The 115,343-nt window shown below is 67.2% G+C and carries 103 protein-coding genes, 1 tRNA gene, 1 other RNA gene and 3 pseudogenes (2 of these 108 cut by a window edge); 55 read left to right on the forward strand and 53 right to left on the reverse strand.

Going from position 1 to position 115,343, the window contains the following annotated elements; all coding sequences use genetic code 11:
- On the reverse strand, nucleotides 1–176 hold the 5' portion of the coding sequence (gene aspA, locus NRB20_RS29025) for an aspartate ammonia-lyase (protein WP_153414600.1). 1,240 nt of this gene lie to the left of the window's left edge; only the first 176 of its 1,416 coding nucleotides appear in the window; the start codon lies at nucleotides 174–176; the stop codon falls past the left edge of the window.
- 255 nt (nucleotides 177–431) lie between these two features.
- Between aspA and NRB20_RS29030 the strand changes: the two genes are divergently transcribed.
- On the forward strand, nucleotides 432–1,355 hold the full coding sequence (locus tag NRB20_RS29030) for an aldo/keto reductase (RefSeq protein WP_153414601.1): 924 nt from the start codon (nucleotides 432–434) through the stop codon (nucleotides 1,353–1,355).
- A 260-nt stretch (nucleotides 1,356–1,615) separates the two neighbouring features.
- Here NRB20_RS29030 and NRB20_RS29035 read toward each other — a convergent pair whose 3' ends face one another.
- The 4 genes from NRB20_RS29035 to NRB20_RS29050 form a co-directional block, all read right to left on the reverse strand.
- Nucleotides 1,616–2,380, reverse strand: a complete 765-nt coding sequence (locus tag NRB20_RS29035; RefSeq protein WP_319945532.1) for a 3-oxoacyl-ACP reductase — start codon at nucleotides 2,378–2,380, stop codon at nucleotides 1,616–1,618.
- Nucleotides 2,381–2,455: 75 nt separating this feature from the next.
- On the reverse strand, nucleotides 2,456–3,817 hold the full coding sequence (locus NRB20_RS29040; RefSeq protein WP_319945533.1) for an aldehyde dehydrogenase family protein: 1,362 nt from the start codon (nucleotides 3,815–3,817) through the stop codon (nucleotides 2,456–2,458).
- Between the two features lie 60 nt (nucleotides 3,818–3,877).
- Entirely contained in the window at nucleotides 3,878–5,251 is a 1,374-nt protein-coding gene (locus tag NRB20_RS29045) for a glutamine synthetase family protein (RefSeq protein WP_153414602.1), read from the reverse strand.
- 202 nt (nucleotides 5,252–5,453) lie between these two features.
- A complete protein-coding gene (locus tag NRB20_RS29050; protein ID WP_153414603.1) occupies nucleotides 5,454–6,527 on the reverse strand; it encodes a zinc-binding dehydrogenase in 1,074 nt (357 codons plus the stop codon).
- 384 nt (nucleotides 6,528–6,911) lie between these two features.
- Between NRB20_RS29050 and NRB20_RS38540 the strand changes: the two genes are divergently transcribed.
- Nucleotides 6,912–7,691 (forward strand): helix-turn-helix transcriptional regulator, encoded by a 780-nt coding sequence (locus NRB20_RS38540; RefSeq protein WP_319945534.1) that lies wholly within the window; start codon nucleotides 6,912–6,914, stop codon nucleotides 7,689–7,691.
- A 157-nt stretch (nucleotides 7,692–7,848) separates the two neighbouring features.
- Nucleotides 7,849–8,088 (forward strand): helix-turn-helix domain-containing protein, encoded by a 240-nt coding sequence (locus tag NRB20_RS29060; protein ID WP_153414604.1) that lies wholly within the window; start codon nucleotides 7,849–7,851, stop codon nucleotides 8,086–8,088.
- A gap of 34 nt (nucleotides 8,089–8,122) precedes the next feature.
- On the opposite strand, the gene NRB20_RS29065 is transcribed toward NRB20_RS29060, so the two are convergent.
- Nucleotides 8,123–9,583, reverse strand: coding sequence for an ATP-binding protein (locus tag NRB20_RS29065; protein WP_153414605.1), 1,461 nt, complete (start codon nucleotides 9,581–9,583; stop codon nucleotides 8,123–8,125).
- A gap of 140 nt (nucleotides 9,584–9,723) precedes the next feature.
- Between NRB20_RS29065 and NRB20_RS29070 the strand changes: the two genes are divergently transcribed.
- A complete protein-coding gene (locus tag NRB20_RS29070; protein ID WP_153414606.1) occupies nucleotides 9,724–10,410 on the forward strand; it encodes a DUF899 domain-containing protein in 687 nt (228 codons plus the stop codon).
- 491 nt (nucleotides 10,411–10,901) lie between these two features.
- On the opposite strand, the gene NRB20_RS29075 is transcribed toward NRB20_RS29070, so the two are convergent.
- A complete protein-coding gene (locus NRB20_RS29075) occupies nucleotides 10,902–11,303 on the reverse strand; it encodes a hypothetical protein (RefSeq protein ID WP_153414607.1) in 402 nt (133 codons plus the stop codon).
- Between the two features lie 487 nt (nucleotides 11,304–11,790).
- Between NRB20_RS29075 and NRB20_RS29080 the strand changes: the two genes are divergently transcribed.
- Nucleotides 11,791–13,143 (forward strand): FAD-binding oxidoreductase, encoded by a 1,353-nt coding sequence (locus NRB20_RS29080; protein WP_153414608.1) that lies wholly within the window; start codon nucleotides 11,791–11,793, stop codon nucleotides 13,141–13,143.
- A gap of 3 nt (nucleotides 13,144–13,146) precedes the next feature.
- Here the strand turns inward: NRB20_RS29080 and NRB20_RS29085 are convergent, their stop codons facing one another.
- Nucleotides 13,147–14,025, reverse strand: a complete 879-nt coding sequence (locus NRB20_RS29085) for a LysR family transcriptional regulator (protein WP_153414609.1) — start codon at nucleotides 14,023–14,025, stop codon at nucleotides 13,147–13,149.
- Between the two features lie 264 nt (nucleotides 14,026–14,289).
- Between NRB20_RS29085 and NRB20_RS29090 the strand changes: the two genes are divergently transcribed.
- The 9 genes from NRB20_RS29090 (at nucleotide 14,290) to NRB20_RS29130 (ending at nucleotide 25,909) form a co-directional block, all read left to right on the forward strand.
- Nucleotides 14,290–15,477, forward strand: a complete 1,188-nt coding sequence (locus NRB20_RS29090) for an LLM class flavin-dependent oxidoreductase (RefSeq protein ID WP_153414610.1) — start codon at nucleotides 14,290–14,292, stop codon at nucleotides 15,475–15,477.
- Entirely contained in the window at nucleotides 15,474–16,655 is a 1,182-nt protein-coding gene (locus NRB20_RS29095; RefSeq protein ID WP_319945535.1) for an acyl-CoA dehydrogenase family protein, read from the forward strand. Before NRB20_RS29090 ends, NRB20_RS29095 begins: the two co-directional genes overlap by 4 nt.
- Before the next feature lie 65 nt (nucleotides 16,656–16,720).
- Nucleotides 16,721–18,388 carry an ABC transporter substrate-binding protein gene (locus NRB20_RS29100; protein WP_153414611.1) on the forward strand — a complete coding sequence of 556 codons (1,668 nt, stop codon included), beginning with the start codon at nucleotides 16,721–16,723 and terminating at the stop codon, nucleotides 18,386–18,388.
- A complete protein-coding gene (locus tag NRB20_RS29105) occupies nucleotides 18,385–19,341 on the forward strand; it encodes an ABC transporter permease (protein WP_319945536.1) in 957 nt (318 codons plus the stop codon). The genes NRB20_RS29100 and NRB20_RS29105 overlap by 4 nt, the downstream gene beginning before the upstream one ends.
- A 1-nt stretch (nucleotide 19,342) precedes the next feature.
- Nucleotides 19,343–20,236 (forward strand): ABC transporter permease, encoded by an 894-nt coding sequence (locus tag NRB20_RS29110; RefSeq protein WP_153414613.1) that lies wholly within the window; start codon nucleotides 19,343–19,345, stop codon nucleotides 20,234–20,236.
- The gene (locus NRB20_RS29115) at nucleotides 20,233–21,903 is read left to right on the forward strand and encodes a dipeptide ABC transporter ATP-binding protein (RefSeq protein ID WP_153414614.1); all 1,671 of its coding nucleotides are present in this window, start codon (nucleotides 20,233–20,235) and stop codon (nucleotides 21,901–21,903) included. Before NRB20_RS29110 ends, NRB20_RS29115 begins: the two co-directional genes overlap by 4 nt.
- On the forward strand, nucleotides 21,900–22,631 hold the full coding sequence (locus NRB20_RS39390) for a DUF1684 domain-containing protein (protein ID WP_319945537.1): 732 nt from the start codon (nucleotides 21,900–21,902) through the stop codon (nucleotides 22,629–22,631). The genes NRB20_RS29115 and NRB20_RS39390 overlap by 4 nt, the downstream gene beginning before the upstream one ends.
- A 265-nt stretch (nucleotides 22,632–22,896) precedes the next feature.
- Entirely contained in the window at nucleotides 22,897–25,050 is a 2,154-nt protein-coding gene (locus NRB20_RS29125) for a hypothetical protein (RefSeq protein WP_153414615.1), read from the forward strand.
- A gap of 70 nt (nucleotides 25,051–25,120) precedes the next feature.
- On the forward strand, nucleotides 25,121–25,909 hold the full coding sequence (locus NRB20_RS29130) for an alpha/beta fold hydrolase (RefSeq protein WP_153414616.1): 789 nt from the start codon (nucleotides 25,121–25,123) through the stop codon (nucleotides 25,907–25,909).
- A 14-nt stretch (nucleotides 25,910–25,923) separates the two neighbouring features.
- Here NRB20_RS29130 and NRB20_RS29135 read toward each other — a convergent pair whose 3' ends face one another.
- The 4 genes and pseudogenes from NRB20_RS29135 to ssrA all read right to left on the reverse strand — a co-directional run bounded on the left by NRB20_RS29135 (nucleotide 25,924) and on the right by ssrA (nucleotide 28,816).
- On the reverse strand, nucleotides 25,924–26,376 hold the full coding sequence (locus NRB20_RS29135; RefSeq protein WP_153414617.1) for a hypothetical protein: 453 nt from the start codon (nucleotides 26,374–26,376) through the stop codon (nucleotides 25,924–25,926).
- A 104-nt stretch (nucleotides 26,377–26,480) separates the two neighbouring features.
- A pseudogene (locus NRB20_RS39680) lies at nucleotides 26,481–26,831 on the reverse strand (RloB family protein); the annotation flags it as partial.
- A 116-nt stretch (nucleotides 26,832–26,947) separates the two neighbouring features.
- On the reverse strand, nucleotides 26,948–28,162 hold the full coding sequence (locus NRB20_RS29145) for an AAA family ATPase (protein ID WP_153414618.1): 1,215 nt from the start codon (nucleotides 28,160–28,162) through the stop codon (nucleotides 26,948–26,950).
- Nucleotides 28,163–28,446: 284 nt separating this feature from the next.
- Nucleotides 28,447–28,816: a transfer-messenger RNA gene (gene ssrA / locus NRB20_RS29150) on the reverse strand.
- A 205-nt stretch (nucleotides 28,817–29,021) separates the two neighbouring features.
- Between ssrA and NRB20_RS29155 the strand changes: the two genes are divergently transcribed.
- From NRB20_RS29155 to NRB20_RS29165, 3 genes are all read left to right on the forward strand, one after another.
- On the forward strand, nucleotides 29,022–30,443 hold the full coding sequence (locus NRB20_RS29155) for a WGR domain-containing protein (RefSeq protein ID WP_153414619.1): 1,422 nt from the start codon (nucleotides 29,022–29,024) through the stop codon (nucleotides 30,441–30,443).
- A gap of 94 nt (nucleotides 30,444–30,537) precedes the next feature.
- A complete protein-coding gene (locus NRB20_RS29160; RefSeq protein ID WP_153414620.1) occupies nucleotides 30,538–30,981 on the forward strand; it encodes a nitroreductase/quinone reductase family protein in 444 nt (147 codons plus the stop codon).
- Between the two features lie 193 nt (nucleotides 30,982–31,174).
- Nucleotides 31,175–31,711: a MarR family transcriptional regulator gene (locus NRB20_RS29165; RefSeq protein WP_153414621.1), complete on the forward strand. Its 537-nt coding sequence runs from the start codon at nucleotides 31,175–31,177 to the stop codon at nucleotides 31,709–31,711.
- Nucleotides 31,712–31,826: 115 nt separating this feature from the next.
- On the opposite strand, the gene NRB20_RS29170 is transcribed toward NRB20_RS29165, so the two are convergent.
- From NRB20_RS29170 to NRB20_RS29180, 3 genes are all read right to left on the reverse strand, one after another.
- Nucleotides 31,827–32,690, reverse strand: coding sequence for a DMT family transporter (locus tag NRB20_RS29170; RefSeq protein WP_194290043.1), 864 nt, complete (start codon nucleotides 32,688–32,690; stop codon nucleotides 31,827–31,829).
- Nucleotides 32,687–33,160 carry an SsrA-binding protein SmpB gene (smpB, locus tag NRB20_RS29175; RefSeq protein WP_153414622.1) on the reverse strand — a complete coding sequence of 158 codons (474 nt, stop codon included), beginning with the start codon at nucleotides 33,158–33,160 and terminating at the stop codon, nucleotides 32,687–32,689. Before smpB ends, NRB20_RS29170 begins: the two co-directional genes overlap by 4 nt.
- Nucleotides 33,161–33,335: 175 nt before the next feature.
- On the reverse strand, nucleotides 33,336–34,388 hold the full coding sequence (locus NRB20_RS29180) for a YeiH family protein (RefSeq protein ID WP_153414623.1): 1,053 nt from the start codon (nucleotides 34,386–34,388) through the stop codon (nucleotides 33,336–33,338).
- A 101-nt stretch (nucleotides 34,389–34,489) separates the two neighbouring features.
- Here NRB20_RS29180 and NRB20_RS29185 point away from each other — a divergent pair, with 101 nt between their 5' ends.
- The gene (locus tag NRB20_RS29185; RefSeq protein WP_153414624.1) at nucleotides 34,490–35,419 is read left to right on the forward strand and encodes a LysR family transcriptional regulator; all 930 of its coding nucleotides are present in this window, start codon (nucleotides 34,490–34,492) and stop codon (nucleotides 35,417–35,419) included.
- Between the two features lie 122 nt (nucleotides 35,420–35,541).
- Here the strand turns inward: NRB20_RS29185 and NRB20_RS29190 are convergent, their stop codons facing one another.
- The 9 genes from NRB20_RS29190 to prfB form a co-directional block, all read right to left on the reverse strand.
- The gene (locus NRB20_RS29190) at nucleotides 35,542–36,171 is read right to left on the reverse strand and encodes a DUF4232 domain-containing protein (RefSeq protein WP_153414625.1); all 630 of its coding nucleotides are present in this window, start codon (nucleotides 36,169–36,171) and stop codon (nucleotides 35,542–35,544) included.
- Nucleotides 36,172–36,291: 120 nt separating this feature from the next.
- Nucleotides 36,292–36,534 carry a hypothetical protein gene (locus NRB20_RS29195; RefSeq protein ID WP_153414626.1) on the reverse strand — a complete coding sequence of 81 codons (243 nt, stop codon included), beginning with the start codon at nucleotides 36,532–36,534 and terminating at the stop codon, nucleotides 36,292–36,294.
- Nucleotides 36,535–36,623: 89 nt separating this feature from the next.
- Nucleotides 36,624–36,857 carry a hypothetical protein gene (locus NRB20_RS29200; RefSeq protein WP_153414627.1) on the reverse strand — a complete coding sequence of 78 codons (234 nt, stop codon included), beginning with the start codon at nucleotides 36,855–36,857 and terminating at the stop codon, nucleotides 36,624–36,626.
- Nucleotides 36,858–36,946: 89 nt separating this feature from the next.
- A complete protein-coding gene (gene recQ / locus NRB20_RS29205) occupies nucleotides 36,947–39,436 on the reverse strand; it encodes a DNA helicase RecQ (RefSeq protein WP_406603890.1) in 2,490 nt (829 codons plus the stop codon).
- A 150-nt stretch (nucleotides 39,437–39,586) separates the two neighbouring features.
- On the reverse strand, nucleotides 39,587–40,492 hold the full coding sequence (gene ftsX / locus NRB20_RS29210; RefSeq protein ID WP_153414628.1) for a permease-like cell division protein FtsX: 906 nt from the start codon (nucleotides 40,490–40,492) through the stop codon (nucleotides 39,587–39,589).
- Complete coding sequence (ftsE, locus tag NRB20_RS29215; protein WP_319945538.1) at nucleotides 40,492–41,181, reverse strand: cell division ATP-binding protein FtsE; 690 nt, start codon at nucleotides 41,179–41,181, stop codon at nucleotides 40,492–40,494. Before ftsE ends, ftsX begins: the two co-directional genes overlap by 1 nt.
- A gap of 75 nt (nucleotides 41,182–41,256) precedes the next feature.
- Nucleotides 41,257–41,415, reverse strand: a complete 159-nt coding sequence (locus tag NRB20_RS29220; RefSeq protein WP_153414630.1) for a hypothetical protein — start codon at nucleotides 41,413–41,415, stop codon at nucleotides 41,257–41,259.
- Complete coding sequence (locus tag NRB20_RS29225) at nucleotides 41,402–42,262, reverse strand: mechanosensitive ion channel family protein (RefSeq protein WP_153414631.1); 861 nt, start codon at nucleotides 42,260–42,262, stop codon at nucleotides 41,402–41,404. The genes NRB20_RS29220 and NRB20_RS29225 overlap by 14 nt, the downstream gene beginning before the upstream one ends.
- Before the next feature lie 149 nt (nucleotides 42,263–42,411).
- The gene (prfB, locus tag NRB20_RS29230) at nucleotides 42,412–43,530 is read right to left on the reverse strand and encodes a peptide chain release factor 2 (protein ID WP_319945539.1); all 1,119 of its coding nucleotides are present in this window, start codon (nucleotides 43,528–43,530) and stop codon (nucleotides 42,412–42,414) included.
- Between the two features lie 405 nt (nucleotides 43,531–43,935).
- On the opposite strand from prfB, the gene NRB20_RS29235 reads away from it, so the two are divergent.
- The 4 genes from NRB20_RS29235 (at nucleotide 43,936) to NRB20_RS29250 (ending at nucleotide 48,609) form a co-directional block, all read left to right on the forward strand.
- Nucleotides 43,936–44,739 (forward strand): SDR family oxidoreductase, encoded by an 804-nt coding sequence (locus NRB20_RS29235; protein ID WP_319945540.1) that lies wholly within the window; start codon nucleotides 43,936–43,938, stop codon nucleotides 44,737–44,739.
- A gap of 28 nt (nucleotides 44,740–44,767) precedes the next feature.
- Nucleotides 44,768–45,553, forward strand: a complete 786-nt coding sequence (gene hisN, locus NRB20_RS29240) for a histidinol-phosphatase (RefSeq protein ID WP_319945541.1) — start codon at nucleotides 44,768–44,770, stop codon at nucleotides 45,551–45,553.
- Nucleotides 45,554–45,909: 356 nt separating this feature from the next.
- On the forward strand, nucleotides 45,910–47,301 hold the full coding sequence (locus NRB20_RS29245) for an acyl-CoA dehydrogenase family protein (protein WP_406603889.1): 1,392 nt from the start codon (nucleotides 45,910–45,912) through the stop codon (nucleotides 47,299–47,301).
- Between the two features lie 66 nt (nucleotides 47,302–47,367).
- Nucleotides 47,368–48,609, forward strand: a complete 1,242-nt coding sequence (locus NRB20_RS29250; RefSeq protein ID WP_153414633.1) for an acyl-CoA dehydrogenase family protein — start codon at nucleotides 47,368–47,370, stop codon at nucleotides 48,607–48,609.
- Between the two features lie 96 nt (nucleotides 48,610–48,705).
- Here NRB20_RS29250 and NRB20_RS29255 read toward each other — a convergent pair whose 3' ends face one another.
- Nucleotides 48,706–48,957, reverse strand: coding sequence for a hypothetical protein (locus NRB20_RS29255; RefSeq protein WP_153414634.1), 252 nt, complete (start codon nucleotides 48,955–48,957; stop codon nucleotides 48,706–48,708).
- Nucleotides 48,958–49,830: 873 nt separating this feature from the next.
- Between NRB20_RS29255 and NRB20_RS29260 the strand changes: the two genes are divergently transcribed.
- From NRB20_RS29260 to NRB20_RS29270, 3 genes are read left to right on the forward strand one after another with little or no spacing between them, the layout of a single operon-like run.
- A complete protein-coding gene (locus tag NRB20_RS29260; RefSeq protein WP_153414635.1) occupies nucleotides 49,831–50,160 on the forward strand; it encodes a hypothetical protein in 330 nt (109 codons plus the stop codon).
- Nucleotides 50,138–50,644, forward strand: coding sequence for a DUF6879 family protein (locus tag NRB20_RS29265; RefSeq protein WP_153414636.1), 507 nt, complete (start codon nucleotides 50,138–50,140; stop codon nucleotides 50,642–50,644). Before NRB20_RS29260 ends, NRB20_RS29265 begins: the two co-directional genes overlap by 23 nt.
- Nucleotides 50,641–51,477 (forward strand): helix-turn-helix domain-containing protein, encoded by an 837-nt coding sequence (locus NRB20_RS29270; RefSeq protein ID WP_319945543.1) that lies wholly within the window; start codon nucleotides 50,641–50,643, stop codon nucleotides 51,475–51,477. The genes NRB20_RS29265 and NRB20_RS29270 overlap by 4 nt, the downstream gene beginning before the upstream one ends.
- Nucleotides 51,478–51,495: 18 nt before the next feature.
- Here NRB20_RS29270 and NRB20_RS29275 read toward each other — a convergent pair whose 3' ends face one another.
- A complete protein-coding gene (locus NRB20_RS29275) occupies nucleotides 51,496–52,173 on the reverse strand; it encodes a hypothetical protein (RefSeq protein ID WP_153414638.1) in 678 nt (225 codons plus the stop codon).
- Nucleotides 52,174–52,352: 179 nt separating this feature from the next.
- On the opposite strand from NRB20_RS29275, the gene NRB20_RS29280 reads away from it, so the two are divergent.
- The 7 genes from NRB20_RS29280 (at nucleotide 52,353) to NRB20_RS29310 (ending at nucleotide 61,701) form a co-directional block, all read left to right on the forward strand.
- Nucleotides 52,353–52,922, forward strand: a complete 570-nt coding sequence (locus NRB20_RS29280) for a dihydrofolate reductase family protein (RefSeq protein WP_153414639.1) — start codon at nucleotides 52,353–52,355, stop codon at nucleotides 52,920–52,922.
- 15 nt (nucleotides 52,923–52,937) lie between these two features.
- The gene (locus tag NRB20_RS29285) at nucleotides 52,938–53,291 is read left to right on the forward strand and encodes a YciI family protein (RefSeq protein WP_153414640.1); all 354 of its coding nucleotides are present in this window, start codon (nucleotides 52,938–52,940) and stop codon (nucleotides 53,289–53,291) included.
- A 13-nt stretch (nucleotides 53,292–53,304) separates the two neighbouring features.
- A complete protein-coding gene (locus tag NRB20_RS29290; RefSeq protein ID WP_153414641.1) occupies nucleotides 53,305–54,609 on the forward strand; it encodes an RNA polymerase sigma factor in 1,305 nt (434 codons plus the stop codon).
- Nucleotides 54,610–55,078: 469 nt separating this feature from the next.
- Entirely contained in the window at nucleotides 55,079–56,731 is a 1,653-nt protein-coding gene (locus NRB20_RS29295; RefSeq protein ID WP_319945544.1) for an acyl-CoA synthetase, read from the forward strand.
- Between the two features lie 147 nt (nucleotides 56,732–56,878).
- Nucleotides 56,879–58,537: an acyl-CoA synthetase gene (locus NRB20_RS29300; RefSeq protein ID WP_153414643.1), complete on the forward strand. Its 1,659-nt coding sequence runs from the start codon at nucleotides 56,879–56,881 to the stop codon at nucleotides 58,535–58,537.
- A gap of 57 nt (nucleotides 58,538–58,594) precedes the next feature.
- Complete coding sequence (locus tag NRB20_RS29305) at nucleotides 58,595–59,170, forward strand: hypothetical protein (RefSeq protein ID WP_319945545.1); 576 nt, start codon at nucleotides 58,595–58,597, stop codon at nucleotides 59,168–59,170.
- A 725-nt stretch (nucleotides 59,171–59,895) separates the two neighbouring features.
- Nucleotides 59,896–61,701, forward strand: coding sequence for a PepSY-associated TM helix domain-containing protein (locus NRB20_RS29310; RefSeq protein ID WP_153414644.1), 1,806 nt, complete (start codon nucleotides 59,896–59,898; stop codon nucleotides 61,699–61,701).
- A gap of 71 nt (nucleotides 61,702–61,772) precedes the next feature.
- Here the strand turns inward: NRB20_RS29310 and NRB20_RS29315 are convergent, their stop codons facing one another.
- The 4 genes from NRB20_RS29315 to NRB20_RS29330 are packed head-to-tail and all read right to left on the reverse strand — an operon-like array spanning nucleotide 61,773 to nucleotide 63,603.
- Nucleotides 61,773–62,099, reverse strand: a complete 327-nt coding sequence (locus NRB20_RS29315) for a methyltransferase domain-containing protein (protein WP_153414645.1) — start codon at nucleotides 62,097–62,099, stop codon at nucleotides 61,773–61,775.
- A gap of 60 nt (nucleotides 62,100–62,159) precedes the next feature.
- Entirely contained in the window at nucleotides 62,160–62,768 is a 609-nt protein-coding gene (locus tag NRB20_RS29320) for a maleylpyruvate isomerase family mycothiol-dependent enzyme (RefSeq protein WP_153414703.1), read from the reverse strand.
- Nucleotides 62,769–62,773: 5 nt separating this feature from the next.
- Nucleotides 62,774–63,271, reverse strand: a complete 498-nt coding sequence (locus tag NRB20_RS29325) for an SRPBCC family protein (protein ID WP_153414646.1) — start codon at nucleotides 63,269–63,271, stop codon at nucleotides 62,774–62,776.
- A complete protein-coding gene (locus NRB20_RS29330; RefSeq protein ID WP_319945546.1) occupies nucleotides 63,268–63,603 on the reverse strand; it encodes an ArsR/SmtB family transcription factor in 336 nt (111 codons plus the stop codon). Before NRB20_RS29330 ends, NRB20_RS29325 begins: the two co-directional genes overlap by 4 nt.
- Nucleotides 63,604–63,670: 67 nt before the next feature.
- On the opposite strand from NRB20_RS29330, the pseudogene purN reads away from it, so the two are divergent.
- Nucleotides 63,671–64,285 (forward strand): annotated as a pseudogene (gene purN, locus NRB20_RS29335) (phosphoribosylglycinamide formyltransferase).
- A gap of 104 nt (nucleotides 64,286–64,389) precedes the next feature.
- Here purN and NRB20_RS29340 read toward each other — a convergent pair.
- Complete coding sequence (locus NRB20_RS29340; protein WP_153414647.1) at nucleotides 64,390–64,962, reverse strand: TetR/AcrR family transcriptional regulator; 573 nt, start codon at nucleotides 64,960–64,962, stop codon at nucleotides 64,390–64,392.
- A gap of 82 nt (nucleotides 64,963–65,044) precedes the next feature.
- Between NRB20_RS29340 and NRB20_RS29345 the strand changes: the two genes are divergently transcribed.
- A complete protein-coding gene (locus NRB20_RS29345; protein WP_153414648.1) occupies nucleotides 65,045–65,974 on the forward strand; it encodes an NADP-dependent oxidoreductase in 930 nt (309 codons plus the stop codon).
- A 78-nt stretch (nucleotides 65,975–66,052) separates the two neighbouring features.
- On the opposite strand, the gene NRB20_RS29350 is transcribed toward NRB20_RS29345, so the two are convergent.
- Nucleotides 66,053–66,904, reverse strand: a complete 852-nt coding sequence (locus NRB20_RS29350; protein WP_319945547.1) for a LysR family transcriptional regulator — start codon at nucleotides 66,902–66,904, stop codon at nucleotides 66,053–66,055.
- 116 nt (nucleotides 66,905–67,020) lie between these two features.
- Here NRB20_RS29350 and NRB20_RS29355 point away from each other — a divergent pair, with 116 nt between their 5' ends.
- Nucleotides 67,021–68,016: a substrate-binding domain-containing protein gene (locus NRB20_RS29355; protein ID WP_153414649.1), complete on the forward strand. Its 996-nt coding sequence runs from the start codon at nucleotides 67,021–67,023 to the stop codon at nucleotides 68,014–68,016.
- 60 nt (nucleotides 68,017–68,076) lie between these two features.
- Here NRB20_RS29355 and NRB20_RS29360 read toward each other — a convergent pair whose 3' ends face one another.
- The 3 genes from NRB20_RS29360 to NRB20_RS29370 form a co-directional block, all read right to left on the reverse strand.
- Nucleotides 68,077–69,354 carry a Fic family protein gene (locus tag NRB20_RS29360; protein WP_153414650.1) on the reverse strand — a complete coding sequence of 426 codons (1,278 nt, stop codon included), beginning with the start codon at nucleotides 69,352–69,354 and terminating at the stop codon, nucleotides 68,077–68,079.
- Nucleotides 69,355–69,690: 336 nt separating this feature from the next.
- Nucleotides 69,691–69,927, reverse strand: coding sequence for a hypothetical protein (locus NRB20_RS29365; RefSeq protein ID WP_153414651.1), 237 nt, complete (start codon nucleotides 69,925–69,927; stop codon nucleotides 69,691–69,693).
- An 11-nt stretch (nucleotides 69,928–69,938) separates the two neighbouring features.
- Complete coding sequence (locus tag NRB20_RS29370; RefSeq protein ID WP_153414652.1) at nucleotides 69,939–71,681, reverse strand: sodium:solute symporter family protein; 1,743 nt, start codon at nucleotides 71,679–71,681, stop codon at nucleotides 69,939–69,941.
- Nucleotides 71,682–71,908: 227 nt separating this feature from the next.
- Here NRB20_RS29370 and NRB20_RS29375 point away from each other — a divergent pair, with 227 nt between their 5' ends.
- Genes NRB20_RS29375 through NRB20_RS29385 form a run of 3 tightly spaced genes read left to right on the forward strand, consistent with a single transcriptional unit; the run spans nucleotide 71,909 to nucleotide 74,759 of the window.
- Nucleotides 71,909–72,457: a pyruvoyl-dependent arginine decarboxylase gene (locus NRB20_RS29375; protein WP_153414653.1), complete on the forward strand. Its 549-nt coding sequence runs from the start codon at nucleotides 71,909–71,911 to the stop codon at nucleotides 72,455–72,457.
- A complete protein-coding gene (locus tag NRB20_RS29380; protein WP_227833979.1) occupies nucleotides 72,454–73,074 on the forward strand; it encodes a hypothetical protein in 621 nt (206 codons plus the stop codon). The genes NRB20_RS29375 and NRB20_RS29380 overlap by 4 nt, the downstream gene beginning before the upstream one ends.
- Nucleotides 73,074–74,759, forward strand: a complete 1,686-nt coding sequence (locus tag NRB20_RS29385; RefSeq protein WP_227833980.1) for a GGDEF domain-containing protein — start codon at nucleotides 73,074–73,076, stop codon at nucleotides 74,757–74,759. The genes NRB20_RS29380 and NRB20_RS29385 overlap by 1 nt, the downstream gene beginning before the upstream one ends.
- 263 nt (nucleotides 74,760–75,022) lie before the next feature.
- Here NRB20_RS29385 and NRB20_RS29395 read toward each other — a convergent pair whose 3' ends face one another.
- Nucleotides 75,023–75,484 carry a MarR family winged helix-turn-helix transcriptional regulator gene (locus NRB20_RS29395; protein WP_153414655.1) on the reverse strand — a complete coding sequence of 154 codons (462 nt, stop codon included), beginning with the start codon at nucleotides 75,482–75,484 and terminating at the stop codon, nucleotides 75,023–75,025.
- A gap of 165 nt (nucleotides 75,485–75,649) precedes the next feature.
- Here NRB20_RS29395 and NRB20_RS29400 point away from each other — a divergent pair, with 165 nt between their 5' ends.
- Nucleotides 75,650–76,039, forward strand: a complete 390-nt coding sequence (locus NRB20_RS29400; protein WP_153414656.1) for a nuclear transport factor 2 family protein — start codon at nucleotides 75,650–75,652, stop codon at nucleotides 76,037–76,039.
- 168 nt (nucleotides 76,040–76,207) lie between these two features.
- Here the strand turns inward: NRB20_RS29400 and NRB20_RS29405 are convergent, their stop codons facing one another.
- A complete protein-coding gene (locus tag NRB20_RS29405; protein WP_153414657.1) occupies nucleotides 76,208–76,972 on the reverse strand; it encodes a DUF6319 family protein in 765 nt (254 codons plus the stop codon).
- A 361-nt stretch (nucleotides 76,973–77,333) separates the two neighbouring features.
- On the opposite strand from NRB20_RS29405, the gene NRB20_RS29410 reads away from it, so the two are divergent.
- From NRB20_RS29410 to NRB20_RS29425, 4 genes are all read left to right on the forward strand, one after another.
- Nucleotides 77,334–78,119, forward strand: coding sequence for a DinB family protein (locus NRB20_RS29410; RefSeq protein ID WP_194290044.1), 786 nt, complete (start codon nucleotides 77,334–77,336; stop codon nucleotides 78,117–78,119).
- 145 nt (nucleotides 78,120–78,264) lie between these two features.
- Nucleotides 78,265–79,074, forward strand: a complete 810-nt coding sequence (locus NRB20_RS29415) for an SAM-dependent methyltransferase (RefSeq protein WP_319945548.1) — start codon at nucleotides 78,265–78,267, stop codon at nucleotides 79,072–79,074.
- 31 nt (nucleotides 79,075–79,105) lie between these two features.
- The gene (locus tag NRB20_RS29420; protein ID WP_319945549.1) at nucleotides 79,106–80,410 is read left to right on the forward strand and encodes a sensor domain-containing diguanylate cyclase; all 1,305 of its coding nucleotides are present in this window, start codon (nucleotides 79,106–79,108) and stop codon (nucleotides 80,408–80,410) included.
- Nucleotides 80,411–80,493: 83 nt separating this feature from the next.
- The gene (locus tag NRB20_RS29425) at nucleotides 80,494–81,138 is read left to right on the forward strand and encodes a trimeric intracellular cation channel family protein (protein ID WP_153414660.1); all 645 of its coding nucleotides are present in this window, start codon (nucleotides 80,494–80,496) and stop codon (nucleotides 81,136–81,138) included.
- A gap of 3 nt (nucleotides 81,139–81,141) precedes the next feature.
- On the opposite strand, the gene NRB20_RS29430 is transcribed toward NRB20_RS29425, so the two are convergent.
- Nucleotides 81,142–82,746, reverse strand: a complete 1,605-nt coding sequence (locus NRB20_RS29430) for an ABC transporter substrate-binding protein (RefSeq protein WP_153414661.1) — start codon at nucleotides 82,744–82,746, stop codon at nucleotides 81,142–81,144.
- Nucleotides 82,747–82,799: 53 nt separating this feature from the next.
- Nucleotides 82,800–83,786 carry a transporter substrate-binding domain-containing protein gene (locus NRB20_RS29435; RefSeq protein WP_153414662.1) on the reverse strand — a complete coding sequence of 329 codons (987 nt, stop codon included), beginning with the start codon at nucleotides 83,784–83,786 and terminating at the stop codon, nucleotides 82,800–82,802.
- Nucleotides 83,787–84,060: 274 nt separating this feature from the next.
- Between NRB20_RS29435 and NRB20_RS29440 the strand changes: the two genes are divergently transcribed.
- Nucleotides 84,061–84,654 carry a TetR/AcrR family transcriptional regulator gene (locus tag NRB20_RS29440; RefSeq protein ID WP_227833982.1) on the forward strand — a complete coding sequence of 198 codons (594 nt, stop codon included), beginning with the start codon at nucleotides 84,061–84,063 and terminating at the stop codon, nucleotides 84,652–84,654.
- Here NRB20_RS29440 and NRB20_RS29445 read toward each other — a convergent pair.
- The gene (locus NRB20_RS29445; protein WP_153414663.1) at nucleotides 84,624–85,472 is read right to left on the reverse strand and encodes a hypothetical protein; all 849 of its coding nucleotides are present in this window, start codon (nucleotides 85,470–85,472) and stop codon (nucleotides 84,624–84,626) included. The genes NRB20_RS29440 and NRB20_RS29445 overlap by 31 nt on opposite strands.
- A 212-nt stretch (nucleotides 85,473–85,684) precedes the next feature.
- Here NRB20_RS29445 and NRB20_RS29450 point away from each other — a divergent pair, with 212 nt between their 5' ends.
- Nucleotides 85,685–86,218 carry a hypothetical protein gene (locus tag NRB20_RS29450; protein WP_153414664.1) on the forward strand — a complete coding sequence of 178 codons (534 nt, stop codon included), beginning with the start codon at nucleotides 85,685–85,687 and terminating at the stop codon, nucleotides 86,216–86,218.
- A 167-nt stretch (nucleotides 86,219–86,385) separates the two neighbouring features.
- Here NRB20_RS29450 and NRB20_RS29455 read toward each other — a convergent pair whose 3' ends face one another.
- Both NRB20_RS29455 and NRB20_RS29460 read right to left on the reverse strand, forming a co-directional pair.
- Nucleotides 86,386–87,918 (reverse strand): FAD-binding protein, encoded by a 1,533-nt coding sequence (locus NRB20_RS29455; RefSeq protein ID WP_319945550.1) that lies wholly within the window; start codon nucleotides 87,916–87,918, stop codon nucleotides 86,386–86,388.
- 124 nt (nucleotides 87,919–88,042) lie between these two features.
- A pseudogene (locus NRB20_RS29460) lies at nucleotides 88,043–88,219 on the reverse strand (CTP synthase); the annotation flags it as partial.
- 324 nt (nucleotides 88,220–88,543) lie between these two features.
- Here NRB20_RS29460 and NRB20_RS29465 point away from each other — a divergent pair.
- Nucleotides 88,544–89,866, forward strand: a complete 1,323-nt coding sequence (locus tag NRB20_RS29465; protein WP_153414666.1) for a hypothetical protein — start codon at nucleotides 88,544–88,546, stop codon at nucleotides 89,864–89,866.
- Between the two features lie 45 nt (nucleotides 89,867–89,911).
- On the opposite strand, the gene xdhC is transcribed toward NRB20_RS29465, so the two are convergent.
- From xdhC to NRB20_RS29480, 3 genes are all read right to left on the reverse strand, one after another.
- Nucleotides 89,912–90,784: a xanthine dehydrogenase accessory protein XdhC gene (xdhC, locus tag NRB20_RS29470; RefSeq protein WP_153414667.1), complete on the reverse strand. Its 873-nt coding sequence runs from the start codon at nucleotides 90,782–90,784 to the stop codon at nucleotides 89,912–89,914.
- A 214-nt stretch (nucleotides 90,785–90,998) separates the two neighbouring features.
- Nucleotides 90,999–93,383: a xanthine dehydrogenase molybdopterin binding subunit gene (gene xdhB, locus NRB20_RS29475; protein ID WP_319945551.1), complete on the reverse strand. Its 2,385-nt coding sequence runs from the start codon at nucleotides 93,381–93,383 to the stop codon at nucleotides 90,999–91,001.
- Nucleotides 93,384–93,603: 220 nt separating this feature from the next.
- Nucleotides 93,604–95,097, reverse strand: a complete 1,494-nt coding sequence (locus NRB20_RS29480) for a xanthine dehydrogenase small subunit (RefSeq protein WP_319945552.1) — start codon at nucleotides 95,095–95,097, stop codon at nucleotides 93,604–93,606.
- A 482-nt stretch (nucleotides 95,098–95,579) separates the two neighbouring features.
- Here NRB20_RS29480 and NRB20_RS29485 point away from each other — a divergent pair, with 482 nt between their 5' ends.
- A complete protein-coding gene (locus tag NRB20_RS29485) occupies nucleotides 95,580–96,950 on the forward strand; it encodes a nucleobase:cation symporter-2 family protein (protein WP_153414669.1) in 1,371 nt (456 codons plus the stop codon).
- 134 nt (nucleotides 96,951–97,084) lie between these two features.
- Nucleotides 97,085–97,969: a sterol desaturase family protein gene (locus NRB20_RS29490; protein ID WP_153414670.1), complete on the forward strand. Its 885-nt coding sequence runs from the start codon at nucleotides 97,085–97,087 to the stop codon at nucleotides 97,967–97,969.
- 86 nt (nucleotides 97,970–98,055) lie between these two features.
- Here the strand turns inward: NRB20_RS29490 and NRB20_RS29495 are convergent.
- A tRNA-Met gene (locus NRB20_RS29495) sits at nucleotides 98,056–98,129 on the reverse strand.
- Between the two features lie 536 nt (nucleotides 98,130–98,665).
- Here NRB20_RS29495 and NRB20_RS29500 point away from each other — a divergent pair.
- Complete coding sequence (locus NRB20_RS29500; RefSeq protein WP_153414671.1) at nucleotides 98,666–99,214, forward strand: transglycosylase family protein; 549 nt, start codon at nucleotides 98,666–98,668, stop codon at nucleotides 99,212–99,214.
- 99 nt (nucleotides 99,215–99,313) lie between these two features.
- On the opposite strand, the gene NRB20_RS29505 is transcribed toward NRB20_RS29500, so the two are convergent.
- On the reverse strand, nucleotides 99,314–102,316 hold the full coding sequence (locus NRB20_RS29505; RefSeq protein ID WP_319945553.1) for a UPF0182 family protein: 3,003 nt from the start codon (nucleotides 102,314–102,316) through the stop codon (nucleotides 99,314–99,316).
- A gap of 230 nt (nucleotides 102,317–102,546) precedes the next feature.
- On the opposite strand from NRB20_RS29505, the gene NRB20_RS29510 reads away from it, so the two are divergent.
- Nucleotides 102,547–103,140 carry a PPA1309 family protein gene (locus tag NRB20_RS29510; protein ID WP_319945554.1) on the forward strand — a complete coding sequence of 198 codons (594 nt, stop codon included), beginning with the start codon at nucleotides 102,547–102,549 and terminating at the stop codon, nucleotides 103,138–103,140.
- Nucleotides 103,141–103,371: 231 nt separating this feature from the next.
- Here NRB20_RS29510 and NRB20_RS29515 read toward each other — a convergent pair whose 3' ends face one another.
- The gene (locus tag NRB20_RS29515; RefSeq protein WP_319945555.1) at nucleotides 103,372–104,397 is read right to left on the reverse strand and encodes a YlbL family protein; all 1,026 of its coding nucleotides are present in this window, start codon (nucleotides 104,395–104,397) and stop codon (nucleotides 103,372–103,374) included.
- 50 nt (nucleotides 104,398–104,447) lie between these two features.
- Between NRB20_RS29515 and NRB20_RS29520 the strand changes: the two genes are divergently transcribed.
- Nucleotides 104,448–105,848, forward strand: a complete 1,401-nt coding sequence (locus NRB20_RS29520) for a zinc-dependent metalloprotease (protein ID WP_153414673.1) — start codon at nucleotides 104,448–104,450, stop codon at nucleotides 105,846–105,848.
- Between the two features lie 111 nt (nucleotides 105,849–105,959).
- On the opposite strand, the gene NRB20_RS29525 is transcribed toward NRB20_RS29520, so the two are convergent.
- Nucleotides 105,960–107,405, reverse strand: a complete 1,446-nt coding sequence (locus NRB20_RS29525; RefSeq protein ID WP_153414674.1) for a carboxylesterase/lipase family protein — start codon at nucleotides 107,403–107,405, stop codon at nucleotides 105,960–105,962.
- A gap of 490 nt (nucleotides 107,406–107,895) precedes the next feature.
- Between NRB20_RS29525 and NRB20_RS29530 the strand changes: the two genes are divergently transcribed.
- Nucleotides 107,896–108,102 (forward strand): hypothetical protein, encoded by a 207-nt coding sequence (locus tag NRB20_RS29530; RefSeq protein ID WP_153414675.1) that lies wholly within the window; start codon nucleotides 107,896–107,898, stop codon nucleotides 108,100–108,102.
- Between the two features lie 445 nt (nucleotides 108,103–108,547).
- Entirely contained in the window at nucleotides 108,548–109,483 is a 936-nt protein-coding gene (locus NRB20_RS29535) for a hypothetical protein (protein WP_227833983.1), read from the forward strand.
- 8 nt (nucleotides 109,484–109,491) lie between these two features.
- On the opposite strand, the gene NRB20_RS29540 is transcribed toward NRB20_RS29535, so the two are convergent.
- Complete coding sequence (locus tag NRB20_RS29540; RefSeq protein WP_153414676.1) at nucleotides 109,492–110,064, reverse strand: TetR/AcrR family transcriptional regulator; 573 nt, start codon at nucleotides 110,062–110,064, stop codon at nucleotides 109,492–109,494.
- 73 nt (nucleotides 110,065–110,137) lie between these two features.
- Here NRB20_RS29540 and NRB20_RS29545 point away from each other — a divergent pair, with 73 nt between their 5' ends.
- Nucleotides 110,138–110,824 (forward strand): SDR family oxidoreductase, encoded by a 687-nt coding sequence (locus tag NRB20_RS29545; RefSeq protein WP_153414677.1) that lies wholly within the window; start codon nucleotides 110,138–110,140, stop codon nucleotides 110,822–110,824.
- 121 nt (nucleotides 110,825–110,945) lie between these two features.
- Entirely contained in the window at nucleotides 110,946–112,289 is a 1,344-nt protein-coding gene (locus NRB20_RS29550) for an ABC1 kinase family protein (RefSeq protein WP_319945556.1), read from the forward strand.
- A gap of 139 nt (nucleotides 112,290–112,428) precedes the next feature.
- Here NRB20_RS29550 and NRB20_RS29555 read toward each other — a convergent pair whose 3' ends face one another.
- The 3 genes from NRB20_RS29555 to NRB20_RS29565 form a co-directional block, all read right to left on the reverse strand.
- The gene (locus NRB20_RS29555) at nucleotides 112,429–112,695 is read right to left on the reverse strand and encodes a WhiB family transcriptional regulator (RefSeq protein ID WP_319945557.1); all 267 of its coding nucleotides are present in this window, start codon (nucleotides 112,693–112,695) and stop codon (nucleotides 112,429–112,431) included.
- A 196-nt stretch (nucleotides 112,696–112,891) separates the two neighbouring features.
- On the reverse strand, nucleotides 112,892–113,212 hold the full coding sequence (locus NRB20_RS29560; protein WP_153414679.1) for a hypothetical protein: 321 nt from the start codon (nucleotides 113,210–113,212) through the stop codon (nucleotides 112,892–112,894).
- 172 nt (nucleotides 113,213–113,384) lie between these two features.
- Nucleotides 113,385–115,343, reverse strand: the 3' portion of a protein-coding gene (locus NRB20_RS29565; protein ID WP_153414711.1) for an ATP-dependent DNA helicase UvrD2. 186 nt of this gene lie beyond the right edge of the window; 1,959 of the gene's 2,145 nt are visible here — the last part of the coding sequence; its start codon lies off the right edge, out of view; the stop codon is at nucleotides 113,385–113,387.

A 115,343-nucleotide genomic window follows, 5' to 3' on the forward strand; every position in this document is an offset into this window, starting at 1 on the left:
GCGGCCTCCTTCACCGCCGCCAGGGCCGTGATCAGATGCGGATACGTGGCCAGCGAGGTGCCGGTGATCGGGAAATTCTCGCTGGCGCGCAGGGTGTGCACGCCCCAGTAGGCGTCGGCGGGAATATCGCGATCCCCGAGCAGATCGTGTTCGCGACGGGTCACGGCGGTCGTCATCGTGCGGGTATTCCTTCGCTGGTGCGGGACGCGTCGCGGCCGGAAGGGTACCGCGGGCCACGGCGTTTCCCGTAGGTTTCGCGCCGGTCGGCGCTCGGATGACCCTACGCCGATCACGCGCTATATGCCACCATTTACCGGCATATACCAAATTCTGTTGGCGCATAGGTGGGTGGCACGGGAGGTGGAACTACTGCCCGTACCGCCGCGGGTGGCTAGGGTGGGAACCAGTTGCGCATCACACCGGAAGGAACCATGTCCACGCCCACCGAGTCACGCCCCGCCGCCGCATCCGGAACCTTCACCCTCGGGGGTGATCTGCCCATCCACCGCCTCGGCTACGGCGCGATGCAGATCACCGGACCGGGCGTCTGGGGCGAGCCCGAGGACCCGGACGAGGTGGTGCGGCTGCTACGCCGCGCGGTGGAACTCGGCGTCAACTTCATCGACACCGCGGACTCCTACGGCCCGTTCGTCAGCGAAACCCTGATCCGCCAGGCGCTGCACCCCTACGCCGACGATGTCGTCATCGCGACCAAGGCCGGTCTGACCCGGCCCGGTCCGGACGTGTGGCTGCCGCTGGGCCGCCCCGAATATCTGCGCCAGCAACTGGAATTGAGCCTGCGGCACCTCGGACTCGAGCGCATCGACCTGTACCAGCTGCACCGGATCGACCCGAAGGTGCCGCTGGCCGATCAGATCGGTGAGCTGGTGGCCTTGCAGAAGGAAGGCAAGATCCGGCACATCGGCCTGTCGCAGGTCACCGTCGCGCAGTTGGAGGCCGCGCGCAAACTGGCCACGATCGTCTCGGTGCAGAACCTGTACAACCTGTCCGACCGGTCCTCGGAGAAGCTGGTCGAGCACTGCGAGGCGAACCAGATCGCCTTCATCCCCTGGTTCCCGATGGCGACCGGCGCCCTCGCCCGCCCCGGCGGCCCGCTCGACGAGATCGCCAAGAACCACGAGGCCACCCCCTCCCAACTGGCCCTGGCCTGGCTGCTGCGCCGCTCGCCCGTCCTGCTGCCGATCCCCGGCACCTCGAGCGTCGCGCATCTGGAGGAAAACGTTGCGGCGGCGAATGTTTCGCTGTCCGACGAGGACTACACGGCGTTGTCGGCGGTGAGCGCTCCGGCGAGTTCGTCGGGCGGCGGTGTCTCGCGGCTGTTCAAGCGGCGCTGATTGACCCGTTGCGCGGGCGGTAAACACCGCCCGCGCAACATAGTTCACTGCATCAGCGCATCGTGGCCATCGACCTCCTCGATGCGAGTGCAGTCGACAACTCGAATCAGCCTCGCGTCCGATGGCACTCGCGGGCGCTCTGCAGCAACTGGCAGAACATACATCCGCGTCGATATTTCCGGCTGTCCGATATCTCCAGCGCAGCGCATGACACGGGTTGCCGTGCACGCGATCCGGACCGTGCTATGCCGAGGCGAGTCTCACAGCGGCGTCACATACGCGCCCGCGATTCCACCGTCCACCATGAACTGTGATGCGGTCATGAAGGACGAGTCGTCGCTGGCGAGGAAGGCTACGGCGGCGGCGATCTCCTCGGGTTCGGCGAAGCGGCCGAGGGGGATGTGGACGAGGCGGCGGGCGGCGCGTTCGGGGTCCTTGGCGAACAACTCCTGGAGCAGCGGGGTGTTGACCGGGCCGGGGCACAGGGCGTTGACGCGAATTCCCTGGCGGGCGAACTGAACTCCGAGTTCGCGGCTCATCGCCAGCACGCCGCCCTTGGACGCGGTGTAGGAGATCTGCGAGGTGGCCGCGCCCATCACCGCGACGAAGGAGGCGGTGTTGATCACCGACCCCCTACCCCGGGTGAGCATGTGCTCGATGGCGTATTTGCTGCACAGGTACACCGAGGTCAGGTTGACCTGCTGCACGCGCTGCCAGGCGTCCAGGCCGGTGGTGAGGATCGAATCGTCTTCCGGCGGTGAGATTCCCGCGTTGTTGAACGCGATGTCCAGCCCGCCGTAGACGTCCACCGCCGTCTGGAACAGCGCCCGCACCTGCTCCTCATCGGTGACATCGGTGCGCACGAAACGGCCGTCGACCTCGGCGGCGGCGGATTCGCCCGCGGCCGTGTCGATATCGGCGACCACCACCCGCGCACCCTCCTGGGCGAAGCGGCGGACGGTGGCCAGGCCGATACCGCTGCCGCCACCGGTGACGACGGCGACGCGATCCTGTAAGCGCTGCACGGTAACTCCTCTGCGAACGAACTCCGGACGTTCCGGAGCGGGGAGATGCGAAACGAAAGCTGTTCGGCGGCAAGGCTATTCGGTGGCGATGAAGACGTTCTTCGTCTCGGTGAACGCGCGCGCGGCGTCCGGCCCGAGTTCCCGCCCCAGCCCCGACTGCTTGAACCCGCCGAACGGCGTCCAATACCGCACGGACGCATGCGAATTCACCGACAGGTTCCCGGACTCCACCGCCCGCGAGACCCGCAGCGCCCGCCCGACGTCACGGGTCCAGATCGAACCGGACAACCCGTAATCGGTGGCATTGGCCAACGCGATCGCCTCGGCCTCGTCCTCGAACGGCAGCACCGCCACGATCGGCCCGAAGATCTCCTCGGTGGCAATGCGCTCGGACGCACTCCCCGGCAGCACAACCGTTGGCGGATACCAGAATCCGGGCCCGGACGGCATCGTCCCGGTATACGCGACCGTGGTCGAACCGTCGACGAATCCGGCGACCCGCTCCCGATGCGCGGCCGAGATCAGCGGCCCCATCTCGGTCGACTCCGCGGCCGGATCACCGACCCGCACCGCCCGCACGGCCGGTTCCAGCAGTTCGAGGAATTTGTCGAACACACGGCGCTGCACCAGAATTCGCGACCGTGCACAGCAGTCCTGACCGGCGTTGTCGAACACCCCGCCGGGCGCGCTCGCCGCCGCGGACGCCAGATCGGCGTCGGCGAACACGATATTCGCGCTCTTACCGCCCAATTCCAGCGTCACGCGTTTGACCTGCCGCGCGCACCCGGCCATGATCTCCCGGCCGACCTCGGTCGATCCGGTGAACACCACCTTGCGCACGGCCGGATGGGTCACGAACCGCTGCCCCACCACCGCGCCCTTCCCGGGCAGGACCTGGAACACGTCGCGCGGCAGCCCCGCCTCGAGGGCCAGTTGGCCGAGCCTGATCGCGGTCAGCGGCGTCAGCTCGGCCGGTTTGAGCACCACGGTGTTCCCGGCCGCGAGCGCGGGTGCGAAACCCCATCCGGCGATCGGCATCGGGAAGTTCCACGGCACGATCACCCCGACCACGCCCAGCGGCTCGCAGAAGGTGATATCCACCCCGCCCGGCACGGGAATCTGGTTGCCCAGCAAGCGTTCCGGCATCCCCGCGCAGTAGTCGAGCACATCGCGGACGTTCCCGGCCTCCCAGCGCGCATTGCCGATGGTGTGCCCGGAATTCGCCACCTCGAGCCGCGCGAGCTCCTCCAACTCGGCATCGACCGCCGCGGCGAACCGGCGCAGCAGCCGGGCCCGGTCCCCCGGCGCGACCTCCCGCCACGACACCGCCGCCGCGGCCGCCCGCTCGATCGCGGCATCGGTCTGCGCGATGTCGATCGATTCCACCGTGGCCACGACCTGTTCGGTGGCGGGGTTGATCACCTGCACGGTTGTCACCGCTGACACTCCTTTCGCCGCAAGGCCGTTCGTCACGGCCCTTCGTCAGAGCCGTTGTCCTCAGAGCCGTTCGAAACCGCGCACGCGCTCCCAATCGGTGACCGCGGCGTCGAAGGCGTCCAGTTCGACCTGCGCGGCGTTGCGGTAGTGCCGCACCACGTCCTCGCCGAACGCGGCCCGCGCCACCGTGCTGTCGCCGAACAGTTGCGCGGCCTCGCGCAGCGTACCGGGCACGCGCGGGCGCTGCGACCGGTAGGCGTTGCCGTGGAATTCGGGTTCGAGCGGCAGGTTGTGTTCGATGCCGTACAGACCGGCCGCGATCAGTCCGGCCACGGCCAGATACGGATTCACATCCCCACCGGGCACCCGGTTCTCCATCCGCAGGGAGGGTCCGTTGCCGACCACCCGCAGCGCGCAGGTGCGATTGTCCCGGCCCCACGCGGCGGCGGTGGGCGCGAAGCTACCGGCGACGAATCGCTTGTAGGAGTTGATATTCGGCGCGTACAGGTAGGTGAACTCGCGCAGGCAATCCAGCTGTCCGGCCAGGAAGTGGCGCATCAGCGCCGAGGGTTCGCCGTCGTCCTTCGCGAACACCGGCCGGTCCTGCTCGTCCCGCAGGCTCAGGTGGATGTGACACGAATTCCCTTCGCGCTCATCGAATTTCGCCATGAACGAGAGGCTCTTGCCCTCCTGGGCGGCGATCTCCTTGGCCCCGGTCTTGTAGATGCTGTGGTTGTCGCAGGTGATCAGCGCCTCGTCGTAGCGGAACGCGATCTCGTGCTGTCCGGGGCGGCACTCCCCCTTCGCCGACTCGACATACAGTCCCGCACCGGACATCTCGCCGCGAATTCGCCGCAGCAGCGGTTCGATGCGGGCGGTGCCGAGCAGGGAGTAGTCGATGTTGTACTGGTTGGCCGCGGTGAGGTCGCGATAGCCCGAACGCCAGGCCGCCTCGTAGCTGTCGTCGAAGACAAGGAATTCGAGTTCGGTCCCGACGTAGGCGCGTAATCCGTGCTCCGCCAACCGATCCAGCTGCCGGCGCAGCACCTGCCGCGGCGACACCGCCACCGGCACGCTCCCCGCCCTCCCCGACGCGTCCACCTGCGCGATATCGCACAGCACCAGCGCGGTCCCCGGCCACCACGGCAGCAGCCGCGCGGTACTCGTATCCGGCCGCAACGCGAAATCGCCGTATCCGGTGTCCCAGGACGACATCTCGAACCCCTGCGCCGGGGTCATCTCCACATCCACCGCGAGCAGATAGTCACACGCCTCGACCCCGTGCCCGAGCACCTCGTCCACGAAATACCGTGCCGAACAACGCTTCCCCTGCAACCGGCCCTGCATATCGGTCACCGCGACCAGCACGGTGTCCAGCAGACCCTCCTCGACCTGCTCCACCAACTCGACCACACTCAACATCCCGGTACGCATGCGGAAAACCCCTCTCGGCGTCGACCAGCCCACGCTAGAGGACCATCGCACCTTCGGCTCGCCGAAACGCGCGATCACGTTCGCCACCTGCGCGATGCCATCGTGTTCGACCGAGCAGCGACCGTTGAGCGACGGACGACGGTGAGCCGTCACGAGCAGCAGCGGCCCGGCTACCGCGTCGCGCACCTCCCGTGCGGTTCGATCACGGCACGAGTACGACGATGTGCAGTCCGTGCGCGTCGGCCGCCGCGGACAACGCCGCCGCCGGATCCGCCAACCCGACCACCGTGACGTCCAGCACCGACAGATCCAGCACACCGTGCCGAATCGCCGACCAGATCTCCCGCACCGTGGAATCCCCGGACATCCACGACCCGCGCACGGTCAGCCGACGATGCATCAGATCGTGGTAGGGAATCGGCAGTTCGTGGCGCACTCCGCCGACGAGCACCAAGGTCCCGTCGGTGCGGATCGCGTCGTATCCGGCCATCGTCGGATCGGGACCGGGCACCATCCCGAGGGTGTCGACCACCGCGTCCAACGGCCCGGCCGCCGCCCGGATCGCCCGCGCGTCGACCGCACGATCACCCGACAGCGGCACGGTCAGCACGCGCGGATCCACCGCCGCCAACCGGTCCAGCGTCGCGCGATTGCGACCGACCGCGACCACCGCCGACGCCCCACGCGCGAGTGCCACCAATACCGCCGCCGAGCCGAGTTGCCCTGTCGCACCGACGATTCCGACCGTGTGACCGGGCCGCACCCCCGCTCTATCGATCCCTTCCCCGGCGATGACCAACCATTGCAGGAAGGCCAGCCGTTCGGGTTCCGGATAGTCCTGCGCCCCGGGCAGCGCGACGAGCGTGCGTTCGGGTTGCAGCCCGCGTTCGGCGAACAGACCGTCCCGCCAGACCTCCCGCATCCGATCCGTCGTCGGCGTGGGCCGCCCGTCCCCGCCGATCCCGGTCCAGCCGAGCAACACCTCCTGCGAGTCGTCGGTGCGATTCGACCGGAACATCGCGTTGGCGGCGACGATATCTCCCGGCCGCACCGCGAACACGTCGTCGGCGGTCTCGCTCACCCGCCCGATCGCGCAGGGCCCCAACACGATCGGCGTCGGAAACCCGCCCCGGCCACCCGCCACGAGTTGCCCGGTATAGGCGGGAATCATCGCGGCGAGCACATCGAGGGTGGCCCCGCCGCCACGCAACCTCGGTTCGGGAACGTCCGCGAGCCGCAACCCACTGTCCAGCGTCATCATCTGCCATGCCTTCATGCCCCCAGTCCACTACCGCCCCGCCGCGTCATCCAGAATCGCGTCATCGTGGAACCGGGAGTACCAGCCGCACCCGAACTCGCCACCAACAACGACCCGGCGCCCATCCCCGAGTCGCCCATGGCCCGAGCCCGGCCGGGATGGTATTCAGAAATACGTGATCAGCGACTCGGGAGCACAGCGATGAGCAACTCGGCGAACACCCGCGCGAACACCGACGTCCACAGCTCCCGATCCGCTCCGCGCATCCCACGATCCACAGCCCGCAACCCCCAACCCGATACCCGCAGCCCACAGCCCGCCGCCAGCAACCCCCAATCCGACACGTACAGCCCACAACCCAACGCCCACAACCCCTAATCCGACACGCGCAGTGCACAATCCGTGGCCCGCCGCCGCGAACTCGGTACCTTCCTCCGCGCCCGCCGCGAACGCACCACCCCCACCGAGGTCGGCCTCCCCGGTTCGGCCCGCCGCCGCACCCCCGGCCTCCGACGCGAGGAACTCGCCGTGTTGTCCGGCGTCAGCACGACCTGGTACACGTACCTGGAACAGGGCCGCGACGTACACCCCTCCGACCAGGTACTCACCGCCATCGCCGACGCCCTGCGCCTCACCCCCGACGAACGCGCCCACCTCCGCACCCTCGCCGACGACACAGCCGCCGCGACACCCCCACCTCCCACCGAAACCCTCACCCCCGAAGTCGCCGCCATCCCCGCACTGCTGTCCCCCGCCCCCGCCTACATCACCGGCGCCACCACCGACCTCCTGGCCTGGAACGACGCCGCGGCCCAATACTTCCCGACCCTGCTGAACCGAACCTCTTCCCCCACACCGAATCTCGCCCGCTGGGTCTTCCTGGACCCCACCGCCCGCCACATCCTGCTCGACTGGCCCGAGGTGGCCCAATCCCTCCTGGCCCGCCTCCGCACCACCGCGGGCCGCCACCCCACCGACCCCCGATTCGCCCGCCTCGCAACGGAACTCCGCGAAAACAGCGCAGAAGCCGCCGCCTGGTGGCCCCGCTACGACATCGCCACCACCCACTCCGGCACCAAACGCCTCCACCATCCCACCCGAGGCCCCCTGACCCTCACCCACGCCTCCTTCACCGTCACCGACGCCCCCGACCAAATCCTCGTCGTCTACTCCGACCCCTGACCTCCGCGTCCGCACCATCCGGCAGACCACCCCGGAAGCCCCGGCGTGCACAAGAGCCCCGCAGATTCGCGACGGCGGCAATCCTCTTGAACACCTGTGGATCCCGGCTCAGCCACCACACGACGTCACCGAGGCACGCCGCGAAATCCAGCTCTCCATGGCACTGGCCAAGGCCGTCTACGACCGCCGCATCGAGCTCGGTCTCACCCAAACCGCCCTCGCCGAACGCGCAGGTCTCACCCAAACCAAGATCTCACGCATCGAAGGGTCCGACGCCGTCCCGACCCTCCCGCTCCTCGCCAAGCTCGCCGACGCTCTCGACGCCACCCTCAACATCGCCCTCGACATCGAGGAAACGCGAGTCAGCTTCACCGACCACCGAAACCACGCCGCCTGACCAAGCACATACGCACCGACCCGCGGATTCCGGCTCAGCCGTACAACATCGGCAGATCCACCAGCACGACCTGATCCGATTCCGCCGCCGCGGCCTTGTGGTTGAACCCTGCCCCACTGAAGCACAGCAGTTTCGTGCGGCTGGTGTCATAACGTCCGTTGCGGGCAATGACGTCCCGAACATGCGCGAGCCGATCCAGGTGGCCGGCCCCCATGGTGTCGTTCCACTTCGCCTCGCCGATCGCCAGCAGCGGAGGTTTCCCCCCGTCGGCGACCCCGATCACCGCGACATCGATCTCGTGACTCGTCCTGGTCGCCGCATCGTGCACCACACCGTGCCCGACCTTCGCCGGAAGCTCTTCCAGGAGAGCAGGATCCGCGTGATGCAGGATCCACTCCCGGCACAGCTGTTCGAAATGCGGTCCGAGGACATTGCTCGCGAAACGCCGCCGACTCGCGCGCCACACCCGGTCGGCACTGCCCGGACGCTCCAACTGATCCCAGACCGGCCGCATGATCGCGTGATGGAAGCGGATGAGCGGCTCGGCGATCCGATACGTGGATCGGTTGTCCCGGAACACATCCGCGTCGCGATGCAGCAACCCGACGTCCTCCAGCACCGTGATCGGATGCGCGATGTCCGGCGCTTTGCGTTCGAGATATCCGGCGATACCGCCACGGGTCGCGTTACCGTCCGCCACCGCCGCGAGCACGGACAAGTACAGCGCCGTGTCCCGCAACTCCGGTTCCTCGGCCAGCAGGTAACGCGGCTCCCGGAACAGCGGGGTCTCGGGATTCATCACGGTCCGCACGACCCAGTCGTCGAAATCATCGGGGCCATCGGGCGTGTCACCCCGCGCGAACTCTCTGCGATACGCCGGTGTTCCACCCACGATCGCGTTGACCTGCAACGCAAGTCGCGGATCGGTGATTCCCCAGAACTCGGCAGCGAGCCGATAATCGAGCGGGCGCACGAGCAGTTCGAGCCCGGCCCGACCGCGCAGCGGCGCACTCCCGGACAGAATCCGCCCCATGAACGACAACGCGGATCCACAGAGCAGCAGCCGGGTTCGCGATGCGGTGCGCTGTTCACGCAAGGGCCGCAACGCTTCCTGGATGATCGAGGGCAACTCCGGGTTCGCCTTGGCCAGGTACGGAAACTCGTCGATGACCACCGGCACCGGCCGCTCCACCCCCAACCCCAGCAACGTGTCGATCACCTCCGCCCACCCGTGGAAGTGGAACGGACTCGCCGGTCGAAGATGTGCGGTCAGCGCGACACTCACCCGCCGCAAAGATTCCGCGTCGGTCGCCTCGGTCGCGCCGAAATAGAACCCACCCGCCGCCGCACAGATCGCTTCGAGCAGGAACGTCTTGCCCTGACGTCGCCTACCCGAAACCACTCCGAGCGTCGCCCCGGGCTGTTCATCCGCGACGAACCGCTCCAACGCGGTCCATTCGTAGTCCCGATCGAACATATCGGCAGGCTTGCGCATCAGACCTCCCAGTTTGTAGGACCACAGTTTATAGAACTGTACCCCTACAAATTGTACGGACCGCCGACACCGATGAGTTCCGCGCGCGGACGACGTCTACCTCTACAACCGCACGCCGTGGACCCGTCTGGGAGGACGTCATGAGCACCGAAGCACTGCCGCCCGTTGTCGATGCCGAGACCTGGCAACGTGAGCTCGACGCGTTGCGTATTCGGGAGAAGGCCGCGACGCGGGAGCTGGACGCGATCGCCGCGCAACGCCGTCGGCTGCCGATGGTCGAACTGCCCGATTACACGCTCGAGGGGGAGCAGGGGCCGGTTCGGCTGGTGGATATCTTCGACGGGCGGTCGCAGTTGATCGTGTACAACCACATGTGGTTCGAGGGCGAGCGGTGGCAATGCCCGGGGTGTACCGGATTCACTTCGCAGTTCACACGTTTGGAGTTCCTGGACAACTACGACGCGCGTTTCGTCATCGTCACCCAGGGCCCGATCGACGAGGCCCTGGCCTACAAGCGACGCGTCGGCAACAAGATGTCGTGGTACTCCACCGCGCACAGCCCCTTCGGCGCGGACGTCGGCGCACCCCCGGACAGCGGTTTCGCGGTCAACGTCTTCCTCCGTCACGGCGACACCGTCTACCGCACCTGGCACACCAACGGCCGCGGCACCGAACAACTCGCCCACACCTTCCCCCTCATCGACCTGCTCCCCTACGGCCGCCAGGAAGACTGGCAGGACTCCCCCACCGGCTGGCCCCAATCCCCCACCTACTCCCGCTGGACCAGTTCCCAGGACGTCGCCGCCGCATACGGCGAACCGGACTGACCGATTCGGGCGCTCCACCTGTGGCCGAGCTCTATCAGCGAAACCCGTTGCGGCAGAATTTATCTCCAGCCGGTATTCGCAGAACCGATAGGCCCGTCCGACATCGGACAGCCACGAAGGGATGAGAGATCTCGACTACTCGGTCCCTTTCGGATGCGACGCACTCGCCAAGGTCAGCCACACGACCCGGCGCTCCTCATCTGGGCAGTACCAGATCCGACCGCCCGCGGTAACTTCGTAATGCCACTGATCTAGTACCCGACCGCCGATCTCCCGAGTGCCGTATACGTCTTTGAGCCGATGTTGGCGCGCCGGATTCTCGGGAGTTGTGGGGCGCTCGGTCACCACGATCCACGCTTCCCACGTATTCGACCGCGCTACGCGACAGAGATCTTCCCAGCCCTTCGCCGCATCGGACGTCGCGAACCGCGCCTCCCAATGCCCCGGCCGAGCTGGCGGAGCAACCCTGTCCCCACGTTTGGCCGACATGCTCAGCCCTCCGTCGGCGCGGGGACAGGCCCGAAGTCGTCATCGATGGGCCCGCGCAACTGCTGTGACAACACCGGGTCCGCGTGGATTGCGGCGGTACTGCGCCATTCGGTGATCGTCTGCGCCAGAATCGACCACTGCTCCAGCTCGGCGGACGCTTGAAAAGCCCGAACGAAGTCCAGCACGAACTGGCGTTGAGCGGATTCCGGCAGGCAATCGACCCACGGAAACTCGTCCACCAACCCGCTCGCAGCCACTTTCGGCGACAGATGCATGGCAATGTTCCGCAGCGCCCGCGCCGCGATGACGGCACCCTCCGACTGCGCCTGCGCCCGGTCTTCACGAATCAGCAACAACGGTGCACCGTCGCGTCTACGAACCCGCACATCCCCCTGATCGGCCAACGCAGCCACACTCTTCGGATCCCGCTGCAACTCGCTCCACTGCACCTCTGTCGACATAACACTATTCTGAATACGTTCAGAACTCTTTGCAACCAGCCGCCTCCGAGCCGATGGAGCAACCCGCATGTTGGTACCACCATTGCCGTGTCGATTCGACTGACCGATGACAACGAGACCAGGCTCGGGGGCAGGCCGAAGTGGAACGAGTGGGCATGAACGCGATAGCGAACAGGATGATCTCGATCGCCACCGCCGCTACGGAGGAAGTCGGCAAGATCGTCGACGCACTGCGACGCTTCCACTGATCGGTTCGCCGGTCGCAACGATCTGCGATGCCTCGACCGCCGGGATCGGGATCGGGATCGCAATCGCTGCTGTCGGTTTCACCTGATACATAAGGGATTTCGATCAATCGAGGTCTCCCGATGGCCAGGGTGGTGCGCGAGGATGGGACTCGGTAGTCAGCGAGCGACCCGGGAGCACACGAATGGCACTGCCCACTGACGAAATACGGGCGTTCACCGGAAAGGTGTTGCGGGGCGGGGATATTCCGGAGGTCTATCGCACGGACAGGTCCGGGTACGTGGCGGCGGGGGAGCCGGAGGTGTTGGTGCTGGCGGCGGATGTCGATGACGTGCGTCGGGCGGTGGTGGCGGCTGCGGGGGCGGGGTTGTCGGTGGTGGTGCGCGGGGGCGGTAGTGGGCTGGCCGGCGGGGCCGCGGCGGGTGCGGGGTCATTGATCCTCGATGTCAGCGGGCTGAATCGGATCCTGGAAATCGCGGCGGACGACGAGGTCGCGGTGGTCGAGGCGGGGGTCAGTGCGGCGGTGCTCGACGCCGCGGCGCATCGGCACGGACTGCGCTACACCCCGGATCCGGCGAGCACCGCAATCTCGACCATCGGGGGCAATATCGCCACCAACGCCGGTGGGCTGCGTTGCGTGAAGTACGGGGTGACGGGCGATGCCACACTGGGCCTGGACGTCGTCCTGGCCGACGGGCAGCTGCTGCATACCGGCCGACGCACCGCGAAAGGCGTTGCGGGACTGGACCTCACGAGTCTGTTCACCGGTTCGGAGGGAATCCTGGGCGTCATCGTGGCCGCGACCGTGCGACTGCGGCCCGTACCGATCGACACCATCACCATCGCCGCCTACTTCGACGATGTCGAATCGGCCGCCGCCGCCTGCGCCGCGGTCCTGGCCGCGCGCGTGCGACCGGCCATGCTCGAACTGCTGGACGAGTCGTCACTGCGCGAGGCACAGGATCTGCTCGGGGTGCGCGGGGAGTCGGCCGGTGCGTTCGTGGTCGCGCAGACCGATGGTTTCGGTGCCCGCGCCGAGGCCGACATCGTCGCGAAGACGTTCGGCGAGTTCACATCTCGCGTGCGCACCGGCAGCGACCCCGACGCGGCGGCCGAACTGCTGGCGGTGCGCCGGGCCGCACTACCCGCCCTGGAACGACACGGCCGAGTACTGATCGAGGACATCGTCGTCCCCCGCTCGCGCATCGCCACCGCGGTCCGGCGGATCACCGAGACAGCGGCCCGACACCGCAGCCGCATCAACACCTTCGGCCACGCCGGAGACGGAAACCTGCATCCGATCATCGTGGTCCCCGCCGACGACCCGGACGCCTATACTCGCGCCGTAGCCGCCGCGGACGAAATCTTCGCCACCGCACTGGAATTGGGCGGAACGATCACCGGGGAACACGGCGTCGGCGTGCTGAAACGAGCATGGCTCGCACGCGAGCAGGGCCCCACCGCACTGCGCACACAGCAGTCGATCCGTCACGCACTGGACCCGAACGGCCTGTTCAACCCGGGTAAGGCGCTGTAACCCTCACGCCACCCCACGCAGCCGACGCCCGGCAACGGACCGATAGTGCGCGGTGATCACCTCGACCGCCGAACCCTCGATATCCGCGCCCAGCCCACGCCGGGTCACCAACCGCACATCCACCGACCCGACCGCGGGCAGGCCCACCACCTCCGCGATCCCGTTCGGCACCCCGGAATGGAAGGGCAGCAACGCAATTCCCAACCCGGCCTTCGCCGCGGCCAGCACACCGTCGAGACCTCCGGACTCGGCGGTCACCGCGACCTCGTACCCCAACTCGGTGAGCTTGTGCACCGCGCGCCGCCGCAACCCGCAGGGCTCCTCGAACGCCACCAGCGAGATCGGCCCCGGCCGCCGCGGCAGCTGCCACCCCGGCCCGGCAACCCAGCGCAATCCGAGCTCCCCCACCTCCACCCCGACCGGTTCCCCGTTACCACCCAGCACCACCGCGAGATCCAAGGTGCCCCTGCCCACCGCTTCGGTGAGTGTCGTCGAACGATCGATCCGGAAATGCAGGCGCACATCCGGATAGGCCGCCCGCAGCATGCCGAGCAATTCCGGCAGCAACCCGTCGGCGGCGTGTTCGGTCGAACCGACCGTGATACGCCGCAGATCCGAGGGCAGGAATCGCGCGAGCATTTCATCGTGCGCGGTCAACAGTTTCCGCGCCTCGACCACCAGCCGTTCCCCGTCCGCGGTGAAACGTGAACTCCGGCCATCCTTTTCCACCAGCGACAGTTTCAAACGCTTCTCCAGCAGGCGGATGTGCTGGCTGATCGTCGGCTGGCTCAGGTGCAGGGCGTCGGCCGCGCGCCGGAAACCACCCGTGTCGGCGATGGCCACCAGCGTACGCAGATGGGTCAGGTCCAGCGGATCTGCCATATGTTCTCGCCACCTCGGATCGACCGGAGATCTCCACGCATCCAAACGCATCCGCGGCCCGCTGAATACGCTTTGAATCTGCCGGATCATAAATAGCCCGAACATCTTTCGACTATCGGTTGTTATCGGCGATACGAATTGAAATCCGCGCGCCGAACCCTGGTTCGGATCGGACGGCCTCCCTACTATTGCGACCTGTCGAGCGATTCTCGACACGATTTCTTCGCCGCCATCCGGCGACCCGTTCGGCCCGAGAGGAAGATCATGACCGTCGAGTCCGGCCCGGACGCGCTGCCCGCCACCGCGTCCCCCGAGGTCGAATTCATCAGCCTGACCCACACCACCGCCTCGACCGAACTCGAGCCGATCCCCTCCCGGGGCATCGATCTGCCGTTCATCCGCCGCTACGTGCGGGCCCTGGAGGACGGCGGATTCGATCTGACCCTGCTGCCCTACGGCTCCGGCAGCGCCGATTCGTTCGTGCTGGCCTCGGCGGTCGGGCAACTCAGCGACCAGCTCAAGCCGATCGTGGCGGTCCGTCCGAATACGGTGTTCCCGACCGTCGCGGCCCAGCAACTCGCCACCCTCGACCAGCTGACCGAGGGCCGGGCGGTGGTGCACCTGATCTCCGGCGGCAACGACGCCGAGCAGGCACGCCAGGGCGACTATCTGCCGAAGACCGAGAGATACGCGCGCACAAGCGAATTCATCGACGTGCTGCGCCGCTCCTGGTCCGAGCCCGAGGCGTTCTCGCACGCGGGAGCGCACTACCGGTTCGACGGCTTCGGCCCCGGCTTCCCGCCGTACGCGGCGCCGATCCCGATCTCCATCGGCGGACAGTCCGATGCCGCGTTCGAGATCGGCGGAACCAAGGCCGACATCTTCTCGTTCTGGGGAGAACCCTTGGCGGACATCAGAACTCAGATCGAACGGGTGAACGCGATCGCCGCGGCCGCCGGACGCACCGACCGGCCGCGCATCTGGGTGACCTTCCGCCCCATCACCGACCGCACCGACGACCTGGCGTGGGCCAAGGCCCGCGACTACGTCGAGCGGATCTCCCGCACCTTCGAAACCGGCGCCTACCACAAGCGCGAGAAGAGCGCGCCGCAGAACGTCGGCTCGCAGCGAGCGCTGGAATTCGCGGGCCGCCAGGAGGTGTACGACCGCGCGCTGTGGACCCGGACCGCGGCCGCCACCAATGGTCTCGGCGCATCGACGGCGCTGGTGGGAAGCCCGGAGACGGTGGCCGCGGCGATCCTGGACTACATCGATCTGGGTGCGAGCCTGGTATCCATCCGCGGCTACGACACCCTCAACGACGTCATCGACTATGGGCGCTACATCCTGCCGCTGGTCCGCCAGGAACTGGCACACCGCAAGGCGACCGGACAACGCGGCGCGTTGCAGGCGAATCACCCCGGCGCTCTCGCCTCGGCAGGCCACCCGTGACCACGATCACCGGTCGGCCCACACTGCTCGTACCGGGCACCTCACCGCATGCCCTGGCCGCACTGACCGCCGAAATCGCCACCACGGCAGCACAATACGATCGCAGTGCCGCGATTCCGGAAGCCGGACTGGCGGCGGCGCATCGCGGCGGATACCTGACCGCGACCGTGGCCGAACGCTACGGCGGGCCTGAACTGGCCCATCGTGAGGTGGTTCGGATCCTGGCCGCGATCGGCGAGGGCGATCCATCGGTGGCGCTGATCGCCGCCAACACGCTGGCCACTCACCAGGCACAAGCGGTGAACAACAGCTGGCCCGAGGCCCTCTACACCGAACTGGTCCACCGCTCGGCGGAGCGGCCGACGCTGGTGAACGTCATCCGCGCCGAGCCCGAGCTGGGCGCTCCGGCCCGTGGCGGCCTGCCCGCGACGATCGCGCACCGCACCCCCGAAGGGTGGATCATCAACGGCCGCAAGAGCTTCGCCACTGGCGGCGCGGCGCTGGCCTACCATCTGGTCTGGGCACGCACCGACGAGGACCCGGTCCGGGTGGGACATTTCATCGTGCCCGCCGATTCCGACGGCATCACCTGGCACGACACCTGGGATCATCTCGGCCTGCGCGCCTCCAACACACACGATGTCACGTACGCGAATATTGTTGTGCCGTCGGAGAATCTGATCGAGATCCCGTTCCGGGACGGCGTCTACCGCGACCCGGCCGCAGCCGCCGGCCCGACCTCGTTCGGTCACGTCGCGCTGTATGTCGGAGTGGCCCGTGCGGCGCGTAGCGCGTTCGCCGACTTCGCCCGCACCCGAGTTCCGGCCGCACTCGGCCACCCGATCGCCGACACCGACCGCATCCGTACCGTCGCGGGCGAGATCGAGGCGCAGATCGTGCAGGCCGAAACGCTGCTCGAAGGCATATTGCGACGCATCGAGTCCGGGGAAATCATTGCGTCGGAGCATCTTTCGCTGATCAAGATGCTGATCGCCCGTGCGGTGACCACCGCCGTGCAGACCGCCGTCGCGGCCCTGGGCAATGCGGCGCTGACCCGCCACCACCCGTTGGAGCGTCATCTGCGCGATGTGCTGTGTGTGCGCGTGCATCCGCCGCAGGAGGACACGGTCCTGCTGGCCGCGGGACGAGCGGCACTACGCGCACACCCCGGCCGATAAGCACATTCATCCGAATTTCCCACCGGGACAGCATGTTCCGGCCCACACCCGAGGAATCCGCCGTTATGCCGACCACGTTCCGCGTGCTGCGCAGGACCGCCGCCGCGGCCGCCGCCGTGCTGACCCTGCTGGCGACCGCCTGCGGCGGGGCCGACCAGCCCAGCGGCCCCAGCGGAGCGGGAAAACCACCCGTACGCGGGGGAACCCTGAACCTCGCGTTCTTTCCCGACAATGCCGCCTTCGCCTGCATCGACCCGTTCCAGACCTACTGGATCGAACATCGCACCCTGATCCGCAACTTCACCGACTCGCTCACCGACCAGAATCCCGACACCGGCGAGATCGTGCCGTGGCTGGCCACCGGCTGGCAGATCAGCCCGGACGGGCTCGACTACACCTTCACCCTGCGCGACGGCGTCACCTTCTCCGATGGCGCGCCCCTGGACGCCGCCGCGGTCAAGGCCAACTTCGACGCGTTCCTGACCGAGAGCCGCGATTCCGGCGGCAGCGCGTACGGCACCAGCTACATTCAGGGCCTGCAATCGGCCGAGGCCGTCGACGCCAAAACTGTCCGATTCCACTTCGATCAGCCGAATTCGTCCTTCCTGCAAGCGACTTCGACAACGAACCTGGCCCTGCTGTCCCCGGCATCGCTACGCCTGACCCCGCAGCAGCGCTGCCTCGGCGGCATCTCCGGAACCGGCCCGTTCACCCTCGACAACTACACCCCCGGACAGGGTGTGACGCTGAGCCGCCGGGCCGGTTACCATTGGGCCTCACCGCTGGCGAAGAACACCGGCGCGGCGTATCTCGACAAGATCAAGGTCAGCTATATCGCCGAGGACAGTGTGCGCACCGGCGATCTGGTCAGCGGGCAGATCGACATCGCTTGGCCGCGTAACCCTTTCACCGTCGAGGATCGGGACCTGATCACGCGTTCGGGGGCCTATCTGCGTTCGCGTTCGCTGCCCGGGGTGTCGTACGCGCTGTTCCCGAACGTGTCGGCCGGACATCCGCTCGCCGACAACGAGATCCGCCGCGCGCTGTACCACGCGATCGACGTGAAGACGCTCGGCACAACGGTTTTCGGAGCGGACTACCCGGCCGTGGCGGGCGCGTTCGACAAGACCACACCGTACTTCGCGACGCAGGCCGCGAAACTGAACTACGACCCCACCGAGGCCGGACGCATCCTGGACGCGGCGGGCTGGCGCCTGCCCCCCGGCGAGCAGTACCGCACCAAGGACGGCAAACGGCTGTCCCTGACCCTGACCGTCGAACCCGCCAGCATCGGCTCGGAACTGTTGCAGGATCAATTGCGCAAGGTCGGGATCGATCTGCAACTGAAGGTGATCACCGCCGCCGAACGGTCGGCGATCACCGCCAACGGCCAGTACGACCTCATCGGAACCTATTTCACCCGTGCGGATCCCGGCGCGCTGCAATTCATTCTCGTTGCGGCACTGGCGAATTCGAAGGCACTCGCACGCAACGCGCAGCAGCCCGAAACCGCGGCCCGCATCGCCGATCTGTTCGCCCGCGCGGTGCGAACCACCGATCCGGCCCAACGCCAGGACATCTACGGGCGACTCCAGAGCACGCTGATCGACGAGAGCGTCACCTTCCCGCTGTTCGAACGGGTGCAATACGCGGGAATTCGCAACCGGGTCAACGGTTTCCGATTCACCTCCGAAAGTTTCCTGGACCTGCGTGACGTCTGGATCCAACCGTGATCCGGTATCTCGCCGGACGGCTCGCGCAGGCGGTGGTGGTGCTGTGGGCGGCGTTCACGGTCACCTTCGTCGTGCTGTATCTGCTGCCGAGTGACCCGGTGTCGATTCAGCTCAGTGCCGCCGGGATCGAAACCGATTCCCTGACAACGCAACAGCTCGACGCGGCGAAAGCTCGATACGGTCTGGACCGCCCGGTACTCGACCAGTACTGGACGCTGCTGACCGGAGCGATACACGGTGACTTCGGTACCTCGATCGCCAAACACGTTCCGGTCGCCCAGCTGATCGGTGACCGGATCGGCGGCACGCTGATACTGAGCGCGATCGCCGGTCTGCTGGCCGTGCTGCTCGGCACCGGGGTCGCCTATCTCGCGGCGTTCGTTCGCGTTCGGCCGCTACAGGTGCTGTTGGATCGGCTGCCCGCGTTGGGTGTCGCAGTGCCGACGTTCCTGGTGGGACTCGCACTGATCCAATACTTTTCGTTCGAACTGGGGTGGCTGCCGTCGGCGGGAACGGGCGACTGGAGACATCTGGTCCTGCCGGTGATCACGATGGCGCTGCCCGCCGCCGCGCAACTGGCCCAGGTGCTGGGCCGCAGTTTTCAGGACACCCTGCGCGAGCAGTACATCGTCACCGCCCGCGCGAAGGGGCTCTCGCGCGGTCAGGTGCAGTTGCGGCACGCGCTGCGCAATGCCGCGCTGCCGACGCTGACCATCGCGGGGCTGCTCATCGGGGTGACCGTGACCAGTTCGATCGTCGTGGAAACTGTGTTCAACCGCAACGGGATCGGCCGCCTCGCGCAGGAATCGGTGCTGGTCAAGGACGTTCCGGTGGTGCAGGCGATCGTGGTGCTCGCCGCGGCCGGGTTCGTCCTGGTGAATCTGCTCATCGATCTGCTGTATCCGCTGCTGGATCCGCGGATCACCCACAGCGCGACGGCCGAGGGAGACTGAAATGGTACAGACCGTGACGGCGGCCGAATCCGAGGTGGCCGCACCGCCGGAGGACAGCACCCGGCCGCGCCGTGTCCGCCGCACGCATTCGGCGCTGCGCCTGTTCCGCCGACCCGGATTCACGCTGGCGACCGTATTCGTCGTCTTCGTGATCGTGACGGCCTTCGTGCCGTCACTGTTCACCTCGACCGATCCGTATGCCACCGAACCGGCGCTGCGCCTGCGCGAGCCAAGTGCCACACACCTTTTCGGCACCGACGACGTCGGCCGCGACCTGTGGGCCCGCACGCTGTACGGCTCCGAACTGACCGTGCGGGCCGCACTCATCGCGATCGGCATCGCACTGTGCGCCGGGCTGGTGTTCGGGGTGATCTCCGGGTTCTTCGGCGGCCGGGTGGATGCCGTGGTGATGCGGAGTATCGATGTGCAACTGGCGATTCCGGGATTGCTGCTGGCGCTGGCGATCGTCACCGCGCTGGGTTTCGGCACCGTGCCGGTGGCGATCGCGGTCGGGATCGCGACGGTTCCCGGTTTCGCCCGTACGACTCGCGCGGAAGTGTTGCGCGTCAAGACATTGCCGTATGTGGAGGCCGCTCGCGCCGGGGGCGCCGGCTGGCCGCGGGTCCTGATCCGGCACATCCTGCCGAATTCCTGGGGGCCGGTCTCGGGCCTGGCCGTACTGGAGTTCGGCACCGCGATTATTTCCGTTGCGGCACTGAGCTTTCTGGGATTCGGGGCCGCGCCGCCGCGAGCCGAATGGGGATCGCTGATCGCGGGTGGCCGCAACTATCTGCTGACCGCACCGTGGGTGTCACTGCTACCAGGGGCGATGGTGGTGGTGACCGTGTTGTCGCTCAATCACATCGCCAAAACCCTTCAGCAGGTGCGGCGATGACGCGGGCGACCGCGGACCGGGTGCGGACCGGCACACCGATCGTCGAGGTGTCGGCGCTGCATGCCGGATACCTGCACGACGGTGCGATGGTTCCGGCGGTGCACGATGTCTCCCTGGACATCCGTCCGGGCGAAATCGTCGCTCTGGTAGGCGAATCCGGCTCCGGCAAGTCCACCACCGCGCACGCGATCATCGGCCTGCTGCCCGACAACGGCCGGATCACCGACGGATCGATCCGGGTCGCGGGTGTCGACATCGCTTGTGCCCGAGAGAAATCGGTGCGCTCACTACGAGGATCGACGGTCGCGTTGATTCCGCAGGATCCGATGGTCGGACTGAATCCGACGCAGCGAGTCGGCCTCCAGGTCGCCGAGGCCGTGCGGCTGCGCGGCGTGCGCGGTCCCCGGGTGCGAACCGAGGTCATCGAGATCCTGCGCAAGGCGGGACTCGACGATCCCGAGCGGCGCGCCCAACGCTATCCGCACGAATTGTCCGGCGGCCAGCGGCAACGGGTGCTGATCGCGATCGCGCTGGCGGGTGAGCCGGAGGTGATCATCGCGGACGAACCCACGAGTGCGCTGGATGTCACCGTACAGGCACGCATCCTGGACCATCTCGAGTCGCTGGTGCGGGAGAGCGGCACGGCGCTGCTGATCATCACTCACGATCTGGCCGTGGCGGCCGATCGCGCCGACCGTGTCGTGGTGATGCATCAGGGTCGGATCGTCGAATCGGGTTCCGCCGCAGATATTCTCGTCGACTCGGCCAATGCGTATACGCGGCGGCTGATCGCCGCAGCGCCCGCGCTGGCCGACGGCGGGGTGCTGCGGCCGCGCTTCGAGGTACCGGCCGCGCAGGTCGATCCGGCCGGGCCGATCATCGAACTCGACTCGGTGACAAAGCGTTTCGCGTCCCGGCGGGGTGGTTCGGTGGTGGCGTTGGACGAGGTGTCGGTGCGGGTCGCACCGGGACGCACACATGCCATCGTGGGCGAGTCGGGTTCGGGGAAGACGACCGCGTTGCGCATCGCCATGGGGCTGGCCGAACCAACCAGTGGCACTGTACGTTTCGACGGCCGTGATATCGGCGGGATGTCGTGGCGGCGGATTCGTCCACTGCGACAACGCTTCCAGCTGGTGCACCAGAATCCTTTCGCCTCCCTGGACCCGCGATTCACGGTGCGCGAGAGCGTCATCGAGCCGCTGGTGTCGTTCCGGGTCGGCGACCGCACCACGCGTCGGGCCCGCGCCGCGGAACTGCTGGACCAGGTGGGGCTGCCGCGGACGTTCCTGGACCGGCTGCCCGCCGAACTGTCCGGCGGCCAACGTCAGCGCGTGGCGATCGCGCGGGCGCTGGCGTTGCGACCGGACGTCGTCCTGCTCGACGAGCCGGTCTCCGCGCTCGACGTCTCGGTCCAGGGACAGATCCTCGACCTGCTCACCGACCTGCAAACCGAACTCGGCCTGACCTACCTGTTCGTCTCGCACGACCTCGCCGTGGTGGCCCGCATCGCGCACACGGTATCGGTCTTCGATCAGGGCCGTGTGGTCGAATCCGGCTCCACCGCAACCATTTTCCGCGATCCGGCCGACGACTACACCCGGCGGCTGCTGGCGGCCGTCCCCGGCCGCCGCCGTCCCGCCCGCAACGAAAGGGAAGATTCGTGACCACTTCAGCACAAACCCGCCACACCGACTGGCAGCACTGGCGCGACGAACGCGACGCCCTGGCCACCGCCCCCTACGGCCCTGCCGCCCTGATCGGAACCCACTGGCTGGACCCACAACCGCTGCACATCGACGGCGTCCCCGGCGAGTGGATCGCATCCGACGGCCGCGCAGTCGGCACCGCCCCGGATTTCCACCTCGCGCTCGCCCCCGGCGAGGAACACCGAATCGGAAACCTGCTGCTACGCACCATCATTCGCGCAGGACAAATTGCCCTACGCGTCTTCGACCCCCACGCCGCCACCCGCAGCGACCTGCTCGGCATCGACACATTCGCCTACGACCCGACCTGGGCGGTATCCGGCATACGCGAAACCACCTCGGCCCCACTACAACTCGAACACATCGACGGCTTCGTCAGCGAGAACACCGGATCCGCCATCCACCTGACCCTCAACGCTCGAAACATCACCCTCGAAGGCACTCGAACCCCCGACGGCGGCCTACAAATCGTCTTCGCCGACACCACGAACGGCCAACAAACCCAACGCTTCCGCTTCCTGACCCTCCCCGCCCCAACCCCCGACGGCCACACCGAAATCGACTTCAACCGCGCCCACCTCCCCCCTTGCACCTTCTCCGACCACTTCCTCTGCCCCCTCCCACCTCCGGCCAACCGCCTGAACTTCCCGATCCTCGCAGGCGAAACCCGCCTCCGGCGCGGATAAGCAGCCACCTCGACCTCCTGAACGCCGTCGCACCGATGTCCGGCGAATTCGCCTGTCCACCACAGATTTTCGCCCTCCGGATCGCGCTCGTCCGTCGATAACGTCCTGGCCGTTGCGATCCCAGTAGGCACGGTCAGTCGGAACGGGATGTTCGATGGATACATCCGGACGCCGGGACTCGGAAATGAGCCAGTCCAGCATCGACTTTCGCGCAACTGCGGGCGCTGCAACCGACCGCGGCGGCGGCTGTTCTACGCTCGAAAGGGTGAGTCGACACCTGCGGGACCGTTTGATCGGGCGCAAGCGGGAACTGGCCGCGGTGGCCGGGCTGCTGGACAGCAGGAACGGAAACAGACCGCTGCTCGTCACCGGGCCGCCGGGCGCCGGGCGGACCGCGCTGTTGTGCGCCGCCGCCGATCTCGCCGATGACCTGGGGATTCCGGTTACGTGGCTGGCACCGGATGTCGCTGTCCCGGACGCCATTGCGGACAGGCCGCGACTGCTGCTGATCGACGACCTCGATCGCATCGGTCAGCACGAGGCGGAGGCGTACATCGATGCTCTGCCGACCGACGCCATCGTGCTGGCCGCCGCACGACATCCGGTCACCGGGACGGACGAGCTACGGTTGCGCTCTTTGACTGAAGCCGAACTGGGAGAATCACTTTCGGATTCGCGAGCCGAGGTGGTGCACGGTTTGTGGTTGTTGTCCTCAGGACTGCCGGGCCATGCCCACGCGCTGTCCGCCGAACTGACCGGTGCGGACCGGCTCGCGGTGCTGACGCTCGCGCTGAACGGTCCGTCGCGTGCCGAATTCCTCCAGCCGGACGTCGGGTTGATCCGTCTCCTCGAGGAATCGATCGAGACCGCGCTGCCGCCGCGGATCCGGGTCCGGACGCTGGCCCGGCTCGCCCGGGAGCTGCTGGCCGACCCCACGGCAGCAACCCGCAGACGAGAGCTTGCCGACCGGGCGGTCGCCGAGGCACGGACCGCCGATGACCCGGGTGTGCTCGCCGAGGTGCTGGACAGCCGCCTGCACGCGGTGTGGGATCCCGCCGCGGCCGGTGAGCGGCTCGACATCGGTCAGGAGATCGTCCGGTGCGCGCGCCGATCCGGTGACATCACGCTGGAGCTGCGCGGGCTGTTCTGGATTTTCACGTCGAGGATGGAATTGGCCGACGTGGAACAGGCAGAAGCGACGTTGGCGACCTACGCCCACACCGCCGAACTCGCCGGGGACACTGCGGGATTGGTGATGGTGACGGCCCGGCAGGCGATGCTGGCCACGATCCGGGGCCGGTTCGAGGAGGCCGAGGCACTTACCGAGCAGGTGACCGCGCGCGGGCACCGGGCGGGGCTGGCGGACACCGACCGCTTGGTGGCGTCACTTCGCGGCCACATGGCGCTACTGCGCGGAACCGCCGGGTCGCGGATCGAGGAACTGCGCATGCTGGCACGTCGTCTGCCGGGAAATTTCTACGAAGCGACCGTGGCTCGCGTGCTGGTCGATTCCGGCCACGCCACCGAGGCGGCGCTCGAACTCGCGCGATTGCTACCGGCTGTACTCGCCGGATCCGGCCCCCGATGGCTCGGCGCGGTCGCCGATCTGGCCATCGTCGCCTACCGCTGCGAAGTCCCGGCGGCCGCCGCCCCGCTCTACGAAACCCTGCTTCCCTACCGCGGTCGACTCGTCGTGTGGGGCGGTGCCAACACCGTGACCGGCCCGGTCGACCACTACCTCGGCCTGCTCGCGACCTGCCTAGGCCGACCCGACGCGGAACACCACCTCGACGCGGCGATCGAACTGTCGGAATCCCTCGGCGCACTGCCCTGGCTGGCAGCTTCGCGCGCGGCGAAAGCCGATTCCCCTCTCGCAGAAACCGAATGGCGTTTCGCTCGCGACGCGCAGGATTGGCGACTCGACGCCGGCCCCGAATCCGTGCGACTGCGCGACACCCGAGGCGTCCACTACCTGCGCACGCTACTGAGTTCGCCGGGACAGGAGATCACAGCGCTCGATCTGGTATCCGGCGGCGCGGGCCTGGCCGCACCGCCCGACGACGCGGTGCTCGACGAGACCGCCCGCGCGGCCTACCGGCAACGACTGCGGCATCTGGAGGCAGAACTCGACGCCGCCGACCGCGCCGGAGACAGCGAACGCGCCACGCGGGCACAGGCCGAATTCGACACTGTCGTAACGGAATTGCGGCGCGCCACCGGATTGGGCGGACGGCGGCGCGGCCACAGCAACGAAGCCGAACGCGCACGGGTGAACGCCACTCGCGCGCTGTGGGCGACGGTGTCCCGGATCGAGTCGATCGCACCGCTCGCGGGCGCACACCTGCGAGCCTCCCTGCGCAGCGGCCACCGGTTCCGCTACCAACCCACCTCGGACGGCCCGGCCCGCTGGCGCTTGTGACGCGGGCCACGAACAAATTGTTCCCCGCCCGGTTACGCCTCTCGGATAAACGCGAAACGAGAGGCAGCACATGCGCTACGGGAATCTGGCGGCCGACAGCAACGGCGTCGACGACGGCCGACCGGCCCTGGTCCTGCTCCACGGCCTGACCTTCGACCGGCGGCACTGGTCACCGGTCCTGGCCGATCTGGCGCTCGCCGGATCGAACCGCCGGGTCGTGGCCTTCGACCTCCCCGGACACGGCGAATCACCGCGCCGCGACAGCTACGGACTCACCGAACTCGTCGACGTCCTGCACGAGGCGATCACCGAGGCCGACCTGACCGCCCCCGTGGTGGCCGGTCACTCGCTCGGCGGGGTGCTGGCGACCGCCTACGCCGCCCGGTATCCGGTCAACGGTGTGGTGAACATCGATCAGCCGTTGCGGTCCGGCGGCTTCGCCGACTTCCTGCGCCGCTCCGAACCGCAACTGAACAGTGCCGGCTTCCTGAACGTCTGGAAGACGCTGCTGGACGGCATGCACATCGACGAACTGCCACCATCAGCCCAACACCTGGTCCGCACGGCCACCGATCCGCGACAGGACCTCTTCCTCGGCTACTGGCGCGACCTCATGCACACCCCGAACGACCAGAGCGACGAGAACACCACCCGCACCCTGACCGCCATCCACACCGCCCGCACCCCCTACCACTACATCGCGGGCACCCCCATCGCCCCCACCTACCGCACCTGGCTCGAAACCGCCCTCCCCGACGTCCAGATCACCGAACTCCTGGGCAGCGGCCATTTCCCCCACCTGGTCCACCCCGCCGCAGTCGCCCGAGCCCTCGCCGAACTCCCCGTCCCCACCCACTGAAATCCCCACGCCGACTAGAAACACGTCAGATAAAGAAATACTCGCGACGTGCCATCCTTACGGTCCTCGACAGCAACCCACCGTTGAGGATGCTCCGTCACGTGCACCGACTTGGTCGCGCTCCGATTCGCGGTACGCAGACTGTCTCCCCAGTCCTTCCGCCACAGGCCGCGTATCAACCAGTCATCCGGTATGCCCGGGGTAAGCTGCGGAAGTCCCGACATAGTAATGAAGTCGGAAACCTCATTCGACGGAATCACGGCCACCAATGCCACCAGAGCATCCCCTCTCCACCCGGTTTCCCCGCTCGTGGACAAAATCTGCGGCCGATGCCGAAACTTGATGTTCCCACACGCCGCCGCCGTACTCAAAGCCTCATCCGCCGGCGAGGGATCCGAACACCCCGCAACCACCAACAGAAACACACCAACGATCGCGGCAATCGCCTTCCCCATGCCCACCTTCACCCCAGCATCCTTCGAAAAAAGTCTCCGACCGGCGATCTCCTCAGAGAAATCCCCTGCGACACAACGTTTCCACACGTTCCACCCCACACCAACTCTTCCAGTGGTTATGCCTGCGGCGACTCATCCGACATCAACTCCACCAACTTCCAGACACCAGTCGACGGATTGTTGCGGTGCTCATCTCCCGCGGTCCCGCTTCGTGTCTTCGCCCTGCCTACCGCATCGGCGAGTCCGGCCACGAAGTCGGAGAACCGGAGGGCCGACTTGTCATAGTCGGGCAAGTGCTTCTCGAGTCGCCGCTTGACGTCCCGATATCCGGGGAGCGCGGCGTCGCACTTTTCGAAATGGAGTAGCAACCAGTACTCGAAGCATGGATTCGATACCGCCAGATCGACTTTCGACGCTCGGGCCAAGCTAATCGCTTCGGACCACCACCGATGCCTTGATTGCCGAGTTACGGAGGTGTCGACGTAAACCGTTGAAGTACAAGGGTTCTGTGGCTTCGCCGCCGCATACGATCAGGATCAGTGTCACCGGTTCTCGGAAAGGAGCCCTGCGTCGGCGGGAATTCTCACGCTTGGTCGGCATGGCGCACCGCCTCGACGAGCCGCAGGAAGTCAACTTTCGGGATAGCACCGAAACTTCCACCCAGATAGCGACGTTCGAGGTTGTGCTCGTTGCGCGGCTTGTAGTCGGTCAACGGATACAGCGTGCTGGTTCCGTCCGCGTCCTTCTCGACGAACCACACCTGATCGCGGTTCAGCAGACCGTCAGGGCGCACGACCGTACCGAGCAGAGATGAGTCATGAGTCGTCAAAATCAGTTGTGCACCACGGGAATTGGTATCCTCGGATTGGAACAGTTCAATCAGCGAGGCGGTGAGCAACGGATGTAGGCTCGTATCGATCTCGTCGATGACCAGAACTCGCCCGCGATCGAGCGCATCGAGTACTTCGGGCAGGAGCTCGAGCCATGCGATGGTTCCCGCGGACTCCTGCTCCAGCGGCAACACGACGCCCTCGCTGCCGTAATGGTCGAAAACCAACGGCGGCAACGCCCGCGCACCACTGTCAGGGAGAAGTTCGGGTGCCTCGATCGAGGCGATGCCGAAGTCTGCCGCTTGAACCAGCTCGAGCAGGCGCACACCCTCGTTGGCCGAAGACCGCAGCAGCATCTCGCGAATACGACCAGCGACCACGGACGTCGCGGATCGCCGCCGATCAGCCAGAATCAGCGACTCGCGAAACCAGCGGTGCACCGGCTGGAACATTTCCGGCATGGCCTGCGCGACGGCGCTCAGGAACAACGTGTTCGGCCGAGTGAGCCCCTGAATCACTTTGAGCTGAGCCCGATTCTCGGCCATCGCCGATCCGGAGCTGTACTCGTCACCGGTCCGCTGGAACAGCACCCGCTTTCGCTTCTCCGGATAGCTGAACAGCCATTCCTCCAGGACCCGCTCGTTGTCGACGGTGAACCCATACGTCCATGGGATCCCGTCCGCCACGATCTCGACGACGTAGGTCGATGGAACGGCGACCACGTGATTGGTCCGAAAACTGAACGGCGACCGCGGAACACCCGCGAAAGGCTCCCACTGCGAGAACGACTGGGTCACCGCCCGCTGCATGAATCGCAGTCCGTCCAGCAGATTGGACTTGCCCGATGCGTTCGCCCCGTACACCGCCGCGACCGGGACCACCGAGCGATCGTCGGCCGCCGACATCAGCAGCAACTCATTCTCGTCCGCGAACGAACGATGGTTCCCAACCCTGAAGCTGCGAAGCATGTGTCAACCCCTAGAAGCAAGCTAGATAGCCTTTTCAACGGCATACCTGCTCAATCGTGCCTGTAACTCCAGTAATATCACTACCAGATCCAGGCCTGCCTGGCCGACACCTCTCTATCGTGCGAACCATCCCCGCAGCCCACGGCACCTCATCCGGTTCAGCGGTTATGGGTCGCCCCACGAGAGCACCGAGGGTTGGCGCGAGAAAGTAGACGAGTGATCTCCACCAAGCACGTCGCTGAGAAAAGCAGAACCCGCAGGTCTCTGACCTGCGGGTTCTTGTTTGGTGGAGCTGCCGGGAATCGAACCCGGGTCCTCCGCCGCTTCTCCAGGGCTTCTCCGTGTGCAGTTCGCGCTGTCTCTACTTGGATCTCTCGGTCTTGCGAACGAGCCGAGATGACGATCCCAGTCGCTGTTGGTTGTCCCGTACTACTCCGCGACCGAGCAGGACGGTGAGCCTTCTAGCTGATGCCAGGGGCCGGGCCGAAGGCGAACCCGGGCTGACAGACACGCTCTACTGCTTAGGCAGCGAGAGCGTAGTCGCGCTGATTGGAATCGGCGCTTATAGGGTTGCAGCGACGCTTACGGTGGTCTCTTGCCTGCACCGACACGCTTCCCCTGAATCGACGCACGTAGTCGAAACCGTTCAGCCCCGTACTTCAATCCAGTTGCCCGGCTGGTGACCGGGCTGTTCATACTAACACCCTGCACGCCATGGTCATTCCCCCACGCCACTACGTCGACTCCGTCCTGGTCACGGGGCGTGCGGGCGGGCCCGGGAAGTCCGGCGCACGAAACTTGTCGGTGCCCCCTGCTAGCTTCTGCTTCGTACCGACGATTCGAAACATAAGGCGATGCAATGACTTTCGGGGGCACTACCTATCTCGAGCTGTCCGAGGCGAACGGCTCCGCGCACAAGTTCTACGAGGTCGCCGTGGCGGGCACCCAGGTCACGATCCGCTACGGGCGGATCGGGGATTCCGGTCAGAGCCAGGTGAGCACCTTCCCCACCGCGGAGAAAGCCCAGGCCGCGGCCGGTAAGAAGGTGGCCGAGAAGATGCGCAAGGGCTACGCGCCAGCGGTGCTGGGCGGGCGCGCCAAACGCCCGGTCACCCGGCGGGCGATCGCCAGCCAGCGTTCGACGGCCAAATCCGCTCCGGTGCTGTGGACCTTCGATTCGGGCGCCCCGGCCTACGGCATCTTCGTCGACGAGTCCCGATGCTGGGTGGGCAACGAGGCGGGCGATGTGTTCACGCTGACGCCCGAGGGCGCCACGCTCGGCCGGTTCCGGCTGCCGGATGCGGTGAAATGCATTGTCGCCGACGATTTCTGGATCTACGCGGGCTGCGACGACGGCCGCGTGTACGACCTGTCCGGCAAGGTGCCCCGCGCGGCCTACGACATCGCCTCCGATGTCGACATCTACTGGCTCGACATCCACGACGGCATCCTCGGCGTCGCCGACCGGCAGGGCGGTCTGACCGTGATCGACCACGAGGAGGAGTCGCTGTGGACCAGACGCAGCACCGGCGATTCCGGCTGGATGGTGCGCGTCGCGCCGGAGGGCGTCTACCACGGCCATTCGCGCGGCGTCACCGCCTACGATCTCGCCAGCGGCGAATCTCGCTGGCATGTGCGTACCGGCCCCGTGCTGTTCGGCTGGCAGGAGGCCACGTCGGTCTACGCCGGAACCAGCGCCAACGAGGTGCGCATGATCGCCAAGGACAGGCGATTCGAGCGCACGTACCGGTGCGATGCGCCCGTATTCTCCTGTGCCACATCGCCGGACGGCCACTACGTCTTCGCGGGTGACAATCACTCCTCGGTCTACTGCTTCGAAGCAACCGGCCGCCGCCTGTGGAAACTCGCCACCGGCTGCGGTTCGGCGTTCTCGATGCAGTACCACGCCGACCGGCTGTACCTGGTCACCACCAACGGCACCCTGGCCTGCCTGGATGTCAGCGAATCCGGCGTGCGCGACGCCGAACAGGGCGTACTGCCGCAGACACTGTCGGTGAAGGCTCCCGAGATCGCAGCGGTCACCCCCAGCGCCACCGTGGAGGTGACGGCAGACCCCGGCACGGGCATCGTGGTCGAGTGCGTGCGCGAGAGCGGCAAACTGCGCGTTCACATCACCTCACCCGGCTACGAGAATTCGTGGAATGTCCAGTTCCCCAAGGAGATTCGCGAGTTCGGCGCGCGATACGTCGTCGACGCGGTCAGCGAGTCGGCGCGCGGCGGCTTCTACCGCGTCCGGGGCGACATCCGCAGACTGAACTGATCGGTCGAGAACCGCGGCGAAACTACGACCATCGCCAGAAACTACGAGATCAATACTATATGACTTTCATATCACTAGGCGTACGATCGATCGCATGGATGCAGACAGATACCGCCGCACGACCAACACCATCAACAAGGTCATCACCAGGTTGCAGCGCCTGGGGATCGCCTTCGGGCCGATGCAACTGCTGACCGTGACGGGTCGGCGCAGCGGCCGCTTGCTCACCTTCCCGATCGCGGTGAACGAACTGGACGGAGGCCGGTACATCTTCCAGGCATTCCCGAAAGCCGCCTGGGTCGCCAACGTGCGCGCCGCCGACACGGTCACCCTGACTCGCGGACGCAAATCCACCACGGCCCGACTGGTCGAACTGCCCGTCGAACAACGCGGCCCGGTCCTGCGGGATCTGGTCGCCACCAGCCCGTCCAGCGTCGGCACCCGATTCGTCACCACGGGCCTGGCGGAGGAGTCGACACCCGACGGAGTCGCGGCGGCAGCAGCACGAATAGCGGTGTTCCGCGTCGAACCGGCCTGATCCGGCCGGTCCCACGCGAGTGGGCAATGCCTCGGCTCCCCGCGCACCCGGCCTGGGGCGCTGATACCGCCGACTCCATCCCGGGTGAGCCGACGTGACACCTCGGCTCACACCGCGATCACCGCCGACCCGATCAGCGCGACGCACCCGCGATACCGTATGAGTCTCATACGATCCGACGTGAGGACGGCAGATGCGCGAGGCGAACCCGGGGTCGAGGGGATCCGGAACCGAGCAACCGGATGGCCCGGACGCCGATCGGACCGCGACGCGACAACACCGTCAACTCACCGTCGCGGTCCGGGACGCGTTGCGCGACCTGAACATTCAACTGTCCCTGCTCAACCGCCGCTTCGGCAACCGGGCCGAACTCCGCGACATCGATTGGACCTGCCTGGATCTGATCAACCGACACGGCCCACTGTCCCCCACCGCCCTGGGCAAGCTGGCCGGAGTGCACCCGGCCACCCTCACCGGAATCCTGGACCGCCTACAGAAGGCCGGCTGGATCGCACGCGACCGCGATCCGGATTCCGCCGACCGCCGCGCGGTCACACTCCGCCCGGTCCGCGACCGCAATCCCCAGCTGTACCAACTCTTCTCGGGCATGAACCAGCGCATGGACGAGATCTGCGCCGACTACACCGACGCCGAACTCGAGGTCATCGCCGACTTCCTGCGCCGCACCAGCGCCGCCGGTAACGAATCCGCGGAAGAACTCGCGCACTGACAGTCCCCGCGGCGTCACCGCGCTGCCAGGGCCACGACCTGTGCGATAGGAAGTCCGCGACCACGAGCGAACGCCGCGGCGTAGCCTTGCTCGCCGAGCAGTGCGCAAGCTTCGTTCATGCCGTGGCGATCAACGCGACGGACCCCAGTGCTAGCGCCATGCCGATCTTCTGCAACGGACCGGCCCGCTCACCGAGCAGCACCATCGCCAGCAGCACCGTCGCCGCCGGATACAGGGATCCGATCACGCTGATCAGGGAGAGCAGACCGGAGTGGAAGGCGTACTGCATGGCCACGTTGGCCACCACGTCCAGCACGCTCACGTAGCACGCCAACCGCAACGGCTCGCCGTGCGGCGCGCGGAACTGCCCGGCGACCAGCGCCACACCCCACACGACCAGCGTCGCGGCCACACGCGAGAGCAGCACCGGCCACACCCCCGACTCGGGCGTGGTCTCGTGCAAGCTGACGAAGGCGATCCCGAACGCCAGGCCCGAACCCACCGTCAACAGCGCGACCCGGCGATCGAAGCGCAACTCGCGGCCGCCGGTGATCTCCTCGGTCACCTCGTCGGGCGATTCCCGGCTGACCAGCATCACCGCGATCAACGCGCACCCGATCCCGACGTACGCGAGCGGACTCGACCGTTCCCCGAGCACCATCCCGATCACGACCGGAACGCCCGCGACCAGCACCGCCGTCAGCGGCGACACCACCGCCATCGGCCCGCTGGCCAGCGCCGCGTAGAACCACCACACCGCCAGCCCGCTCGCCACCCCCGAGACCACACCCCACAGCATCGAGCCCAGGTCGCAATGCCCGCCGACCAGCGGCGCGACGATCGCCAGAATCAACACCGAGAGCGGATAGGACACGATCACCACCCGCAGCGCGGCCACCCGGCGCGACGCGACCCCGCCCACGAAATCGCTCACGCCGTACCCGACCGCCGCCAGCAACGCCAGCAGAACTCCGATCAACGCATGCCCTTCACACGCCGACCGAGCTCTCGAGTCACCTCCCGCTCCATCGTGCGGCGGGCCAGATCCTGACGTTTGTCGTAGTCCTGCTTACCCTTGGCCAGGGCGAGTTCCACCTTGACCTTGCCGTCGGAGAAGTACATCGACAGCGGCACCAGGGTCTGATTGCTCTCCTTCACCTTGCCGGTGAGTTTGTCGATCTCCCGGCGGTGCATCAGCAGTTTGCGGGTGCGGCGCGGCGCGTGGTTCGTCCAGGTGCCGTGCCCGTATTCGGGAATGTGCAGCCCCCGCAGCCACACCTCACCGTCGTCGATGGTGGCGTACGCGTCCACCAGCGACGCCTTACCCTCGCGCAGGCTCTTGACCTCGGTACCCACCAGCGCGACCCCGGCCTCGTAGGTATCGAGGATCGCGTAGTTGTGCCGCGCCCGCCGATTGGTGGCGATGACCTTGCGCCCCTGCTCCTTCATGTACACCCTTCTAACACATCCGCCCTGGTGAGCGGCAATCGATTATCGCCGCCACCGGGACACTCACACCATCCGGCCTCGTTGGGGCCGCACCCCTTCCGGTGGATCAACAACGCGTCGCCGCGAAAACATCCTGGCGGGGCAAGCCTTGTCAGCGGCGGGAACCGGGTCGGCCCTACCCGGCGATCAACACCCCCGCGAACGCGATCGCACCCACCCAGACAGTGGACAGCACCGCCAGGATCAGGGGGCGAGCGCCGACCTTGACGAGGGTGGTGGCGCGGACGCCGCAGCCGAGGGCGAACATCGCGGCGGTCAGCAGGATCGTCTGCGTGGTCTCGGCGTTGTCGAGGATCACGTGCGGGAGCAGGCCCGAGGAGCGCAGCGCGACGCAGGCGAGGAAGGCCACGACGAACAGCGGGATGAGTGGCGGACGTTTCACCTCGGCGTTCGCGCCGAGCCGATTGCGTTGGCGCACACCGAGAATCAGCGTCACCGGGGCCAGCATCAGGACGCGGGCGAGTTTCACCACCACCGCGACGCCCAGCGCCGCACCACCGATCGCGCTCCCGGCCGCGACGACCTGCGCGACCTCGTGAATCGAACCACCCGCCCAGAGCCCGGCGCGCTCATCGGAGAGGCCGAACGCGTGCGACAGCAGCGGCACGACCGGAATCATCAGCGTGCCGAACAGGATGACCAGCGCGACCCCGGCGACCACCTCCTGTTCGTCGGCGTCGATGACACCGTCCACCGCGGCGACGGCGGCGGCGCCGCAGATGGAGAATCCGCAGGCGATCAGCAGGCGTTGCGTCCAGCCGATACCGAGCAGTTTTCCGGCGAACATGGTTCCGGTGATTCCCAGCGAAACTATCGCCACCACGACGATGATCATGTCCCAGCCGAGATCGATGATATTGCGGAGTACGAGTTGCAGACCGAGTAGCGCCACGCCGATGCGCAGCAGTCGCTTGGCGGAGAATTGCAGTCCCGGTTGAATGCGCTCGGGGATTCGGACCACGTTCGTCAGTACGGCACCGAGGATTATGGCGACCAGGAGCGGGCTGATGGTCGGCAGGAAGTAATTCACCGTCATCGATATCGCCGTGGCAATGGTGACCATCGACAATCCCGGCACCAGCGCCGATACCGCGATTCTCGGATGCGCCCGGTTCGCCGTCACATCTTTCTCGACAACTGCCACTTCCGTATTCAGCCGACTGCTCATGCTTTCACATTCGAGCATTTTCCCCGGATGCGGAAGCACCATTCTCTACATGAGGCCATATCAGATGGACATACCCCCTGACCGGGCGATATCGTGGACGCATGTCCAGGCGTCTTCCCGACTTCGGTGCGTTGGAGCTGCTGGTAGGGGTCGACGACTACGGGAGTTTGAGTGCCGCGGGGCGGCGGCTGGGGATTCCGCAACCCAATGCGAGCCGGGCGATCCAGCGGTTGGAGCGGCAGTTCGGCGTCCCGCTGTTGCAGCGCAGAACCAGCGGATCCACGTTGACGCCGCAGGGCACGGTCGTCGCGCACTGGGCGCGCATCGTCCTGGCCGATACCGATAAACTCCTCGACGTCGTGCAGGGCCTGCGCGTCGGGCATTCGGCGGAACTCACCGTCGGAGCGAGTATGACGGTGGCCGAACACCTGATGCCGCGCTGGCTCGGGCAATTACGCGGATTGCATCCGGAAATGACCGTTCATCTCGAGGTCTATAATTCCGCCACCGTATTCGAAAAAGTTCTGAACGGCGAATACACCATCGGCTTCGTGGAATCGCCGACCGTTCCGCAGGAATTGCACGGCATCGCGGTCGGGCGGGACGAACTCGTCGTCGTGGTGCATCCCGAACATCCGTGGGCCGGTGGGAAACATCCCATTCCGATCGCCGAATTGGCGAGCACACCGCTGGTGGTCCGAGAACCCGGATCCGGTATGCGAACCACCCTGGACATGGCATTACAGGAATACGATCGCGCCGAACCACTACTGGAACTGGGCAGTGCGGCGGCCATTCGCACCAGCGTGCTGGAGGGCGTCGGCCCGGCCGTGCTGAGCACATTGGCCGTGCGCGATCACATCGCCTCCGGCGCGCTGCGGACCGTCGACGTCGAGGGACTGGACCTCACCAGAATTCTGCGAGCGGTATGGCGATCACCCCGCAAACTCGACGGCCCCGCAGGCGAACTCGTGCAGCTCGCCTGCGGCGGATCCCGAAACGACAGTGCCGCAACGGGATCCGCGCGATAGCCCGATGAGGACCCGCCGGACGGGTTCGAGACCGGGTTCAGCGGACGGGTCCGAAACCTGGGTACAGCGGTCAGGCCCGAAGACGGATGCAGCAGCCAGGCCCACGACAGCTTCGACCGACGTCAGGCTCCGGCTTGGATCGGACCGATGTGGGCGGCGGCCGCACCGGACGCCTTGTCTGCGTTGTCGACCGGGCTGCTCGGAGTCCACGGGACCGAGAGTTGCGTGGTCTCGTTCGGGGGCGTGACCGAGACCGTCGTGGGGGTCCACAGGATTCGCCGTTCGCCCGGCGGAATGCTGCTCGACGGGTCGATGTAGTAGATGAGGCTGTGCGCGCTCGCGCCCGGGGCGACCGTCACCGGGGACGGATCGCCCACGCGCGGAAGGGAATACGTCGATCCGGGACCGACCAGGTCGACGCCCGGGAAGCCGGACAGCACACAGGCGTGCGTCGAGTGGTTGGTGAAGATGAGCGGCAGGTTGTAGTGCGTGCCGGCGGCACCGAGTTCACCCTGGACGTTCACCGGAACTTCCTGCGGGGTACCGAGCTTGGCCGCGAGGTCCGAGGTGTGGCAGGGCGAAGCGGTGTCCGATCCGCGCGCGGCCGAAGCTTGGGCGGATGTCGCCTGCTGCGCGGACGATGCCTGCGGTGTCGTCCCCGGCACCGCCGAATCGTTGCTCTGACACGCCGAGACCGACAGCGCGAGCCCAGCAGCGACAACAGCGATCCCCACCGAATTCCGGTATTTCACACACACTCCCGTTGATCCATCGATATACGAAAAAGACTCCGTCGACCTCGCACACCCGACGCTATCGGTTACCGGCGCGCAGTGCTGTATCGACCGGTCCCGAACCGGATTCCGACCCGATCAGCCGACGTGGACCTGGAGGTACAAGACCAGCAAGGCAATCCACAACACCAGCAGGACGACCGTCGAAACCCGGGGATGCCCCAGCCGACGGTAGGTGTGCGGGCGCAACCAGCCCGTGTCGACGATGCCATCGATCCCCCGCGCGCGGATTCCGCCGGGCTCGGGTGCGTCCGCCTGGTCCCGATCGGAACCGCCGGATTGCGAATCGCCGCCATCGGAGTGATGGTCGTGGTGAACCATGTCGGAACGCTATCCGGGTGTACCTGTGCGCGTGCGCAATTCGCGCGAATCGGAACCGGTTCGTGCGGCGAGGGCACATTTACGCCACCTCATACCGGACGTATCTCCAGATACAGGGCCAGCGCGGCGACCCAGACCGACATCAGCACCAGCGTGGACACCCGAGGCCGACCGAGCTGCTGCCGCCGAGGCCACAACCGACGGTGCCGGGTATGCCCCGGAACATCCGGATGCGGCTCGGCATCGGGCCCCGTCACCGTCAGGGTCGGCATCTCGACGGGGCCCGCGCCACCACCGATCACATCGTCGTTACCGAGCGTCATATCGAAAAGTTACCCACCTTCCGCCTCCCGATAAACGGATCGCCCCGCTCTCATTCCGCTACACCTGTGTACAGCGAACAGATCCACACTCAGTAAGCATCATCCGGCGGCGGCTCGAAATCCCAGTCCGGCGGCGGCTCCTGATCCCACCCCGACGCCTCGGCAACCACTTCCCGAGACACCTGCGCCCGACCCGCCCCCCGCCCCCGAGACCCCGCACCCCCATTCTCGGCACGCCCACTCCCCCCACGCCCGGCCTCAGCGCGCCGGGTCTCGACACCAGCTCCCGCCCGCCCACTCCCAACACGCGCGCTCCCAGCCGGATCCTCCGTTCCCGCGCCTTCCCCGCGCCCGCCCTCAGCACGACCGCTCCCAAGACGATCGGCCTCCGCACGACCGCCCCCAGCACGACCAGCCGCAGCATGACCACTCCCAGCACGACCAGTTTCGGCACGTCCGGCCTCAGCACGACCGCTTACGTCGCTACCGCTCCCAGCACGGCTCCCCTCCCCACCGCCGCTCCCAGCACGCCCGGCTCCCGCACGGCTGCTCACATCACCGCCGCTCCCAGCCTGCCCAGCTTCCGCACGCGCAGCCCCGGCATCCGCACCCCCGGCCTGTCCACTCTCAACACGACCGCTCTCGAAGCGCGTGTTCGAACCACCGCGAGACCGCCCGGAACCGACATCCCCCGACGCCGCGGAACCACCCGACTCGCCCGAATCCCCTTCCCCCGCAACCGTTTCCAAAACACCCTCACCATATTTGGCGAGCTTGTTCTCCCCGATACCGCTGATCTCCCCCAACTGCGCCAGGCTCGTCGGCCGACGTGCGGCGATCTCGCGCAACGTCGCGTCATGGAAGACCACGTACGCCGGAACGCCCTGCTCTTTCGCCGTAGCGCCACGCCAGGCCCGCAGTCGCTCGAACAGCCCCGAATCACCCGGGGCCAGATCCACGGCGGGGCGAGATGTCTTGGCGCGCGGCGCTTTCGCCGGTTTGACCCGTTCGGGCTCCCGCCGCAGCGCGACCTGACGCCCCTTGAACAGCACCTCCTCGCTGGCCTCGGTGAGCACCAGCACGCCGTAGTCGCCGTGCACCGCCAGCAGCCCCTGTGCCAGCAACTGCCGCACCGCGCCGCGCCATTCGACATCGCGCAGCTCCGCGCCGACGCCGAACACCTTCAGCTCATTGTGCTTGTGCTGCAACACTTTCGGATTGGACTTGCCGACCAGGATGTCGACGATGTGTCCGGCCCCGAAGCTCTGCCCGCGCTCACGCTTCAACCGCAGCACCGTGGAGAGCACCTTCTGCGCGGCGACCGTGCCGTCCCAGGATTCGGGCGGGGTCAGGCAGGTGTCGCAGTTGCCGCAGGGCTCGCCGCTCTGGCCGAAATAGGCCAGCAGCTGGGTGCGGCGGCACTGCACCGTCTCGCACAGCGCCAACATCGCGTCCAGATGCAGTTGCAACTGGCGGCGGTGCGCGGCGTCGCCCTCGGAGGAGTCGATCATCTTGCGCTGCTGCACGACGTCGTTGAGGCCGTACACCATCCAGGCGGTGGACGGTTGCCCGTCACGACCGGCGCGACCGGTCTCCTGGTAGTAGCCCTCCACCGATTTGGGCAGGTCGAGATGGGCGACGAACCGCACATCGGGCTTGTCGATACCCATGCCGAACGCGATCGTCGCCACCACGACCAACCCGTCCTCCCGCAGGAACCGCGACTGGTTCGCCGCGCGGGTGCGGGCATCGAGCCCGGCGTGATACGGCACTGCCTCGATGCCGTTGCGGGTCAGGAATTCGGCCGTCTTCTCCACCGAATTGCGCGAGAGGCAGTAGACGATCCCCGCGTCACCGGCGTGTTCGGAGCTGATGAAGCTCAGCAGCTGCTGATCGGCCCGGTTCTTCGGCTCGATCCGGTACTGGATATTGGGCCGGTCGAAGCCCGCGACGAAATGTCTCGCACCCGTCAGATCCAGGCGTTCGGCGATCTCGCGGCGGGTGGCCTCGGTGGCGGTGGCGGTCAGCGCGATGCGCGGCACATCGGGCCAACGCTCGTGCAGCACCGACAACGCCAGATAGTCGGGCCGGAAATCGTGACCCCACTGCGAGACGCAGTGCGCCTCGTCGATCGCGAACACCGACACCGTGGCCTTGTCCAGCAGTTGCAGCGTGGATTCCAGCCGCAACCGCTCGGGCGCGAGGTAGAGCACGTCGAGTTCGCCGACGACGAACTGCTGCTCCATGGTCCGGCGCTCATCGGGGAACTGGGTGGAGTTCAGGAATCCCGCACGCACGCCGAGGGCATTGAGCGCGTCGACCTGATCCTGCATGAGCGCGATGAGGGGCGAGATCACCACGCCGACACCGGAACGCACCAGCGCGGGGATCTGATAGCACAGCGATTTACCGCCACCGGTCGGCATCAGCACCAGTGCGTCGCCACCCTCGATCACCTGGGTGACGATCTCGTGCTGTAACCCACGGAAGCTGTCGTAGCCGAATACGCGCCGCAGAACCTGTTGCGCCGCATCGGGTTCGGCCCCCGTGCCGGACCGATCGATCAGCGAACCGGCCACCGTCTCGAGCGTCTCCTGCGAACTCACCCTCGACATCCTACGGATGCTCACCGACCGCGCCAGTGCTCTCCCGCAGCCGCACCCATTACATACACAACGCACCCGCTCCGGCGTTCGGAACGGGTGCGTGAATGTGCAAGGGGTGCGGAATTATTCGCGAACGTAGTACCGCAACGTCCCGTACGCCGTCGCCGCCGCGAACACGATGCCCACCGGAACGATCGTCATCGCGACCAGCACCACGTCGTCACTGGTGATCCGCGGGAACACCTTCGATTCGAACAGCGACCCCAGCGCCTGATCGATCACCAGCGGCCGCGCCGCCAGCAGCCCGAGCACCGCCAGCACCGAGCCGACCACCGCCGCGGCCACCGCCTCGAGCAGGAACGGCAACTGCGTGTACCAGCGGCTCGCGCCGACCAGCCGCATGATGCCGACCTCCTCGCGCCGGGTGAACGCCGCGATCTGCACCATGTTCGCGATCAGCAGGATCGCCGCGAACGCCTGCAACACCGCCAGCCCGAACGCCGCGTTGCGCAACCCGTCGAACAGGCTGACCAGCCGGTCGACCACATCCTTGTCGTTGCGCACGAACTTCACCCCGGGCCGGGCCTGGAACTTCTGCAGGATGCTCGGATACGCGTCGGCGTCGGTCATCTTGATCCGCAACGAGGCCGGCAGCGGCGACTGCGCGACGTAAGCGGCCAGCTCCGGCTGATCCTTGAAGGTCTTCTCCTTCGCCTCCCGGATCGCGTCCGCGCGGCTCAGATACTGCACCGACACCACGCCCTCGGTGCTCTTCACATCCGCCAGCAGCGTCTTGCACGGATCCTTCGAGCAGTCCACATCGGTCGCCGACACCGTGTCGTCCAGGTACAGCCGCACCTCGAGCCGGTCCAGGAAGTACTGCTGGGTCTTGTCGGCCATCTTCACCGCGAGCAGACCGCCACCGAGCATGGTCAGCGAGACCGCGGTGGTCAGGATCATCGCGATCGTCATGGTGACGTTGCGGCGCAGGCCGTTGAGGACCTCGCTGAGCAGGAACGCGCCGCGCATTACCGGCCCACCCCGTACACACCGGTCGCCTCGTCGCGAACCAGGCGGCCGCGATCGAGCTCCACCACGCGCCGCCGCATCGCGTCCACGATGTGGTTGTCGTGCGTGGCCATCAGCACCGTGGTGCCCACGCGGTTGATCCTCTCGAGCAGGGTCATGATGTCCTGACTGGTATCGGGGTCCAGGTTGCCGGTGGGCTCGTCGGCCAGCAGCACCAGCGGCCGGTTCACGAACGCCCGCGCGATCGCGACGCGCTGCTGCTCACCGCCGGACAGCTCGCTGGGCAACCGGTCCGCCTTACCGGACAGGCCGACCAGGTCCAGCGCCTCGGGCACCGCGCGATTGATGAACTTGCGATTCTTGCCGATCACCTCGAGCGCGAAGGCCACGTTCTGCTCCACGGTCTTCTGCTGCAACAGCCGGAAGTCCTGGAACACGCAGCCGATCCGCTGCCGCAGCTTGGGCACCTTGCGCCCGGCCAGGCGGTCCACCCGGAAGTCCGCGACGTGCACCTCGCCCGTGGTGGGGCGCTCCTCCTTGAGCAGCAGTCGCATGAACGTCGACTTACCCGATCCGGACGGTCCGATGATGAACAGGAACTCGCCCTTTTCCACCTCGACCGAAACATTGTCCAACGCCGGACGGGTCGAGGTTTTGTACGACTTGGTGACGTTCCGCAGGGTGATCACGAGGTGCCAGTGTAGCCAGCAATGCAAGCGCTCTCCGCAGCACATACCCGGTAATTGCCGGGTGGCACATTCGGGTCACTTGGTCTGCGCGGATGAAATCATCGATTTCGGAATAGTATTGGCGATCGGTGTGAACCCGCTGTGATCCGGCGTAGCGGGCTTGACGAATACGTACAAAACGAACGTGGCGATCCAGACGGCCACCAGGGCCGCGGTGGATTTACGCAGTTTCACTCATGCCCTCCCGGCGCAACGCCGCAGCCACCCGCACCCGGAGCTCGCGGCCGACTTCGAACTGTTTGCCCGGCAGCGTCCGGGCAACCATGCGGATGTTCATCTGGTCGACGGTCAGATCCTCGAGACCCATCACCGTCGGCTCGTCCAGCAGTAGCGATTTGAGTTTCCGATCGGCGAACGCCTTCGCGCCGACGTCGTGCAGGATCTCGTTGACCCGGGTGATGTCCGAGCTCGCCGGCACCGGCACGTCGATCGCCGCGCGCGCCCAATCCTTCGACAGATTCGTGACTTTCACGATCTGACCGTTCGGCACGATGATCACCTCACCGTCCGGGTTGCGCAGCGTGGTGATCCGCAACGTGATGTCCTCGACGGTCCCCTCGGCCGCGACCGCCTGACCGGTGACAGCGATGCTCACCACATCGCCGAATCCGTACTGCCGCTCGGTGATCAGGAAGAATCCGGCCAGCAGATCCTGCACGATGCGTTGCGCGCCGAAACCGAGCGCGGCGCCGATCACCGCGGCCGGGGCGACCAGGCCGCCGAGCGGAAAGCCCAAGCGCTGCAACACTTCCAACGCCACCAGGAAGTAGACGATGGACAGCAGCACCCAGGTGACCACCTGCGCCAGCGCGTGCCGATGCTTGGCCGCCTCGGAGCGGACCAGCGAATCGCTGCCCACGAAACCGGCGTCGATCCGGCGGATGATCCGATCCCGGATGAACTGGGCGAACCGGCCGAACAGCATCGCGCCGATCACGAAGAGCACGATCTCCAGGCCGCCCGAACGCGCCCAGGAGCCCAGTCCGGCCAGGGTGGAACCGGCGGCGAGATTCGCGGTCATCCCCTCACCTCTGCCGACCTCGGCCCACGCCCGTCAGAATCTGCCATGCTGCCACCCGAACACACGTCCAACAGGCTACTACGCCGCGCGCGCCGACCGAAACGTCGTGATTGCGTCGTGATTGGCGTCATCGGGCAGCAAACCGCGGATTACTCGTCCGCCACCTGGCGCATCCGCCAGCGGATTCCCTCTTCGATGAAGCCGTCGATCTCACCGTCGAGTACCGCTGTCGGATTGTTCACCTCGTAATTGGTGCGCAGATCCTTGACCATCTGATAGGGGTGCAGCACGTACGAACGCATCTGGTTACCCCAGGACGCGCCCTCGGTGGTCTTGAGCGCGTCCATCTGGGCGCGTTCCTCCTGCCGCTTGCGCTCGAGGAGTTTGGCCTGGAGCACGCGCATCGCCGAAATCTTGTTCTGCAACTGCGATTTCTCGTTCTGACAGGTGACCACGATGCCGGTCGGGATGTGCGTGATGCGGACCGCGGAGTCGGTGGTGTTGACGCTCTGTCCACCCGGACCCGAGGAGCGGTACACGTCGACGCGGATGTCGCCCTCGGGAATCTCGATGTGGTCGGTGGTCTCGACGACGGGCAGCACCTCGACCTCGGCGAAGGAGGTCTGCCGACGGCCCTGGTTGTCGAACGGGCTGATCCGCACCAGCCGGTGCGTGCCCATCTCCACCGACAGCGTGCCGTAGGCGTACGGGGTCTTGACCGCGAAGGTCGCGCTCTTGATCCCGGCCTCTTCCGCGTAGGAGGTGTCGTAGATCTCGACGCCGTACTTGTGCCGCTCGGCCCAGCGGACGTACATGCGCATCAGCATCTGCGCCCAGTCCGCGGCGTCGACGCCACCGGCGCCGGAACGGATGTTGACCAGTGCCTCGCGCTTGTCGTATTCACCCGACAGCAGCGTGCGCACCTCCATCGCCTCGACATCGGCGTGCAGGGCGGCGCGTTCGGCGTCGGCGTCGGCGAGGGCCTCGGTGGCCGCGGCGCCCTCTTCCGCCTCGGCGAGTTCGTACAGCACCGGCAGGTCGTCCAGGCGCTGGCGCAGGTCGCTGACCCGGCGCAGTTCGCCCTGGGCGTGCGAGAGCTCGCTGGTGACCTGCTGCGCGTGCTCCTGGTCGTTCCACAGGTCCGGATCGGCGGCCTGGTGTTCGAGCTCATCGATGCGACGGCGCAACTCGTCGATGTCGAGCACGGACTCGACCGTCTTGAGAGTCGTGTCGAGTTCGGCGAGATCAGCGGTGACGTCGGGATGCACGATGTCCCAATCTACCGTCCGCGCTCGGCACGGTGAAATACGACGTCGGCGCGGCCGTAGCGGGCGGGTGCGCGGGCCGCGCGCCGATCGGACGGGGCGGGCCGGACGCCGTGCGAATCAGTCCCGGGGACAACGTATTCCGTTGGCCGTGCCGGTCCCGCTCACCGGGATCCATCGGTCCGCGGCGGTTGTAGCCTCGCAGGCTGTAGTCCGAGATCGACATCGACGAGGAGGTCGTATGGGAGCGATGGGCACGGCTGTGCGCATATTCGGTGGCGGCGCGGCGCATCGGTCGTCGGCATCGTCCGGGCATCGGCGGCGCGACGGAGTCCGGCGGCGGCGAGGTGCGATCGTGAACGCGGCGGCGCGGCGCGTGTCGAAGTCCGTTCCCGGGGCGGTGTGGTCGTGAGTGTTCTGGCTGTGACCGGCAGTGCGTCGGGTATCGGTGCGGCGGTTCGCGCGCATCTGGAGAAGGCCGGGCATCGGGTGATCGGTGTGGATCTGCGCGACGCCGATGTCACCGCGGATCTGTCCACCGCCGACGGCCGGGCCCACGCGATCGCGGAGATCACGCGGTTGAGTGAGGGCACGCTCGACGGCTTCCTGCCGTTCGCCGGCGTTGCCGCGGCGACCGGGCGTCCGGGTGATCTGCTCGTCTCGGTCAACTACTTCGGTGCGATCGCCGTACTCGAGGGCATCCTGCCGCTGCTGCGTAATTCCGAGTCGGCGTCCGTCGTGCTGGTGTCGTCGAATTCCACGACGACGCAACCGAATTGGCCGGTCGATCTGGCCGAGGCGTGCCTGGCCGGCGACGAGGCGCGGGCCCGCGAGATCGCGAACTCCTTCGGCGAATGGGGTGCGATCCAGGCGTATCCGGCCACCAAGGCGGCACTGGCCTGGTACGCGCGGACGCGGTCGGCGGAGTTGATCAAGGACGGCATCCGGATCAACGCCATCGCGCCCGGCATCATCGACACCCCGATGACGCAGGAGGGCAGTACCGATCCGCTGACCGGCGCGGGGATGAAAGGCTTCCTGGACCAGACGCCGATCGGCCGCGCCGGACGTCCGGAGGAGATCGCCGAACTGGCCGGATTCCTGATCTCGGACAGGGCCTCGTTCTTCGTCGGCTCGGTGATCTTCTGCGACGGCGGCATCGACGCGGCGTTCCGGGGTAAGGACTGGCCCGCGGTGTGGAGCTTCGAGTAGCCCGCGGCGTCCCCGGTAACCTGGGTCCGTGACCGACCACACCGCCGATCTGGACCTTGCCCTGCGTCTCGCCGAGGAGGCCGACGCGATCACCCGCGATCGGTTCGGGGCGTTGGACCTGCGGGTCGACAGCAAGCCCGATCTGACGCCGGTCTCCGATGCCGACCTGGCCGTGGAGAAGGCGTTGCGGGCGACGCTGGGCCGGTACTGCCCGACGGACGCGGTGCTGGGCGAGGAGTTCGGCGGCAGTGCCGAATTCTCCGGTCGCCAGTGGGTGATCGACCCGATCGACGGCACCAAGAATTTCGTGCGCGGCGTCCCGGTGTGGGCGACGCTGATCGCGCTGCTCGAGGACGGCGTTCCGGTGGTGGGCGTCGTCAGCGCGCCCGCACTGTTCCGGCGCTGGTGGGCAGCCACCGGCTCCGGCGCCTGGACGAGCGTGAATTTCGGTGAGCCGCAGGCGATCTCGGTATCCGAGGTGGCCGAACTGAGCGCCGCCAGCCTGGCCATCTCCAGCCTGTCCGGCTGGCGCGATCTGGGCCTGCGCGACCAGCTCGTCGCCCTCACCGACGAGGTCTGGCGCACCCGCGGCTACGGCGACTTCTACAGCTACTGCCTGCTGGCCGAGGGCGCGGTCGACATCGCCACCGAACCGGAGGTCTCCCTATGGGACCTGGCCCCCCTGGACGTCCTCGTCCGCGAAGCCGGCGGCACCTTCACCGCCCTGAACGGCACCCCCGGCCCCCACACCGGCAGCGCCGTAGCCACCAACACCCTCCTCCACGACCAGGTCCTCACCCGCCTGAAGAAGTGAGATCTCGCCTGGGACAGCGGTATTCGGCTTTCCCGGGCTCCCATACCCGCCTTCGGCACCAGGAATCGACGGCTGTCGAAATCGATGCTGTTCGACCATCATGTGTATCCGATGCGGCAGTTGCTGCCCGGGCGCACGCGCCTCCATGCGGGTCACCCGTACCCAGAAATCACTTCGTCGAAACGGGATCGGATCCGGCGGAAAACTGGCGACGGACCGCCTCGGACCAGGGCGTTCCGATGGGGCCGATGGGGAATTTGCTCCCGGTTGGCGGCTTTCTTACTCTGGAGTAAGATAGACTTACTCTCAAGTAAGAAGCTGGGACCACCCGATCACCCCACACCCCGAGAAGACTGGTGATTATGAGCACTCGAGACACCGCAGCGACGCGACGTCCGGATTCCGCTGTCGGCCTGAATCCGGTCAAGCGCGACTGGATGGGTACCGCCATGCGGGTCATGACGACCATCACGGGCTCGGAACTGGCCGAGAAGTACAACCTGCGCAAGCCCATCGAGCGAATCACCTACGAGGGCACCAGGACCGGGTTCCGCACCCTGGGCGCGGCCACCCGCGCGTTCGGCAAGGTCGCCGGTGGGGGCAAGCCGAAACGCCTGCCCGCCAACGAGTCCCGGCACAAGGACTACTTCGACCTCACCCCGTCCGACGAGCAGCAGATGATCGTCGAGACGGTGCGCGACTTCGCCGGGGAGATCCTGCGCCCGGCCGCCCACGACGCCGACGGCGCGGCCAAGGCCCCGCAGGATCTGCTCGAGCGCGCCGCCGAACTCGGCATCACCCTGATCAACGTGCCCGAGGAGCTCGACGGCGCGGCCAGCGAACGCGGTGCGGTCACCAATTCCCTTGTCGCGGAGGCACTCGCGCACGGCGACATGGGTCTGGCGCTGCCGATCCTGGCCCCCTCGGGTGTGGCGGTCACGCTGTCCCAGTGGGGTACCGACGCGCAGCAGAAGACCTATCTGGGCGCGTTCACCGGTGAGAACGTCCCGCAGTCCTCGGTGGTGATCAGCGAGCCGCGCGCGCTGTTCGATCCGTTCGCGTTGTCCACCAAGGCAACTCGCTCGCCCAGCGGCTTCCGGCTCAACGGCGTCAAGAGCCTGGTCCCGGCCGCCGGTGACGCCGAGCTGTTCATCGTCGGCGCCGAACTCGACGGCCGCCCAGCGCTTTTCGTGGTCGAATCGAACACCCCGGGTGTGGTGGTCGAGGCCGATCCGAGCATGGGTCTGCGGGCCGCGGGTCTGGGTCGGCTGATCCTGGACAACGTCCCGGTCGCCACCGACGCGTTGCTCGGTGACGGCGACACCGCCCAGCACGCCGAGGACTACGCCGACGCGGTGCGCCTGGCCCGGCTGGGTTGGGCCTCGCTGGCGGCGGGAACCGCCGGCGCCGTGCTGGATTACGTCAAGCCGTATGTGAAGGAGCGCGAGGCGTTCGGCGAGCCGATCGCGCATCGCCAGGCCGTCGCCTTCATGGTCGCCAACATCGCCATCGAGCTGGACGGCATCCGCCTGGTCACGCTGCGTGGCGCCTCCCGCGCCGAGCAGGGCCTGTCCTTCGCCCGCGAGGCCGCCCTGGCCAAGAAGCTGGCCACCGACAAGGGCATGCAGATCGGCCTGGACGGTGTGCAGCTGCTCGGCGGCCACGGATTCACCAAGGAGCACCCGGTCGAGCGCTGGTACCGCGATCTGCGCGCCATCGGCATCGCCGAGGGCGTCGTGCTGGTCTGACAATCCCGAACCAACCGGTGTCGCGCGGGTAGTCCCGCGACCCATCCCCTCGATGGAGCCGAACCCATGATCAATCTCGAACTTCCGAAGAAGCTGCGGGCCAGCGCGAATCAGGCCCACCAGGTCGCCGCGGAGATCTTCCGCCCGGCCTCGCGCAAATACGATCTGGCCGAACACGAGTACCCGGTCGAGCTGGACACCATGGCCGCCATGGTGGAGGGCCTGGCCGACTCCGGCACGCAGGACATCTCCGGCGCGACCGGCGGCCGCAAAACCGAGGGCAAGACCGAGGGCGAGGACAAGGTCCACGCCACCGAGCTGCTCGGAAACTCCAACGGCGGCAACATGTCCGCGCTGCTGAACGCCCTCGAGACCTCGTGGGGCGACGTCGGGCTGATGCTCTCGATCCCGTATCAGGGCCTGGGCAACGCCGCCATCGCCGCGGTCGCCACCGACGAGCAGTTGGAGCGTTTCGGCAAGGTGTGGGCCGCGATGGCCATCACCGAACCCTCCTTCGGCTCCGACTCGGCCGCGGTGACCACCACGGCCACCCTCGACGGCGACGAGTGGGTCCTCAACGGCACCAAGATCTTCGTCACCGCGGGCTCGCGCGCCACCCACATCGTGGTGTGGGCCTCGGTCGACAAGAGCAAGGGCCGCGCGGCCATCAAATCCTTCGTCGTGCCGCGCGACGCCCCCGGCCTGACCGTGGCGCGCCTCGAGCACAAGCTCGGCATCAAGGCGTCGGACACCGCCGAGTTGCGGCTCGAGGACTGCCGGATCCCGAAGGACAACATCCTGGGCAGTCCGGAAGTCAACGTGGAGAAGGGTTTTGCCGGGGTCATGCAGACCTTCGACAACACCCGCCCACTGGTCGCCGCGATGGCCATCGGCGTCGGCCGCGCCGCCCTCGAGGAACTGCGCACCATCCTCACCGAGGCCGGCGTCGCGATCTCCTACGACACCCCCGCCATGAACCAGCACGCCGCCGCCGCGGAATTCCTTCGCCTGGAAGCGGATTGGGAAGCCGCCTACCTGCTCGCCCTGCGCGCAGGCTGGATGGCCGACAACAAGAAGCCCAACTCCCTCGAGGCCTCCATGTCCAAGGCCAAAGCGGGCCGCATGGGCACCGACGTCACCCTCAAGGCCGTCGAATTGGCCGGCGCCCTCGGCTATTCCGAGCGCACCCTCCTCGAGAAGTGGAGCCGCGACTCGAAGATCCTGGACATCTTCGAAGGCACCCAACAGATCCAGCAACTCATCGTCGCTCGGCGAGTGTTGGAACTCTCCAGCACTGAGCTGAAATAGGCTGTCGCGCAATGAAAGCCGGTGCAAGCCCACCCTGCGGCCTGCACCGGCTTTCACTTTGATCAGCACCAATCCGCTTGTCGCGCGGGTCGCAGATCACTCCGGCGTGTACTCGCCGTACCCGTTCAGCTTCGGATACGTCACAGCCGTGATCTCGTGCGTCGCATCCATGAGCGCCCGGATGACCGGATGTTCCGGGCCGAGATACGGATTCACGCTCTCGGCCATCTTCTGAAGCTGGTCCCGAAGCGGATCGGAGAAGTCACGCGGGAGCTTGCCCGGGAATTCCGGCGGACTCTTCGGATCTATCGGATACTGCACCGGCTCGATCGGCTCATCATCGAACATGCTGCCCTCTCAGAATCGGGGGTTACACACGGACGTCGGTACATCCACACTTCCAGATCGGCTGCCCCAGTGGAACTCGTGACCTTGGATGCCGCCCCGGATCGAGACAGCGATCCGCCATGTGCCGGCGTAGCAGGCCGCCGACACCTTGTAGTGCCGTCTCCCGGTCCCCCACGAGCCGGGAATGGTCGAGTCCGGCTGGGATACCGACGCAACTTCCCACCGGCCCGAGTCCTGCCATTCCAGCGCGAGAGTAACTACGTGACGGTCCGGCGGCACGTCGCACGCCGCAACCCCTTCGCCGATGATCCGAGGTGAGAACACCGAGGGCGTACTCGGACTGAATTCGAAGTCGCAGTCTTTGGCTGCATGCGCCGGACAAGCGCCGACCGTGAGCGCTGGACTCACTCCGACGAGTGCTGCGACGAGAAGCGGGATGATTCGCGTATTCACTTGTCCCCCTTGATATTTCGATTACCTAGTTGGCTGAACACTCTCACCCCCGATGAGGCCAGAGCAGCAAAGCGAAGAACGCCGCCAACGGCACACCGAAGGCCAGGCACAGCCCCATCACGCGGTCACCGGATGGCGTCGATCAACCACGTAATACCTTGTGCCACTGTGTTGTTCGTGTCCATACGCGGTCATCTCGAACCCCCTGTAGTAGGTCGATGGAAAGCAACCCGGGGCCGAGCCTCTCCTCACCGGCCCCGGGCGCTGGTTCGAAGCTACGAAGCACCACCCCGGGCGGTCTACAAACTTGCCACTACTTGCCAATACTGGTCTTGTTCTCGTACGAACCCAGCACATACACGGCACTATGAGATACATGGGCCGCAAGTAGTGGCACACACTTGGACGAGAGGCATAGCCATGCGTTTGACGTTCCTGGGCAAAGGCGGATCGAACAGGGATGGTTGCCCCACGCTGTACGCGACCGACCAAGGCAGCTACGTGGCTGTCGGGTGGCAAACGGACGACCCGGATGTGTTCGAGATTCCACACTTGCTACTCGGGTTCGCGGAACCGGGATACTTCATCGGTGCCCCACTGACCGACACCGGCCGGGGAACCTTCCAGCTGACCGGTCGACCGATCACGGACCCGGATACGCTCGAGCAGATGACGATGGAAACCTACGAGACAGCCATCGAGGTACCGCGTATGGAAAGGACCTACTTTGGAACTCCGGCCGACTACTGAGCTACTGCGTGAATGCCGCTCGGAGGTATTCCATTTGGAGGTTCGGGACGCGTACGGAGTGCCCGACGAAGACGAAGCTTTCCGCGCATTCATCAATGACGAACCGTACGACTACCGGACATGGTTCCACGACTGGTACACGTTCGTTGCAGACCTCACTGCGCGCGGAGTTTCCGTCAGCAGGGTTCGGGTGATATCCGTACCACATAGTGTGTATCAACGGTGGTCGCTGGTTATCGCTGCCCTCAATGTCGAGGCAGGTGAAGACGTACGGTATATACCCCGACATTTGGCCGGGGAAGTCCCTGCCGACGATTACTGGTTGCTGGACAACGAAGCAGTTGCATTCAACCTGTCGGATAAAAATGGCCGAGGCATCGGAAAATCAGCCGTGACCACCGACCCTGTAATTGTTGGTCAATGCCTCCGAATCAAAGAGCGACTCTGGGGCATGTCGGCTCCGTACGCCGAATACGCACAGTGACCAGCTCTGTACAGGAACAGCGGCAAGCTTTCGGGAAACGGCTCCGCGAGCTACGCAGGCGCGGCGGGGTGTCCGGCCGGGAGCTTGCCGCACACCTGGGTGTACATGAATCGCGCATATCAAAGATCGAATACGGGAAGCTGCGCCCATCCGATGTCGACATCCGGGCGTACTGCAAGCTATCCGATGCCAACGATCAGCTCGAAGACCTATTGGCCACGTTGCACCATATCGACTCGGCGTACGTCGATTGGAGGCAAGCACTCGGCTCAGGAATGAAAAAACGGCAACAACAAACTCTGAAACTCGAGTCGCAGGCGAAATTTATTCGCAACTGGGAACCGATGATCGTTTCCGGATTGCTTCAAACCGCTGACTATGCAACCGCGATGATGCGAAACGTTGTCGATTTTTACCGGATACCCGACGATGTAGACGCAGCTGTGGCCAAGCGGATGGAACGCCAACAAGCCTTGTACCGGCCGGGAAAGCGATTCCATATCCTCCTGGCCGAGCAGTCGTTGTACACCACCATCGGCGACAATCAAGTGATGCTCGGTCAGCTCGACCGACTGTACTCGGTCATAGGAATGACTCGGGTAACCGTGGGAATCGTTCCGCAAAAATATGACGGACTGGTCATAGTCGAAAACTTTTTCATGTACGACAATCGCATGGTGAAGGTGGAAGGACACACGGCGAGTATCACTGTCACGCAGCCGGGAGAGATTGCTTTGTACGGCCGGGCCTTCGACACCCTCGCCGGTCGATCCCTGACCGGAGAGGCCGCCCGAGCGTTGATCCGGAGAGCGCTCGAAGCGCGATCGCGGTGAGGGGCGATGTCTCGGTTCTCAGCAGCCGTAGAGTTTGCCGATGCCCTCGGTGGGCGTCTTCTCGCGCAGGCAGCCGAAGGGCTGGATGCCCGCGTCGCTGATGCGGACGGCGGAATCGGTGGTTTTGTCGGCGCAGATCAGGCCGGTGGAGTCCATGCGGCAGGTGTAATCGCCTGTGGTGATGCGGGATCCGTAGGGGAGGTGGTTGCCGTAGCCGCGGACGAAGGGGCCGGGGTCGCCGTGCATGGAACCTACCGATGCCTTGGTTCCGGTGAAGTCGATCCAGTTGGCCACGAACTCGCCCTCGCCGCTGTGGGCCGGTTGGGCGGGCGGGTTGCGGAGGTCGACCAGGCAGTACATGCCGGGCATGCCCTCCTCGGAATCACTGGTGCACTTGATCTTTCCGGTCGGGCTGGTGAAGGCGACGTCGCCGTCCTTCAGCGGGGTGGTGGTGCCGTCCTCGGTGGTCGCGGTGGCGAACTTCGCGGCGTCGGCGGCTCGGCCGGACCGCACCCAGGCATCGACCGTGGCGAACGACGCCCCGCTCTCCGGCGCGCCACCCGATGCGGTGGTGGTGGAACTCGCCGCCGCGGACGTGGCCGCCGCGCTGGGCGGAACCGTCTGTGCGTGTTGTTCGGTGGCGGTCGAACACCCTGCCACGACGAGTACGAGCGCTGCCGATACCGCTATACGCATGCGCTCCACCCTAGGGGCACAGCCACCTCACAGCGAAAGCTCGGCGCGTCACGGCACACCGGCCGTCCGGCTTGTCGCGTGAATCCGCACTTCGCAGGACCGTGTCGATTTCGGGAATGTTCGTTCGACGGGTAGGTGAAGGGGCCGAACCGCGGCCGCACAATCGCGAAGGACAGCAGATGCGCACGATCGTGGCTTTCGAACATCTCACGCTCGACGGATACGCCTCGTCGGAGCAGGGCACGGGATTCGAGTGGACGCACCGCGCCTACAGCGCCGAACTCGCCGAGTACACCAACCACATCCAGGCCGATTTCGACACCGCCGTCTACGGCCGCGAGACCTACCTCGGCATGTACGAGTACTGGGGCAGCCAGCCCACCGCGGACAGCTCGCCGCACGAACGCGCACACGCGGAATGGGTGAACGCCCTGGACAAGATCGTCTGCTCGACCACGCTGACCTCGGCCGACTGGAACAACACCCGGCTCGTCAGCGGCAATCTGACCGAGGAGTTCACGCGGCTCAAAGGCGAAGCGGGCGATACGATCGCGATCTACGCCAGCCCGAAGCTGGTGCACTCGTTCCTCGACCTGGGGCTGATCGACGAGTTCCGGATCGTCGTGCATCCGGTGGTCGTGGGTTCCGGAACTCCGCTGTTCCCGGACAAGACGGCACTGGAACTGGACCTGATCGAATCGAAGTCGTTCGACTCCGGCGCGGTGTACCTCCGCTACCGGAACGCCTGAGCAAAGGACAATCGGATGCGTCATCTACTGCTGATCCGCCTCGATCCGACGGCCCAGCCCGTCGACGGCCCGGACCCCGCGCTGCTCGAGGACATGGGCAAGCTGATCGAGGAAATGACCAAGGCGGGCGTGCTGCTGGACACCGCCGGACTGCGGCCGCTCGACGAGTCGACGCGGGTCCGCCTGGCGAACGGCGAGCTGACCGTTCTGGACGGACCGTTCACCGAGTCCAAGGAGATCATCGGCGGCTACTGCCTGCTCCAGACCCGTTCGCGAGACGAGGCCGTGGAGTGGGCATCCCGGTTCCTGCGCGTGCACGGACCCGAGTGGACGATGGAACTCGAAGTGCGAGAACTGGATCTGGGGTGAGTTCGCACCGGCGATGAGCATCCAGCCCGCCCACCGCGCGGTCGAGGCCGCCTGGCGCATCGAATGGCCACAACTGGTGGCCGGGTTGACGCGCGTCGTCGGCGATATCGACACCGCCGAGGAACTCGCTCAGGACGCACACGTGGCGGCGTTGGAACAGTGGCCGCGCGAGGGCGTGCCGGTGAATCCGGGCGGCTGGCTCATGGCCGTGGCGAAACGTCGTGCGGTGGACCGGTTCCGGCGTGATGCAACCTTCGCCCGCAAGCTGGCGCTGCTCGGGCGCGACGTACTCGAGCAGCAGCAGTCGGGTCATCCCGGCGCCGACGCGACGATCGGCGCCGGGATCTCCGACGACATGCTGCGCATGATCTTCACCACCTGCCATCCCGCACTCCCCCGCCAGGCGCGCGTCGCATTGACCCTGCGGATGGTCGGCGGCCTGAGTACCGAGGAGATCGCACGCGCCTACGTGATCTCCAAATCGACGGCGGCACAACGGATTGTGCGTGCCAAACGCATCATCAAGACACTGCGGATCCCCTACGAGGTCCCAGACGGGAGCGAGCTGACCGCGCGAGTGGACGCCGTCCTCGAGGTGATCTACCTGATCTTCAACGAGGGTTACACCGCCACCTCCGGCGAGGATTGGCTGCGCGCCGAACTCTGCGGCGACGCCCTGCGCCTGGCCCGCATCCTGACCGCACTGCTGCCCGCCGAACCCGAGGCGCACGGCCTCGCCGCACTGCTCGAATTGCAGGCATCACGGCTGGACGCGCGCAACGATCCGGCCCGCCGCCTGGTGCCGTTGGCCGACCAGGACCGCTCGCACTGGGATCAACTGCTGATCCGACGCGGTTTCGCCGCCCTGGCCCGAGCGCACGCGACCGCCCGTGCGCGTGCGCAACCACCCGGCCCCTACGCGCTACAGGCCGCCATCGCCGCCGCGCACGCCTCGGCCCGCACCGCCGCGGACACCGATTGGCAGCGCATCGCCGGGCTGTATGCCCTTCTGGCCCAACGCCTTCCATCGCCGGTCGTGGAACTCAATCGCGCCGTGGCGATCAGCATGGTGCACGGCCCCGCGGCCGGACTAGAACTCGCCGACGCGGTCGAACAAACGGGCATGCTCGACACCTACCACCTCCTGCACGCCGTCCGCGCCGACCTACTCGCCCGCCTCGGCCGCACCCCCGAGGCCCGCGAGGCATTCCTGCGCGCCGCCGACCTCACCGCGAACGCCGCCGAACAGGCACATCTGCGAACACGAGCCGACGAGTGCACGAACCGGGGCACCGACGATGAAGGCCGTCCCGGCTGATCGCCTCCACACCACCGACCACCGACCACCGACCACCGACCACCGACCAGATCGGACCATCCCGGAGCCACACCGCGTGATACTCGATTCATACACGCACACAACGCATTTCCCACTATTCGACGCCCATCCCGACTCGACCGCGCACCGCGCACGGCTCCCTCCCGGCCGAGCATGCCGCCGGAACTACGACCTCATCGCGTTCCACCGCGACCGAGTCACCGCGATGACGCCGCACCAGGCGTGGTCCACCACAGCTGCCTACAGACCAACGACACGTCCAGCGGAGTCCGATCCGCGATCCACGCATCCCGACAGCGCGGAAAAGGTCACGGTGCCGAGAACTGCATGCTCCGATTCGGTACCTCGCACAGTTGGCCGAATTTCTTCATCCCGGCGGACAACGGGCTGCTACCGTCCACAACACCCGGTCGGTTGGCGCACGGTAGGCACGTGGAGGTGTTCGAAGGTGACTTCTGTTCTGGAACAGTTGCAGCGCAAGGTGATTCACACGGTCGAGGCGGTCCGGGGAGTCAACGTGCTGCGCGAACGCGGCATCATCGACCCGGGCAACCTGCTCGAGACGGTGCGCACCGCCAAGGAGGGCTCGGTGCTGGGCACGCAGGCCACCGCGGTGCGGCACGCGACGCGGCTGTGGCCCGACCGCACGGCCGTGATCGACGAACGCGGCTCGCTGACCTACCGCCAACTCGACGATCAGTCCAACGCCCTGGCCCGCGGCCTGCAAGGTATGGGCATCACGCCGGGCACCGTGATCGCCATCCTGGCCCGCGACCACCACGGCCTGCTGCTGGCAATGGCCGCGGCGGGTAAGGCCGGTGCGCGGGTCGCGCTGATGAACACCGGCTTCGCCAAACCGCAGTTCGCGCAGGTGTGCGAGCGCGAGAAGGTCAAGGCCGTCCTGCACGACAGCGAATTCGTCGGCCTGCTCGACGCCCTGCCCGCCGCCCTGCCGCGAGTGCTCACCTGGGTCGACGATGGTCACGAAATCCCTTCCGGCGCAAGCACTATCGAACAATTCATCGAGTCGAACGCGACCACCGAACTCCCCTTCCCGGAGAAGGTCGGCGGCTTCGTCATCCTCACCAGCGGCACCACCGGCCTGCCCAAGGGCGCGCCGCGCGGCAAGATCTCGCCGATGGCGACCATCCAGGTGGTCGACCGGATCCCGTTCCCCCGCCAGGGCACCGCGATGATCGTCTCGCCGATCTTCCACAGCACCGGTCAGGCCACCTGGCTGGTCGCGGCCGCGCTGGGCAACACCGTGGTCACCACGCGCCGGTTCGACGCCGAGGACACGTTGCGCAAGATCGCCGAACACCGCGTCGAGATGCTGGTCGCGGTGCCGACGATGCTGCACCGGATGGTCGAACTGGGTCCGGAGATCCGCGCGAAGTACGACCTGAGCTCGCTGAAGTCGATCGTGCTCGCCGGTTCGGCCCTCTCGCCCGAGCTGACGATCCGCGCCACCGAGGCGTTCGGGCATGTGCTGCACAACCTGTACGGCTCCACCGAATGCGCCGTCGCGACCGTCGCCCAGCCGCAGGATCTGGCCATCGCGCCGGGCACCGCGGGCCGCGCGCCGGTCACGTGCGAGGTGGTGCTGTTCGACGACGACGGCCGTCGCGTCCACGACAAACACGTCACCGGCCGCATCTTCATCCGCTCCGGCGCGCCCTTCGAGGGCTACACCGACGGACGGCACAAGCAGATCATCGACGGCTACATGTCCTCCGGCGACGTCGGGCACTTCGACGAGCACGGCCTGCTGTTCGTGGACGGCCGCGACGACGACATGATCGTCTCCGGCGGCGAGAACGTCTTCCCGCAGGAGGTGGAGAACCTGCTGCTGGAACGTCCCGACGTGTTCGATGCCGCGGTGGTGGGCGTGGACGACGTGGAATTCGGTAAACGCTTGCGCGCGTTCGTGGTTCCCGAACCGGGCGCGACACCCGAGGCCGAGGAGATCAAGGCGTACGTGAAGGGCAACCTCGCGCGCTACAAGGTGCCGCGCGAGGTGATCTTCCTCGACGAACTCCCCCGCAACACAACCGGCAAGCTCCTGCGTCGTGAACTGGTCGAATATCGCATCGCGGAGTAGGCGCGGCCGGATCGATTACGGGTACCGTCGGTAACAGAGACGCTAACCACATACGAGCAGGTCTGCTTGCTAGTGTTAGCACGCACTGGATCTCGATGTTGCGGTCAGCCCGGCCCTGGTCAGGCGGGATCGCGGAAGGTTGTACCTATGTCAGCTGTCCTTCCGTCGGCAAGCAGCACCCTCCGCAAGGTGGGGGATTTGGTCCTCGGGGCCAATACGATGCGCAGACGTGGGCTGTTCGACCCGCTGCGGCTCGACCACGCGGTGCGCTCGGTCGTCGCGATCGGCAAGTACGGGCCGTTCGCGGGTGTGGTCGTGCATTCCGCGCAGACCCGCCCGAACTCCCCGGCCATCGCCGACGAACGCGGTGAGCTGACCTTCGGCGAGCTGGACCGGCAGTCGAACGCGCTGGCCCGGGCACTGAGCGCGCAGGGCATCACCGAGGGCGACGTGATCGCGGTGCTGGCCCGCGACCACCGCGGCCTGGTGCTGACGCTGCTGGCCACCGGCAAACTCGGGGTGCGGGCGGTGCTGATGAACACCGGATTCGCCAAACCGCAGTTCGCCGACGTCGCCGCACGCGAGAAGGTCAAGGCGGTGCTGCACGACAGCGAGTTCATCGAGCTGATGAGCGCGATCCCGGAGTCCATCCCGCGCATCCTGACCTGGTCCGATGAGAAGGACGGCATCGACGCCTCGGTGCCGACGCTCGACTCGCTGATGGCCGGTCAGTCCACCGAGCCGCTGAAGCTGCCCAGCAAACCGGGCGGCATGGTGATCCTGACCAGCGGCACCACCGGCACCCCGAAGGGCGCGCCGCGCGACAAGGTGAGCCCGTTCATCTCCGCGCAGCTGGTCGACCGGATTCCGGTGCCGCGGGACAGCACGATCCTGATGGCCGCGCCGATCTTCCACGCCACCGGACTGTCGCAGTTCACCATCGGTCTGGCGCTGGGCAACCGAATCGTGTTCCAGCAGAGGCGATTCGACCCCGAGGCGACGCTGGCCAACATCGAGAAGTTCGGCGCCGAGGAACTCGTCGTGGTGCCGACGATGTTGCAGCGCATGCTCGATCTGCCCGCCGAGGTGCTGGGCAAGTACGACATGTCCACACTGAAGGTCATCTTCGCGGCCGGGTCGGCGATCCCGCCGGACGTGGTGACCCGCAGCCTGGACTACTTCGGCGACTCGCTCTACAACGTGTACGGCTCCACCGAATGCGCCGTGATCACCGTGGCCACGCCGCCGGAGCTGCGCGGTGCGCCGAACACCGCGGGCAAGCCGCCGGTGGGCATCCGCGTCGCGCTGTACGACGAGCAGCGCAAGCGGATCACCGCGCCGAATGTGACGGGCACGATCTTCATCGAGAACCCGCACTCGTTCAAGGCGTACACCGACGGCCGTACCAAGGAGACCGTGGACGGCATGATGTCCAGCGGTGACGTCGGCCACTTCGACGAGCGCGGGCTGCTGTTCATCGACGGCCGCGACGACGACATGATCGTCTCCGGCGGCGAGAACGTCTTCCCGCAGGAGGTCGAGCATCTGCTGGCCGACCGGGCCGACGTGCTGGAGGCGGCGGTGATCGGCGTGGACGATCGGGAATTCGGAAAACGCTTGCGCGCCTTCGTCGTTCCCGGTCCGGAGTCCAAGCGCGACGTGCAGGAGATCAAGGATTACGTGAAGGCGAACCTGGCCCGGTACAAGGTGCCGCGCGAGGTGATCTTCCTGGACGAGCTGCCGCGCAACGCCACCGGGAAGCTGCTGCGCAAGCCGCTGACGGAGATGGACGTCAGCGCCGAGTAGGGCGTACGGCACCGCCTCGGCGATTCCCGGGCGGTGCCGTCCCGGTATCATTCGCGAGTGATTTTCGACCCCGGCCGGTCCCCGGCCCGCGATTCGGCTGCGGCGCAACAGCGCCGGGGTGCGGTCGCGCGGCTGCGTGGGGGATCGGCCGGTGCGGTTTCCGGTGCGTTGGCGATCGCCGCGCACGGCTGGGCGGCCGGGGCGATGCCGATCCAGTCCAGGACGTTGATGCTGCTGGTCGCCGCCTGCGCGGTGGTCGGCGCCCTGGTGACGACGCTGCGTCCCCTGCGCACCAGCCGAACCGGCCTGGTCACGGCCCTGATCGGCGGGCAGCTGCTGGGACACACGGTGATGTCGCTGGACATGCTGGATATGCCGCACGGTTCGCTGTGGAGCCCGGCGATGCTGGGCGCGCACATCGCGGCCGCATACGTCGCGTCGATCGTGATCCACGGCGCGGAAGCCGCCTACCGAATGCTCGTCGCCGCGCTGTCCCGTGCGTTGCCGCTGCTGGTGCGCCCACCCGCCGCCGCTCCCCCGTCGCCACTGCCGATCACGCACCGCGACCGCGTCATCCATCGAATCCTCGCCGCCACTCCCTGCCCCGCCCGCGGCCCACCCCTCCCGGCCTGATCTCTCGAATCACCCGAATACCCGTGCACGCGAACATCTTTCGCGCGTCACCGAGCACACCGATGACCGTCCGGCCGTTTTGCCGACGGCCGCGCTCATCGTGCCGTCGGGTGAATCCTCGCACCACATAACCGGATCGGATCCACGTCACGTCGGATTCGTTGGCGGACAAGTGTTCCCGTCTCGGAGTTGCTCAGCACCGATCTCGCGGCGTTGCTCCGAAATGCGTCACTGCCTGATCGCGCCCGGTGCCGGTCACACATCGATCGGTTGCCGCGGAACGGAATCCGCTCGGAGTGGGCAATCCCCGCCGAGAAGGTGCCGATCAGGCGGCCGAATCGCTGGATCAGCGGTCGGCGAGAACCCTCGCCGAAGGAGTGCGGCTGGGCAGCACTGCGCGTTCGGAGAATCCGGGGCAGGCGTAGGACATCGCGTCAGTGCCGCCGATCGAAGACGCCGACAGCGAGTTTCGGCCCCGAGCCGCTGTCGTCCCCGGGCAACGGTTCGAGTCCGACAGGGCCGCACGTCGATTCCGTCGGCGGGCCGCGGACCTCGCCGGTCGGCGACATCGACCGGAACACGGCCGTGTGGTGCACGGTGACGTACCTGCCGGAACGCCCACCAGCCGGAAGACGTCCGCATATGAGGGGCGGACGCCCCCGCACACGAGGATTCACCCGCACGGCAGCTCACCCACGGGCAGCAGCCGACCAGGAGCACACGTCATGAGCACCACCAATCCCCCGATCCCCGACACCACCGCCGAACCACCGGCCGCCCCGCCGTCCGACAATCCTGGTGCGTCCGGCAGTACGGGTGCTACGTCTGTCAGCGCTCGGCTCGGTACCGAGCCGAGCGAACCGCACCTCGAGCAACTTGCCGAGCCGAGTGCGGGCGTGACCGGCGATCGAACCGGCGCACCGGACCTACCGACACCCGAAACAGCAGACCTGACGGGGGCCAAGCCTCATGCAGAGACACATATCTCGGTAGCTGTCCTTCCAGACACCGCTCCCTCGGCCGCATCAGGCGACCCGGCACCCACCGAGGCCGATGCTGTTTCGCAGCAGGGCGACGGGTCGCCCGGCGCTTCGGCGACGGCGCAGTCTTCGGGACAACCGGCCGCACAGTCGGATTCGCGTCGCGCGGTCGCGGCGCTGGCGATGCGGTTGCATTTCTATGCCGGGGTGTTCGTCGGGCCGTTCATTCTGATCGCGGCGGTGACGGGGGCGTTGTATTCGGTTGCGCCGAGTATCGAGTCGGTGGTGAATCACGGTCTGCTGCATGTTGATTCGAGGGGGGCGGCGCGGCCGTTGGCGGATCAGGTGGCCGCGGCGGTGGCGGTGGCGCCGAAACTTGCGCTGGTGGCGGTTGATCCAGCACAGCACGGTGGGGATACGACTCGGGTACTGTTTGCCGATCCGGCGTTGGGGGAGTCGGAGCAGCGGGCGGTGTTCGTGGATCCGGTGACCGCGAAATCGGTTGGGGTGAGTGTGGTTTACGGCAGTGCGGGGGCGTTGCCGGTGCGGACGTGGATCGATCAGTTGCATCGGAATCTGCATCTGGGGGAGCCGGGGCGGTGGTACAGCGAGACCGCGGCGTCGTGGATGTGGGTGGTCGCGCTCGCCGGACTGGTGGTGTGGTTGCGGCGGGCGGGGGTGCGGCGGCTGGTGTGGCCGGATCGTAGCCGTAAGGGGCGCGCACGATCGGTGAATTGGCATGCGGCTGTGGGGATGTGGGTGTTGTTGCCGGTGTTGTTCCTGTCCGCTACCGGGATGACCTGGTCCACGTATGCGGGGGCGCATGTCGATGCGTTGCGGGCGCAGTTGAGCTGGACGACGCCGTCGGTGAGCAGCACACTCGCCGGATCCGGTGCGCAGCACGGCGACTCGTCGACCGTGCCCGGAATGGATATGCCGGGGATGAGCATGCCCGGCATGGACATGCCCACGAGCGCCCCCGCGCAACCCTCGTCCACCGATCGAATTGCCCAGGTGGACAGGGTATTCACAGTGGCACGCGCCCACCACGTCGACGGACCGGTCGAAATCACCCTCCCCACAACGGATCACACCGCATTCGTGGTCAAGGAACGCCGCATCCCCGGCTCACTCACCCAGGACGCGATCGCCGTCGACGGCAGCACCGGCCACGTCACCGACATCGTCCGGTACGCGGATTGGCCCCCGATGGCCAAACTCGCCAACTGGGGTATCGCCCTGCACATGGGCACACTGTTCGGCCTGCCCAACCAGCTGTTACTCCTGCTGACGATGGTCGCGCTGATCACCGTCATCGTGCGCGGTTACCTGATGTGGTGGCGTCGCCGCCCAGTGCGCACGGGCCGATTCACCCCGGGCGCACCCCCGCGCCGCGGCGTCCTACGCGGCATCCACCCGGCATACCTGGCCGGACCGGCCGTGATCACCGTCGCCGTCGGCTGGTTCGCCCCGCTGCTCGGCATCACCCTCGCGGGATTCCTGATCATCGATACCGCGATCGGCCTGATCCGACGCCGCACCACGACGTGAATCCCTGATCGCGCACATCCCCGCGACGGTCACCTCACCTGGCACGATCGGTGAGGTGACCCCGCATTTCGTCATCGGCGACGGATACGCCGCGTACCGGGGCCCGACGACCACCGGACCCCTGCACCGGCCGCCGCGGCCTTACACTTCGCCACCGCGAGCACGTCGACGTCGGGATCCACCCCGACGATCTCCGCCCCTGGCTCGGCCCGCCCCAGCAACACCGCGAAAGATCCAGTGCCGCAACCGACATCGACGATGACCTCCCCGGCCCGAGGCGCGACACACATCGCCTCCACCGCCCGCCACAGCCGCTCCCGAGGCAACGCGATGACGGTGTCGTAGCACCGAACCGGCGCGAACCGCCCGAGCGCGGGCGTAAAGCTGCTCTCATTCATGCCCGAAGTCTCACCCGCTCACCACCCCCTCGTCTTGAACAAACCGCTCGCCCGAGCTGTTCACGCACCGATGCGGGCGGCCAGCAGCGGCTGTCCGGGACCGGTGAGTTCGCCCAGCACACTCGGTCGTCCGGTGATGGCAAGCAGCAGCGCCTCACCGGCGCCGCGCACCTCCGGCCCACTGCCGTGCGACCAATCGATGTCGTTGGCGCACAGGCGAAGTCCGCGAATTCGATGCCAGGCTCCGAGGCGCGGGTTGGGCGGTGCCGCATCGAGAACGCGAAGCAGGCGATCGGCGGGTATCTGCCGCGGCATCCCCAGCGGACGACGGATGTCCTGATGGTGAATGGTCCCGTCGACCAAGGCGATCATGCCACCGAATCCGGCGGTCAGACCACTGGGCACCAGATGGTCGTTCAGGAATCGCAGCAGTTCTCCAGGCCCGAGCGAGCCGAACTCCCGCACGCCGACGGCATTGGCGTACAAGAGTTTTCCCTTGATGAAACGTCTGGCCAACCCCCAACGTCCGAGTTCCTCGTAACTGATCATGTGCGCCACCACATCCCGGACCCGCCACCCTTCGCACAACGACGGCTGCTCCCACTGTTCGGGCGTGAGCGTGGCGAGGAATTCGGCCAGATCGATTCGTTCGAGCCGCGCCATCTCCATATCGTTCACGCGGGATCGCCTCCCACGGAAGCACTTTCGGCGTTCGTCGCGAAGAGCCGCAACAGCGTGCTCCAACCGCCACCCTGTTCGGTGATGGTCCGCGCGAGATCCGCACCCGCGACGAGCCGATCCAGGTGACGATGTTCCAACGTCACCGCTGTCCCGTAATCGTCTGCGGCGAAACGGATCTCGACCTCGCTGGCGTGCGCGGGATCGGGGTCGAACTGCCAGTGGCCGTTGATCTGCCAGGTCACCACCAGACGATACGGCGGCTCCCACACCAGCACCCGGCCCCAATCGCATTCGACACCGTCCACGCCCCGCTCGTACCAGCGCCCGCCGACGCGCGGCTCCAGAATCGCGTCGGCCATCTCGGACTGCCCGATGTGATACGCCGCGGGCCACCAACTTCCGAACGATTCGGTGAAGAACGCGAACGCCCGGTCGACGGGCATGGCGACGCTCGCCGAGCCCTGCAACAACGGAACAGCGGATGTGCTCATGCGGAACTCTCCTGTTCGGGATCGGCGACCGCCGCATCGGCGGCCTTCTGGAAACCGGTGAGCGCGTCGTCCCAAATCCGTTGGAAATACGCCTGAATCGCGGCGAGCCCCGCCGGATCGACGCGATAGATGCGCCGCGTGCCCTGTGGCGTGGCCACCACCAACCCGCCGTCCCGCAACACCCGCAGATGCTGCGACACCGCTTGCCGGGTGATCGGCAACGACTCCGCCAACTCCCCCACCGACGACGGCCGCCGAGCCACCCGCTCGAAAATCGCCTGCCGCATCGGATCACCCAGAATACCCAGATCCACATCTCTGAAAGCGGACACGAACGTAAGTGTACGCTTTCACATTCTGACAGCAAGGCACCGCCGAAATCGTGGGAGACTACCGGCCATGCCCAAGCTCCGCGTCGGTGTCCTCGTCTCACACAACGGCTCGAACCTCCGCGCGTTGCACCAGGCATCGCTCGGGCCCGACGCGCAGTACGAAATAGTCGCCGTGATCAGCAATAACAGCGGATCACCCGGCTTGGCGTACGCGCGCGAGAACCGCATCCCGAGCGCACATCTGTCGGGTAGGACCCATCCCGATCCCGACCGGCTCGATGACGCCATCCGCGCCCTGTTGATCGAGCATTCGGTCGAACTCGTCGTCACGGCCGGCTACATGAAGAAGCTCGGCCGGCGGACCCGCAGGGAGTACGCGCCCCGAATCATCAATGTGCACCCCGCGCTCTTACCGCTCTTCGGTGGCCCCGGCATGTTCGGCACCCATGTTCACCAGGCCGTTCTCGATGCCGAGGCCGCCGTCAGCGGTGCGTCGGTCCACCTCGTCGACGACGAATAAGACACCGGCGAAGTGATCGCCCAGGTCGAGGTCCCCGTCCTCGCCGACGACACGGTCGACACTCTGGCCGCGCGCGTACTCGCCGCCGAGCACAGGCTCCTGCCGCTCGTCGTACAGCAGATCGCCAGCGGGCAGCCGCTCTACCTGAACATTCGGCCCTGACCAGGACCCGGCCGATCTCACATCCGCCGCAATTTTTCGCGTGGTGGCCCGTCACGTGCCGCCGACCGGACCGCCATCCCCGTTCGCGGCCCGACCGCTCGGAATCAGCCTCGGAATTCCGCTGCGATTCGGACTTCGGTGAGGGTGCGGCGGGCGAGGGGGCCGAACTCGTCGGTGTTGGTGGGGGCGCTCCAGCGCTCGTAGGCGATCTTCCAGGCGAGGGCGGAGAGTTCGGCGGTTACGCGGGCGGTGAGGGTGGGGACGCCGCGGTTTTCGAGGGCTTCGATCAGGGCGGCGGTGAGGCCGATTCCCTTGAGCGCCTCGCGTTCTCGTAGGTCCGGGTGAGCGGCGATGACGGCTCGGCGGCGGGCGGCGAATTCGCGGCGGTGCGCCGGGAAGGCTTCTCGTCCGATCACTTCCAGGGCGTGTGCGACCACTTCGAGCGGGGGCACGTCGGGTGGGGCGGTGGCGATTCCGCCGACGAGCAGGTCGGTCATCGTGCCGCTGCCGAACAGCACCTCCCGCTTGTCGGGGAAGTGTCGGAAGAAGGTGCTCTTGGTGAGTCCGGCGCGCTCGGCGATCCCGATCACCGTCGTGTTCTCGTAGCCTCGCTCCTCGAACAGTTCGAGGGCGGCGAGGGCGAGTCGCTCCGGTGCGTTGGGTTGCCAGCGGGCCATGGAACCATAGTAGCGGGACTTGGTCCCGTCACTCGATGTATAGTGATGGCACCAAGTCCCGTTATTGTCTACGGAGGTTCTCATGAGTCGAGCCGTGATCTACGAAACGTTCGGTGGCCCCGAGGTACTGGAGCTGCGAGAGGTCCCCGAACCGCATGCCGGACCGGGCGAGGTGCGCGTGCGCGTCACGGCCGCCGGACTGAACCCCATGGACTGGGGTATCGCCTCGAGCCCGGAGGCCGCGGCCCGCTTCGGCATCACCCTGCCGTCCGGATTCGGCTACGACCTCGCCGGCGTGGTGGACGAGATCGGCAGCGATACAACGGGTTTCACGGTTGGGGAGCGCGTCTTCGGCGGCGCGCTGGGCCGGGCGGCCGCCGATTTCGCGGTGGTCGACACGCGCGCGGGGGCCGCCGAGTCGCTCTGGCACACGCCCGACGGGGTCAGCGACGAGGTGGCCGCCACGCTGCCGATCGCGGGCTCGACCGCCGCCGCGGCATTGAACGCGATCGACCTGCGATCCGGTGACGTCGTCCTGATCGGCGGCGCCGCGGGCGGCGTGGGCGTGTTCGCCGTCCAACTCGCCAGGCTCATCGGCGCCGAGGTGCTGGGCACGGCATCGGAAGGCACGTTCGAATTCCTGCACGGGTTCGGGGTCGAACCCGTCGCATACGGCCCCGGACTCGCCGACCGAGTACGCGCCCTGGCACCCGGGGGCATCACCGCGGCCACCGACCTGTTCGGCGCCGAGACCGCCGAAACCGCTCTCGCACTGGGCATTTCGCCCGATCGGATCTCCACTGTCGCCGCAGGCCCGACCCCTCCCGGCGGCGTCCGCGCGACCGGCGGCATCGACGCGGGCCCGGACGACATGACGCGCATCGCCGAAGCCGTCCGAACCGGAACAATCACCGTGCCCATCGCCGCGACCTTCCCGATCGAGAAGATCCGCGACGCCGTGGCGCTACAGGCCGACCGCCACGTCCACGGCAAGGTCGTGGTCACTCTCTGAGCTGTGCGGTGGGCGGCGTCAGGTATCACGAATCAGCACGGCACCGGCGCAGGCGAACCGGTCACGGTTACCGCCGACTCAGCGGAAGCTGTCCACCGCGAGTTGAACGAAACTACGAACGAGCGGTCCGGGGGTGGACTTGGCGTGGGCGACAACCAGGTGGCTGGGCGGGCGATCGCGAAACGGGACGACGACGAGACCGGCGGGGAGCGGCTGATCGGCCGGGGCGAGGGCGCACGTCGTGTTCCACAGGACCGCCTGTAAGCACTCCTGGATGGTGCGCACGATCGGTGCGGAACCCTCGGGCGAGCCGCCCGTCCAATACGCGGCCCACACCGGATCGGCGTTGTCCGGCAAGCGAACCCAGCGACGTCCGGTCAGATCGGCGGCGGAGACCGACTCCCGCCCGGCGAGTGGATCGTCCTCGCGCAACACCACGCCGACCGGGATCCGGCGCAGGATTCGGACGCCGATTCCGTTGTCCTCGAACGGGGTTCGGGTCAGCGCCACGTCGACAAGTCCGGCCCGCAGACCGGCGGTCGGATCGGCCAGGTCCGCCTCACGAATGCTCACCTCGACCGACGGGTGCCGCTCCCGGAACCGGGCGACGAGCGTGCCCGCGACGAGTTCGGCCGTATCCGCGAGCGTGCCGATCGTGAGCGCGGCCGCGCCGGCCGCGGCGCTCACCCGGGTGCGCAGCAGGTCGGCGCGCTCGAGCAGGGCGACCGACTCCTCGTACATCACCGTCCCGGCGGCGGTGAGGGTGACACCCTTCGAGGTCCGCTCGAACAGCGTGACGCCGAGTTCGTCCTCGAGTTCCCGGATCGCGCGACTCAGCGGCGGCTGTGTCATGTGCAGGCGACGCGCCGCGCGGCCGATGTGACGCTCCTGTGCGACGGCCACGAAGTACCGGAGCGAGCGAAGGTCCACCGCCACACGATACCCACGCGGTATCGGATGTGCGGAAAGGGTGTTGGACGCGTCGCGGGCGGACCGGGAAGTATCGAAATCAGCTCGCCGACAATGGAGTTCGAAAGGAATTCGACATGTCCCGGACCCTCACCATCGGAACCTACGTGTACGACACCACCGCGGCGCTGTTCGACGGCAGCGTCGGCCTGGACGGCGTCGAGATCGATATGCGGACCGCGCCCACGCTGCCGGAGATCTTCCAGCGCGCGGTCTGCAAGGACGAATTCGACGTCGCCGAACTCGGCCTCACCTTCTACCTGCGACTCCTCGAGGAAGGGCTGCCGTACGTCGCGCTGCCGATCTTCCCGAACCGCGTCTTCCGGCACTCGTGCGTCTTCGTCAACGCGCACAGCGGCATCACCTCCCCGGCAGACCTCACCGGCCGCACCATCGGCGAATTCGGCACCTACGGCCAGGATTCGGGCGTGTGGGCCAAGGGAATCCTGATGGACGAGTACGGATTCGACCCCGCCGCGAATCGCTGGATCGTCGGCGGCCTCGAACACCCTTCGCCCCCTTTCGATTTCATCCCCCACCCGCATCCGCCGAACGTTTCGGTGACGCCCGCCCCGCTGGACGCGACCCTGAACGCGATGCTGGCATCCGGCGAGATCGACGCCCTGTTCTCGGCGAACGTCCCCCAGTGCGCACTGGACCACTCCCCCGACGTCACCCGCCTGTTCCCCGACTACGAACCCCTCGAACGCGACTATCACCGCCGCACCGGCATCTTCCCGATCATGCACACCATCGTCGTGCACCGCACCCTGCTCGACACCGCCCCCGACCTCGTCCACGAGGTCTACCGAGCCTTCTGCCGCGCGAAAGACGAAGCCGCCGAACGCTATCACCGCAACCGCAGGCTCTACCAGGTCCAAACCATGACCCCCTGGATGAACGCCCTCATCGAACGCAACGAAACCCAATTCGCCCCCACCCCCTGGCCCTACGGCATCACCCCCAACCGCCCCACCCTCGAAACCTACCTCCGCTACCACCACGAACAGGGCCTGTCCCGGAACCTCCCCCACATCGAAGACATCTTCGCCCCCCAATTCCTCGACACCTGAACACCCGACACTTGTCTCCCGGAAACCGTTGCACGCGTGCACTTCCCACAGTCCGGATCGTCAACGCATCCGCTTCGGCACCGGTCGCTCCGGATCGAAAACCCGGGTATCACCTCGAGGACTTGCGAGCCTACGTTCCAAAGCCGTGAAGGCCGTGATCGCCTCGGGGGCTTCGAAAACACGATTGCGGCGGCCGATGCTCAACTGCTTCAAAATCCCTGCCGCAACGAGGCGCTCGACTGCGGAATTCGTGGCCGGAAAACTACGGCCGATCAATTCGGCCGCGGTTGTGACCGTAAGGATCGGCGCGCCGACCAGCTTGCCGATGAGCACATCGAGGGCCGAGTTGGCGCGCACCGGCGAGACTCGCTCACGCCACGAGCGTTGTAGCTCAGCGGCTTTCGATTCGTAGACAGTCGCGTCGGCCACTGCGCGGGCGCACGCGGCCGCAAACCGGGCAATCCAGATATTCATGCCCTCGACAGCTTCCGGTGAATCCGGATCACCTGTATATCGATAACTGGTCAGGCCATCGATGTACGCATCGCCCCAGGTCGCCAGGATCAGCGAGACCGGAACCAGCACCCTCGCGGCAACGCCGCGACGACGAAGAACCATATGTATCAGCGCCCGTCCGGTCCGGCCGTTGCCATCAATGAACGGATGGATCGTCTCGAATTGCGCATGGGCGATAGCCGCCTGCGCAACCGCCGGTAGGTCATCACCATTACAGAAATCAACGAGGTCACCCATCAACTCCGGAACGTCCTGCGGCGGCGGAGGTACGAAATCCGCGGCACAGGGATTGAACGCACTCCCACCGATCCAGTTCTGCACATCCCGGTAGTGCCCACCGTGCTCGACCAGCCTGGTCCCGGCGAGCAATCGCCGATGCACCTCGCACAAAGTCCGCTCGGTAATGGGGTCACCCGGACCGACCGAATCGACGGCAACGGCCATCGCGTCGATATTCGCCAGCACCTCGACTGCTGTCACATCCGAGGACTCACCTTCCAACTCGCGCGCGGCGTCGGCGCGCAACAAACGTCGCGCACCAACCTCGAGCCCTTCTATACGCGACGATGCGATGGCCTCGGCGCGCAGCAACAGCCGCGACAGCGCTTCGGTCTCCACCAGCGCCCGAGCTTCCGAATCCAGGCGTGTAATCGCCGTCTCCGCGTCCACCACGTCGGCTGCGACATCACCGGACATGGTGATCTCGCGATTACCCAGCCTGTCGGGTAGGTAGACCTGGTACGGCCCGGAACCACGATCCCTGCGCGATATGCCACTACCGTCCAGATTGCCAACCCAGTGATGTCGCACAAGCTTGGACATGCCACCTCCTTATTAAAGGTTACGCCATAACCTTTAATAAGAGCGGTGACAGTTCAAGGTTGTGCGGATCGCGGTTACGTGGTGGCGCAGGTTTCGGGGCCGAAGACTTCGTAGTGGATGTGGTCGGCGGGGACGTTGCGGTCGAGGAGGGCGTCTCGGATGCCGAGCATGAAAGGTAGTGGGCCGCAGAGGTATACGCGGGTTTCGGGTGGGATGGGGAGGTCGGTGAAGTCGACTCGGCCGCGGCGGAGGGTGGGGGCGCCCGGACACGACTCGGCCGCGGCGGCATCGTGCACCGCCGCGGCCGATCGGGTGGTTACCGCGTGTTCGCCCGAGTTACTCTGCGGGACCGCCGGATTCGGTGTGCTGCGGCACCTGGGTCGGCCGCAGCCGGACCCAGATCAGGAACCCCGCGGCCAGCACCGCCATGACGATCCCGGTCCACAGGTTGGTGTTCCAGCCGCCACTGCGTTGCAGATCCGCGGCGCTGTGATCGACCGCGCCGACGACGATCAGGATGACGCCGTAGATGCCCAGGAGCCCGCCGACGATGGTGCGAATATCGAAAAGCATTGCGTCACTTCCTATCCGATGACGATGTTCAAGATGATGACCAGGACCAGACCGATGCCCGCGAGCAGCACCGGACGCTGGTACCAGGGCAGCGAGTCGGCATCGGGATCGTTGAGCAGGGACTTGGGTGTCTCCGAGTACACCAGCCCGACCAGTTCGGCATCGGGCTTGGGCGCGGTCACCAGGCTGACCACGACGCTGAGCACCACATCGACCACGAAGGCCACACCGGCGGCCAGGAAGCTCGAGCCCTGACCGGACAGGTTGATCACCCCGGTCTCGCTCAGGATGAAGATGAAAATCGCGGACAACGTGCCGAACACCAGACCGACCCAACCGGCCGTCGCGGTCATCCGCTTCCAGAACATACCGACGATGAACGTCGCGAACAGCGGCGCGTTGAAGAACGAGAACAGCGTCTGGAGATAATCCATGATGTTCGAGAAGTTCCCGGCGATGAACGCGGTGAACACCGCGACCACGGTGGCGCCCACGGTCGCCCAGCGCCCGACGTTCAGGTAATAACCGTCCGGTCGGTCCTTCTTCACGTACTGCTGCCACAGGTCGAAACTGAACACCGTGTTGAACGCGGAGATATTGGCGGCCATACCCGCCATGAACGCGGCCAGCAGACCGGCCAGCGCGACGCCCAGAAGTCCGTTCGGGAGAATATCTTTCATCAGGTACAACAACGCGTCGTTGTACTTGACATCGCCCTTACCGGTCGCCTTGTATTCCGCGATCTGCGGCACGATGAGAGCGCTCACCATGCCGGGGATGACCACGATCAACGGAATGAACATCTTCGGGAACGCGCCGATGATCGGGGTGCGCCGGGCCGCGGAGATGGAGTGCGTGGCCAGCGCGCGCTGCACCTCGACGAAGTTCGTCGTCCAGTAACCGAACGAGAGCACGAAGCCCAGACCGAACACGATGCCGATCACCGACAGGAAGTTGTTGGAGAAACCGCTGAGTTCGTTACCGGGCCAGGAATGGATCTCCTGCGAACCGTCCTTCAGCCCGGACACCTTGTCCGTCAACCCACTCCAGCCGCCGACGCGATGCAGACCCACCAGCGTCAACGGCAGCAGCGCGGCCACGATGACGAAGAACTGCAACACCTCGTTGTAGATCGCGGCGGACAGACCACCGAGCGTGATGTAGGACAGCACGATCGCCGCGGCGACGATGATCGACACCCACAGCGGCCAGCCCAGCAGCACGTTCACGATCGAACCGAGCAGATACAGGTTCACACCCGCGATGAGCACCTGGGCGATCGCGAAGCTCAGCGCGTTGACCAGATGCGCCCCGGTGCCGAAGCGCCGACGCATGAACTCCGGCACGCTGCGCACCTTGGAGCCGTAGTAGAACGGCATCATGACCACGCCCAGGAACAGCATGGCCGGGATCGCGCCGATCCAGTAGTAGTGCATGGTCGGCATGCCGTACTGCGCGCCGTTGGCGGACATGCCCATGATCTCGACCGCGCCCAGGTTCGCCGAGATGAACGCCAGACCGGTCACCCAGGCGGGCAGCGAGCGCCCGGACAGGAAGAAATCGATGCTCGAGGACACGCGCTGGCGGGCCAACAAGCCGATGCCGAGCACGAAGACGAAATAGATCGCGACGAGGACGTAGTCGACCGGCGAAGCGTCCAGGCGCAGGCTGGCGCCCTCGGCCAGTACATCGTGTGCCGGGCCCCCTGCCAGCACCGATTCGACAATTCCTGGTGGCGCGGCAGCGGGTGGCATGCGGCTCTCCTGTTCGGTGGATCATCCTTCGACCACTTGGTCGTGTCCGGATCTTAGCGGGCCGTTAGCGTTCACATGGAGCTATCCACCGCGCTGCCGATCCGTGTCCGCACGACCGGGAGTGATGCCTGTCCGATATGAAACGATGTTTTTCAGTTCAAAGGAGTTTTGCCGCAAGATCACCCTTCAAAATGCAACACTGGGGTCCCCGGGGGAAGGATCACAGGATGCTCATCACCCACAGACAACACGGCACGTTCGGTACCGGAAGTGCCACCCCACCCCGCCCCGCCGCGCTGACCATCGAGGTCGGCGCGGCGGTCGGAGTGGGGTCGACGAGGATCTCCGCATTCGACGCCGCGCTGCGCGAACTCGGTGTGGGAGAAGCGAATCTGATCCGCCTGTCGTCGGTGATCCCGCCGCACGCGACGATCGAGCGGACCCGCCGCGTGCGCAAGCCCATCGTCTGGGGCGATCGGCTGTACTGCGTCTACGCAGTGGAGTTCGCCGACACCGCGGGGGCGAGCGCAGCCGCCGGCATCGGCTGGACCGTCCGCGACGACGGCTCCGGCGCGGGCCTGTTCGTCGAGCACGAGGCCGAAACCGCCAGGGAGGTCGACGAACTCATCCACCTGAGCCTGACCGAGATGACCGCCGCGCGCGCCGGGGTCTTCGGACCCGTGTGCACCAGCACGGTCGCGGCCACCTCCGACGGCCGCCCGACCTGCACCCTGGCATTGGCGGCCTATCACACGGCGGGATGGAATCAACCGTGACCCAACCCGCGGAACCGGAAAGATCGACACATACCGCGACTTCCGCGGCCGGAGGTATCCGGGTCAGCGTGGAGCGCACAATTCCGGATCCGCAGATCGAACGTTTCCAATTGCTCTACGAAGAAGCATTCGGTCCATTACGCACTCGGGCGATCGCACGGCAGGTTCTGCATCCCGGCGAATTCCATCAGGAGATGACCGATCCGCGAATACAGAAACACGTTGCCCGTGCACCCGACGGCGAGCCGATCGGCCTGACCACGTTGACTCGTCATCTGGAGACGGTGCCCTGGATCAGCCCCGAATATTTCGCGGCGCGTTTCCCGCAACACGCCGAGCGTGACGCCATCTACTATGCGGGGTTCACATTGGTCGCCCCCGGCGCGCGACAAGGGGCCGCATTTCATGTCATGATCGAATCAGTCGTCCGAATATTGGCGGCGGAGCGCGCGGCCGTCGGCTGGGACATCTGCTCGTACAACAACTCTCACTTCTCGTTCGCCGACGCCCTGCGAACGGCGATCGGGGAGCGGGCCACGGTCGATATCGCGGTGGAGGATTCACAGACTTACTACGCGGCACGGTTCATCGGGGACGGAGCGGACAAGGGGGACTGATGATGCTCAGCGAACAGCACACGGTCGACCTCCGGCATCTGGCCGGGCCACTGTGGCGCGCATTCGTGCCGATGATCGCCGCGGCCGTGATCGCGCTGCCCCTGCTCACCGCCGCCGAGGCGGTCGTCACCGCCGTACTCGCGACGGTCGTGGTCCTGACCGTCGCGATGATCGCCGTCGGCGTGCACCGACATCGCCCGCCCGCCCCGATGCCGTGGTATCTGCTGGCCGGGTCGGCGGTGCTGTTCGGTTTCGGGATCACGCTGCGCGATCTCATCCCCGACGAGAACTACCTGTTCGACGACATGTTCACGCTGTCCGGATACGCCGGGGTGCTGCTCGCCGCGCTGCTGTGGCTCGCGCCGCGCCGCGTGCACGGCGGCGGCAACGATCTGCTGCTTGACTCCGGGCTGATCGGCCTGGGCGCGCTGCTGGCCTCCTGGACGTTCCTGATCTCGCCGATCCTGAGCAGCGGCCACGGTGCCAGCGCGGTGATCGCGGCCTGCTACCCGATCATCGACGCGCTGCTGCTGACCGTGGTCACGCATTCGGTGGTCACCGGGATGCGCTCGGAAACCTCACTGCGCCTTGTGCATACGAGTCTGCTCGCGATCCTGATCGCCGATTTCGGCTACAACCTGGTGGCGGCCGGATCGATCCATCCGCCGTTCCAGATCCTGTTGATTCCGTTGCTGGGCGCGTACCTGTTGGTCGGGTTGGCGGCGCTGCATCCGACCATGGTCACCATCGGGCAGCAGCAGCGCGTCCGGCCCGAGCAGTCGCGGCAGCGGGCCAGTTGTATCGCGGTCGCGCTGGTGGTGGCCTCGCTGGTGCCGACCATGGGGCATCGGTCCGGCGTGGTGGATCGGGTGGTGATCTCCACGCTGTTGGCCGGGCTGTTGATCGGCGTGCTGGCGCGCAGTGAGCGCGCGATCGGGCGCAGTGCCCGCAGCGAACGGCGGGCGCAGTACCAGGCCGACCACGACATGCTCACCGGCCTGCTGAACCGCTCGGCGCTGCTGCGCGCACCCGCCCGCAATCACGAGCGCTGGGCCGGGCGCACGCTGTGCCTGCTGTTCATCGATCTGGACGGTTTCAAATCCGTCAACGACAACTACGGCCACGCCATCGGGGACGAACTGATCGCCAATGCCGCGGCCCGGATCCGGCGCGTCATCCGGCACGACGATGTGGCCGCCCGCTACGGCGGCGACGAGTTCGTCGTGCTGACCTGCGCGAACCGCTCCGATACCGCAACCCTCGCCGAACGTCTGATCGCCGCGTTCGGCAATCCCTTCGAACTCAGCGTCGGCGCGGTCTCGATCACGGCCAGTATCGGCATCGCCGTCGGCTCCACCCGACCGGCCGGTTCGGTGCACGAGATCCGCGGCCGCACCGGGCGGTCGCCGGAATCCGCCCCTGTCGAGGCAACCTGCCCCGTCGAGACGACCGACCCCGATCACCGGGAAGAGGTCGCGGCGCCGACCCCGCCGCAGCCTGCCACCGCCGAGACCTCGGTGTACGACCTACTGCGCGAAGCGGATTCGGCCATGTACCACGCCAAGGAATACACCCTCGGCTACGTCTTCCACGACGAGATGCGGCACCACGGCCACCCGGAATCCCGCCGCGTCTGGCGTCGCGACGGTCGCAAGTCCCGCGAATCCCGCGAGACCGCCGTCTAGCCGAGGCGATACCGAGTAACCGATACCGCTCGAGCAAGGACACAACCGCGGCAGCCGGACGCGGCCACAGCCTGCCGGATCGCGCACACCTGCGGGCGGCTCGCAGCACCGCCGGGCCGAATCGCGGCGAACGACAGTCGGATCCCGGCCACCAGGTCACCAGGTAGTTCGCAGCGGCACTGATTGAACGTGGCGACAGGCGGCCGGATCACCGCGTGTCGGCCGAACCACGGTATCGGCGGGACCGAATCGCGGTATCGGCGTCAGGCTGGCGTGGTTTCCAGGTCTTCGGCGACGGCGGCGAGGACGCGGTGCAGGACCGGGGCTTCGCCGTCGCCGAGGTAGCGGGCGAAGTGGCCGCGGACGCCGCGGACGTGGGTGGGCCAGGCGGCTCGGAGGGCCTGCATGCCCTCGGGTGTGAGCGTTACCAAGGTCGCGCGGCGGTTGGCGGGGTCGATGCGGCGTTCGGCGTAACCGGCCTTTTCCAGGCCGTCGACGATGCGGGTCAGGCCGCTGGCGCTGTAGAGCAGGGCGGCGGCCAGATTACGCATGTACATCGCCTGGCCGGGGGCCTCGGACAGCTGCACCAGCGCGTCGTAGGTCAGCAGCGTCATGCCGTGTTCGGCGCGCAGTTCGGCGTCGAGCGTGCGGGTGAGCAGGGCGTGCGAACGCAGGTAGGACCGCCACGCACTTTCCTCGTCGGTGCTCAACGCTGTGACCTCCATGCCCACGTCTCCTTCGTCGATTTCGCACTCGGACAATACACCCCGCAAAACTCCATACGGATATATTACGCACGCGAACAGTTGCTACGTCGAGTGTTGTGATGCATAGTGTTCGTATTCGTAGCGATACGCGTCACACGGACGCCGTACCCGAGGAGTTCTGCTTTGACCGACGCACCCCTCCCCCCACTGCTGACCGCACAGGTGAAGGCCGTGCTGGACCGTTACGACACCGCGCTGGCCAGCGGCGACAGCGCCGCGGTCACAGCCACGTTCGCGGAATTCGGTGCGTGCTACCCCGGCGACGACACCGCCGCCTTCGGCACCGACATCGGCCCCCACTACCGCCAGGTCTGCGCCACCGCGCGCCCACCCCTGCGCCGCCGCGTCCACGACATCGCCTCCGGCGGCGACGTCGTCTTCGTCACCACCACCGTGACCCCCACGCAGGAAACCGCCCCCACCACCCCGACCGGCGAACTGTTCATCCTGCGTCGCCGCGCCAAACAGTGGGCGATCCTCGCCCACCTCGGCTCACCCGGCCCCACCCCGTAACCAGCCGCCACACCCCACCCGGCGACAGCGGCGAAAGCCTTGCGCCGCTTGCGAACCCACCGTTCGGTCCGAACGGTGCCGGCCGCATCCCCCTGGATAGCGGCCGCACGTGTCCACGGCACGCCGAGTCGGAGCGGGGACCCCGCGCCCCGACGGCGGCGCGCGGTTCTAGCCCGAGAGTTCGTCGAGGAGGCGGCGGGCCTGCTCGAGTTCGGACTGGAGTTGTTCGACCTTGACGCGCTGGGAATTGCGCACCGACTCCAGGACGGAGTCGACGACCTCGGCGACCTCGGGGTGCAGGAGTTTGGCGGCCTGGGCCACCGAGGAGCCCGCGACCGTGAGGCCGCGGACGGTGCGCTTCTTGCCGTTGACGACGTCGACGGTCCACTCCCCCTCGGCGGTACCCGACAACGTCACGGTGACCTCCGCGGGCTTGGCCTTGCGGGCGGGGGCGGCCTTGGCGGGGCGGGCGGGCTGCTTGGCGGCGGTCTTGACGCTCTCGTCGGACTCGGGTGCAGCGGGCTTGGCGGGCGCGGGCTTCGACGCGGCCGGGGCCGGTTGCGCGGGGGCCGGACTCTCCGGGGCCGGGCTCGGCGGCTGCGGCGACGGGGTGACGGACGACGGCATGCTCACTGGGGTGTCCTTCCTGGGTTTCGCGACGGTCGCGGGCGCGGTGCGCCGGGCCGGTTTGGTCAGCGTCACTTCGGTGGGCGAGAACGACAGCACATCCTTGGAACCGGTGGGCCGCACCTGGAGGAAATCGCCGTCGGCGGGATCACCGAGGGCGAGTACCTTGCCCGATCTACCCTCGGGCACGCCGACCGCCTCCGAGGTGAACCACACCATCGGTGGGCGATCCGCGGCGAGGTCCGCGGCGATCTGCCGAATTTCAGTGTCGGACAACGGCTGCGGCTTCGTTCGACGCGATGACATGGTGCACTCCGGGCGGGTTCGTTGACGTCTGCGTGCCAAGAGCATGCCCCATGGCACCGACAAGTCCACATCGCCGGATACCTCCGGTTACCGCTTCGACAATTGGCAACATTCGGGCAAAACTCCACTGCGGCAACCGCACCGCCACCTCCGACCTCCCCTACCGAACTCGACCGACCAGGAGAATCGTAGGGGCTGCGCACAACTCGCGACACCGGGCACCACCTCCACCCGCCCCTTCCCGCACCCATCCCTTGCCGCCCAGCAATCTTCAGGTATTCCTCATCGGCGCGGACAGCCGAGCCGTAACCGGGTAATGTCCGGACTCCATGAGGAGTCCGGCGACCGGTGGGGTGGTGCGATGAGTTCGCCGCATCTGCCCGCGTTGCACGACGAGCGACAGGTCGTCCTCGACTTCTGCCGCGACCTGACTCCCGCGGACCTCTCCGCCCCCAGCGCCGCCGCCGGCTGGTCGGTCGCCGACGTGCTCATCCACATGACCGCCGTGCTGCGCGCGATCCTCACCCCGACCGCCGCCGCCTACATGACCACCCGCGACGTGGAGCGCACCAACGAACGCCTCGTCGACGAAAAACGTTCGCACACAACCAGACAGCTCCCCGGCGAATTCGAGACCTGGAGCCGGCGCGGCATCACCGCCCTGACCGTGCTGACCATCCCCGGACTCGGCGCGATCCGCATCCCCTACGGCGAATTGGGCTGGTACCCACTCGAACTCACCCCCGCCATGCTGGTCTTCGAATGGCACACCCACGTGCGCCACGACATCGCCCCGGCGCTGAACCGCCCCACCCCGCCCACCGACGCGCGCCGCATGACCTCGATCCTGCGCTGGCTGACCACCCTGCTGGAACATTCGCACCGGGAGGCGCTGAGCTGGCTGGACGTCCCGGTCGCGATGACCCTCACCGGTCCCGGCGGCGGCACCTGGCGACTCGAACCGCGCGGCGGACGGCTGCGCGTGCGGCCGGGCCGGGCCGCAGGGGCCGCGGCCCACATCGCCGCGATGTCCCTGGAATTCCCGCAGTGGAGCACCCGGCGGGTGCCGTGGCGCGCCTGCGCGGTCGCGGTGACCGGGGACACCGAGCTGGGCACCCGCGTCCTGGACTCGATCAACCTGGTGTGATCGTGCCCGGCGCGGTACGACTTCACGGTTCACAGCTCCGACCCACACGACACGGTTAGCATGCACATGCACGCGTCCGGGGTGATCGCGTGCCGGACGATCCGCCGTGTGAGTACGCGGATCGCGAAGACGTGAGGGGTTGCGAGTGGACAGGCCGACATGGGCGCCCGACGGTGTCGACATGACGAAGGCGAGCCCGGCGCGCATGTACGACGCGCTGCTGGGCGGCTCACACAATTTCGAGATCGATCGCAAGGCCGCCGAGATGGCGAAACAGCTGGTACCAGACCTGCCGCGGCTGGCGCTGAGCAATCGCGCCTTCCTGCGCCGGGCGGTCCGCTATCTGTCCGAGGCCGGTATCCACCAGTTCCTCGACGTCGGCTCGGGCATTCCGACCGCGGGCAACGTGCACGAGGTGGCCCAGCAGATCGATCCGCGCAATCGCGTGCTGTACATCGATATCGATCCGGTCGCGGTCGCGCATTCGCGCACCATCCTGATCGGCAACGACCACGCCGACGCGCTCGAGGCCGACCTGCGCAAGCCGGCGGATCTGCTGGCCCGCGCGGCCGAGAGCGGACTGATCGACTTCGACCAGCCGGTCGCGATACTGCTGATCGCGGTCCTGCATCTGGTGCAGGACCACGAGGGCCCGCGCGAGTTGGTCGGCGAACTGCGCGCGGCGGTGCCGACCGGTAGCCACGTGGCGATCTCGCATCTGAGTTCGGCCCAGCGTCCCGCCGCCGCGGCCCGGCTCGGCGACCTGTCGGCGAACCAGTCCCACACCGGTATCCGATTCCGTGACCGCGCGAGCATCACCGCCATGTTCGACGGTTGGGAGCCGGTCGAACCCGGCGTGGTCGAACTACCGCTGTGGCGTCCGGAGTCCGATCGGGACCTGCACGAGACGCCGGGGCGCTCGCTCGGACTGGCCGGGGTGGGCCGTAAGGTCTGATCGGGGGGCGATTTCGGACAGGGGTGCTCAGGTGGGTGCGCACGAGCTCGCGGTGCGATGGGCGGACGCGCTCGACGGCGTCGTCGCCCCCACCCTGACTCGAACCCAGATCGAGGCCCTGCTCGCCGGACTCTGCGAACAACTGCTGGCCGCGTTGCGCGGGGAGCGCGGCCCGGATTCCGCGCGGATCGCCGCCTCGGCGCTGGTCGCGGCCAACTATCGGGACGAATCCGCGGTCAGCCGGACGGTGTCGGTGATCTGCCGGGACATGGTCCGGGCGGTCGTCGAGACGCCGCGGGACGGGGTGCGGCCCGATCCGGAACCGGTGCGGGAACGCGCGATCGATGTGGCCGCGGAATTCTCCGCCGGATTCACCGCGGCCCTGCGCGCGGCGGCCCTGGCCGAACAGGAGACGACCCTCGGCGCGGCGCTGTCGGCGGTGCGGGAGGCGCAGGCGCAGCGGCAGCTGTCCGAGGCGCGGTTCTCGGCCATCTTCGCGGGCGCGTCGGTCGGCATCGGCACCATCGACGTGAGCACCGGACGGGTCGTGGACGTCAATGCCGCGATGGCCGAGATGTTCGGCAGGCCGGCCGCGGACATCACCGCGCTGCGGGTCGCCGACGTGCTCGGCCCGACCAATCTCGGGCCCGCCTACGGGCAGTTCCAGCAGCTGCTCGAGGGCGGGATCGACCGTTTCCGGTTGGAGACCGGATACACCCATCCGGGCGGGCATCACACCGCGATCGACCTGTCCATGTCGGCGGTCCGCGAGGAGAACGGGCAGATCCGTTTCCTGATCGGCGTCGCGGTGGACATCACCGAACGCAAGGCGCTGTCGGATCGGCTCTGGTACGACGCGCATCACGACCATCTGACCGGCCTGGCCAATCGCACGCTGTTCTTCGACCGGCTCGCCGACACGCAGCCGCCGATCGGCCTGTGCTATCTGGATCTGGACGGCTTCAAGGAGATCAACGATCTGTACGGGCACACCGTCGGCGACCGCGTGTTGCAGGTGGTGGCCGATCGGTTGCGGGAGGTCGTCGAACCCGACGGGATCGCGGCGCGCCTGGGCGGTGACGAATTCATCGTGCTGCTGCGCGACTGCCGGGACGAGAGCACGCTGAACGTCCTGTCCCGCCGGCTGCTGGCGGCCCTGTCCGACCCGATAGTCGTTGCGGGACATACCATCTCGGCGGGCGCGTCGATCGGTACCGCACTGGTCGGCGAACCACCGCACGATATCGACGATCTCATGCACACCGTCGATACGGCCATGTACCGCAACAAGTCCGCGCGCTCGCGTCCGGGCCTGCACACCCACCGCAAGCGCTGACGCTCTCCCCGACAGGCCACCGGATCCGGCCTACTATTCTGCGATAGCCCGGAGTTGACCGGTGACCGAACCGAGGGGATTCGATGATCGCGCTGAACACCACGGCCGAGAATGTGCAGCGGGCCGCGGACCTGCTCGGCGTCTTCGCCTTCGGGGTGTCCGGCGCGCTGCTGGCGGTGCGCAAGAACTACGACATGGTCGGCATCGCGGTGCTGGCGTGCGCGACGGCGTTCGGCGGCGGCGTGGTGCGCGACGTGGTGATCGGGGCGGTGCCGCCGGTCGCGCTGACCGATCCGTGGTATCTGGGCCTGCCGATCCTGGCCGCGGCGATCATCTTCCTGTGGCGGCCGCCGCGACGTCTGGTCGCCACCCCGCTGGATCTCGCCGACGCGATCGGCCTGGGCGTGTTCAGCGTGACCGGTACGGTCACCGCCTATCAGCACGGGCTGGCCACGGTCCCCTCGGCGCTGCTGGGCGTGCTCACCGCGGTCGGCGGCGGACTCATCCGCGATGTGCTGGCCGGTGTGCAGCCCAGCGTGCTGCGGCCGGATCAGGAGATCTACGCGCTACCGGCGCTGCTCGGCGCGAGTGCGGCCGCCGCGCTGCTGCGTTTCGGGGCGCTCACCGCCTGGACGGGCGCGGCGGCGTCGGCGGGTGCGGTCGTGCTGCGGGTGCTGGCGCTGCGCTACCACTGGCACGCGCCGCGGGCCCGGGGACGACGCGGCTGACGCTCACCGGTGCAGCCAGGTGTCGAAGAACTGCAACCGCGCCGACGCCTCGAATTTCAGATCCGACACCACGGCCGAGACCCCGATCGTCTGGGACAACTCGATGGTCGGTATCCACAGTCCGTTGTCCAGGATCAGCTGTTGCGCGCGGCCGACGAGCGCGGATCGCGCGGCGGTGTCGGTCGTCTGCAACTCGCCCGAGAGCACCTGGTCCAGGTCCGGAATCGGTTGGCGCACATTGTAGTTCTGGCCGTCCAAGCCGAATGCGGTGCGCAGGATGTCGCCGTCGGCGCGGGTGCTGTTGTAGTAGACCGCGTCGTAATCCTTGCGGCTCTGGCGCGCGGTGTATTCCGCGTCGGCGGCGGGCTCGAGGCGCAGATCCACCCCGACGGTGCGCAGCTGCTGCTGTACCAGTTCGAGGATGGCCTGATTTCCGGCGAAGGCGTGGCTGAACAGCACGCCGAAGGACAGTCGCACGCCGTCCTTGACCCGGATGCCGTCACCGCCCGGCACCCAGCCCGCCTTGTCCAGCAACGATTTCGCGGTATCGGGGGCATAGCCGAGACGTTTCGAAAGATCCACGTACCCAGGGGTTTTCGAGGCCAGCACACTGGTCGCGGTCTTGAACTGCGGGCCCAGCACGGTATCGACCAGTTCCTTGCGGTTGATCGCGGGCAGCAGTGCGGCGCGCACCGCGGCGTCGCGCAGCGGACCGCGCGTCAGATTCGGCTGGATACCGAAGGTCACACCGGGATTCGGCGTGATCTGCAACCGCCCGCCGGACGCCTCGATCTGCGCGGCGTCCTGCGGCAGCGCGTCGCTGACCACGTCGAGTTGTCCCGAGGACAGACTGCCGGTGCGCACCCCGGACTCCGGGATGACGGTGAACTCGATCCGGTCCAGATACGCCGCGCCCTGATGACCGAAAACCTTTGAACCCCAGGTGTATCCGGCACGCTTGGCCAGCGTCGCGGACGCGCCCTGCCGGTAGTCGGCGTAGGTGAACGGCCCGCTGCCGATGTCGTTGCCCAGGCAGCGGCGGTCGGCGGGTTCGGCGGTCGTAGCATCGGCCAGAATGCCCAGCTGCGGTGTGGATGTCGCCTGCAGGAACTGGGCGTTGGGGCGGTCGAACCGCACCCGGGCGGTGAGCGGATCGAGCACGTCGGTTCCGGCGTATCCGGCCAGATAGCTCGCCGCCAGGATCGCCTTGGCCCCGGTCAGGGTGTGCACGATGGCGTCGAAGTTCTTCTGCACGGAGGTCGCGGTCAGGGCGGTGCCGTCGCTGAAGGTGACGCCGGGCCGCAGCTGGAAGGTGAACGTGGTGGCGTCCGGGCTCACCTGCCAACTCCGCGCCAGCCACGGGGTGATCGCGCCGGTCGCCGGATCCTGATCGGTCAGCGAATCCACGATTTGCCTTGTGACATACAGGGTTTGGTTGGTCGCGGACTGCGCCGGATCCGAGCAGGTCGGCGCGAGCGAGAGGCCGTAGCGCAGGGTTCCGCCCGGACGCGGCGGACCGGCGTCGACACTGGTGGGCGTGCCGGAGCCGCAGGCCGCGAGCGTGAGCACGGCGGTGAGCGCACCGAGGGAGGCGAGCAGACGTGTCATCGTGGATCTCCGAAACGAGTGCGGTGGGTGGGTCGTCGAACCGCCGGGCCTGCTCACGCGGCCTTCTTCGGCAGTCCGGGCGGATTGATCCGGCTCTCCCGCACCGCTTCGGCGCCCAGACCCCAGCGGTCCAGCACCTTGCGGTACAGCCCCTGCGCCATCGCGTACCGCCACGCCTCGTGCACCGGGCCGATCAGGCCGTTGTCCTTCTTGGTGAGCACCGCGATCTCGGCCTGCAAGGCGTCGCCCGCGCCGGAGAAGGTGGCGACGATCTTCGCCTTGCCGCTGGTCGCGACGTGATACGCCAGCGCGGGATTCGGGCCCAGGAAACCGTCGAGACGGTGTGAGGCCAGCGCCAGGTAGTAGTCCGCGGTCTTCTGGTAGTAGGCGATATCGATCTTCGGCAGGCCCTCGGCCACGTTCTGCCGATCCCACTGCACCAGCAGCTGTTCCTGATTGGTGCCGCTGCCGACGCCGATCCGCTTGCCCGACAACGATTTACGGTCCTTGTAGGTCCAGTTCGCATCGTCGGCGACCTCGAGTGCGAGGTTGTCCTTGCGATAGGTGGCGAAGTCGTACTTCTCCTTGCGTTCCTCGGTCACGGTGACGTTGGAGATGAACGCGTCCACCGCGCCGGAATCGATGGCGACGAAGTTCTGCGCCCAATCCGCCGCTCGCACATCGAGTTTCAGCCCGAGGATATCCGCGATCAGCGCGGCGAAGTCGACCTCCGAGCCGATCACGGTGCGGTCGTCGGTGGCGTAGAAGCGCAGTGGCGCACCGGTTTCCGCGGCTCCGGTGACGATCAGCGTGCCGCGTTCACGAATCGCGGCGGGCACCCGCGCGGCGATCGAATCCACCTTGCCGGTGTGGATCCGGCCCGCCTGCTGCGGCGAGAGATCGTAGGTCTGCCCGTTCACCGAGCGGACCTCGTTGTCGCCGCCGTCACCACCGCCGCACGCACCGGCGACCACCGCCACCGCGCCGAGCACCGCGCCCACGAGCACGCTGCGCCGCCGGAATTCTGCCTGGACCCTCATCGAATCGCCTTGTCCTCCATCGAACCCGGCGACCGCGCGGCCCGCGCGTGCCGGATCGCCCGGCCACTCCCGCCGGGCAGCACAGACGCTAGGCCGAACCCGTTGGCGCGTCTGCACTCTCGATCGGCGTGAATCGAATGGTGTTTCCTGCGCGGTGGGTGTGCAATCGCTCCGGATCGGCTGTGTAGTCGCCCGAACGCCCACCCGAGAAGTCGATCAGGGAATTTCTCCCCATATCATGGAGTCCTGCATTGTGCACCGCACGGGAGGACCCATGGACGCGACGACGCGGCCGATGCGCGCCGACGCGCGCCGCAACTACGAGCGCATCCTGGAATGCGCTCGCCAGATGTTCGCCGAAGTGGGCACCGAGGCACCGCTGGACGAGATCGCCCGCCGCACCGGTGTCGGTCCCGGCACGCTGTACCGGCACTTCCCGAACCGCGCGGCCCTCATCGAGGCCGTCTACCGCTCGAGCATCGAGGCGCTGAGCCGACGTGCCGAGGAGTTGCTCGAATCGGATCTGCCGCCGTTGGAGGCGCTGGACCTGTGGGTTCGCGCGCAGGTCGACTTCGTGATGAACCGGCGCGGCCTCGCGGTCACCCTCAAGGCCGCCCTGGACCGCGACTCGGACACCTTCATGCTCTGCTCCACGATCGCGACCGACGCCGCCGCCTCGGTGCTGCGGCCCGCGCAGGCGGCCGGGCTGGTCCGCCCCGAACTCGAACCGAAGGATCTGATCCGCCTCGGGCACGGCATCGGCGCGGCCTGCGAACAGACGCCCGAGGCCGCCGAACGCCTGCTCACAGTCGTCCTCGCGGGTCTGCGCACCGCGCCTCAGTTCGCCGAGCCGAGCGCGAGTTCGTAGTCGCGGCAGCGGGCCGACAGCGCCAGGCCCGCGGTGGCCAGCGCGGTGCGGATGCGCTGGTCGTCGTGTTCGAAAACGCGCAGTACCAGCGCTTGCGGCACCTGATCGTGCAGTTCGGTGATGACCGCGCCGACCAGCGCGGCCAGCCCGCCGGGATCCACGTCCCGATAGCTGATGCCCGACCCCGCGTCGATGTACGCCGCACTGCCGACGACCGAGGTGGCCACACTCGCCACCGGATCCGCCGAATCCGGCGTCAGCAGGGCGACCACCAGCGACTGACCGGGTGGTTCGGTGGATTCGGTGAGGGCGTGCAGCACGCAGTCGACCGGTTCACCGAAGGTCAGGGCCATCGGGGCCCGCCAGGTGCGCGGTTCGGCGGTCCACACCCGGGCGTATTCGCCGACCGCGACCGCGCCCAGTACGGTGGCCGCGCGGCCCTCGGGGCCGATATCGGTTCCGCGCCACCGCAATACCCGATAGCCCAGGGCTCGCGCCTGTCCGGCCAGCCCGGCGGTGAGCGCCTCGACCACGGTCTCCTCGGCATCGGTGGCCGGTTCGAAGTCATTGTGCCCCAGCCTGATTCGACGGGCGTAGCGAGAGGTGTACACCGGTTCGGTGCGTGCCCGCGCGTCCGCGTCGCCGGTCAGGGCGGCCCAGCCGACCAGTTCGCCGTCGCGTCGGGCGGCCAGGATGCCCAGGCGGCCGGGCGCGGGACCGAGATCCTCGGCGACGGCGAGCCCGGCCGCGCCGGCCAGTTCGTTCGCCAGGCGCAGACCGGTCCCCGGATGCCGATCCCATTCGAGCGCCAAGTCCATATCCGCACAGTAGCCACGAAATTTGCTGTTCGATTACCAGACACGGTTCGGACTCTCGGTGAGCTCATTTCCCGGCGCGTCGAACGCTCCATCACGATCCAGACTCGTGCGCTACTTCACCGGCCCGAAGTGGTGCTACCGTAAGCGAACCCAAGGTTGCCGACAGGTAACAGGGAATGCAGTTCAGTCGGGCTTCAGCAAGGAGAATTGCGATGACAAGCTCACTGCGACTCGGCCGCACCCGTACCGTCGCCGCCTTCGCCGCGGCCGCGTGTCTCGGCGGGACAGCCTTCGCGAACGCGGTACCCCTCACCGTCGATCCACATCCCAGCGCGGCCGCCAACCTGGTGGCCAACGCGAATTTCCGCAGCGGGCTCAACGGCTGGGGCACGCACGTCTACCACGCGAACGTCGGCGGAAACGGCGCGACCGTGCACGACAACGGGTACATCGGCCAGGACGTCCCGGTGACCAACGGCGCGCGATACACCTACTCGGTGCGCGCCGGCGCCAATCCGGGCGGGTCGGTGCTGGCCCTGGCCCTGGATTCGCGGACCGGGGTGGCGTACGTCAGCCGCACGGTGACCGCGGCGACGAACGTCAGCCAGACGTTCACCGCGGTCGGGCCGACGGTGTACATCGCCTGCCAGGCCGGCGGTGGCGCGGGCGGCTGGTGCAACGACTTCAGCCTCGTCGCGGCACCCGGACCGTCCAGCGGGTCGGCCGGGACCGGGTCGGCGGGCTGACACCGGCACCGGCCCGCGCCGACACAGCTGCGAGTCGGCGTAGGCCCAAACCGGCATAGGCCCAAACCGACGCACGCCCGAACCAGCACGACTCCGGATCGACGCAGGCCCGGTCCGACGCAGGCCCGGCCGAATCCAAGTCGGATGGCCGACCGGGCCGATCGGCTCTACCGCGCGAGCAGATCCAGGGCGGCCAGGTGACTGAACAGCACCGATGCCCCGATCGGGTTGCCGCCGCCGGGATATACCGTGCCGCTCACCGCGGCCATGGTGTTACCGGCGGCGTATAACCCGGGAATCGGTTCGCCGGACGCGGTGAGCACCCGCGCCGCGACGTCCGTGCGGAGACCGCCCTTGGTGCCCAGATCCGAAATGCCGAAGGCGGCAGCGTGATACGGGCCCGCGCCGAGCGGCACCAGCGGTGATCGGCCCTCGGAGAACGCCCGGTCGTACGCCTCGTCGCCGCGCCCGAAATCCTCGTCGTGGCCGCGTTCGGCGAGTTCGTTGAACCGCTCGACCGTCGCGACCAGCGCCTGCCCGGGCACTCCGATCAGCGCGGCGAGCTGCTCGATCGTCTGGGCGGTGTGCCACAGGCCCGCCGCCTCGTACTTCTCCGGTTCGACCATCGGCACATTGGTCGCCTGCACCGGCGGGACCACCCCGGTCGTATCGTCGTAGATCATCCAGTACGGCAATGTCGTTGCGCCACTGCGCATCTGGTCGATGATCTCGCGGCCGACCCGATCGTAGGGCGCGGATTCATCGACGAACCGCACCCCGTCCTGATTGACGAACAGACCACCGGTGAACCACAGCGCGAACGCCGCGCGCCCGTCCGGATGGATCATGCCCGGCGACCACCATGCCTGATCCATCAGATCGGTATCGGCCCCGATCGTGATCGCGGCCTGATGCGCCCGGCCGACATTGCCCCACGGGCCCATGGTGTCCCGGGCCGTGCCGGGCACGCCGTAGCGCTCGCGCAATTCCTCGTTACCCTCGAAACCACCTGCGGCCAGGATGATTCCGCGACGCGCGCGGATCGCGGTGCGCACGCCCTCGCGCTCGACGACGGCCCCGGTGACCGTGCCGTCCTCGACGATCAACTCGTCCAGCGCGGTGTTCAGGCGCAGCGAGGCGTTCGGATACTTCGACAGCCCCAGCAGGAAACGGCCGATCAGCGCCCGGCCGCCGATGAGGGTGCGGGGTCGTTCCGCGCCGAGCCGGTCGGTGGCCAGCGGGCCGCGCACCGAATCGCTCAGCGCGCCGAGCCGATCCGCCCGCAGCGGCGTCGGCACGATGTGCCGCTTACCGTCCAACCGTGCCTTCGGCGCCTTGCCGAAGTAGTCCGGCCACGGAAACACCTCGAAGGAGAAGCTGTCGTCCTGCTCGAGGTATTCGATCACCGCACCGCCGCGACACACATAGGTCTCCTGCAATTCGGCCGGTGTGCGGTCGCCGACCACCGCGCGGAAATAGGTGAGCGCGTCGTCGAGAGTGTCGTCCACCCCCGCCCGCCGCAACACCGGATTACACGGAAACCACAGTCCCCCGCCACCGGAATACGCTGTGGTACCACCGAATTCGCCGGTCGCCTCCACCACCGCGACCGTCAGCCCCTCCCGTGCGGCGGTATACGCCCCGCACAGCCCACCCCCCGAACCCGCGACCAGCACATCGACTTCTTCGTCCCAGTTCACACCGCACCACTTCCGCCGCAGAGCATTTCCTGACGACGGTAACCACCCCCGAACCCCCGCGAACCCACCCGTCCCGATCATCGGACTACGCACCGGCCGGCGCGCAATGGAACACTCGCGCGATCAGATGCGCCTGCGCGCCCGCGGGGGTCTCGCACTCGTCGGACTGCACCCAGCGGATGTTCACCTTCGCCTTGCGCGCGAACCCGCCCGCGCGCAGCGCCTCGGTGACCGGCAGGTAGGCGTCGGGCAGATCGACGTACTTGCCGACCAGCGCGACGGTCACCTGCTCGCGCGGGTTGCGCGCGTACCGGATCGCGCCGACCTTGTCACGCCCCACATGGTCACCAGCCGGACTGCATTCGGCCGACCTCGACCGAGTCCAACGGTGGTCGCACGCCTCCCAGGAATCACCGGACGCTATCCCCCAAGCAATCAGTAGTCCGATGGCGGTCGCAAGCCTCCCAGGAATCACCAGGCACTATCCCCCGAGCAATCAGTAATCCGGCGGTGGGTCCACAGTCTCCGGTTCCCGGCCGAACGACCGGATACCTCCGAATGCAGCGATTCATCGGCTATCAGCGTTTCTTCCGTTCGGTCGGGGTGGGGCGGGTAGTTTGGGCGGGTGCGATATGCGCACGGGACCGTGGAGTCGATCACCGCATTCCTGGCGACGATTGTCGCCGGGTTGTCGTTGACGTTGCCGATCGATTTCCGCTGGGGCGCCGATTCGGGGCCGTTGCAGTTGAATTCGCTGGCCGACAGTCAACCCCGGGCAATTGCGGCGGGGGCGATCGTCGCGGTGATCGTCTCGACCTTCGCCGCGACCGCGTTGAACGAACTGGTGGCCTGGTGCACGGCATTGTTCGGGGGCGTGGTGCTGTTCGTGAACCACGTTCTCGGGCAGTCCGCGGGGCCGGAATCCTCGCTGACCACGCTGAATTTCATCGACGCGCTCGCGGGCGGGGTGCTGCTGGGCGGGCTCGGGGCGGCGGTGCTGCATCGGCGGATATCGGCGTTCGGGTGGACGGTCGGCGCGATCGGCAGCATCGTGATCGCCGAGGCGCTGCCGACCCCGTTCCGCACCGGAGCGGCCGATCATCACGTCCGGGCGAACTGGGTGCCGGGTAATTCGCCGCCGACCTGGATGATCGGCCTGGTGCTGGCGCTGATCGCGATCAGCGCCTATCTGAACCGGCATCAACCGCCCGCGAACCGGCTGTCGGTGGAACTGCCGATGGCGCCGATCGTGACCGGCGTCATCCTGATCACCTCGCGGCTGTTCATCGCGGGGTGGATTGCGCGACATGCGCACAGCGTGCTGTCCATCGCGATCGGGGCGGTGATCACGGTGCTCGTCGCCGGTGTCGCGGCGCTGCTGCTACCGGGCCGCGACGGGCTGTTCGTGCTGCTCGCCGCGGCCCTGACCGCATCCGGGAACGCCATGGTGCCCGCCGACATCCCGCAGTGGTCGGTGCCGATCCTGATCCTGCTGTGCGCGGTCGCGGTGGTGGTCGGGGTGCGCTGTTCCTCGCTGCCGCTGGCCCTGACCGCGGCCGCGGCGCTGGCCCTGGGCGCGGTCCTGCTGACCCACGTGCACAACACCGTCACCGATGCGATCGCCGAGGTGGCGGTGGTGCTGGTCGCGGGCTACTGCCTGGGCACCTCGCCGCCCCGGCACAGTGCGAGCCGGGTGCTGGCGATCGTCATCCTGCTGGTCCCCTCGCTCATTCTCGCGCTGCGCGCCCGCCTCGCCTTCGGCGTCTGCGATCCGTCGGGCATCGGGCGCACGATCGTCTGCGATTTCGACGAACGTTCCTCGGCGGCACCCGGTTGGACGGCGTTCGCGATGATCGTCGGGTATTCGATATTCGTCTACGTGATCAGCCGCAGACCGTTGGTTCCGGATGCGGTCCCGGCTACCCCGCGCAGTGCGCCCTCGGCGTGATCGACTGCACAACAACGTATCTCGGCATTATCGATCCCGGCTCGCTCACTCCGACGATCTCGTGTTCGAGACGGGCAGTCGCTGGTCCGCGAGCATTCGGGATGCTGCGGCGGCGCGGTCGCGTTCGAAGGTGAGCAGCAGGTCGGCGGCGACGCTGACCGCGATGGTGGCCGGTTCCTTGCCGGTGATCTCGGGCAGGCCGATGGGGGTACGGATGCGGGCGATGACTTCGGGAGTGTGACCGCCCTCGGATTGCAGACGGCGACGGAAGCGGGCCCATTTGGCCGACGAGCCGATCAGGCCGATGGAACCGAAATCGCCGCCGCGCAGGGCCGCGTCGCACAGCGCGGCGTCCTCGGCGTGGTCGTGGGTCATGATCAGCAGATGGGTGCCGGGCGGCAGGTCGCCCAGCACCTGTTCGGGCAGCAGCGGCACCCGATGCAGGTGGATCCGGGCCGGTGCGTCACGCAGCACCGACAGCCGTCCCGCGTCGAGCATCTCGGGCCGCGTATCGATCAGATGCAGGTCGAGATCCTGCCGAACGAGGATGCGCGCCAACTCCAAACCCACATGCCCGACCCCGAAGATCGCGACCGCGGGCACCACCGGCAGCGGCTCCAACAGCAGCACCACGGTTCCCCCGCAACACTGCACGCCGTGCCGATCGATCACCTTGTCGTTCAACGCGAAATCCATCAACTCCGGCCGCGAATCCCCCGACCGGATCAACTCACGGGCCCGCTCCACCGCCACCGCCTCCACCTTCCCCCCACCGACAGAACCCCACGTCTCCCCCAGCCCCACAACAAGTTTCGCCCCGGCACAACGCGGCGCATGCCCCCGCACCGCGGCCACCGTCACCAACACCCCCGGCTCCCGCCGAGCCCGCAACCGCGCCACCGCCGCCACCCAGGTCATCGCACACCACCCGAAATAATTGCGCCACTGACTGTTTCGACATCAACCCGACAGACCAGCGTCCTACATCCCCGCGAGACCGATATATCAGCCTGTCCTGCAACATCTTTCGCGACAGAAAGATGTATCTCGCACCACAGCACGCCCGCGCCGCCGGTCGGAAAACCCGACTCCCGATCGACCCGAAATCGCGGAACAGCAACCACCCGAGTCATCACACACCACTTAAAATGCTTGTGCTGCTCGCGATCTCGGTGGTATCGCCGCGTCCGGCGCGACGTGCCCGCTCGATCGCCCAGTAGACCGCCTCGGGAGTGGCGGGTGCGCCGAGGTCGACGCTGATTCCGGCCGGGCCGAAGGACGCGACCGCCGCGCGCAATGCCTCGCGCACCGAGAACGCCAGCATCAGCGGTGGTTCGCCGACGGCTTTGGAGCCGTAGACCGCGCCCTCCTCGGTGACGTCGGCCAGCAGTTCGACATTGAACACCTCGGGCATCTCCGAGAAACTGGGCAGCTTGTAGGTGCTGGCGGCCTGGGTCAGCAGGCGGCCGCGGCCGGGGCCGTCGCCGGTGTCCCAGCGCAGGTCCTCGAGGGTGAGCCAGCCCGCGCCCTGCACGAAACCGCCCTCGATCTGGCCGATATCGATCAGCGGGGACAGGCTCTCACCCACGTCGTGCACGATGTCGACCCGCCGGATCCGGTAGGCCCCGGTGAAGCCGTTCACCTCCACCTCGCAGGCCGCCGCGCCGTAGGCGAAGTACTTGAACGGCGAACCACGCATACTCGCCGCGTCCCAGTGCAGGCCCTCGGTGCGGTAGAAACCGGCCGCGGACAGTTGCACCCGTTGCCGATACGCGGTTCGCACCAGATCGTCCCAGGCGATGCCGTCGCCGGACGCGCCCAGCGGCTGGGCCACACCGTCCACGATCCACACATCCGCGGCACCGCAACCGAGTTGTGTCGCGGCCACTTGCGAAAGTCGTTCGCGCAGTTGGTCACACGCGTTCTTGATGGCCGCGCCGTTGAGGTCCGCACCGGAACTGGCCGCCGTCGCCGAGGTGTTCGGCACCTTGTCGGTCCGGGTCGGGGCCAGGCGCACCGCGTCCAGCGGAATCCCCAGCGTCGTCGCGGCGACCTGCATCATCTTCGTGTGCAGCCCCTGCCCCATCTCGGTGCCGCCGTGATTGATCAGGACCGAACCGTCCTTGTAGATCAACACCAGCGCGCCACCCTGGTTGAACGCGGTGAGATTGAACGAGATACCGAATTTGACCCCGGTGACGGCCAGGCCGCGCTTGTGGTCCCGATGCGCGGCGTTGAACGCCTCGATCTCCCGGCGTCGCGAGGCCAGGTCGGCGTTCTCGCGCACCTGCCGCCACACCGCCCCGATCCGGTCCGGAGTACGCACCGGCTGCCCGTACGGCGTGCACTGCCCCGCGGAATAGAAGTTGCGACAACGTAATTCGGCCGGATCCAGGCCCAGCAGCGGCGCGCACCGTCCGAGCAGATCCTCCATCACGAGCATGCCCTGCGGCCCGCCGAAGCCGCGGAAGGCGGTGTTGGAAGTCTTGTGCGTCTTGGCGATTCGGCCGCTGATGCGGGCGTGCGGAATCCAGTAGAGATTGTCGACGTGGCACAGCGCGCGAGCCAGCACCGGTTCCGACAGGTCCAGACTCCAGCCGCCGTCGGCGGTGAGGGTCGCGTCCAGGGCGCGCAGCCGACCGTCGGCGTCGAATCCCACCCGCCACTCGGCGTGGAATCCGTGCCGCTTCCCCGACATGGTCAGATCCTGGGTTCGATTGAGCCGCAACCGAACCGGACGTCCGGTGAGCACGGCTCCGAGCGCCGCGACGGCCGCGAACCCGTGCGGCTGCATCTCCTTACCGCCGAAACCGCCGCCCATCCGCAGGCACTGCACCGTCACCTCGTGATTGCGCACGCCGAGCACGTGCGCGACGATCTCCTGGGTCTCGGAAGGATGCTGGGTGCTGCTCTGCACGAAGATCTGCCCGGCCTCGTCCACCGTGGCCAGCGCCGCGTGCGTCTCGAGGTAGAAATGCTCCTGCCCGGAGAACTCCAGCTCACCGCTGAATATCCGCGCCGATTCGGCGAATCCGGCCTCGATGTCACCGCAGCTCACCTCCGGCCGCGCCCCCTGGAAACTCTCGGCCTCGATCGCCTCGGCAATCGTGATCACCGAGGGCAGCGGCTCGATCTCGACCTCGACCGCCGCCGCCCCCAACCACGCCGCCTCCAGCGTCTCCCCCAGCACCCAGCACACCGCATGCCCGTAGAACATGATCTCGGTGGGAAACAGCGGCTCGTCCTGCTTCACCCCGGCATCGTTGACCCCGGGCACATCCTCGGCGGTCAGCACCCGCACCACCCCCGGCACCGCCAGCGCCGGCCCGGTCCGCAACGCCGACACCCGAGCATGCGCACACATCACCTGCACCGGATACGCGTGCAACACATCCTTGGTCCGATACACCAGATCATCGGTGTACAGCGCCGCCCCGGTGACGTGCAGCGCCGCACTCTCATGCGGCATCGGCACGCCCACCGAAGGATTCTCCGGACGTCGCGACAGCTCACTCACCGTCGATCACCTCCATCCTCATCGCGGCCGGAACGCGCTGCGGCCGAACGTGTTCCACTCCCACGGCTGCCGATCCACCGACCGACTTCCTCGGATCGCGGGCCGAGCCTCGATGCCACTCCGCGCCGCAGACCGGCGATCCGCGCTCACCAGGGCACCATCCTTTGTGCAGCCCTATCGGTTAGGGTTGTGACCTCTCGGTCCCGGTGGGTGTATGGCCTCATGCGTGGACCTCTTCGCCTGTGCGCGAATACAACTCACGCAGACTCTGGCCGAGCATGGCCCGGCGGTATTCCGCGCTGGCCCGGTGGTCGTCCAGCGGGGTGCCCTCGGATTCGAGAATCCGCACGGCCACCTCGATGGTCTCCGGCGACCACGAACGGCCCAGCAGCGCGGCCTCGGTGTCCCGGGCACGCAGGGGTGTCGCGGCGACCCCGCCGAGTCCGATCCGCACCGTACGCACCACACCGTCCTCGACATCGATCGCGAAAGCCACTGCGACACTGGAGATATCGTCGAAGCGGCGTTTCGCGATCTTGTGGAACCCGCACAGCCGGGCGAACGGCCGGGGAATGCGCACGGCGCGAATCAACTCGTCGGGGCGGCGGACACTGCGCCGGTACCCGGTGAAGTAGTCGGCCAGATCCACCTCACGCTCCCCCACCGGACCGGCCAGCAGCACCGACGCACCCAACGCCAGCAGCGCCGGGGCCGCGTCACCGATGGGCGAGCCGGTGCCGAGGTTGCCGCCCAGCGTCGCGCTGTTGCGGATCAGCCGAGAAGCGAACTGCGGGAACAACTTCGACAGCAGCGGCACACCGCCCGCAAGCCGCCGTTCGAGTTCGGTGAGCGTCAACGCCGCACCCAACTCGAGGTGATCGGGTTCGACGCGCAGCTCACGCAATTCGGGCAGCTGATCGACGGCGATGACATACCCGGCACGGCGATCGCGGATGTTCACCTCCACACCCCAGTCGGTGCAGCCCGCGACGACGACCGCGTCAGGGCGCTCGCGCAGCAGATCCAGCGCGGCGGGAAGCGTCGCGGGCCGAACGAAGGCGCGGCCGTCCTGCTCGAGCACGGTCGGCACCGGTTCCGGCGGCGCGTCGGACACCCGACGGGCGAGCGGATCATCGGCGGCGGGCATGCCGACCGCGAAAGCCGCATCGCGAATCGGACGATATCCCGTGCAGCGGCACAGATTTCCGCTCAACGCGTGCAGATCGAACCCGTTCGGGCCGTGCTCGGCATCCGCCGCGCCATCGGCCGCGGCGCGATCGGGCCGATAGTATTCCGCCGCCATACTGCACACGAATCCCGGTGTGCAGTAACCACATTGGGACCCACCGCGAACCGCCAGCTCGCGCTGCACCGGATGCAACGCCCCGGGCGTACCCAGCCCCTCGGCGGTGACCACCTCCTGCCCGTCCAATGCGGCGACCGGAATCAGGCAGGCGTTCACCGCGATCCACTCGGTGCGCCCGACCACCCCCGCACGAGCGAGCAACACCGAACACGCGCCGCATTCCCCCTCGGCGCAACCTTCCTTGCTCCCGGTGAATCCCCACTGCCGCAGGAATTCCAGCAGCGTGGTCGTCGGCGCGGCCGGAGAAATCGGCATGAGTTCCCCATCGACCGTGATCCGCGCCGTCACCATGGCGAACCCTCTTTTCGTTCTCGATCGACAATCACCATTCCAGTCGGCTTTCTGCATCGAGCCTGCGAAGAAAAATCGGTGGCGCACAACGAACGCGCCGAAAATCCGGAGTCGGACGACATCGTCCGGAACGATACGGAATACCCCGGTCAGCAGCCGTGCGCGACGCGGCCGGGAATCCAGACCCGGTGGTGGGCGAGACGACGCAGATCGCACTCGACACCCATCCCGATCACCTCCTCAGCTCGGCCGTACAGACGGTGGAATTTCAACGTAGCCACCGCTCACACGGCCGGTCAAGCATCGGTGCGGGCGCCACACACCTTTGGGATGATCCTCCGAACGACGCAACGTATTTCGACGTCCCGCTCGGATTATCCGCCGAACCGGAGCGACGGTGGTGTTACCTCCGGTAAACATATCGTTGCGACCCGACCGGGCACCGGCTCCACCCATTTACGCTTGCGCCTCGGGAGTTCGTCGCACGAATTTCCCGCGACATTTCGTGCCGGGAGTTCCGGTCGTTCAGGAGGCTTGCCATGCCATTGCGCTTCTCGCGTCCCTCACACAATCCCGACGCCGGACCGCCACATCCGGTCGACGAGGTGCCGCGCCCGGCCCGGCTCACCCTCCTGGGCCTGCAACATCTGGCGATCATGTACGCCGGTGCGATCGCGGTGCCGCTGCTGGTCGGCGGTGCGCTGAAACTGCCGCAGCACACGATCGGCGTGCTGGTGAACGCCGACCTGCTGGTCTCGGGCATCATCACGATCGTGCAGTCGGTCGGCATCGGCCGGATCCTGGGCGTGCGGCTGCCGATCGTGGCCGGGGCGACGTTCACCGTCGTCTCCCCGATGATCCTGATCGCCCAGCAGTTCGGCGGCGGCGAGGTGGGCCTGCCCGCGGTCTACGGCGCGATTCTGGTGTCCGGTGTCTTCGGCCTGATCATCGCGCGCTTCTTCGCCACCGTGGCCCGCTTCTTCCCGCCGCTGGTGTCCGGCTGTGTGATCTGCGTGATCGGGTTGTCGCTGATCGGCGCGGACGCCGGGCTGATCGCCGGTAACGACGTGAAATCGCCGGAGTACGGCCAGATTTCGCATATCGCGCTGGCCGGGCTGGTGATCCTGCTCATCGTGCTGCTGCACCGGTTCACCCGCGGCCTGATCAATCAGCTGGCGGTGCTGCTCAGCATCGTGATCGGGACGATCGTCGCGATACCCATGGGGCTGGTTCATCTTTCGGCGGTCGGCAAGGCCGGATGGTTCGGCATCTCGCAGCCGTTCCTGTTCGGTGCGCCCCAATTCCACGTCGCCGCAATCATTTCCATGTGTGTGGTGATGTTGGTGACGTTCACCGAATCGACCGCGGATATCGTCGCGGTGGCCGAGATGGTCGACAAACCGCTCGCGCCGGGCGATCTGGCGCGCGGTCTGGCCGCCGACGGCCTGTCCGGTGTGCTGGCCGGACTGATGAACTCCTTCCCCGACACCGCGTTCGCCGAGAACGTCGGCCTGGTCGAGCTGACCGGGGTGCGCAGCCGCTGGGTGGTGTCGGTGTGCGGCGTGTTCCTGGTGATCCTGGGTTTGATCCCGAAGGTCGGCAGTCTCGTTGCGGCACTTCCGGATCCGGTGGTCGGCGGGGCGGCGACGGTGATGTTCGCGATGGTCACCGCGGTGGGGCTGCGCATCCTGCACAAGGTGGAGTTCGAGGGCACGCAGAACATGTTGATCATCGCGGTGACGTTGTCGGTGGCGCTGCTGCCCTCGGTCGCGCCGAGCTTCTACACGAAGTTCCCCACCGATTTCCAGATGATCGCCGGTAGTCCGATCACCTCCGCGGTGATCGTGGTGTTCGTACTGAATCTGCTGTTCAACCACTGGCGCGTCGGGAAGGAAACCGCGCCGAGCTGATCGCCGGAGCGCGCGGGTATCCCCTGTCCGGGGGACCACCGATCACCTGCCGAGGTGACGATTTCGCCCCCGGATCTTCCTACCGTGGTCGGTGAGCGGCGAATCTAGGGCCGCCGGGTCACCAGGAGGTAGGGATGTCCAGCGGTCTGTTCCTGTACGCGTTGCCCGCGTTCGCGGTGTTGATGCTCGTCGAATGGGTGGGCTACCGGCTCGATCCGGATCGTCGCGGCGGCACCGTCCGCGACTCGGCCACCAGTATCTCGATCTATCTGCTGGGCCGGGTGGGCAAGCTGTTCGAGCGCTTCCTGGTGCCGTTCTCCATTCTCGGGGCGGCGGTCGCGCTGACACCGTGGCATCTGAATCCGCACAGTTGGTGGGTGTGGGTGCTGGGCCTGGTGGTCACCGATTTCTGTTACTACTGGGCGCATCGGGCCGATCACCGGATCCGGCTGCTGTGGGCCGGGCACAGCGTGCACCACTCCAGCCAGCAGTTCAATCTGACCACCGCGGTGCGGCTGCCCTGGCTGATCCCCGGGACGTTCCTGCGCTCGGCCGCCTGGATTCCCGCCGCGCTGATCGGGCTGCCGCTGTGGATGATCTTCCTGTTGCAGTCGATCGGCCTGCTCTACCAGTTCCCGATCCACACCCAGCGGATCGGAAAGCTGCCCGCCGCAATCGAATACGTCTTCAACACGCCCTCGCACCATCGCGTCCACCACGGCTCCAACAACCCGTACCTGGACAAGAACTACGCCGGCATCCTCGTCATCTGGGACCGCATGTTCGGCAGTTACGCCGAGGAACTCGAACCGGTCCGGTACGGCCTGACCAAGAACATCGACACCCACAACCCGATCAAGGTCAACTACCACGAGTTCGTCCGCATGCTCTCCGACGTCCGTCACGCGCACACCTGGCGAGCCCGTCTCGGCCACATCTTCGCCCCGCCCGGCTGGACCCCGGAACCCGTCGCAGCGCACCCCGTGACGACCCGGGAACCGGTCGGGGTTACCGAGTAGCGCCCAGCGCTGGAAAGTTCCCGCCCGCACCTCGCAGAAAAATGGAAAACGGCCCGGAACCTGGTGGTTCCGGGCCATTTCGCTAGTAGCGGGGACAGGATTTGAACCTGCGACCTCTGGGTTATGAGCCCAGCGAGCTACCGAGCTGCTCCACCCCGCGTCGGTGAACACAACATTACACACGGGTGGTTCGCGATCGCAAATCGCCTGGTCGGCAGCGGTTTTCGGGGCTCCGAACGGCAGGTGTGGATGATCTTCGAATACACCGCCGTCATGTGACTGTCATCACATCGCAATGGACGCAGGGGGCGCGACAGCCGTCAGGACGCACACGCACGCGTGCGTTTCCAACGCAAGAGCAAAATAACGTGACCCGCCACACAAATTGTCGGTGATAAGTGTCACATCACGGACGAATAACAGACCGACCGGGATTCATCATTACGGCATTGCCGACCTGCATCGACAGCGATTTCCCAGTTATTCGCTTCATGCAATTCCGTAAGTTATCAAGACGTGATCTGCCGAGATTTGTTCGTTATGGTCGTCAACGACCCGGATCGACACCGTGACGGGCACCCATCCGAACCGCTGCACACCGGCGACCCTGCCCCGCGGTCCGGGAAACCCCGAACACCTGGGGGCAGGGACCGGCGGATCTTCGCCGTGTCGGCGGGCACGGGGAGGGACAAACACATGAACAAGAACCGGAAGATCAGCAGTCGCGCCCTCGGCTTCGCCGCCGTGACCGGCGCTCTTGTTGCCGTCCCGTTCGGAATCGCCGGGACCGCCTCCGCCGCGCCGACCCACGACTGGGACGGCGTCGCACAGTGTGAGAGCGGCGGAAACTGGCACATCAACACCGGCAACGGCTACTACGGCGGCCTGCAGTTCACGCAGAGCACCTGGCGGGCCAACGGTGGCGCGGGCCTGGCCAGCGAGGCCAGCAAGGACGAACAGGTCCGCGTCGCGGAGAACGTGCTCAACTCCCAGGGCGCCGGCGCCTGGCCGGTCTGCGGCAGGTACCTGCGCTGGGGTCCGACCCCCGCCCCCGAGGCCGCCGCGGCCCCCAAGCCCGCTCCGGCCCCGGCCGCACCCGCCGCCCCGGCCCCCGGCAGCCGCGAGGCCGTGATCGCCCAGGCCCAGGACGCCGGTTCCAAGGTCGCCAAGCAGTTCGGCTTCGATTCGCAGTACCAGCAGGTGCTCCAGCAGAACAGCGGGCTGATCCAGTCGCTGGGCCGCTGATCCGGCGTAGCGACTCCGCCATACCGGAGACGCGAACGGCGTCGCCATCATCGATGATGGCGACGCCGTTCGCGTACTACCCAGGTATTACCGGTCTGTCTAACCCCCGGACTTGTGGTAGTCGTCGATGGCCTTCTGCAGATCCTGGAAGGCCGAACCCAACTTCCCGAGATCACCGGACTTCTGCGCGTCCTGCACGCTCTTGAGTGCGGTGTTGAGCTCCTGCACCGCCGCATCGCGCGCGGCCGAGGAACCGGTCGGCGGGATCACCGGCGGCGGCTGGGTCGCACCCTGATTCGGATTGGTGTTCTGATTCGGTGACGTACTCGACGTGGACTGTCCCGGCTGCTGCGTCGCCGCATTGCCCAGGCCGGGCTGCATGCTGTTGAGCGCGTCGCCGAGGGTGGCCTCGTAGCCGACGTTGCCGCCGTAACTGGCCAGCACCTTCACCAACTGTGGGAACGATGCCGCACTGGCGCTGTTGCGTTCCAGATACCAGGGCTCGACGTACAGGATGCCGCCGTCGCCGATGGGCAGGGTGAGCAGATTGCCGTATCTGATCTTGTTGGTATTGCCACCGGTCAGGGTCGTCCGCTCATTGGAGACGCGGGCGTCGGTCGTCATCGAGGTCTGCACCTGTTGCGGACCCTGGGTCTGCGAATCGGTCGGTAGTTGCAGCACCGTGAACTTGCCGTAGTCGACCGGATCCGAACTCACCGAGATGTACGCGGCCAGGAACTGCCGCTTGTAACCGACCATCGCGCTGGTCAGATCGAAGGACGGCTGCCCGGTGGCCGAATTGCCCTTGAGCACGTAGTACGGCGGCTGATTCGCGCTGGTCGGCGTGTCCGAGGTCGGATCGCTGGGCACCGACCAGAACGCGTTGTTGGTGAAGAACTCGCGCGGATCGTCGACGTGGTAGCGGCCCAGCATGTCGCGCTGCACCTTGAACAGATCCTCCGGATACCGGAAGTGCGCGCGCAGTTGCGGGGTGATCGCGCTGGCCGGTTTCACCGTGCCGGGGAACACGCCCTCCCATGCCTTCAGCACCGGATCGGTCGGGTCGACGGCGTAGAGGTTGACCGTGCCGTCGTAGGCGTCGACGGTCGCCTTCACCGAGTTGCGGATGTAGCTGACCTCCTTGCGCGGCAGCACCCGGCCGGTGTTCTGGTCGATGCTGTCCTGGGTCAGCCCGTCCAGCGAGGAGTGCTGGGCGTAGGGGTAGTTGTCCAGGGTGGTGTAGGCGTCCACGATCCACTGGATGCGGCCGTTCACCACCGCCGGGTAGACGTCGTTGTCGGTGGTGAGCCACGGCGCCACCTGCTGCACACGGTCGCGGGGATCGCGGTTGTAGATGATCTTCGAATCCGAGCCGATCGCACCGGAGAACAGGATGTTGCGCTGGGCGTACTTGGCGGCGAAGGCCAGGCGGTTGAACCAGTTGCCGATCGGCACGCCGCCCTTGCCGTCGTAGGTGAATTGCTTTGTGCCGGTGTCGTATTCGCGCGGGGGCTGATCGTTGCCGCCGACGATGGCGTAATCGTCGTCGGATTTGGCGATCATCTCGCCGAAGTAGATCCGCGGCTGATCGACCTGGATCGCTTCCTTGTCCTTCTGCGAGAACAGGTCGCTGACGGTCGACTTGTCGCCGACGTTGAACACCGGGTAGCCGTAGGTGCCCGAGCTCGTGTTGGTCCCGTTGGCCACGCCTGTGGCCGCCTGCGAGGTCTCCTTGGGCGGCGCGACGTTGACGCGGTTGGCCGGGGCGGCGACGAATCCGTCGCCGTGGGTGTAGACGGTGTGCTTGTTGATCCAGTCGGTCTGGTTACCGGACAGGTTCTGCGGCACCAACTCTCGCGCGGCGACGATGTAGTCCTGCACCTGACCGTCGATCGTGTAGCGGTCGATGTCGAGCGGATCCGGGAAGCCGTAGAAGTTCTGCAACTGCTGACGCTGGATGAACGTCTGGGTCAGCAGATTCGGATCCAGCAGGCGGATGTTGGCGATGGTCTGCTGATCGGCCGAGATGGTGGCCGGATCCTTGGTCTGATTACCCGAGTAGTCGACGTACTGCACCTTGTCGCCGTCCAGACCGTACGCGTGCCGGGTGGCCTGGATGTTGCGCTCGATGTAGGCGGACTCCTTGGTGGCCGCGTTCGGGCGCACCTCGAACTGCTCCACGATCAGCGGCCACACCGCCCCGACCAGAATCGAGGACAGCACCAGCAGCGCCGCCGCCATCGCCGGAACTCGCAAGTCCCGCAACACGACTCCGGCGAAGAAGGCCAGCGCGCAGATGATCGCGATGGACAGCAGGATCAGTTTGGCGGGCAGCACCGCGTTGATATCGGTGTACGAACCACCGGTGAACGTCGGCTCCTTGCGCGTGCTGGACAGCAGCGAGTACCGGTCGAACCAGTAGGCGATCGCCTTGAGCAGCACGAAGATTCCCGCGAGGATCGCGAGCTGGATGCGCGCCGGACGGGTCAGCGTGCCCTCGCGCCCGGCCAGCCGCAGCCCGCCGAAGACGTAGTGCGTCACCAGATTCGCGAAGAACGCGATCACCGTGGCGACGAACAGCCAGTTCAGCAGCATCTTGTAGAACGGCAGATTGAACGCGTAGAAGCTGACGTCCAGATGGAACTGCGGATCCTGCACGCCGAACGCGCCGCCGTGCAGGAACAACTGCACCGTCACCCAGCTCGACTGCGCCACCAGCCCGCACAGCAGGCCCACCAGCAGCGGCAGGCCGATGCCGAACAGCCGCAACCGGCCCATCACCGTGGTGCGGTATCGGGCGATCGGGTCGTTGGGGCCGGAGACCGGGACGAACACCGGCCGGGTGCGATAGGCCCCCAGCAGCGCCAGCCAGATGATCACCCCGACCACCAGGGTCACCACCACGAACAAGATGATCCGGGTGAACAGCACGGTGGTGTACACCTTGCGGAAACCGACCTCGCCGAACCACAACCAGTTGGTATAGGCGTCGGTGAGCCGGGGCCCGACCAGCAGCAGTGCCGCTATGACGAGGGCCGTCACCAGCAGCACACGGCTGCGGCGGGACAGCGAAGGTAAGCCTGTCGGGGGGCGCATGCCCACGATGCCACTCTCCCAGGTCCGGCGGAGCACCGATCCGAGTTACCGACCGGCGCACCGCAGTTGCTTGCGTTGCGGGTGGTCCGTGCGGACCAGTGCGCCCCACTCTACGTAAATCCGGATCACGTGCACCGATCTCCCTGAGGAAGCGGGTGCGTGTGCTGGTGCAGGGTGTGCGGATGCGAGCGGGCCGACGCGCGGACGCGGCTCCCGGCCCCCTAAACTCAGCGCGCGTGACCGTAGACAACCCGGCCTCCGCCCTCTACCGCTGTATTCGCGAAGTGGCGGAGTTCGCCGATGCCGAAGGGTGGGACCGGCCGCCGCAGATGTTCGCCCTGGTGCCGACCGCGGATCTGGTGGCCGCCGAACCGGCACTCCAGGATCAGCTCGACGACGGCGCGGAGCTGACACCCATTGCGCAGGAACCACTTCCGGACGATGTGACCGGTGAGCTGGCGCTCGACGAATTCCTGGCCACCACCAGCTGGCCCGAGGCCGTGCGCGGCTGCGTACTGGTCCAGCAGATCGTGGTGCTGCCGCCCGACGCCGAACAGACCCTGGACGACGCCATCGCCCCGCTGCTCGCCGACCGCGACGCCGCCGACCGCGCGGCCCGCGACGCCGCCATCACCCACCCCGGCCGCCGCGACGCCCGCCTGTTCGCCGGCGTCCTGCGCGAAGGTGTCTCCCTGTGCCTGTTGCAGGTCCGCCCCGACGAGGACGACGAGGACGATCTCTTCGGCAACGACATCGACCTGCGCACCGCCCCCAACCTCGCCCCCAACCTGATCGAGGCGCTCGCCCATACTTTGGAGAACGAGAACTGACTGTATTCTTGGCCTCCGCTCCGCTCCGGCGGGTCGGGGCCCCCGAAGGGCCGATTCTTCCCTCCTCCGCTTCGCTCCCCCGCTCCGTCAGTCCAGAATCGACCCGGGCCCCGACCCTTGCTGTCGGCGTTATTTGGAGTTGGCGGAACTGGGTGACCTAGTTGTCGATGGTTGGCGGAACTGGGTGACTTACGGTCGGCGCGCTATTCGAGGTCGATGAGCTGGGCAATCTCAGCCGCAGCTAGGCGTGGGTTTGCCCACGTTCAGATCGTTGAGGGCGTTGACGGCGGTGGTGAGGGTGTCGACCTTGATCAGTCGCAGGCCGTTCGGGGTGCGCTGCCGGGCCTCGTTGCAGTTGTCGGCGGGGACCAGGAAGGTCTCGGCGCCGGCGTCGTGGGCGGCGATCATCTTGTACTGGATGCCGCCGATCGGGCCGACCTTGCCGTCCGGATCGATGGTGCCGGTGCCCGCGATGAACTTGCCGCCGTTGAGTTTTCCGGTGCTGAGCTTGTCGACCAGGCCGAGGCTGAACATCAGCCCGGCCGACGGACCACCGATATCGGCGAGATTGAAGTCGACCTGGATCGGGCCCTGCGCGACCTCGGTGGGCGTCATGCCGAGATAGCCCTTGGCCGAATCATCCGGGCGCGCTGCGAGTTTCACCTGGACGGTCTGCTCGGCGCCGCCGCGGCGCACCACGATCGGCACCACCACACCCGGCTTCTCGCCCTGGATCGCGCTCACCACATCGGCGGAGGTGGCCACCGCCTTACCACTGATGTCGACGATCTGATCGCCCTTGTTCAGCAGCCCCTTGGCCGGGCCGTTGTCGGCCAGACCGGCCACCTGCACATCGGTCGGATATTTCAGGAAGTGCAGCGCGGCCAGTTCCGCGTTGTCCTCGGAATTCTTGAAGTCCTGTTGATTGGACTTGTCGACTTCGTCACGCGGCACGCCCGGCGGATAGACCTCCGCGCGCGGCACCAGACCGTAATTCCCGTCGGCCCACAACCCGAACGCCTCGAAGATATTCAGCCCGTCGCGAACGGACACCGTTGTCATATTGAGATTTCCGGAGGTCGGATTCACCGTCGCGCCCCGCACGTCGACGACCTGTTTACCCTCCACCACGCCGAGGGTATTGAAGGTCGGACCAGGGCCGAGTGCGACGAAGGGCACCGTCACGGCGCTACCGGCGATACCGAGTGCCAGGACGGGTATCAGGGCGGCCAACAGGGTGAGGATCCGACGATTCACCCGGCCCACAGTAGCGGCTCGGCTTCCGGCACCCGCGTAGCCTTGGGTGCATGAGCGAAGTGCCCTTCGGATTCTCGAACCGCGATGACGACGACGACCGCAAACGCGGCGACGAGCATGGTGGTACCGGCGGCGCGAACAATCCGTTCGAATTCGCCATGGGCGGTTCGGGCGCGGCCTTCGATCCGTCGCAACTCGGCCAGATGCTGACCTCACTGGGGCAGATGTTCTCCACCATGGGTCAGCCCGGCTCGTCGCAGGACGGCCCGGTGAACTACGACATCGCCAAGCGCCTGGCCCGCCAGCAACTCGGCGCGAGCGTGCCGCCGGTGTCGGCGGGTTCGCAGAGCGCGGTGGCCGATGCCGCGCATCTGGCCGAACTGTGGCTCGACGCTGCGACCACGTTCCCCGCCGGTGCGACCCGGACCGTGGCCTGGACCGCCAACGACTGGATCGAGGAGACGCTCGCGACCTGGAAGCGGCTGTGTGATCCGGTGGCCGAGCAGGTCTCGGGCATGTGGACCACGACGATGCCCGCCGAGGCCAAGGAGTTCGCCGGTCCGATGCTCGGCATGCTCGGGCAGATGGGCGGGCTGGCATTCGGTTCGCAGCTCGGGCAGGCGCTGGGCCAGCTCGCCGGTGAGGTGCTGACCTCCACCGATATCGGCCTGCCGCTGGGCCCGGACGGCGCCGCGGCGCTGCTGCCCGCGGCGATCACCGAATTCAGCAAGGGGCTGGAGCGTCCCGAGAGCGAGATCCTGGTCTATCTGGCCGCGCGCGAGGCCGCCCACCAGCGGTTGTTCGCGCATGTGCCATGGTTGCGGCAACAGGTGCTGGGCGCGGTCGAGGATTACGCGCGCGGCATCCGGATGGATTTCTCGGCCATCGAGGAGGCCGCGCAGGGCATCGATCCGATGATGCTGACCGATCCGGCCAAACTCGAGGAGTTGCTCTCGCAGGGCACATTCGAGCCGCAGACCACGCCCGAGCAGCAGGCCGCGCTCGAACGCCTGGAGACGATGCTCGCGCTGATCGAGGGCTGGGTTCAGGTCGTGGTGAGCGAGGCGGTCGGTGATCGGCTGCCCGGCGCCGGCGCACTGGCCGAGACACTGCGGCGACGTCGCGCGACCGGCGGCCCGGCGGAGCAGACCTTCGCGACGCTGGTCGGCCTGGAGTTGCGGCCCCGCAAGCTGCGCGAGGCGGCCGAGCTGTGGCGGCGGCTGACCACCGACGCCGGGATGCAGGCCCGCGACGCGATCTGGGCGCATCCGGATCTGCTGCCCAGCTCGACCGATCTGGACAATCCGGCCGGTTTCATCGACGGCGTGATCGGCGGGGGCACAGGCGAATTCGACGATCCGATCGCCCAGCTCGCCGAGACCGAGGCGCGCGAGCGGCGGGAGCGCGAGGCGAAGCGGGACGACAAGCCCGAGGACGGCGCCGGAAGCTAGTCGGATCGGCCGTGTCCCACGCACGGCCGCACGGGCGGACCCCTTCGTCGCCGCACTTCGCCGAATGCCGAATATGGGTGGCGCGCAGCCGATTTCGCTGTGCGCTCGGCTTCAGCGGATCCAGAGTGGGCGTTGCGCGGCGAAGGGGTCCGCGGCCACGTACGACGCGTCGTTCCAGATCATCACCTGCCGCGTGGCCGGGGTGTAGCGCGGCCACCGCGGGCCCGGATCGCCGTCGCGCACGAATGCGACCCAGGCCGCATGCATTTCGGCGGCCAGGGCCTGTGGCGGATTGCCGCCCTCGACATCGGTGACGCCCCGGGCGGCGAGCAGGTCGAAGGCGAACGGAAGGTCCAGGCAGTGCGCGGCCAGGCCGTGATAGCCGCCGGAAGCCGTTGACATACGGGCGAATTCGTACAACCAGGTCGGGCGGCCGCGACGGGCGTGATCCTCGGCGAGTTCGTAGGATGGGCCGCGGATGGCCCGATCGCTGACGATCTGGCCGACCAGTTGTCCGGCGGTGTAGCCGGGATAGGCTGCGCGATAGCCTTTTTCGGTATCGGCGTCGATCCGCAGCCGGGCCAGTGCGGCCGGGGCGGTCGCATCGGTCGTCTTCGCCGCGACCATGTTGAATTCGTGTCGGGTATAGCCGAGGAGCAGAGGTTTGTCGGCACTGTTGCCCGAATTCAACAGCTGCGCAGTGGATTCGGGGATGAGTACACCGTCGGCGAACGGAGCCAGTTGCAGCACAGCGGGATCGGTGGTCGCGACACCGGGTTTGGGCACCTTGTGCTGTAGTTCGTACAGCTGTTGCCGGGACAGATCCCGCAGTGCCGCAACGGTTGCGGGCACACCGGTCCGGCGGGTGAACACCGCGGCTCCCGCAGCGGCGACGGCATGATCGTTCGGCTGGGCGACCACGCCGGACTGGCAGATCCCGGCGCGGAACAGCGAACGCGCCGGCGGTGCGGCCATCAGCGCCCACACCGCGCCGCCGCCCGCGGACTGACCGGCCACGGTCACCTTGGCGGGATCCCCGCCGAAGGCCGCGATATTGTCCCGGACCCAGGTCAGACCGGCGATCCAGTCCAGCACCGCACGATTGTCGGGCGCGCCGTCCACGTGCAGGAACCCCTCGAGGCCCAGCCGGTAGCCGAGCGAGACCAGCACCACGCCGTCGCGATTGAACGCCACACCGTCGTACCAGGGGCTGGCCGGTGAGCCGCCGACGAAACCGCCGCCGTGAATCCACACCAGCACAGGCAGTTTCGCGTTCGGCGAGGGATCGGGGGTGAAGACGTTCAGGTTCAGGTAATCCGTGCCCGCGATGCTCGGCTCGGGAATCGTGGTCACCTCCGCGACCGGGTGCAACTGCGCGGTGGGCCCGTACGCGGTGCAGTCCCGGACCTCGGTCCACGGCGCGGGCGGCACCGGTGCGGCGAACCGCAACTCCCCGACCGGCGGCCGCGCATACGGAATGCCCAGGAAGGCGCATCCGGTCGGGCGGCGGACCCCGCGCACCGGGCCGAGTGCGGTGTGGACGGTATCGTGCGGCATCGAATCAGAATGCCCGGTCGAACAGGCCGCCGCCATCGCCAGGGTCCCCAATATCAGAGATCTGCGGCCGAGTCGAGCAGTGTCGTTCCGCTGCAATCCAATTCCCTCTCAGATATGTGAAATCTGTTGTGATGCAAGGCAGTCCATCCGACGCCGACCCAACGTTCACGCAACCTTTCGCAACGGTTCGCCCCGGATCATCCTCTCGCCAATACGGTTTCGTTCCATGAAAGCAATCGCACTTGCGGCTCTCACCGTTCCACTGGTACTTTGCGCCCCGGCTTTCGCCGGTGCGCACACCGTGACCCACGCCGATCAGCCGCGGCCCCGCTGCTGGATCCAGAACGGCCACGAAGTATGCCAGTCGACTCCCCGGCATCAGGCGACCCCTCGGAAGCAGGCCACCCCTCGGAAGCAGCTCGCTCCGCGCCGCTGACCGCCCGCCACGTTCGCGCCTCCACATCCTCTCGACACAGATAGGTCCCCGATCATGAAGACGCTCGCCCTGATCACCCTGACCGCGCCCCTGGTCCTCCTGGCCCCCGCCTTCGCCCAGGCGCAGACCCCCGCCCACACCGACATCCCGAACAGCCCGCGCAACCGCTGCTGGGTCCAGAACGGCCACACGGTGTGCGCACCGGAGGCTCAGCACCGCGGCCGCCGCATCCCGGACCGCGGCGTCGCCCCGCACCGGTAGAAATCGCCGACCCCTGCGAGGCGGGCTGCAACCCCGCCTCGCAGGCCACCGCCCAACGACCGGGCCGCGCTCGAGCTGCGTAGGTGCAATTTCCGCGCACAGGGGTCGTCTGCGCGAGTGTGTCCGCTCCGGACAAGATGCGACCACCGGATACAGGGTGCGAATGCACCGGGGCGCGTGACGCTTTCGGCGATGGCGATCGAAGCGGTGTCGGGGTGAGGCGAAGCGGTCGAAGCCGTCATTTCGAAGGGGCGCAAGGGGGGTCGTGAAAAACTTTGGGCTCCTGGGGATATCGCGTGGGACCAAGGTGACGTAGGACAGGGGTGAGCGGGGCGGGGACACGGTGACGTCCTGGGTGAATGTCCTGTGGATCAGTTGCCGAAGCTGTGGATAACCAGGGGTTTTCGCGGTCGCGCGGTAGGTGGCCACCGCGACACTGGTGCGCATGAACGTCTTTCGCCCACGCGGGCCCATGTTGCATCCGCGGGTGACGGTGCTGCGGCGGCCGTCCGGAGCGGTGCAGTTGGGCTGGGATCCCGAACACGCCGTGGTACTCGAGCCGCCGAGCATCACCGCGGATACCGTCGCGGACTTCCTGCGGATGCTGGACGGGCTGCGCAGTCATCCGCACATCGTCTGGCAGGCCGACGGTTTGGGGATCGGCGCCGACGAGACGCTGCGGATGCTCGCCGAACTCGACGGCGCCGGACTGCTCGTCCATCCGCGATCCCGGCCCGCGCCCGTGCACCGGATCCACGTGCACGGGCGCGGTCCGCTCTCCGAGGCCGTCGCCACGGGTGTGCGCCGCCTGGGCCTGCGCCCGACCCGTTCCCGCGAATACCCCACGGCCACCGCGGCATCGCGCTGGTCCGCCGACGTGGTGGTGCTCGCCGACACCCTGGTCCCCGATCCGATCCTGGTGAACGACCTTGTGCTGTACCGCATTCCGCATCTACAGGTACGAATGCGCGACGGCCGCGGCATCGTCGGCCCACTGGTCCTGCCCGGCGGCACCAGCTGCCTGCGATGCGCGGATCTCACCAGGGGCGACATCGATCCGGAATGGCCGCATCTGGCCGCACAACTGCTGGGCCGGATCGGACACGGTTCGACCGCCGCCATCACCGCCACCACCGCCCTGGTCCTGCGCGACCTCGAAGCGGTGATCGAATGCGCCGCCGACCGCCCACCCCGCACCCTCGACACCACCCTGGAACTGGACCCCGACACCCACCACATCGCCCGCCGCCGCTGGCCCATCCACCCCGCCTGCGGCTGCCGCCTACTACGCGCCGACCCCAATCCGCCTCGTGCCCAGCAGGATTCGCCCCCGGCCGACAACGCAGCCGCAACCCTCGACAACCGAGTCGGCGCATCATGACCACGAATTCAACGCACGGCTCGCACCACCAACTCGGCCAGGCGCCGCCCCGCCTCATCGTCCAGCGGCGCATGGTCCAGCAGCAACCGGTACCACAGCACGCCGTATACGACATCGATCAACAACTCCGGATCGATCCCCTCGGCGATCTCCCCGCGCGCCACCGCACGGTCCAGGATCTGCCGCAGCACCGCCCGGCGACCGAACAGGAACCGGTCCCGGAACACCTGCGCGAACATCGGATCCAGAAGCGCCTGCGCCATCAGGCCGATCAGCACCGGACGCTGACCACGCTGCCGAAACGTCGCGGACAGAAAGGCCAGCAGGTCCCCGGGCAGCGACCCCTCGTCGGGCATGGCGATGGCATCGGACGCCTCCTCGAGCAGCGCGTCGAGCACCACATCGGCCTTCGACGGCCACCAGCGATAGATCGTCTGTTTCCCCGCTCCCGCGCGCGCGGCAATGCCCTCGATGGTCAGTGCCGCGTACCCCTTCTCCCGCAGTTCGGCAATGGCCGCCGACAGGATCGCACGCCGCCGGTCTTCGCTGCGGGGCCGCCCCAACGGCTTGTCACTCACCATGCCGCCACTTTACAAGACGCGACGGTTCGAAATACTATCGAGACGCAACGTCTTGAAAAGAAGGAGGCGCGCAATGCGCATCGTGATCATGGGCGGAACCTCAGGCATCGGCCTGGCCGCCGCGGACCGCCTGACCGAATCCGGGCACGAGGTGACCGTGACCGGGCGCGACCCGGAGAAACTGGCCGCGGTCAAGGACCGGGTGCACGCCGCGGAACAGGTGGACGGCACCGACACCGAGCAGGTCCGCACGTTCTTCGACCGGATCGGCGACTTCGACCACCTGGTCCTGGCCTTCAGCCCGGGCGCCCGAGGTATCGGCCCGATCCGCGAGATCGACCTCGCGGAGCTGCGCGCCGGATTCGACGGCAAACTGTTCGCCTACCTGTATGCGATCCAGCGCGCCCGGGTGCGCGGATCGATCACCATGGTCTCGGCCTCCTCGGCCCGCGCGGCCCTGCCGGGGACGGTCACCTTCGCCGCGGTCAACGGTGCGATCGAACGCATCGTGTCCCCGCTCGCGGCCGAACTCGCCCCGGTGCGGGTCAACGCGGTTTCGCCCGGCATCATCGACACCCCGTGGTGGTCGTTCCTGCCGGACGAGCAGCGCTCGGCCCAGTTCACCGCGGCCGGAGGACAGGTGCCCGCCGGACGCGTGGGCACCGGAGCCGAGGTGGCCGCCGCCATCGCCTACCTCGTCGACGCCGACTACGTCACCGGTTCGATCCTGCCCGTCGACGGCGGATTCACCGTCGCCTGAGCACACCGGTCTCCCCGCCGGTCCAAACACTCCACCCGAATCGACTGTGACACATGCCACGTGCAGGTCTTTTAGCCAATTCTCATGGCACGGCGCGCGGTGTGTCGGGAATGATGGGGTTGTGTCTGAGATTGTGAGCCGTCGCTCGTCCCGTAATGCCAAGTTGGCCAAGATCCCGTTGGGGATCGCGGGCCGGGCGGCCGTGGGGTTCGGTCGCAAGCTCGCCGGGGGCGACAAGCAGGAGATCAACGCGGAGCTGAATCAGAAGGCCGCCGCGCAGCTGTTCGCCGTCCTCGGCGAACTCAAGGGCGGGGCGATGAAGTTCGGGCAGGCGCTGTCGGTGATGGAGGCCGCGGTGCCCGAGGAGTTCGGCGAGCACTACCGCGAGGCGCTGACCAAATTGCAGTCGGCCGCGCCGCCGATGCCCGCCAACGCCGTACATCGCATGCTCGACCAGCAGCTCGGCACCGCGTGGCGACAGCGCTTCAGGGAGTTCGACGACACCCCGGCCGCCTCGGCGAGCATCGGCCAGGTGCATCGGGCGGTGTGGTCCGACGGCCGGACCGTCGCGGTGAAGGTGCAGTATCCGGGGGCGGACGAGGCACTGCGCGCGGATCTGAAAACCCTCAACCGGATGGCCGGGATGATGGGTTCGGTCATTCCGGGCGCGGATGTGAAGCCGATCCTGGCCGAGATCACCGAACGCACCGAGGAAGAGCTCGACTACCGGCACGAGGCGGCCAATCAACGGCAGTTCGCCAAGGCCTTCGAGGGGCATCCGCGGTTCGTGGTGCCCAAGGTGGTGGCCAGCGCCCCGAAGGTGATCGTCACCGAATGGCTCGACGCCACACCGGTTTCCGCGATCATCAAGCAGGGGGCCGAGGATCCCGCGGGCACCGTCGCGCTGCGCAACACCGTGGGCGCGCTGATGGCCGAGTTCCACATGTCCTCCCCCACCATCGTCGGTCTGCTGCACGCCGATCCGCATCCGGGCAATTTCATGATGCTGCCGGACGGCCGGTTGTCCGTGATCGATTACGGCGCCTGCGCACCGCTGCCCGACGGCTTCCCGTCGCTGCTGGGGCAGATGGTCGCGATGGCGGTGGACGAGCGATTCGACGAGCTCACCACGCTGATGTACGACAACGGCTGGGTCATCCCGGGCCGCACCGTGACCCACCAGGAGATCGCCGACTATCTGCGGCCGTTCACCGATCCGATCCGGACCGAGTCGTTCCATTTCACCCGCAAGTGGATGCAGCGGGTCGCGGGCAAGGCCACCGACATCAACCGGCCGGAGATGAAAACCGGTATGGCGCTGCAACTTCCGGCCGAACACATCATGGTGTTCCGGGTACTGGCCGGATCCATCGGGATCTGCGCGCAACTCGACGCCGAGGTCCCGTTCATGAAGCTGATGCAGGACTGGGTGCCCGGTTACGTCGAACACCGTTCCGCGAGTTGAGCATTCGCACATCCCCCGAATTCCCCACCGCCCCCGAACCTCTCAGTCCCGAACCCATCGGTCCCCCGGATAAGGCCGAGCCCCGCATCTCCGGAAAAGAGATGCGGGGCTCGGTGTCGTCCCCGGTTGGTCGTGCGGCTCACGCCACAGCGACCTTGCGCGGGCGGCCACGGGGCCGCTTACGGGCGATGACGACTCCCTGATCGAAGATCTCGCCACCCCAGACGCCCCAGGGCTCGGCGCGATCGAGGGCGGCACTCAGGCAGCCCTTGCGGATCGGGCAGGAAGCGCACAGCGCCTTCGCCTCTTCCAGTTGAGCCGGGCTCTCGGCGAACCAGAGGTCCGGGTTACCGGCCCGGCAGGGCAGGGTCAGCGAGACGCCGCGGGTCCGGGTAGCCGGGGCCACGGGTGTATGGCATGTCACGCGAAATGCGGTCGCGGTGGACACGTCTTGCTCCTTCAGCTCGTGCAGCGGTCATATGTGGTGGAAGGCGACTGCGTCGTCTTCCGCGAAACCGGGACCGGTGGCTGAGGGCCGATAAAACTATGGCCACGGTTTCGCTTGGTGCGATCCGTGGCCAGAGGCTGTGGGAAGTTGTTCCCTACCTGAGTCGACTTCGGTGTCGACTTCTGATCACGGTCGCTGGGTGGGCCTGGCGGAGGTGGAATGCCCGCAGTCGATAGGCCGCCATGGGTGCGGTATCGGCTGCGAAGGCACCGGCATTGCTGTGTTCCGGCTGCCAGCTCCGCTCGAGCTCGTCCGTTTTGATTTCACGCTTCGGTGCTTGCAATCCGGCACCGAAAACGCTTGCAACGGAATGCCCGGTCCCCTGCATGGCGAGGACCCCCCGGGAGACGGACGCACCCGGAATCACCGACACGGCAATGCCGTTCGGGGCGATGGTGTTCGCGATTTCGTTCATGTCGTCTGCCTCCCTCCATAACTCGTTGTCCGTCGATGTACTGTGCGCGCGGGGATTATCCTCCCGTTGCTTGCAATCCACCCTACGGGTGCCTTACAGAACCGCACAACCTATTTTTCACCTGCACTTTTGGGGGCATGCGAGCACGCGCGGAACGTGGTTTCGTTGGCGGTTACCGCGCTGCCATCCGGCTGCGCACGATCGCGAGGAGCTCCGGGCCGAACTGCTCGCGGCGTTGCTGTCCCATCCCGGGGACCGCGGCCAGCGCATCGTCGGTGGTCGGCCACTGTTCCGCGATCGCGGTCAGGATGTTGACGCTGAGCACCGCGAACGGTTTGATCTCCAACTCCTGCGCCTTGTCCCGTCGCCAGTCCTGCAGGGTCGCCAGCAGCACCGGATCCACCTCACCGGGGCAGTTCGCACAGCGCCCGAGCAGGGTGTCGCGGGAGGCGAGCAGCGAACGCCCGCACACCCGGCAGACCGGCAACCGCTTGTTCCGCTCGGCGCGGGGATCGGCGCGACGGGCCACCAGCGAGGCCGGGGAATCCTCGGGGACCAGGCCGTTGAGGAAGCGACTGCGGCGGCGGGTGCCGCGCGCGCCCTCGTTGCGCGCCAGGGCCCAGCTCAGCCGCAGATGTTCGCGGGCCCGGGTGACGCCGACGTAGAGCAGCCGGCGTTCCTCCTCGAGCCCCGCCTCGTCGGCGACCGCGCCGCCCTCGCCCAGCACGTGCGAGATCGGCAGGGTGCCGTCGGCGAGGCCGACCAGGAAGACCGCGTCCCACTCCAGACCCTTGGCCGCGTGCAGCGAGGCCAGGGTGACGCCCTGCACCGTCGGTGGATGACGGGCCTCGGCGCGGGCGGCGAGTTCGCGCAGCAGACCCGGCAGGCCCAGGTCCGGATCGGTTTCGGTGAGCTCCTCGGTGAGGCGGACCAGCGCGTTCAACGAGGCCCAGCGTTCACGGGCCTGCGCGCCGCTGGGTTCGACGGCGGTCAGGCCCAGCCGGGACAGCGCCGCACGCACCAGCGTGATCAGTTCCGGGCCGCGCGCGTCGGGCAGATCGTCGCGAGATGCGTTCTGGCGCAACGCCTGTACGGCCTGACGGACCTCGGCGCGCTGGAAGAAACCCTCACCCCCGCGCACCTGATACGGAATATCGGCCTCGGTCAGCGCCTGCTCGTATGCCTCGGACTGGGCGTTGATCCGGTAGAGCACGGCGATCTCCGCGGCCGGAACGCCCTTGCCGAGCAGCCGGGCGATGGCCTTGGCGACGCCGAGCGCCTCCGCGGGCTCGTGCTGATATTCGCCGAAGGTCGGTTCCGGGCCGTCGGGCCGCTGGCCGATCAGTTGCAGCCGGGTGCCCGCGATCCGGCCGCGGGCCGCGCCGATCACCCGGTTCGCCAGCGACACCACCTGCGGGGTCGAGCGGTAGTCGCGTTCGAGGCGCACGACGGTCGCGTCGGGGAAGCGGCGGGAGAAATCCAGCAGGTAGGCCGGGCTCGCACCGGTGAAGGAGTAGATGGTCTGGTTCGCGTCGCCGACGACGGTCAGATCGTCGCGACCGCCGAGCCAGGCATCCAGCACGCGCTGCTGCAACGGCGTGACGTCCTGATATTCGTCGACGACGAAACATCGGTAGCGCCCGCGGAACTCCTCGGCCACGGCCGCGTAGTCCTCCAGTGCGGCCGCCGTGTGCAGCAGCAGATCGTCGAAGTCCAGCAGCATGCCCTCGGGCGAGGTCTTGAGCGATTCGTAACCGGTGTACACCTCCGCGACGCGCTGCGGGTCGTACGGGGTCTCGCGGCGATGCCTGGCCGCGGCCGCCGCGTAATCCTCCGGCGCGATCAAAGACGCCTTGGCCCACTCGATTTCGCCGAGCAGATCGCGCACGCTCTCGGTCGCGGTGGACAGCCCCACCCGGTTCGCGGCCTGCGCGACGATCGGAAATTTGCTGTCCACCAGCCGCCACGGCACCTCGCCGACGACCTGCGGCCAGAAATATCGCAGCTGCCGCAGCGCCGCGGCGTGAAAGGTGCGGGCCTGCACCGTATTCGCCGCACTGCCCAGATCCAGCGTCCGCAACCGGGCGCGCAGTTCACCGGCCGCGCGCGCGGTGAACGTCACGGCCAGTAC

The sequence above is a fragment of the Nocardia macrotermitis genome (assembly GCF_009604405.1).
In the GTDB taxonomy this organism is placed as follows: Bacteria; Actinomycetota; Actinomycetes; order Mycobacteriales; family Mycobacteriaceae; genus Nocardia; species Nocardia macrotermitis.

Bases quoted from the DNA above. Each gene is read 5' to 3' on its own strand.
- NRB20_RS29030 (WP_153414601.1), top strand. From the start codon at position 432: ATGTCCACGCCCACCGAGTCACGCCCCGCCGCCGCATCCGGAACCTTC.
- NRB20_RS29045 (WP_153414602.1), bottom strand. From the start codon at position 5,251: ATGCGTACCGGGATGTTGAGTGTGGTCGAGTTGGTGGAGCAGGTCGAG.
- NRB20_RS29050 (WP_153414603.1), bottom strand. From the start codon at position 6,527: ATGAAGGCATGGCAGATGATGACGCTGGACAGTGGGTTGCGGCTCGCG.
- NRB20_RS29060 (WP_153414604.1), top strand. From the start codon at position 7,849: ATGGCACTGGCCAAGGCCGTCTACGACCGCCGCATCGAGCTCGGTCTC.
- NRB20_RS29065 (WP_153414605.1), bottom strand. From the start codon at position 9,583: ATGCGCAAGCCTGCCGATATGTTCGATCGGGACTACGAATGGACCGCG.
- NRB20_RS29070 (WP_153414606.1), top strand. From the start codon at position 9,724: ATGAGCACCGAAGCACTGCCGCCCGTTGTCGATGCCGAGACCTGGCAA.
- NRB20_RS29080 (WP_153414608.1), top strand. From the start codon at position 11,791: ATGGCACTGCCCACTGACGAAATACGGGCGTTCACCGGAAAGGTGTTG.
- NRB20_RS29085 (WP_153414609.1), bottom strand. From the start codon at position 14,025: ATGGCAGATCCGCTGGACCTGACCCATCTGCGTACGCTGGTGGCCATC.
- NRB20_RS29090 (WP_153414610.1), top strand. From the start codon at position 14,290: ATGACCGTCGAGTCCGGCCCGGACGCGCTGCCCGCCACCGCGTCCCCC.
- NRB20_RS29100 (WP_153414611.1), top strand. From the start codon at position 16,721: ATGCCGACCACGTTCCGCGTGCTGCGCAGGACCGCCGCCGCGGCCGCC.
- NRB20_RS29110 (WP_153414613.1), top strand. From the start codon at position 19,343: ATGGTACAGACCGTGACGGCGGCCGAATCCGAGGTGGCCGCACCGCCG.
- NRB20_RS29115 (WP_153414614.1), top strand. From the start codon at position 20,233: ATGACGCGGGCGACCGCGGACCGGGTGCGGACCGGCACACCGATCGTC.
- NRB20_RS29130 (WP_153414616.1), top strand. From the start codon at position 25,121: ATGCGCTACGGGAATCTGGCGGCCGACAGCAACGGCGTCGACGACGGC.
- NRB20_RS29145 (WP_153414618.1), bottom strand. From the start codon at position 28,162: ATGCTTCGCAGCTTCAGGGTTGGGAACCATCGTTCGTTCGCGGACGAG.
- NRB20_RS29155 (WP_153414619.1), top strand. From the start codon at position 29,022: ATGACTTTCGGGGGCACTACCTATCTCGAGCTGTCCGAGGCGAACGGC.
- NRB20_RS29160 (WP_153414620.1), top strand. From the start codon at position 30,538: ATGGATGCAGACAGATACCGCCGCACGACCAACACCATCAACAAGGTC.
- NRB20_RS29165 (WP_153414621.1), top strand. From the start codon at position 31,175: ATGCGCGAGGCGAACCCGGGGTCGAGGGGATCCGGAACCGAGCAACCG.
- smpB (WP_153414622.1), bottom strand. From the start codon at position 33,160: ATGAAGGAGCAGGGGCGCAAGGTCATCGCCACCAATCGGCGGGCGCGG.
- NRB20_RS29180 (WP_153414623.1), bottom strand. From the start codon at position 34,388: ATGAGCAGTCGGCTGAATACGGAAGTGGCAGTTGTCGAGAAAGATGTG.
- NRB20_RS29185 (WP_153414624.1), top strand. From the start codon at position 34,490: ATGTCCAGGCGTCTTCCCGACTTCGGTGCGTTGGAGCTGCTGGTAGGG.
- NRB20_RS29195 (WP_153414626.1), bottom strand. From the start codon at position 36,534: ATGGTTCACCACGACCATCACTCCGATGGCGGCGATTCGCAATCCGGC.
- NRB20_RS29200 (WP_153414627.1), bottom strand. From the start codon at position 36,857: ATGACGCTCGGTAACGACGATGTGATCGGTGGTGGCGCGGGCCCCGTC.
- ftsX (WP_153414628.1), bottom strand. From the start codon at position 40,492: ATGCGCGGCGCGTTCCTGCTCAGCGAGGTCCTCAACGGCCTGCGCCGC.
- NRB20_RS29225 (WP_153414631.1), bottom strand. From the start codon at position 42,262: ATGACCGCGAATCTCGCCGCCGGTTCCACCCTGGCCGGACTGGGCTCC.
- NRB20_RS29250 (WP_153414633.1), top strand. From the start codon at position 47,368: ATGATCAATCTCGAACTTCCGAAGAAGCTGCGGGCCAGCGCGAATCAG.
- NRB20_RS29255 (WP_153414634.1), bottom strand. From the start codon at position 48,957: ATGTTCGATGATGAGCCGATCGAGCCGGTGCAGTATCCGATAGATCCG.
- NRB20_RS29260 (WP_153414635.1), top strand. From the start codon at position 49,831: ATGCGTTTGACGTTCCTGGGCAAAGGCGGATCGAACAGGGATGGTTGC.
- NRB20_RS29275 (WP_153414638.1), bottom strand. From the start codon at position 52,173: ATGCGTATAGCGGTATCGGCAGCGCTCGTACTCGTCGTGGCAGGGTGT.
- NRB20_RS29280 (WP_153414639.1), top strand. From the start codon at position 52,353: ATGCGCACGATCGTGGCTTTCGAACATCTCACGCTCGACGGATACGCC.
- NRB20_RS29285 (WP_153414640.1), top strand. From the start codon at position 52,938: ATGCGTCATCTACTGCTGATCCGCCTCGATCCGACGGCCCAGCCCGTC.
- NRB20_RS29290 (WP_153414641.1), top strand. From the start codon at position 53,305: ATGAGCATCCAGCCCGCCCACCGCGCGGTCGAGGCCGCCTGGCGCATC.
- NRB20_RS29300 (WP_153414643.1), top strand. From the start codon at position 56,879: ATGTCAGCTGTCCTTCCGTCGGCAAGCAGCACCCTCCGCAAGGTGGGG.
- NRB20_RS29310 (WP_153414644.1), top strand. From the start codon at position 59,896: ATGAGCACCACCAATCCCCCGATCCCCGACACCACCGCCGAACCACCG.
- NRB20_RS29315 (WP_153414645.1), bottom strand. From the start codon at position 62,099: ATGAATGAGAGCAGCTTTACGCCCGCGCTCGGGCGGTTCGCGCCGGTT.
- NRB20_RS29320 (WP_153414703.1), bottom strand. From the start codon at position 62,768: ATGGAGATGGCGCGGCTCGAACGAATCGATCTGGCCGAATTCCTCGCC.
- NRB20_RS29325 (WP_153414646.1), bottom strand. From the start codon at position 63,271: ATGAGCACATCCGCTGTTCCGTTGTTGCAGGGCTCGGCGAGCGTCGCC.
- NRB20_RS29340 (WP_153414647.1), bottom strand. From the start codon at position 64,962: ATGGCCCGCTGGCAACCCAACGCACCGGAGCGACTCGCCCTCGCCGCC.
- NRB20_RS29345 (WP_153414648.1), top strand. From the start codon at position 65,045: ATGAGTCGAGCCGTGATCTACGAAACGTTCGGTGGCCCCGAGGTACTG.
- NRB20_RS29355 (WP_153414649.1), top strand. From the start codon at position 67,021: ATGTCCCGGACCCTCACCATCGGAACCTACGTGTACGACACCACCGCG.
- NRB20_RS29360 (WP_153414650.1), bottom strand. From the start codon at position 69,354: ATGTCCAAGCTTGTGCGACATCACTGGGTTGGCAATCTGGACGGTAGT.
- NRB20_RS29365 (WP_153414651.1), bottom strand. From the start codon at position 69,927: ATGCTTTTCGATATTCGCACCATCGTCGGCGGGCTCCTGGGCATCTAC.
- NRB20_RS29370 (WP_153414652.1), bottom strand. From the start codon at position 71,681: ATGCCACCCGCTGCCGCGCCACCAGGAATTGTCGAATCGGTGCTGGCA.
- NRB20_RS29375 (WP_153414653.1), top strand. From the start codon at position 71,909: ATGCTCATCACCCACAGACAACACGGCACGTTCGGTACCGGAAGTGCC.
- NRB20_RS29385 (WP_227833980.1), top strand. From the start codon at position 73,074: ATGATGCTCAGCGAACAGCACACGGTCGACCTCCGGCATCTGGCCGGG.
- NRB20_RS29395 (WP_153414655.1), bottom strand. From the start codon at position 75,484: ATGGAGGTCACAGCGTTGAGCACCGACGAGGAAAGTGCGTGGCGGTCC.
- NRB20_RS29405 (WP_153414657.1), bottom strand. From the start codon at position 76,972: ATGTCATCGCGTCGAACGAAGCCGCAGCCGTTGTCCGACACTGAAATT.
- NRB20_RS29410 (WP_194290044.1), top strand. From the start codon at position 77,334: ATGAGTTCGCCGCATCTGCCCGCGTTGCACGACGAGCGACAGGTCGTC.
- NRB20_RS29425 (WP_153414660.1), top strand. From the start codon at position 80,494: ATGATCGCGCTGAACACCACGGCCGAGAATGTGCAGCGGGCCGCGGAC.
- NRB20_RS29430 (WP_153414661.1), bottom strand. From the start codon at position 82,746: ATGACACGTCTGCTCGCCTCCCTCGGTGCGCTCACCGCCGTGCTCACG.
- NRB20_RS29435 (WP_153414662.1), bottom strand. From the start codon at position 83,786: ATGAGGGTCCAGGCAGAATTCCGGCGGCGCAGCGTGCTCGTGGGCGCG.
- NRB20_RS29440 (WP_227833982.1), top strand. From the start codon at position 84,061: ATGGACGCGACGACGCGGCCGATGCGCGCCGACGCGCGCCGCAACTAC.
- NRB20_RS29445 (WP_153414663.1), bottom strand. From the start codon at position 85,472: ATGGACTTGGCGCTCGAATGGGATCGGCATCCGGGGACCGGTCTGCGC.
- NRB20_RS29450 (WP_153414664.1), top strand. From the start codon at position 85,685: ATGACAAGCTCACTGCGACTCGGCCGCACCCGTACCGTCGCCGCCTTC.
- xdhC (WP_153414667.1), bottom strand. From the start codon at position 90,784: ATGACCTGGGTGGCGGCGGTGGCGCGGTTGCGGGCTCGGCGGGAGCCG.
- NRB20_RS29480 (WP_319945552.1), bottom strand. From the start codon at position 95,097: ATGCAGAAAGCCGACTGGAATGGTGATTGTCGATCGAGAACGAAAAGA.
- NRB20_RS29485 (WP_153414669.1), top strand. From the start codon at position 95,580: ATGCCATTGCGCTTCTCGCGTCCCTCACACAATCCCGACGCCGGACCG.
- NRB20_RS29490 (WP_153414670.1), top strand. From the start codon at position 97,085: ATGTCCAGCGGTCTGTTCCTGTACGCGTTGCCCGCGTTCGCGGTGTTG.
- NRB20_RS29500 (WP_153414671.1), top strand. From the start codon at position 98,666: ATGAACAAGAACCGGAAGATCAGCAGTCGCGCCCTCGGCTTCGCCGCC.
- NRB20_RS29520 (WP_153414673.1), top strand. From the start codon at position 104,448: ATGAGCGAAGTGCCCTTCGGATTCTCGAACCGCGATGACGACGACGAC.
- NRB20_RS29525 (WP_153414674.1), bottom strand. From the start codon at position 107,405: ATGCCGCACGATACCGTCCACACCGCACTCGGCCCGGTGCGCGGGGTC.
- NRB20_RS29530 (WP_153414675.1), top strand. From the start codon at position 107,896: ATGAAGACGCTCGCCCTGATCACCCTGACCGCGCCCCTGGTCCTCCTG.
- NRB20_RS29535 (WP_227833983.1), top strand. From the start codon at position 108,548: ATGAACGTCTTTCGCCCACGCGGGCCCATGTTGCATCCGCGGGTGACG.
- NRB20_RS29540 (WP_153414676.1), bottom strand. From the start codon at position 110,064: ATGGTGAGTGACAAGCCGTTGGGGCGGCCCCGCAGCGAAGACCGGCGG.
- NRB20_RS29545 (WP_153414677.1), top strand. From the start codon at position 110,138: ATGCGCATCGTGATCATGGGCGGAACCTCAGGCATCGGCCTGGCCGCC.
- NRB20_RS29560 (WP_153414679.1), bottom strand. From the start codon at position 113,212: ATGAACGAAATCGCGAACACCATCGCCCCGAACGGCATTGCCGTGTCG.